This is a genomic window from Lentibacillus salinarum (assembly GCF_042679865.1).
Taxonomy (GTDB): domain Bacteria; phylum Bacillota; class Bacilli; order Bacillales; family Amphibacillaceae; genus Lentibacillus; species Lentibacillus salinarum.
The window spans coordinates 1-105,281 of sequence record NZ_JBHTNH010000020.1; the positions used below are offsets into that span (position 1 = coordinate 1).

Annotated in this window: 86 protein-coding genes and 2 riboswitches; of the genes, 27 read left to right on the forward strand and 59 right to left on the reverse strand. The window is 41.8% G+C overall.

Annotated elements, in window-relative coordinates; translation table 11 throughout:
* Positions 1–599 precede the first annotated feature (599 nt).
* From ACFQ4A_RS09335 to ACFQ4A_RS09370, 8 genes are all read left to right on the forward strand, one after another.
* A complete protein-coding gene (locus ACFQ4A_RS09335) occupies positions 600–1,502 on the forward strand; it encodes a MurR/RpiR family transcriptional regulator (protein ID WP_382399862.1) in 903 nt (300 codons plus the stop codon).
* Positions 1,503–1,506: 4 nt separating this feature from the next.
* Complete coding sequence (gene murQ, locus ACFQ4A_RS09340; RefSeq protein WP_382400027.1) at positions 1,507–2,385, forward strand: N-acetylmuramic acid 6-phosphate etherase; 879 nt, start codon at positions 1,507–1,509, stop codon at positions 2,383–2,385.
* A complete protein-coding gene (locus tag ACFQ4A_RS09345; protein WP_382399864.1) occupies positions 2,378–4,303 on the forward strand; it encodes a glucose PTS transporter subunit IIA in 1,926 nt (641 codons plus the stop codon). The genes murQ and ACFQ4A_RS09345 overlap by 8 nt, the downstream gene beginning before the upstream one ends.
* 249 nt (positions 4,304–4,552) lie before the next feature.
* A complete protein-coding gene (locus ACFQ4A_RS09350) occupies positions 4,553–4,657 on the forward strand; it encodes a putative holin-like toxin (protein WP_382399866.1) in 105 nt (34 codons plus the stop codon).
* Positions 4,658–5,864: 1,207 nt separating this feature from the next.
* Positions 5,865–6,752, forward strand: a complete 888-nt coding sequence (locus ACFQ4A_RS09355; protein ID WP_382399868.1) for a fructose bisphosphate aldolase — start codon at positions 5,865–5,867, stop codon at positions 6,750–6,752.
* Between the two features lie 232 nt (positions 6,753–6,984).
* Positions 6,985–7,428, forward strand: coding sequence for a MarR family winged helix-turn-helix transcriptional regulator (locus ACFQ4A_RS09360; protein ID WP_382399870.1), 444 nt, complete (start codon positions 6,985–6,987; stop codon positions 7,426–7,428).
* Positions 7,429–7,463: 35 nt separating this feature from the next.
* Positions 7,464–8,198 (forward strand): glucose 1-dehydrogenase, encoded by a 735-nt coding sequence (locus ACFQ4A_RS09365; protein WP_382399872.1) that lies wholly within the window; start codon positions 7,464–7,466, stop codon positions 8,196–8,198.
* Positions 8,199–8,385: 187 nt separating this feature from the next.
* On the forward strand, positions 8,386–9,342 hold the full coding sequence (locus ACFQ4A_RS09370; protein ID WP_382399874.1) for an acetamidase/formamidase family protein: 957 nt from the start codon (positions 8,386–8,388) through the stop codon (positions 9,340–9,342).
* A gap of 203 nt (positions 9,343–9,545) precedes the next feature.
* Here the strand turns inward: ACFQ4A_RS09370 and ACFQ4A_RS09375 are convergent, their stop codons facing one another.
* From ACFQ4A_RS09375 to ACFQ4A_RS09415, 9 genes are all read right to left on the reverse strand, one after another.
* Complete coding sequence (locus ACFQ4A_RS09375; RefSeq protein ID WP_382399876.1) at positions 9,546–10,277, reverse strand: aspartate/glutamate racemase family protein; 732 nt, start codon at positions 10,275–10,277, stop codon at positions 9,546–9,548.
* Between the two features lie 217 nt (positions 10,278–10,494).
* Positions 10,495–12,027, reverse strand: coding sequence for a BCCT family transporter (locus ACFQ4A_RS09380; RefSeq protein WP_382399877.1), 1,533 nt, complete (start codon positions 12,025–12,027; stop codon positions 10,495–10,497).
* 402 nt (positions 12,028–12,429) lie between these two features.
* Entirely contained in the window at positions 12,430–13,209 is a 780-nt protein-coding gene (locus tag ACFQ4A_RS09385) for a putative hydro-lyase (protein ID WP_382399879.1), read from the reverse strand.
* Between the two features lie 172 nt (positions 13,210–13,381).
* The gene (locus ACFQ4A_RS09390) at positions 13,382–14,332 is read right to left on the reverse strand and encodes a 5-oxoprolinase subunit C family protein (protein ID WP_382399881.1); all 951 of its coding nucleotides are present in this window, start codon (positions 14,330–14,332) and stop codon (positions 13,382–13,384) included.
* 4 nt (positions 14,333–14,336) lie between these two features.
* Positions 14,337–15,104 (reverse strand): LamB/YcsF family protein, encoded by a 768-nt coding sequence (locus ACFQ4A_RS09395; protein WP_382399883.1) that lies wholly within the window; start codon positions 15,102–15,104, stop codon positions 14,337–14,339.
* The gene (pxpB, locus tag ACFQ4A_RS09400; protein ID WP_382399885.1) at positions 15,085–15,828 is read right to left on the reverse strand and encodes a 5-oxoprolinase subunit PxpB; all 744 of its coding nucleotides are present in this window, start codon (positions 15,826–15,828) and stop codon (positions 15,085–15,087) included. Before pxpB ends, ACFQ4A_RS09395 begins: the two co-directional genes overlap by 20 nt.
* A gap of 27 nt (positions 15,829–15,855) precedes the next feature.
* Positions 15,856–17,079 (reverse strand): Nramp family divalent metal transporter, encoded by a 1,224-nt coding sequence (locus ACFQ4A_RS09405; RefSeq protein ID WP_382399887.1) that lies wholly within the window; start codon positions 17,077–17,079, stop codon positions 15,856–15,858.
* A 312-nt stretch (positions 17,080–17,391) separates the two neighbouring features.
* The gene (gene nhaC, locus ACFQ4A_RS09410; RefSeq protein WP_382399889.1) at positions 17,392–18,801 is read right to left on the reverse strand and encodes a Na+/H+ antiporter NhaC; all 1,410 of its coding nucleotides are present in this window, start codon (positions 18,799–18,801) and stop codon (positions 17,392–17,394) included.
* 818 nt (positions 18,802–19,619) lie between these two features.
* Positions 19,620–20,720 carry a carbohydrate kinase gene (locus ACFQ4A_RS09415; RefSeq protein WP_382399891.1) on the reverse strand — a complete coding sequence of 367 codons (1,101 nt, stop codon included), beginning with the start codon at positions 20,718–20,720 and terminating at the stop codon, positions 19,620–19,622.
* A 177-nt stretch (positions 20,721–20,897) separates the two neighbouring features.
* On the opposite strand from ACFQ4A_RS09415, the gene ACFQ4A_RS09420 reads away from it, so the two are divergent.
* The 4 genes from ACFQ4A_RS09420 (at position 20,898) to ACFQ4A_RS09435 (ending at position 25,167) form a co-directional block, all read left to right on the forward strand.
* Positions 20,898–21,860 carry a carbohydrate kinase family protein gene (locus tag ACFQ4A_RS09420; protein ID WP_382399893.1) on the forward strand — a complete coding sequence of 321 codons (963 nt, stop codon included), beginning with the start codon at positions 20,898–20,900 and terminating at the stop codon, positions 21,858–21,860.
* Between the two features lie 36 nt (positions 21,861–21,896).
* A complete protein-coding gene (locus ACFQ4A_RS09425; protein ID WP_382399895.1) occupies positions 21,897–22,820 on the forward strand; it encodes a pseudouridine-5'-phosphate glycosidase in 924 nt (307 codons plus the stop codon).
* A gap of 105 nt (positions 22,821–22,925) precedes the next feature.
* Complete coding sequence (locus ACFQ4A_RS09430; protein WP_382399897.1) at positions 22,926–24,107, forward strand: NupC/NupG family nucleoside CNT transporter; 1,182 nt, start codon at positions 22,926–22,928, stop codon at positions 24,105–24,107.
* A 130-nt stretch (positions 24,108–24,237) separates the two neighbouring features.
* The gene (locus tag ACFQ4A_RS09435) at positions 24,238–25,167 is read left to right on the forward strand and encodes a nucleoside hydrolase (protein ID WP_382399899.1); all 930 of its coding nucleotides are present in this window, start codon (positions 24,238–24,240) and stop codon (positions 25,165–25,167) included.
* 213 nt (positions 25,168–25,380) lie between these two features.
* Here ACFQ4A_RS09435 and ACFQ4A_RS09440 read toward each other — a convergent pair whose 3' ends face one another.
* The 6 genes from ACFQ4A_RS09440 to ACFQ4A_RS09465 all read right to left on the reverse strand — a co-directional run bounded on the left by ACFQ4A_RS09440 (position 25,381) and on the right by ACFQ4A_RS09465 (position 33,341).
* Positions 25,381–26,577 carry a M14 family zinc carboxypeptidase gene (locus ACFQ4A_RS09440; RefSeq protein ID WP_382399901.1) on the reverse strand — a complete coding sequence of 399 codons (1,197 nt, stop codon included), beginning with the start codon at positions 26,575–26,577 and terminating at the stop codon, positions 25,381–25,383.
* 637 nt (positions 26,578–27,214) lie between these two features.
* The gene (locus ACFQ4A_RS09445; protein WP_382399903.1) at positions 27,215–28,441 is read right to left on the reverse strand and encodes a CynX/NimT family MFS transporter; all 1,227 of its coding nucleotides are present in this window, start codon (positions 28,439–28,441) and stop codon (positions 27,215–27,217) included.
* 884 nt (positions 28,442–29,325) lie between these two features.
* Entirely contained in the window at positions 29,326–29,814 is a 489-nt protein-coding gene (locus tag ACFQ4A_RS09450) for a hypothetical protein (RefSeq protein WP_382399905.1), read from the reverse strand.
* Positions 29,815–29,906: 92 nt separating this feature from the next.
* Positions 29,907–30,578 (reverse strand): Rpn family recombination-promoting nuclease/putative transposase, encoded by a 672-nt coding sequence (locus ACFQ4A_RS09455; protein WP_382399907.1) that lies wholly within the window; start codon positions 30,576–30,578, stop codon positions 29,907–29,909.
* Between the two features lie 295 nt (positions 30,579–30,873).
* On the reverse strand, positions 30,874–32,046 hold the full coding sequence (locus ACFQ4A_RS09460; RefSeq protein ID WP_382399909.1) for an amidohydrolase: 1,173 nt from the start codon (positions 32,044–32,046) through the stop codon (positions 30,874–30,876).
* 686 nt (positions 32,047–32,732) lie between these two features.
* The gene (locus ACFQ4A_RS09465) at positions 32,733–33,341 is read right to left on the reverse strand and encodes a DUF1989 domain-containing protein (protein WP_382399911.1); all 609 of its coding nucleotides are present in this window, start codon (positions 33,339–33,341) and stop codon (positions 32,733–32,735) included.
* A 551-nt stretch (positions 33,342–33,892) separates the two neighbouring features.
* On the opposite strand from ACFQ4A_RS09465, the gene solA reads away from it, so the two are divergent.
* Both solA and ACFQ4A_RS09475 read left to right on the forward strand, forming a co-directional pair.
* The gene (solA, locus tag ACFQ4A_RS09470) at positions 33,893–35,065 is read left to right on the forward strand and encodes an N-methyl-L-tryptophan oxidase (RefSeq protein ID WP_382399913.1); all 1,173 of its coding nucleotides are present in this window, start codon (positions 33,893–33,895) and stop codon (positions 35,063–35,065) included.
* Positions 35,066–35,140: 75 nt separating this feature from the next.
* On the forward strand, positions 35,141–36,274 hold the full coding sequence (locus ACFQ4A_RS09475; RefSeq protein WP_382399915.1) for a M20 family metallopeptidase: 1,134 nt from the start codon (positions 35,141–35,143) through the stop codon (positions 36,272–36,274).
* A 411-nt stretch (positions 36,275–36,685) separates the two neighbouring features.
* Here the strand turns inward: ACFQ4A_RS09475 and ACFQ4A_RS09480 are convergent, their stop codons facing one another.
* The 5 genes from ACFQ4A_RS09480 to ACFQ4A_RS09500 all read right to left on the reverse strand — a co-directional run bounded on the left by ACFQ4A_RS09480 (position 36,686) and on the right by ACFQ4A_RS09500 (position 44,617).
* Entirely contained in the window at positions 36,686–37,402 is a 717-nt protein-coding gene (locus ACFQ4A_RS09480; RefSeq protein WP_382399917.1) for an isochorismatase family protein, read from the reverse strand.
* A gap of 76 nt (positions 37,403–37,478) precedes the next feature.
* A complete protein-coding gene (locus ACFQ4A_RS09485; RefSeq protein WP_382399919.1) occupies positions 37,479–39,248 on the reverse strand; it encodes a hydantoinase B/oxoprolinase family protein in 1,770 nt (589 codons plus the stop codon).
* Complete coding sequence (locus ACFQ4A_RS09490; protein ID WP_382399921.1) at positions 39,241–41,394, reverse strand: hydantoinase/oxoprolinase family protein; 2,154 nt, start codon at positions 41,392–41,394, stop codon at positions 39,241–39,243. Before ACFQ4A_RS09490 ends, ACFQ4A_RS09485 begins: the two co-directional genes overlap by 8 nt.
* 400 nt (positions 41,395–41,794) lie before the next feature.
* Positions 41,795–43,021 (reverse strand): M24 family metallopeptidase, encoded by a 1,227-nt coding sequence (locus ACFQ4A_RS09495; protein WP_382399923.1) that lies wholly within the window; start codon positions 43,019–43,021, stop codon positions 41,795–41,797.
* A gap of 276 nt (positions 43,022–43,297) precedes the next feature.
* Complete coding sequence (locus tag ACFQ4A_RS09500; RefSeq protein ID WP_382399925.1) at positions 43,298–44,617, reverse strand: MFS transporter; 1,320 nt, start codon at positions 44,615–44,617, stop codon at positions 43,298–43,300.
* A 346-nt stretch (positions 44,618–44,963) separates the two neighbouring features.
* Between ACFQ4A_RS09500 and ACFQ4A_RS09505 the strand changes: the two genes are divergently transcribed.
* Positions 44,964–45,848, forward strand: coding sequence for a LysR family transcriptional regulator (locus tag ACFQ4A_RS09505; protein WP_382399927.1), 885 nt, complete (start codon positions 44,964–44,966; stop codon positions 45,846–45,848).
* A gap of 8 nt (positions 45,849–45,856) precedes the next feature.
* On the opposite strand, the gene ACFQ4A_RS09510 is transcribed toward ACFQ4A_RS09505, so the two are convergent.
* Positions 45,857–46,000, reverse strand: coding sequence for a hypothetical protein (locus tag ACFQ4A_RS09510; protein WP_382399929.1), 144 nt, complete (start codon positions 45,998–46,000; stop codon positions 45,857–45,859).
* 155 nt (positions 46,001–46,155) lie between these two features.
* Here ACFQ4A_RS09510 and ACFQ4A_RS09515 point away from each other — a divergent pair, with 155 nt between their 5' ends.
* From ACFQ4A_RS09515 to ACFQ4A_RS09525, 3 genes are all read left to right on the forward strand, one after another.
* On the forward strand, positions 46,156–48,183 hold the full coding sequence (locus ACFQ4A_RS09515) for a DEAD/DEAH box helicase (protein ID WP_382399931.1): 2,028 nt from the start codon (positions 46,156–46,158) through the stop codon (positions 48,181–48,183).
* An 18-nt stretch (positions 48,184–48,201) separates the two neighbouring features.
* Positions 48,202–49,164, forward strand: coding sequence for a hypothetical protein (locus ACFQ4A_RS09520; protein ID WP_382399933.1), 963 nt, complete (start codon positions 48,202–48,204; stop codon positions 49,162–49,164).
* A 473-nt stretch (positions 49,165–49,637) separates the two neighbouring features.
* On the forward strand, positions 49,638–49,754 hold the full coding sequence (locus tag ACFQ4A_RS09525; protein ID WP_382399935.1) for a transposase: 117 nt from the start codon (positions 49,638–49,640) through the stop codon (positions 49,752–49,754).
* Between the two features lie 999 nt (positions 49,755–50,753).
* Here ACFQ4A_RS09525 and ACFQ4A_RS09530 read toward each other — a convergent pair.
* From ACFQ4A_RS09530 to ACFQ4A_RS09590, 13 genes are all read right to left on the reverse strand, one after another.
* A complete protein-coding gene (locus ACFQ4A_RS09530) occupies positions 50,754–52,007 on the reverse strand; it encodes a Zn-dependent hydrolase (protein WP_382399937.1) in 1,254 nt (417 codons plus the stop codon).
* A gap of 31 nt (positions 52,008–52,038) precedes the next feature.
* Positions 52,039–52,755, reverse strand: a complete 717-nt coding sequence (locus ACFQ4A_RS09535) for a small-conductance mechanosensitive channel (protein WP_382399939.1) — start codon at positions 52,753–52,755, stop codon at positions 52,039–52,041.
* 42 nt (positions 52,756–52,797) lie between these two features.
* Entirely contained in the window at positions 52,798–53,505 is a 708-nt protein-coding gene (locus ACFQ4A_RS09540; RefSeq protein ID WP_382399941.1) for a DUF5058 family protein, read from the reverse strand.
* A 32-nt stretch (positions 53,506–53,537) separates the two neighbouring features.
* On the reverse strand, positions 53,538–54,746 hold the full coding sequence (locus tag ACFQ4A_RS09545; protein ID WP_382399943.1) for a M20 metallopeptidase family protein: 1,209 nt from the start codon (positions 54,744–54,746) through the stop codon (positions 53,538–53,540).
* 162 nt (positions 54,747–54,908) lie between these two features.
* On the reverse strand, positions 54,909–56,345 hold the full coding sequence (locus ACFQ4A_RS09550) for an amidase (RefSeq protein ID WP_382399945.1): 1,437 nt from the start codon (positions 56,343–56,345) through the stop codon (positions 54,909–54,911).
* A 349-nt stretch (positions 56,346–56,694) separates the two neighbouring features.
* Complete coding sequence (locus ACFQ4A_RS09555) at positions 56,695–58,359, reverse strand: M20/M25/M40 family metallo-hydrolase (protein WP_382400029.1); 1,665 nt, start codon at positions 58,357–58,359, stop codon at positions 56,695–56,697.
* A 398-nt stretch (positions 58,360–58,757) separates the two neighbouring features.
* The gene (locus ACFQ4A_RS09560; protein ID WP_382399947.1) at positions 58,758–59,663 is read right to left on the reverse strand and encodes a hypothetical protein; all 906 of its coding nucleotides are present in this window, start codon (positions 59,661–59,663) and stop codon (positions 58,758–58,760) included.
* Positions 59,641–60,441: an ImmA/IrrE family metallo-endopeptidase gene (locus ACFQ4A_RS09565; RefSeq protein ID WP_382399949.1), complete on the reverse strand. Its 801-nt coding sequence runs from the start codon at positions 60,439–60,441 to the stop codon at positions 59,641–59,643. The genes ACFQ4A_RS09560 and ACFQ4A_RS09565 overlap by 23 nt, the downstream gene beginning before the upstream one ends.
* Entirely contained in the window at positions 60,431–60,844 is a 414-nt protein-coding gene (locus tag ACFQ4A_RS09570) for a hypothetical protein (RefSeq protein WP_382399951.1), read from the reverse strand. Before ACFQ4A_RS09570 ends, ACFQ4A_RS09565 begins: the two co-directional genes overlap by 11 nt.
* Positions 60,845–61,433: 589 nt before the next feature.
* A complete protein-coding gene (locus ACFQ4A_RS09575) occupies positions 61,434–62,600 on the reverse strand; it encodes a nucleotide sugar dehydrogenase (RefSeq protein ID WP_382399953.1) in 1,167 nt (388 codons plus the stop codon).
* A gap of 791 nt (positions 62,601–63,391) precedes the next feature.
* The gene (locus ACFQ4A_RS09580; RefSeq protein WP_382399955.1) at positions 63,392–63,586 is read right to left on the reverse strand and encodes a twin-arginine translocase TatA/TatE family subunit; all 195 of its coding nucleotides are present in this window, start codon (positions 63,584–63,586) and stop codon (positions 63,392–63,394) included.
* Positions 63,587–63,667: 81 nt separating this feature from the next.
* Positions 63,668–65,407 (reverse strand): GMC family oxidoreductase, encoded by a 1,740-nt coding sequence (locus ACFQ4A_RS09585; protein WP_382399957.1) that lies wholly within the window; start codon positions 65,405–65,407, stop codon positions 63,668–63,670.
* Positions 65,408–65,419: 12 nt separating this feature from the next.
* Entirely contained in the window at positions 65,420–66,244 is an 825-nt protein-coding gene (locus ACFQ4A_RS09590) for a gluconate 2-dehydrogenase subunit 3 family protein (protein WP_382399959.1), read from the reverse strand.
* Positions 66,245–66,892: 648 nt separating this feature from the next.
* On the opposite strand from ACFQ4A_RS09590, the gene ACFQ4A_RS09595 reads away from it, so the two are divergent.
* Both ACFQ4A_RS09595 and ade read left to right on the forward strand, forming a co-directional pair.
* A complete protein-coding gene (locus ACFQ4A_RS09595; RefSeq protein WP_382399961.1) occupies positions 66,893–68,266 on the forward strand; it encodes an NCS2 family permease in 1,374 nt (457 codons plus the stop codon).
* A gap of 165 nt (positions 68,267–68,431) precedes the next feature.
* Positions 68,432–70,186 carry an adenine deaminase gene (gene ade / locus ACFQ4A_RS09600; RefSeq protein WP_382399963.1) on the forward strand — a complete coding sequence of 585 codons (1,755 nt, stop codon included), beginning with the start codon at positions 68,432–68,434 and terminating at the stop codon, positions 70,184–70,186.
* A 241-nt stretch (positions 70,187–70,427) separates the two neighbouring features.
* Here the strand turns inward: ade and ACFQ4A_RS09605 are convergent, their stop codons facing one another.
* The 3 genes from ACFQ4A_RS09605 to ACFQ4A_RS09615 all read right to left on the reverse strand — a co-directional run bounded on the left by ACFQ4A_RS09605 (position 70,428) and on the right by ACFQ4A_RS09615 (position 73,749).
* Positions 70,428–71,351 (reverse strand): hypothetical protein, encoded by a 924-nt coding sequence (locus ACFQ4A_RS09605; RefSeq protein WP_382399965.1) that lies wholly within the window; start codon positions 71,349–71,351, stop codon positions 70,428–70,430.
* Positions 71,352–71,441: 90 nt separating this feature from the next.
* Complete coding sequence (locus ACFQ4A_RS09610) at positions 71,442–71,921, reverse strand: hypothetical protein (RefSeq protein WP_382399967.1); 480 nt, start codon at positions 71,919–71,921, stop codon at positions 71,442–71,444.
* 250 nt (positions 71,922–72,171) lie between these two features.
* Complete coding sequence (locus ACFQ4A_RS09615; protein ID WP_382399969.1) at positions 72,172–73,749, reverse strand: hypothetical protein; 1,578 nt, start codon at positions 73,747–73,749, stop codon at positions 72,172–72,174.
* Between the two features lie 163 nt (positions 73,750–73,912).
* On the opposite strand from ACFQ4A_RS09615, the gene ACFQ4A_RS09620 reads away from it, so the two are divergent.
* The gene (locus ACFQ4A_RS09620; RefSeq protein ID WP_382399971.1) at positions 73,913–74,200 is read left to right on the forward strand and encodes a DNA-binding protein; all 288 of its coding nucleotides are present in this window, start codon (positions 73,913–73,915) and stop codon (positions 74,198–74,200) included.
* A 257-nt stretch (positions 74,201–74,457) separates the two neighbouring features.
* Here the strand turns inward: ACFQ4A_RS09620 and ACFQ4A_RS09625 are convergent, their stop codons facing one another.
* From ACFQ4A_RS09625 to ACFQ4A_RS09640, 4 genes are all read right to left on the reverse strand, one after another.
* Positions 74,458–75,336, reverse strand: coding sequence for a BKACE family enzyme (locus ACFQ4A_RS09625; RefSeq protein WP_382399973.1), 879 nt, complete (start codon positions 75,334–75,336; stop codon positions 74,458–74,460).
* The gene (locus ACFQ4A_RS09630) at positions 75,337–75,885 is read right to left on the reverse strand and encodes a GbsR/MarR family transcriptional regulator (protein WP_382399975.1); all 549 of its coding nucleotides are present in this window, start codon (positions 75,883–75,885) and stop codon (positions 75,337–75,339) included.
* 277 nt (positions 75,886–76,162) lie between these two features.
* Entirely contained in the window at positions 76,163–77,890 is a 1,728-nt protein-coding gene (locus tag ACFQ4A_RS09635) for a serine hydrolase domain-containing protein (protein WP_382399977.1), read from the reverse strand.
* Positions 77,891–78,093: 203 nt separating this feature from the next.
* Positions 78,094–78,987 carry a glycine betaine ABC transporter substrate-binding protein gene (locus ACFQ4A_RS09640; protein ID WP_382399979.1) on the reverse strand — a complete coding sequence of 298 codons (894 nt, stop codon included), beginning with the start codon at positions 78,985–78,987 and terminating at the stop codon, positions 78,094–78,096.
* A gap of 933 nt (positions 78,988–79,920) precedes the next feature.
* On the opposite strand from ACFQ4A_RS09640, the gene ACFQ4A_RS09645 reads away from it, so the two are divergent.
* Together ACFQ4A_RS09645 and ACFQ4A_RS09650 are read left to right on the forward strand one after the other, a co-directional pair.
* On the forward strand, positions 79,921–80,145 hold the full coding sequence (locus ACFQ4A_RS09645; protein ID WP_382399981.1) for a hypothetical protein: 225 nt from the start codon (positions 79,921–79,923) through the stop codon (positions 80,143–80,145).
* Positions 80,146–80,861: 716 nt separating this feature from the next.
* Positions 80,862–81,035, forward strand: coding sequence for a hypothetical protein (locus ACFQ4A_RS09650; protein WP_382399983.1), 174 nt, complete (start codon positions 80,862–80,864; stop codon positions 81,033–81,035).
* Positions 81,036–81,061: 26 nt separating this feature from the next.
* Here the strand turns inward: ACFQ4A_RS09650 and ACFQ4A_RS09655 are convergent, their stop codons facing one another.
* The 7 genes from ACFQ4A_RS09655 to ACFQ4A_RS09685 all read right to left on the reverse strand — a co-directional run bounded on the left by ACFQ4A_RS09655 (position 81,062) and on the right by ACFQ4A_RS09685 (position 88,917).
* Positions 81,062–81,646: a Wadjet anti-phage system protein JetD domain-containing protein gene (locus ACFQ4A_RS09655; protein WP_382399985.1), complete on the reverse strand. Its 585-nt coding sequence runs from the start codon at positions 81,644–81,646 to the stop codon at positions 81,062–81,064.
* A gap of 847 nt (positions 81,647–82,493) precedes the next feature.
* A complete protein-coding gene (locus ACFQ4A_RS09660) occupies positions 82,494–83,882 on the reverse strand; it encodes an alkaline phosphatase (protein ID WP_382399987.1) in 1,389 nt (462 codons plus the stop codon).
* A 381-nt stretch (positions 83,883–84,263) separates the two neighbouring features.
* On the reverse strand, positions 84,264–85,040 hold the full coding sequence (locus ACFQ4A_RS09665; RefSeq protein ID WP_382399989.1) for a transposase: 777 nt from the start codon (positions 85,038–85,040) through the stop codon (positions 84,264–84,266).
* A 2-nt stretch (positions 85,041–85,042) separates the two neighbouring features.
* A complete protein-coding gene (locus ACFQ4A_RS09670; RefSeq protein ID WP_382399991.1) occupies positions 85,043–85,579 on the reverse strand; it encodes a transposase in 537 nt (178 codons plus the stop codon).
* 225 nt (positions 85,580–85,804) lie between these two features.
* Positions 85,805–86,560, reverse strand: a complete 756-nt coding sequence (locus tag ACFQ4A_RS09675; RefSeq protein WP_382399993.1) for a Panacea domain-containing protein — start codon at positions 86,558–86,560, stop codon at positions 85,805–85,807.
* A gap of 28 nt (positions 86,561–86,588) precedes the next feature.
* Positions 86,589–87,254, reverse strand: a complete 666-nt coding sequence (locus ACFQ4A_RS09680) for a hypothetical protein (RefSeq protein ID WP_382399995.1) — start codon at positions 87,252–87,254, stop codon at positions 86,589–86,591.
* A gap of 1,072 nt (positions 87,255–88,326) precedes the next feature.
* Positions 88,327–88,917 carry a hypothetical protein gene (locus ACFQ4A_RS09685; RefSeq protein WP_382399997.1) on the reverse strand — a complete coding sequence of 197 codons (591 nt, stop codon included), beginning with the start codon at positions 88,915–88,917 and terminating at the stop codon, positions 88,327–88,329.
* A 522-nt stretch (positions 88,918–89,439) separates the two neighbouring features.
* A riboswitch (cobalamin riboswitch) is annotated at positions 89,440–89,618 on the forward strand.
* A 144-nt stretch (positions 89,619–89,762) separates the two neighbouring features.
* On the opposite strand from ACFQ4A_RS09685, the gene ACFQ4A_RS09690 reads away from it, so the two are divergent.
* Entirely contained in the window at positions 89,763–90,233 is a 471-nt protein-coding gene (locus tag ACFQ4A_RS09690; protein ID WP_382399999.1) for an acyl-CoA thioesterase, read from the forward strand.
* A gap of 1,203 nt (positions 90,234–91,436) precedes the next feature.
* Here ACFQ4A_RS09690 and ACFQ4A_RS09695 read toward each other — a convergent pair.
* The gene (locus tag ACFQ4A_RS09695; protein WP_382400001.1) at positions 91,437–92,846 is read right to left on the reverse strand and encodes a YfcC family protein; all 1,410 of its coding nucleotides are present in this window, start codon (positions 92,844–92,846) and stop codon (positions 91,437–91,439) included.
* Positions 92,847–93,123: 277 nt separating this feature from the next.
* Positions 93,124–93,237: riboswitch (SAM riboswitch) on the reverse strand.
* Positions 93,238–93,527: 290 nt separating this feature from the next.
* Between ACFQ4A_RS09695 and ACFQ4A_RS09700 the strand changes: the two genes are divergently transcribed.
* Both ACFQ4A_RS09700 and ACFQ4A_RS09705 read left to right on the forward strand, forming a co-directional pair.
* Positions 93,528–94,022 carry a DUF4372 domain-containing protein gene (locus ACFQ4A_RS09700; protein ID WP_382400003.1) on the forward strand — a complete coding sequence of 165 codons (495 nt, stop codon included), beginning with the start codon at positions 93,528–93,530 and terminating at the stop codon, positions 94,020–94,022.
* A complete protein-coding gene (locus tag ACFQ4A_RS09705) occupies positions 93,985–94,683 on the forward strand; it encodes an IS4 family transposase (protein WP_382400005.1) in 699 nt (232 codons plus the stop codon). The genes ACFQ4A_RS09700 and ACFQ4A_RS09705 overlap by 38 nt, the downstream gene beginning before the upstream one ends.
* Positions 94,684–95,298: 615 nt before the next feature.
* Here ACFQ4A_RS09705 and ACFQ4A_RS09710 read toward each other — a convergent pair.
* The 8 genes from ACFQ4A_RS09710 to ACFQ4A_RS09745 form a co-directional block, all read right to left on the reverse strand.
* Positions 95,299–95,628: an IS110 family transposase gene (locus ACFQ4A_RS09710; RefSeq protein ID WP_382400031.1), complete on the reverse strand. Its 330-nt coding sequence runs from the start codon at positions 95,626–95,628 to the stop codon at positions 95,299–95,301.
* Complete coding sequence (locus ACFQ4A_RS09715) at positions 95,622–95,912, reverse strand: sigma factor (protein ID WP_382400007.1); 291 nt, start codon at positions 95,910–95,912, stop codon at positions 95,622–95,624. The genes ACFQ4A_RS09710 and ACFQ4A_RS09715 overlap by 7 nt, the downstream gene beginning before the upstream one ends.
* 314 nt (positions 95,913–96,226) lie before the next feature.
* Positions 96,227–97,402, reverse strand: coding sequence for a M20 metallopeptidase family protein (locus tag ACFQ4A_RS09720; RefSeq protein ID WP_382400009.1), 1,176 nt, complete (start codon positions 97,400–97,402; stop codon positions 96,227–96,229).
* 77 nt (positions 97,403–97,479) lie between these two features.
* Entirely contained in the window at positions 97,480–98,484 is a 1,005-nt protein-coding gene (locus ACFQ4A_RS09725) for a TRAP transporter substrate-binding protein (protein WP_382400011.1), read from the reverse strand.
* Positions 98,485–98,517: 33 nt separating this feature from the next.
* Positions 98,518–99,321: a creatininase family protein gene (locus ACFQ4A_RS09730; protein WP_382400013.1), complete on the reverse strand. Its 804-nt coding sequence runs from the start codon at positions 99,319–99,321 to the stop codon at positions 98,518–98,520.
* A gap of 18 nt (positions 99,322–99,339) precedes the next feature.
* Positions 99,340–100,614, reverse strand: coding sequence for a TRAP transporter large permease (locus ACFQ4A_RS09735; RefSeq protein WP_382400015.1), 1,275 nt, complete (start codon positions 100,612–100,614; stop codon positions 99,340–99,342).
* The gene (locus tag ACFQ4A_RS09740; protein ID WP_382400017.1) at positions 100,611–101,120 is read right to left on the reverse strand and encodes a TRAP transporter small permease; all 510 of its coding nucleotides are present in this window, start codon (positions 101,118–101,120) and stop codon (positions 100,611–100,613) included. The genes ACFQ4A_RS09735 and ACFQ4A_RS09740 overlap by 4 nt, the downstream gene beginning before the upstream one ends.
* Positions 101,121–101,134: 14 nt before the next feature.
* The gene (locus ACFQ4A_RS09745; protein ID WP_382400019.1) at positions 101,135–101,869 is read right to left on the reverse strand and encodes a GntR family transcriptional regulator; all 735 of its coding nucleotides are present in this window, start codon (positions 101,867–101,869) and stop codon (positions 101,135–101,137) included.
* Between the two features lie 386 nt (positions 101,870–102,255).
* Between ACFQ4A_RS09745 and ACFQ4A_RS09750 the strand changes: the two genes are divergently transcribed.
* The gene (locus ACFQ4A_RS09750; protein ID WP_382400021.1) at positions 102,256–102,552 is read left to right on the forward strand and encodes a transposase; all 297 of its coding nucleotides are present in this window, start codon (positions 102,256–102,258) and stop codon (positions 102,550–102,552) included.
* A 366-nt stretch (positions 102,553–102,918) separates the two neighbouring features.
* On the opposite strand, the gene ACFQ4A_RS09755 is transcribed toward ACFQ4A_RS09750, so the two are convergent.
* Positions 102,919–103,767, reverse strand: a complete 849-nt coding sequence (locus tag ACFQ4A_RS09755; RefSeq protein ID WP_382400023.1) for a M55 family metallopeptidase — start codon at positions 103,765–103,767, stop codon at positions 102,919–102,921.
* Positions 103,768–103,867: 100 nt separating this feature from the next.
* On the reverse strand, positions 103,868–105,145 hold the full coding sequence (locus ACFQ4A_RS09760; protein WP_382400025.1) for a TRAP transporter large permease: 1,278 nt from the start codon (positions 105,143–105,145) through the stop codon (positions 103,868–103,870).
* Positions 105,146–105,281 lie beyond the last annotated feature (136 nt).

The window sequence follows — 105,281 nt, forward strand, 5'->3', positions numbered from 1 at the left end:
GTCAATCACATCTTTCACCCTTCTCAGGATGTGGTGCTCGGGAATGAGATCCTCCATATCAATATATTGAAACATGCTGGGTTGAACGTGGTTTTGCTTTGGTGAATGCATAAACGGACCATCCTTTCTACAGACAATATTCGACATCAAGCAGGGAAATTCCTAGCACAATTTGACTTTTTCACCAGACTTCTAGGTGTCTTGGACATAACTAAATCGATTAATTCTAAAGATGAACATTACACTGCTTTAGCGGAGGAAATATACGTAGACTCCAGCGGGAGGAAAGGCATCGGTGAGACCCCGCAGTGCGCCAGCAATCTTTTCTGCGAGGAGCGTATGCCTCACCGAAATAGCTTGCAACGTGACGAGCACGAGGAGGCTCACCAGCCGCCCGCGGAAAGCGGAGTATATTTCCGGAGCAGGTTATTTGACACCATCTTAAGTTCGTATTTTCCTGTAATAAAAATACTTTTGTCCAAGGCTGCTAGTCAAAATTTCAAAATCTGAAATTTTATATCATCATTTCCTTAAATATTGATTTATTATTTCAAAAAGCATACGATAAATATGTAAGCGCTAATCCTAAGCGGATGGAGGTGGTTAGACTGGAAGGCATTCTGTATAAAATACGGGAATCGCTGAATTATGTAAAACCATCAGAAGCAGCCGTGGCAGAATATATTTTAAAACATCCAGAAACGGCCGTCACCATGACCGTCAACCAGCTTGCTGATGCCTGCTATGCCAGTGCCTCTGCGGTAATGCGCTATTGTCAGACGCTTGGGTACAAAGGGTTTAAAGATTTTAAGCTGAAACTGTCCGGTGATTTGGCAGTGATCAATTTGCACGACTTGGAGCAAGAAACATTATCACCCGACGATCCTATCGACAAAATGATGGCGGTTATTACCAATACCAATATTCAATCATTGTACAGTTCACTGCAATTGGTACAAAAAGACCAATTCACAGCAGCCTATCACCTTCTGATTCAAGCTGAAAAAATTGACTTCTACGGGGTCGGCTCCAGTTTTTTGATCGCGTATGATGCCATTCAGAAATTCATGCGCATTAATAAAGCCTGTACAGCTTACAGTGATTTTCATATGCAAAAAGTATCAGCTGTCAATCTGAACGAAAATGACGTCGCCGTAGCCATCTCCTATTCAGGCGAAACACAGCAAATTATTAATTGTGTCAAAATCGCCCAATCCAAAGGGGCTAAGGTGATAGCGGTAACAAAATATGCGAATTCGCCATTAAGCGAAATGGCCGATGCGGTGCTATTCGTCGCCGCCCAAGAAGATGAATTCCGGAGTGCAGCCATGTCATCCAGAATTGCGTCTTTAAACGTGATTGACATGCTTTATACAGCATGTGCCTATGAGGATTATGACCGTTCTTTAACCCATTTAAATCAAACGTATGACATTATACACCAGAGCCAGAGGGAGGCTAACAACCGTGCCGAAAACAACAACAGAAGAACGAAACCTTAAAACGATGAATTTGGACGAAATGAACACGCATGAGATTTTACAAGTGATGAACGAAGAAGATAAAACCGTACCGGATGCCGTCAATCAAGCCATCAATCAAATTGAAAAAGCGGTGTCCGCCGTGATCGACTCATTTACGAAAGGCGGCAGACTGATCTATATCGGGGCCGGCACCAGCGGCCGTTTAGGTATTCTGGATGCCGTCGAGTGCCCGCCGACATTCGGAACGGACCCGGAACAAGTCCAGGGGCTTATCGCAGGCGGCGAGGATGCCATTATAAAGGCGGTTGAAGGCGCCGAAGATGACCCTGAACTGGCTAAGGCCGATTTGAAACAGTTACAGATTAATGAAAAAGATACGGTCATTGGCCTGGCTGCCAGCGGACGTACACCTTATGTAATCGGTGGATTGCAATACAGCTACCATGCTGGCGCGCATACAGTTGCTGTCAGCTGCAACAAAAACGCGAAAATCAGTCAATACGCCGATATTCCCATCGAGGTGGAAGTCGGGCCTGAAATTTTAACCGGGTCAACCCGCCTGAAAGCAGGGACAGCCCAAAAACTCGTTGTCAACATGATATCGACAAGTGCCATGATCGGCATCGGCAAAGTCTATAAAAATTTGATGGTGGATGTTCAGCTGACGAATAAAAAGCTTGTCGAACGGGCTAAAAACATTATTTCACTCGCCGGACAAGTTGATTATGATACAGCTACAGCCTATTTGGAAAAATCCAACCGACATCCGAAACTAGCGATTGTCATGAGCAAAATGGCTTGCAGTTATGACGACGCCAAGCGCTATTTGGAACAAGCCGGCGGATTTGTACGTGAAGCGATTAGACTAGCAAACAACAAGGATGGTGACTCCAATGACTAATCAAGAATTGGCACATGCCATTGTCAAAAACCTTGGCGGTGAAACCAACATTGCCAATCTGACCAACTGCATCACACGCTTGCGAATCGATGTTAAATCCCGTAACAACGTGGATTTGGAAGCGATTAAACAATTGGACGGGGTCTTAAGTGTCATCGATCAGGGAACGATTCAGATTGTGCTAGGGCCAGGGAAAGTTACGAAAGTGGCCAATGAAATCCATGAAAGTACCACAATCAATGTTGATGTAGAAGATGATGACGAATTTGATGTTGCAGCTGATACGAAAGCTTCTTATAAAGCAAAGCAGACATCAAGCATCCAACAGTTATTCCGACATATCGGTAATATCTTTGTGCCGATTGTCCCAGGACTGGTCGCTTCTGGTTTAATGCTCGGAATTGCCAACCTGATTACGAACCTAGCCAATCCCGACGCAGGCATACTGGATCCGGCCGTTCTGGAATCAGACTGGTATTTGCTGCTGGAAGCCATCGGTAATCTCCTGTTTGGGGCACTCGGTGTGTTTGTCGGCATTAATACGGCCCGAGAGTTCGGCGGAACCATGGTGCTTGGTGGTATCGCAGGTTTACTGATTAACGCACCCGTTTTAGACGATATCGGTTCCCTGAATCTGTTTGGTTTAAACTTGGAAATCAGCTCCGGCCTAGGAGGTCTATTGGGTGTCATTGTGGCCGCTTATCTGTTTGTTCGGATTGAGAAATTTATCCGAAAACGTGTCGCCGATAGTCTGGACCTCATTCTGACCCCATTAATTACGGTTATGGTCGGTTCCATTATAACGATCGTGGTGATTCAGCCAATTGCTGGTGTGCTTACGAGCGGTATTACTTGGTTCCTTGTTGATATTATGATGGAATCCGGCGGTATCATTGGTGGATACATTCTTTCAGCCACATTCCTACCGCTTGTAACTGTTGGCATGCACCAGGGATTAGTTCCTGTCCACCTGGAATTAATTGATCAATTCGGATCAACCACATTACTCCCAATTCTGGCCATGGCCGGCGGTGGTCAAGTTGGTGCCATGATTGCGATTTATATAAAAGCTAAGAATCAACGTCTGAAAAATACCGTCGCAAGTGTATTACCCGTTGGATTTTTAGGTATAGGTGAGCCACTTATTTATGGTGTCAGTTTGCCGCTAGGTCGGCCGTTTATCACGGCTTGTCTCGGGGGTGGATTTGGCGGTGCATTTTTATCCCTATTCCAAGTGGGGGCTATCACGGTGGGACCGTCTGGTGCCGTCTTGATTCCGCTCATTGCTGACAATCAATATTTACTTTATGCTATCGGACTGATCATTTCTTACGCCGGCGGATTTATTCTGACTTATCTGTTCGGCTACAAAGAAGAAATGGTTCGCAAACTGTATGGGGATAATACGGACCAACCGAAGAAAAAAGAAACAAAACAAAAAGAAGCAAGCGCGCCCAAACAACAGGAAGAAACGCATATAGCGAGCCCGCTTTCCGGTGATATTCGCCCGTTGAATGAATTGAATGATGAAGTGTTTGCAACCGAAGCTGTCGGAAAAGGCGTCGCCATCCACCCGACAGAAGGAAAACTCTATGCACCCGTTGATGGGACCGTGACAACCGTCTTCCCAACAGGACATGCGATTGGCATAACGTCGGAAAATGGTGCGGAAATTTTATTGCACATCGGCCTGGACACAGTTGAAATCAATGACAACGTCTTTGAATTATACGTGGCAAAGGATGACAAAGTCGAAAAAGGCCAGCTCCTATGTACGTTTGATATAGATGCGATTATCGATAAAGGTTACGATGTCACATCACCGATTGTCATCACCAATTCCGACGCATTCGAAACGATTGAACCGGTAAACGAGATGTACGTTAAAGCAGGAAGCAAATTGTTGACAGTAAAATAAGGAAAATACGGGGACAAGGGTGGACCTTGTTCCTTTTTTTGTGTTGAAGAATGTCAAGACACCATTAAACTAGCGGCATGGACTAGTGGTTTTTAAATGTCATAACCCACGTTAACCCTAACCACTTTTTTTTCTAGCAAAATTATCAACTTCTTCTATAATACAATTGAGTTGCAAAAGCAAGATGGGGCGGTGGAACCTTTGCTGCTCGTTTGTGGACATGGTCATGTCACAACGAGGGGGGAGGTGATGCCGCAAACGATTACTTTGTATCAAGGCATCATGCTCATGATTGGTTTCGGGTCATTACTCGTTGCCATCATCGCGCTAATTGTACTGATATTAAAAAAGTAACCCCAACCCTGTTAAACGGCACCAGCTGGGGATTACTCAGTGGGTCCACCGCAACATCATGCGGTGCAACTCAGAGGGACTCCGACAGCCCATTGTCGGGGTCCTTTTTAGTATTATGCTTTCTGCTTTTATTATATGCCAACATTGGCTGCTATACAAGGCATGGTGTTCAAAGCCTTTATTTTAATCTTTCCACAGAGTATCGAATGTAAAACCTGAAAAGAAGCAATTCCCTCGGTGAAGATTGTCTGATTTTATTTCCCGGGAAATGACATAATGTTTTATTTTTCGTTTCCCTTCAACTGTAGCTCACCATTTTTCTGTATAATTTAAATATAGGCTGTTTTCAAAAGCTCGTTGTTTGTGACACAAAATCCATAAACTGCGACATAACTGCTGTTGGGTTGTTTTCTATAAGTACGTGCTACTCCCGCCGTACGGGATCGCTTCGGGCGGATGCTTTCCGCGGGCACGGCCTCAGCCTCCTCAGAAGCAAAGAACGCTTCTTCCGGGGTCTTCGGACACGTGCTGTTCCCGCAGGAGTCACCGCCCTCCACTCACCCGGACTAGTTAAGTTAGTCAAGTTGAGTGATGCGATTTACTATTACTACCCTAATTAACGGTTAGTAAATCCAAACTAGCGGAGACTCCTGTGGGAGCAGAGGCATCGGTGAGACCCCGCAGTGAGAAATCTTTTCTGCGAGGAGCGTATGCTTCACCGAAATAGCTTGCAACGTGACGAGCAATACTTTCACCGAGTAAACTTCGAGTTGCGAGGAGTGCAGCTTCACCGTGTATTTCCTACGCTAGTTTTGTGGTATTCGAATCCTTGCCATTGTCACTACTAATACACTGGTTGATTGGAGCGGAGGGCAGTCGACTCCTGCGGGAAAAGCAACAGCTGAAGATCCCGCAGGAAGCGGTTTTCTTCCGAGGAAGCTGAAGCGTTGCCCGCGGAAAGCGACTGCCCGGAGCGGAAATCAACGTAGCAGTTACGTCGCATTTTATATCAACTCCGAGAGTTTAAGCGCAACAAAATTTACGAAAAGAGCCTAAAAATATTCTGCTAATAGACTAATTCATGCGCTGGACTATATCCTTATCCTCATTCATGATATAATATAGAAGAAAATAGCCTTTTTCCCTAATACATAATTTACCTTAAGCAGAAAAAGGTAAATTTATCATGATAAAAGGAGTGGAACTCATGAATCAGAAACACCTTGACCAAATGAAAAATGGTGATGGGTTTATTGCAGCCCTGGACCAGAGTGGCGGTAGTACGCCTAAAGCACTTGCCTTATACGGCATTACTGAAGATCAATACAGCAACAAAGATGAAATGTTTGACCTGGTCCACGAAATGCGGACACGGATCATCACGTCCCCTGCTTTCAATTCTGACCAGATCATCGGTGCCATTCTATTTGAGCAGACGATGGACCGCAAAATCGAAGGCATGTACACAGGTGATTATTTAGCAGAGAAAAAAGGCGTTGTGCCGTTCTTGAAAGTTGATAATGGACTTGCCGAAGAATCGAACGGTGTGCAGCTGATGAAGCCGATCGATGACCTCGACGATAAACTCAAACGGGCAAATGAGCGTCATATCTTCGGAACGAAAATGCGCTCTGTCATTAAGGAAGCGAACGAAGCAGGCATCAAGGAAGTTGTCGACCAACAATTCGACATCGGTAAAACGATTATTAACGCCGGCCTAGTTCCGATTATTGAGCCGGAAGTGGACATTAATAGCTCGGAAAAAGAAAAATGTGAAGAATTGTTGAAAGCGGAAATTCGCAGCCATCTTGACAATCTAAGCCAGGACGACCATGTGATGCTGAAACTGACTATTCCAACGGTTGCCAACACGTACAAAGAACTGATTGAGCATCCAAATGTCGTGTGCGTTGTGGCGCTTTCCGGCGGTTACGACAGAGATGAAGCGAATGAGAAGCTGAAAGAAAATAATGGCCTTATCGCCAGCTTTTCCCGCGCGCTCACGCAAGATTTGAACGTTAATCAGACCGATGAGGAATTCAATAACGCGCTTGGCAAGGCAGTGGAATCCATTTATCAGGCATCGATTACGTGAACGAGCTAATCAAAAACTCTCAAAAAGTCCCCGGAGCGAAGAAGCTTCCGGGGACTTTTTCATGCCTTATCATTGTCGGTTATCAAACCAGCGAACGTTAACATCGGACCGATCTGCTTTCCTCTGCCCCATTACCGGTCATATGACTATGATAAAAAAATCATTTAGTGTTAAACTATACGTATAACGTTTAGCGCTAAACGATTTCTACATGAAACAGGAGAATCAACGAATGACCCAGATCAATCTTTTCAAACTGATTCATGCAGTTGAACTAATGAACAACGAAAATATTATTCAATTTACGAAGACATTCCGCTATCCGCTTGGGATTTCGCCAATTCTTGTACTTGCCGAGCTAAAGTCAAAAGACCCACAAAAGCAAAGCGAACTGGCTGAAACAATCGGTTATACGAAAGGTGCCATGACGCATATTGCCGCAAAGCTTACCGACTTGGGTCTTGTTGAGCGCCTGGATAATGCAAACGACCGCCGGGCCATACAGCTCGCCATCACCCCGGCCGGAGAGCGGGCCCTGGCGGAAGCACAGCACATTGGACAAGAATTGTTCAAACAGCATTTCGCAGTTTTGAATGACGCGGAAATCGATCAATACTTAACAATTCAGGAAAAACTCATCCAAGGCATCCGTGCCAGAAAGCAATCAACAACCTGAACTGGCCCACACTATTTTAACCAGGAGGTATGAACATGAACAGACTAAACGGAAAAATCGCGGTTATTACCGGCGCAGCCCAAGGCATGGGTGAATCCCACGCCCGCAAATTCATCAGTGAAGGCGCAAAAGTCGTGATTGCAGACATTCTTGAAGAAAAAGGGCAAGCGTTGGCTGAAAAACTCGGCGAAAACGCCACATTCACGAAACTCGATGCCACAAACGCAGATAACTGGGAAAGCGCCATTACTAAAGCGGAGAACACATTTGGACCGGTTAATATCCTGGTCAACAACGCTGGCATCAGCATGAGTAAGTCAATTGAAGACATGACGGAAGACGATTACCGGAAAATCGTCGATATTAACCAGGTATCCGTCTTCCTCGGCATGAAAGCCGTCACACCATCCATGAAAAAGGCTGACGGCGGATCGATCGTGAACATTTCCTCGATGAACGGTCTTGTAGGTGGTGCCATTGGTTATACAGATACGAAATTCGCCGTCCGTGGCATGACCAAAGCTGCCGCACTCAGCCTTGCAGATAAGGGCATCCGTGTCAATTCCGTTCATCCCGGCGTCATTGAAACACCGATGATTGCCCAAGCTGATTCCAAAGATACCATCCAGGAATTTGCCAAACATATCCCGAACAAACGTGTCGCCAAGCCGGAAGAAGTATCCAATCTCGTATTGTTCCTCGCTTCTGACGAGTCAAGCTACAGCACGGGTTCCGAGTTTGTCGTGGATGGCGGCTTAACGGCACAGTAAAAACAAAAAATAGTGCTGTACATGATAAATGCATGGTAATCGCGGTTTTCCCGCGAAGCCGTGCATTTTTTAATTCCGTTATTACTAAAGATACGTTCAATGGTATAGACTAAAAATTAAGACAAAAGCATCCAATTGGTATCTGAACTATGATATGATGATTAAAACAATACAAGGAGTGAGTAACATGCCAATCCATCACCATCATCATCCTTACATGACCATCCATGACTTCAAGGCGCACAGTCACTATGGATGGGACAATTCATTTAAACCGATTGCCGAAGTTGAATCCGGTCAAAAAGTAACCTATGAAATAACTGAATCTTCAGGTGGCCAATTCACCAGACATTCCACCGCAAAGGATGTCAAGAACATGGATTTTGGCAAGGTCAATCCGGTGGCCGGTCCTGTTTATGTGAAAGGCGCCGAGCCGGGTGATACGCTGGAGATTGAAATGTTGGATTTTCGTCAGTTGGATTGGGGCTGGACAGCGATTATACCCGGTTTTGGACTGCTCGCAGATGAATTTGATGAACCGGCGATTAAAACGTTTGATTTAACCCACCCGCATAAAACGGCATTTCTTGATGGGATCGATTTATTCATTAAACCATTCCCGGGCACAGTGGGCGTCGCCCTGCCTGAAGAGGGTAATTTCAGCGTCGTTCCGCCACGCAAAAACGGCGGCAACATGGATATACGCCATTTGACTCGCGGCACCAAACTTTATCTTCCCGTCTGGGTCGAGGGCGCTCTGTTCTCTATCGGGGATACACATGCCGCTCAAGGTGATGGGGAAGTGTGCGGGACTGCTGTCGAAGCATCAATGGAAGCAACCATCCGCTTCAAACTGCATAAAGGAAAATCCATTGCGGAACCGCGTTATGAGATTCCGGGACCGCCAACGCCGGAAGCAGACAGCAGAGGCTATTACGTTACGACCGGACATGGTGCGGATCTGGTTGATGCCTCCCGAAACGCCATCCGCTACATGATTGAGCATCTCGTCGACACCTATAAGATGACCGATCAAGAGGCTTATATGCTCTGCAGCGTCGCGGTTGATTTACGCATCAGTGAAATTGTTGATATGCCGAATCATCTGGTATCTGCCTTTTTGCCTCATTCGATTTTTAGATAATTATTCAGGGTATAAAAATGGCCAGGTAGCGTAGCGTTCCTGGCCATTTTTATCATGGTTTTATAATGACAAATTTGGAGGGCTATCTAATTCCCCCTAATCAGCCCAGTAATTTTTTCCAGCACCCGTTATCAAATCGGTGCGATTCCAAATGAAGTTTCAGGATAAAGGAAAACAGGGCGGGTTTACAGACTCCCCCCCTCTCAAAGATACCCATCATTTCGCGGCTTCCGAAACGACGCATGGACATAATCAATCATCGTTTTATAGTCAAACACAGGTAGATGAACGGCATCCTGAACCGCCTGCGCATATGGCGGCAGATAACTGCATTCAAGCAAAATGGTTTTGATATCAGGATCCAGCGCCACCATGTTCGACGCGATCGTCACAACTTCCTGTTTGATTTTAGCCTGATCCAGTGTACCGCTTTCGGCAATGCACGCATCATAAAAATACGGCGCGTTCTCCAAACCACGGATCACCACACGCTCCGTATCAACATGGCCCATTGCCTGTAGCATCCCTGTATGAAGCTGCTTGGAATCAGCTGTTATAATCCCCACTTTTTCCCCGTCATTCAGCATGAACTGCATAAAGGGCAGCTGCAGCAAACTCGACAGGAAAACGGGCACATTCAAGGCCACCCGCAGTTCTTTCTGCTCATACAGCAAAAAACCGCAATCCGCGGTGATCGCTTTGGCTCCATCCTGTACAAGCTCGTTACCTTTTTTGATCAATTCCGGAAGCACCGCCTGATCCCTAGCGGAAATCTTTTGCGCGGTAATATTGTTTAATGTGCGATACAGCACCGGATATGGATAAGAGGTCGCATTGCCCATATCGCCAGGAATCATGGGCACAAAAGTATCCAGCATTAAAATACCAATCGTATGACCGTAATATACCTGCCCCGGATTGGCTTTATAAATCATAACATGCCACCCTTTTTGCCTTTCATTTGGTTAAGCTTAGTGTTACCCGTGGGTGAAATGTCATTCAGAGAGCTCGGATTCTTCCAACGACCTTCCCCTCAAATTTAGTCCAGTGCCAAAAATTTCAATAAAAAAGCCCTGGATTGTCCCAGAGCTATCCACAATCAATTACGTGATCATAAGATGCGCTTTCCTTTAGTTCGAAAACCAGCATCCTCTAAAGCTTCTGTTCTTTGAAAAGTTTTTGACAGACACGCGGGGCGGTCCAGAATGTGGTCAGCATTAGTAAGGATACAGGAACAGCTGTTACCACAATAAAGGATTGCAACGCATCGATACTGGATTCGCCAATTGTTATCAGGACAGTTGCCACAAGTCCCATCAGGAATGCCCAGAAAACCCGCAATGATTTAGACGGGTCGCCACTTCCGGTAATGGCCATTGAAATCGTCAGTGACATCGAATCGGTCGTTGTCAGAACGAAAACAATGGTTGTCAATAGCAGCAGAAACCCTATAATTGTTCCAAATGGCAACTGTTCTGCAATGGCGATCATCGCTGCTGGCGGACCAGCACTACTCAGCGCCTCGGATATAGAACCCGGATTTTGTATTTCCTCAGATATTCCGGTTCCACCAACGATTGTAAACCAGAACGTCGTGACAATAGGCGCTATGACCGCAACAGCTGTCACAATTTCCCGAATCGTACGTCCCCGGGAAATACGACTGACAAACATGGCCATCATAGGCGCATAACCAAGGAACCAGGCAAAGAAAAAGACGGTCCATCCGCCAAGCCAAGCCCCGTCACTGCGGAACGTATTCATACCGATGAAATTTTGGACATATAAGCCGAATGATTCCAAATACGAGTCGAAAATAAATAGCGCCGGGCCAAGCACAAGAATAGCCCCAACGAGAACGATAGACAGAATCACATTATAACTGCTCATCATCTGGATCCCTTTATGAATCCCGGTAACCGCAGAAATCCCGGCCACGATGACAATGACAATAATGATTAAGGATTGCACATATAGATTATTCGGAACACCGAACAAAGCATTCAGCCCATAACCAGCCTGCAAGCCGAGAAAACCGATCGGCCCAATTGTACCAGCCGCCACCGATATAACCGAAAACACGTCCACAAAGGCACCAAGCACACTTTTCTTCAAAATTTTATCGCCAAGAATCGGATAAAGCAATGCTCTCGGCTTAAGCGGTGTCCCGCGGTGATAATGGGCATACATCAGTACAAACGTACCAAGTGTGCCAAGTATCGCCCATGCAAGAAAGCCCCAGTCTATGAAACTGGTAGCAAGTGCAGGTGAAACCGCCTCAGCCGTACCAGCCTCGATACCAGAAAAATGCGGCGGCACCGTTAAAAAGTGACTCAATGGTTCAGCAGCAGCCCAGAAAACACCGCCAGCCGCCAGTAGTGTACACATAATGATTGAAATCCATTTAAAATTGCTCATTTCCGGTTTGTCCAACTTACCTAAGCGAATCTTCCCATATTTTGAATACCCCAGAAACAACGCAATAAAAAATGTCCCCAACATTAGAAATTGATATATGGCTCCAAAATAAGTTGCGGACAGGTTAAATAAATAATTCACACCGTCTGTAACCATATCCTGATTAATCAAAGCGAGAATCACAAATGCTAGCAATACGCCGCCACTTAGAAAAAGAACAGGTTTATCAATGGTTTGCCCATTCTTCTTCTTACTTAAATTCGTCAAAAATAAGTTCCTCCCAGTTAAAAACCCACAACGCATGTGTGCCTCCCTCTTTGCAAGCATACGTTTGTGAGAACAGTATTAAATAACACAATGCATCACGATACAGGGAGTAAAGAGACATGTCAAGCATTTGTGAAAATCGGTATGTGTCAACTTATTCCCGATGTTGTTGTACACGGATATCTCAGGCCTAGTCGAACATTCACAAGTCCATGTCAATCCCGATACCATTACGGTGAAATACGGCGTCTTGCTGAATTCTGTCATGTTAGCAAGGAGTAGAGGTGAAATGGCGGGGGCTATAGGCAAAGTCGCATATAGGTAGGAATTCTATCGTAAAATTTAAGTTAAGACACTTTCATTCGACAAAATTCCGAAAAATTCAGGAAGCGAGCACCCGCACTACAAAACGGCATGCGCCTCTTCCTGCAAATCCGTTATGAGCATGTGTCCCGGTGCGTGCGTTATCATCATGTCAATGTTACGATTCATGACGACAGATTGCGGTGTAACGCCGCATGCCCAGAAAACCGGAATCTCACCATCATAAATCGTAACGTCATCACCAAAATCTGGTTTACTTAAATCTGTAATCCCGATTGCATCAGGATCTCCGATGTGGACCGGTGCACCGTGCACAGAAGGAAATCTTGAGGTGATCTGGACTGCCCTGATGGCATCTTCCGGTTTCATTGGCCTCATCGACACAACCATCGGACCGCTCAACTCCCCAGCAGGTTCACAAGCAATATTGGTCCGGTACATCGATACATTGCGTCCTTCATCGATATGCCGTACTGGTATACCATTATCTAGCAGCGGCTTTTCAAACGTGAAACTGCAGCCGATGATAAAGGAAACAAAATCGTCGGACCAGTAACTAGCGATGTCCGTAACGTCATCAGCGATTTCACCATTTTTGTAAATACGGTATTTCGGAACATCAGTCCGTAAATCAGCATCAGGTGCTGTTTTAACCGGTACAGGGACACCCTTATCCGTTACTTCTAACAGCGGACAGGACTTGGGATTGCGCATACAAAACAACAGAAAATCGTAAGCATACGTTTTAGGGAGGATGACTAGGTTTGCCTGTGTATTTCCTGAATCGATACCAGTTGTAGGCTTTGTCCATTCCCCCCGTCTTATGGATTGCCGTATCTTATCCGCATCTTCAACCATTTTCATTCTCCTTATTATTTATGGATTCAATCATCGATTAAACAAGGGACAGAAAAGAGTCGTATTATTATAGCCGCCTATTCAATCTAAGCTACTCCCGTGCCAAATTACACCTGAATTAACGGAGCAGGATTTCGTCCGTATAAGCTCGTCATCATGACTGCAGCAACGTCTAAGCTTTCGTTTGCCAATTCTTCACACCAAGTGCTAACAAACGCAAAAAATTTTCTTCCTTTATGGATAACGTTTGTGCTTCATTCACGTTAATCGGGTTGAAGTGTATTTTGCCGCCCGGAGGCAGCTGTGCCACTTTCGGTATATCAACGGCGATAACTGTGGCAATCCGAGCGTATCCCCCGGTTGTTTGCCGATCTGCCATCAAGATGATTGGCTGCCCGTTTGCCGGAACTTGTATGGTTCCAATTGGTACGGCATCAGACCATATATCCGCACCATTTTTGTGAGGTATCAACGCCCGCTCCAATCGATAACCCATTCGATCAGATTCAGGGCTAATCGTGTGTTGCTGGTTATAAAATGATTCAATTCCCGCTTCAGTGAAACGGTCCGTATCAGGGCCGTCAACCACCCTGATCGTCCTTGGATTATGATAATCGGGAATAACAGTAGGCTTTAATCCCAGACCAGGACGAGCTTTTACATTAAATCCATGAATAATCATATCTTTGTTAATAACTGTCCCAAGATTGGCCCGTTCGTATGTCGATTTACTGCCCATATAGACCTTCACATCATAACCGCCCGCAACAGCGAGATAAGCGCGCGTTCCCGATAAAGGACGTCCAAACGAGATTCGATCACCTTCCTGGACTTTAAACGACTTCCACATCGGTGCCCTTCTGCCATTGACTGCAGGACTCAAATCGGCACCACAAATCGATATGACAGCTGGTGATAATACATCAAGTTCCGGTCCCATCAATGCTATCTCCAGTGCAGCTTCATCCCGGCAGTTGCCGACAATCAAGTTCGCCACTTGCAACGCAAATGGGTCCATTGCACCGGAAACGACAACACCATATTGTTGGAGACCCTGTCGTCCTAAGTCTTGAATTGTGGTTTGCAGTCCTGTTTTTCTGAATTTGAAAAGCGGTTGAGACAATGGACTACGCTCCGACACGTCGAATGTCAATCCCTTCCTCAGATAGGCGCCCACGTAACTGTTCAACAAATTTCAGAGCATGCGGATTATCACCATGAACACAAACCGTATCCGCATTAATGTCAACAGGTGTTCCATCCACAGCAATGACACGGTTATCATAAATCATTTCTAGCACCTGTTGTACCGCCTGATCCGGATCGGTTATCATGGCTTGTTTCTCTGAACGTGGCGTCAGCGTTCCATTTGGCTGGTAGGTCCGATCGGCAAACACTTCTGAAGCAGTCGTCAGACCATGGTTTTGTCCGGCACGAATCAATTCACTCCCGGACAACCCAAACAAAATGAGATGACGATCAACATCCTTCACGGCTTTAGCGATTGCTTCAGCAATGGCCGCATCAGTAGCCGCCATATTATAGAGCGCGCCATGGGCTTTCACATGATTCATCTCAACATGATGCACAAGACAAAAGCCTTTTAACGCACCGATTTGATAAGTGACAAAGCGGTATACATCTTCCGGGTCAACGGCGATATGGCGGCGGCCAAATCCCTGTAAATCAGGTAATCCGGGATGAGCACCAATCCCAACACCATTTGCTTTCGCTGTTCTGACGGTTTCGTACATCGTATTATGATCGCCGGCATGATAACCACAAGCTATATTGGCTGACGTTATGACGTTCAATATGTCGTCATCCAGGCCAATTGTATAAGGACCGAAACTTTCCCCTATATCACTGTTTAAGTCAATCTGATAGTTGGCCATCCTGAATCACTTCCTTTTCGATTTGAAACGTGTTGTGTTGAACGTGTTTTTCGATTCTGTCGTATTCTCGTTTTGAAATGGGCACGAACCTTATTCTGTCACCTGCCCTGTATAAAAAGGGTTCCTCACGATCCGGGTCAAATAACTTGACAGGGGTCCTCCCGATGATATTCCAGCCCCCAGGTGACGCCAATGGATAGATACCTGTTTGATTGCCGGCAATGCCGACCGATCCTTCAGGGACATGGCTTCTCGGGTTAACCAATCGTGGTGTAGCCAAATCCTCAGGCAATCCCCCTAAGTACGGGAAACCAGGCAAGAAACCAATCATGTAAATCAGGTAATCAACACCTGCGTGTTTTTCAATTACCCTTTGTTCGCTTAGCCCGCTATTCCCAGCCACTTGTGCTATATCGGTGCCTGCTTTACCACCATACAAAACAGGTATTTTCACAAGTGTCACGGTTTCTTTCTGATACGCCGAATCGCTATACGTCATATCATGCAAAATAGCGTGGAGTTTTTCATAGGAAATGAAATAGGGTTGGTAATAGACATGCACTGCGTTGTAGGCAGGCACCCATTCGGTCACACCCTTAACATTAAAGTCACTTAATCGTTTGCAAAAAGCTCTGATTTGACGGTTCAGTTCAGGTGACACATTTTCGTTAAACTGAATACGAATAGCCGTATCACCTACTGGCTGACATGTGATGGTTGTCATAATGGATCACCTTCTTTGCACATGGAATTAACCAAATAGCCAATCGAGAATTCCGAACGATTGAAGCGCTAATAGTACGGTAATCGCGAAAATTAACCAACCAGCCACATTGATCCACGTCCGGTTTACAGAATCACCAAGCACCTTTTTATTATTCATCACAAACATGAGTAACAGCACAATAACAGGCAATATCAAGCCATTCGCATATTGCGAAAACAAAATCACTTGAATCGGTTCATAACCCAAACTTGCAAAAACAACACCAATCAAAATGATCGATAGCCAAACCATCCGAAAACGTGGTGATTTCAAATTTCGCTCCCAGCCAAGTGCGCCGGAAGTAGCATACGCTGCTGCCAGTGCCGCTGTCATTGACGACGTTATCCCGGCTGCGAAAATGCCGATTGAAAAAACATACTTGGCCCAAGAACCGAGTACTGGCTCCAGCTGAACGGCCATTTGAGCCGGATTATCCAGAGCTGTTCCAATCGGAAACGCAGCTGCTGCTGTTAGAACAATGGCTATTGAAATAACCCCACAAATGACCATAGATGCCATGACATCAAACCGGCCGTCTTTTATGGCATCTTTGCCTTTCCAACGTTCTTGAACGGTGGACGTCTGTAAAAACAGGGTATAGGGTACGATGGTTGTCCCGATAAGCGATATAACTAATAACCCTGCCCCGTCTGGTACTGTTGGAATGAATGTACCTTCAAAAATGGCACCAATATCGGGCCGCACGACAATTGCTGTTATGACGAAGCAAAAACTCATAATGAGAATGAGTGCGATAAATACCTTTTCAATCACCTTGTAGTTACCTGTCCACAGTAACGAACCAGCTGCAATACCAATGAGTAGACTCCACACAGACACAGGAATACCGGTGATCGTCGTCAACCCAATTGCCCCACCGGTGATATTACCGGTTTCATATGCAGCGTTGCCAATCAGAATCGCAGCAATAATCAGAATAACCGTTGCCCCTTTAAGCACCGGATGACTGAACTGCTCCTGCATTACCGTACCAAGTTCTTTTCTACTCACAATCCCCAGCCGGGTAACCATTTCTTGCAGAAACATGGTGGCAATAATGGAAAATGCCAGCGCCCAAATAAGGACGTAACCGAACTCCGCTCCTGTAGCAGAAGCCGTTGTAACTGTACCAGGCCCCACAATTGACGCCGCAACAAGTGTCCCCGGTCCAAGTGTCCTCAATCTTTTAAAAAACCCCTTTTGACTCATATGCCCACTCCTGAATTTGTCTATTTATAAAAATTCTATTTTTATATGACAATGTTAATTATAAGTGGTCTATAATTATTATTCAAACAACTATTCTACGTATAACGCCTTTAATCAGGCCCGAATTCCAATTAGAAATCACACATTGTAAACGGGGACATGACGGTTTCATCAATCATCTTTTTTACTAACTCCGAAACAAATGGAAGTTTGGGGGCATGAAAATAAAAAAAGTAATCCCCACCTGTTAAAATGAACCCGGTTGGGGATTACGCCGCAAATGTTTTTTTGAATATGCTTTTTTCCACGTAATTAAACTTCACTGCTCTCCTCTTCCACATACCAAATAAATTTATTCGTATAGCCGTATATCACGACGAGAATAATCGCTGCGAAACTGAGCCACATGTATGGCACGTACTGCAGGGTCGGTACACCGAACATGGCCACCATGAATATCCCATTATCCGACCATGGCACCATACCGGAAGTCAACGTCCCGCCCACTTCTGTGTTTCTGGAAAGAACCCGCCGATCAACATTCAACCGATCATAATTTTTCTCCATAATTTTCGGGGTTAAGATTAATGACACATACATGGCACAGCCAAATACGTTGGAAAAAAACCCTGTTAAAAGTGTTGAAACGGAAAGACGGCCCGTATTTTTGATAAAGTTCGCAAACGCATCAACAATCGCTTGCAATGCCCCGATATGGTTCAATAAACCGCCAAAACCGAGTCCAAGCAAAATCACCACGATAGAACCCAGCATACCCGTAATACCGCCGCGATTCAGCAATTCATCCATAAATGCATGTCCCGATTCAATGCTAAATCCCTCATACGCCGTATTTAATGCTGCTATAAAATCAGTGTTTTGAAATAGAACAGCCCAGATGACGCCCAATAAGGCACCGAACGAAATTGTGGGAACGGCAGGTTTTTTCATGGCCAATAAGACAATCACGACAACTGCTGGAATCAGCATCCACCAGCCAATATTAAACGTGCTCCCCATAGCTGTCATGATTGATTCCACCCGATTTAAATCTACATGATCGGCGGCATAAGTAAAACCAACAATAGTAAAGGCAGCACCACTTATGACAAATGCCGGGACACTTACGTAAAGCAATGATCGAATATGTTCAATGATATCGACTTTGGCCATGGAAGCCGTTAAGACCGTGCTATCAGATAATGGCGATAACTTGTCACCAAAATAGGCACCGGACAGCACTGCCCCAACGACCATTGGCAAGGGAATTCCGAGTCCTTCGCCAACCCCGACCATGGCAATCCCGGCTGTTCCGGCCGTCCCCCAGGAAGTGCCTGTCGCCAATGATGTCACGGCACAAAGGATCAGTGTCGCCAATAGAAAAACATTTGGATGGATAAATTCCAACCCATAATAGATGATGCTCGGCACAATGCCACCAGCTATCCAAGTTCCGATCAATGCACCGACAGCCACAAGAATTAAAACAGCGTCCAAGCCACTGGAGATACCGTCCTTAAGCGCATCCTGCAACTCATTATATTTATAGCCCAGTCTAAGTCCAAGTAAAATGACGATAAATAACGCAATAAATAAAGCCAATTGAATGGATAAGTCAAACATACCCGTAAAGGAAAAAGCAATGGCCAAAAACAAGATGAGTACAACGGATACCTCCAGTAAATTTGGCTTCCTGATCTGACGCTCTTCATGATTTCCCATAGTGGTACTCCTCTCTTTAATTTATCATTAGAGGCAATGTCACATTCAACATCTAATTGAAGTCATGCGGTTCCCTTTCAACCATAATGATAGCGTTTTCACTTTAGCAACTTAAACTAGATTGTCTTATTAATATATATTCGTTCGATCTTCAAGTATGCAACCAAGCAATAATGCAGATAGTTAATAGACTATCTGATAACTCGGCAATCCGAACCATTTTCATTCTCTGTGGTGCAGCACCGGTTTTTGCGCTTCATGTATGACTACAATCGAAACAAATGGACGTTTGGGGGCATGAAAACAAAAATTTTATTTTTTCACGAAGATGCCCCTTTTTTCCGGGTTCCGTTCGATTATATAGGTGAGACGGATATACGATTAGTCAGCTTCAGGGGTTTTCACTTACATCAACAAAAGAAGGTTGAAATCACCCCCGCCACATCAAACAAGGCACAAGCATCTCGTCTTCATGCAAACCACCGTGTGCGCCTTCAGGACAAATAATGTATCATTTATATCGCCTTTTATTTCCTTAACCCTTTCGACAATACGTGAAAACATAGCATCAACACGATAGGCCTCATCTTTAGTTTCATTGCTTGTCGGCCCATACTTATGGGCACACGCATCGAGTCAAGGCCAGTATATGGTGATGTTGACCTATACGCTTTTTCACCTTGATCAGTCAAATAAATTTTGCTTTCTACTTTCATTAGATGCTAGAAATAATGGTAATGCAAGGTAGTGGGTTTAAGATTCCACACAGCCTTTCTACAAGGATTGAACAGATCCACCCTCAAGTTTGGAACCCTTGCTTACTTTGTCTGATCCGCATTCGCCAGCATCTCATAAATTTTCTCAGGCTTTAGAAAACCGGATATTGAGGCCTCTGTTTGCGATGTTAGTGCCATGCCCGCAAGCCCCAGTTGACAGGAGCGATGTAACGATTCTCCATTCAAAATACCATAAACAACACATGCACCCAAAGCATCACTGACGCCGGTATCATCCACCACGTCCGTTATAAAAGGAGCTAAATGACCAACTTCCGCTTCAGCACAATAGTAAACACTGCCATCGTCAAGAATAACAATTACCCGTTCCGCCCCACGTCGCCGCAATATTTCACAGGCCATCTCACAATCTGTGCTGGAATGAATATGTTTTTCGGATAAGACTTCTGCTTCATTTTTACTAAGTATTAACAGTCCTGTACCATCCAAACGTTCAGGTAGTTTGAGCGCTTTAGCTGAAGAAACGGGATCAATATACATTTGAATATTTTCCTGATAGCAGCGATTGACAATATAGTGAACACAATCAACAGGCAAATTCGTATCCACAAAAACAGCCTGTGCTGATGAAATGGTCGACCATTTTTCTTCTATCATCGAAACCGTTAAATTTTCATAGATATTCATGTCAGCCATTGATACAACGCTTTTCCCGCTGGCATCCAATAAAGCTGTAAAGGTACCTGTACCTCTTGCAGGAAATTGCCAGACTTGACTCACATCGACACCCGAACTTTTCGTTTCGTTTAAGAGCCACCCGCCTTCTTTATCCTCCCCGATGCATGCCATTAATAGGGTGTTATAACCAAGGTGGCTTAAATTTTCAGCAAAATTACGTGCAACTCCCCCGCACGTTTCTTTCGTTTCCACCGGATTAGAGGTATATAAACGGACGTCCTGTTCCGCCCTTGCTTTACGATCGATATTTACGCCACCTATACAAGCAATAGCGGACGTTTCTTTTAATACATAAGCACGTCCCCTGATCTCGCCGCTTTTCATCAGATTTGCAATATAATTGGCTACCGCTGGCCGTGACAACCCGACTCTATTTGATAATTCCTGCTGAGAGATAAAGGGATCCATTCGAATGTGTTGTAATATTTCGTTTTCCTTATTCATTTTCACGACCTCTCTTTTTAGAATCAGTTTAGTCGAATAGCGACCATTTGTAAATGATACGGACAAGAACGATTATCCTTACTATCCATCAAAATGATTTGACAATCCAATGGGAAAACGGATACAATAAACATGTGCTTATTAATTAAACATTTGTTTATAAAGTGAGGTGACGAAATGAAAACCAATCATGAAGCCTCTTCCATTATCTGCATCGGTGGTGCCAATGTCGACCGAAAATTCTATTTGAAGCATAACATCGTAAATGAAACATCCAACCCCGTATACTCAAGCAGTTCGGTCGGAGGAGTTGCCAGGAATATTGCAGAAAACTTAGGCAGGCTCGGTGAGGAAGTAAAATTAATGACAGCGAGTGGCTATGATGCAGACTGGAAAGAAATTGCGCAAGCATCATCGCCTTTTATGGATTTAAGCTTGGTAACGCAATGTGAACAACAATCAACCGGGTCCTATACCGCTGTACTTGATAAACATGGTGACTTATCAATCGCATTTGCCGATATGGATATATTTGAATCGATTACGCCTGAATTATTACAAAAAAATAAGGCCATCCTGCAAAACGCGACATGCATCGTCGTCGATTTGAATTGCCCGCGTGAAACGATCGATTTTCTTTGTTCGTTTACTTTAAAAGAACAAATTCCGTTAGTGGTTATTCCTGTATCTGCCCCGAAAATGGAAAGGCTCCCGCCATCACTTAGTGCCGTGGATTGGCTCATCGTCAATAAAGACGAAACGGAAACCTTTATGAACATGACTATACTGGACCAACAGGATTGGAAGCAATCTGTGAAAAAATGGCTAGATGCAGGCGTGAAAAACGTTATTGTGACAAATGGTTCAGAAGGGGCAATGGCAGGTACGGAAAATGGAGACATCTACCATTACCAGGCAATTGAAACCCCCACCATTATTGATGTTACAGGTGCAGGCGATTCATTTTGCTCGGCTGTTATTCATACCTGGTTGCAAGATCAGACATTGGATACTATTATTCAATCCGGCATGGTCAACGCCCATAAAACCATCATGTCCAATGAAACGGTCAGAACAGATTTATCATTTGACCAATTATCTGAAGACGTAGAACAAATCAACGTTTCCAGCAATCATTAACCGCGTACTCATATAAACCCAAGGAGGAACATGAACATGAAACAATATCTTGAATTCTCACAAGAGGTACAAGAAGCAAAAGAAAATGGACAAGCGATTGTTGCTTTGGAATCAACCATTATTTCGCACGGTATGCCTTACCCGCAAAATGTGCAAATGGCACGTGATGTTGAAGCCATTGTCCGTGAAAATGGTGCCGTTCCAGCGACCATGGCCATTATGGACGGTAAAATTAAGGTCGGCTTATCAGATCAGGAATTAGAGGTATTTGGTAAAAGTGACGATGTCGCCAAGGTATCAAGGCGGGACATTGCACAAGTGATGGCATCAGGAAAACTCGGTGCGACAACAGTTGCGACAACCATGATTTGTGCCGAACTGGCTGGTATCGAAACGTTTGTGACAGGCGGAATTGGCGGTGTGCACAGGGGCGCCGAAACAACAATGGATATATCGGCGGACCTTGAAGAGTTGGCGCAAACGAATGTAGCGGTGATTTGTGCAGGTGCCAAATCGATCCTTGATTTGGGACTTACGATGGAATATTTGGAAACAAAAGGCGTCCCCGTCCTCGGCTATGAAACAGAATATTTGCCTGCCTTTTATACGAGAGAGAGCGAGCACCCGTTAACATTCTCGACTGACGCTGTCGATGTCATTGCTGAAACCATGAAAACGAAGTGGGACTTACAGCTTGATGGCGGGCTCGTCATTGCCAACCCGGTTCCTGAAGAAGATGCCATGGATGCCGATTACATTAATGGTGTTATCGGAGATGCCGTTAAGGAAGCGGAGGAAAATCATATTTCAGGCAAAGACACGACACCATTCCTGCTTGCAAAAGTAAAAGAAATGACTGAAGGTAAAAGCCTTGATGTCAATATAGCGTTAGTTAAACACAATGCTAAAATCGGCAGTCAAATTGCCGTCAGTTATAACAAGCAAGTTCATGAAGCCTAACGTTTCTTCATAGCCCAAAGCTTCTACAAAATAAGAGAATCTTTATTTTGTAGAAGTTATTTTAACCCACACTGAAAACGCTGACATCAAAGGAGGGGCGACGAAATGAATGTTTTATTCCTGATTACCGGCTTATTATTTGTGTTTGCCATTGGCTATTTATTCAGTAATGACAGGAAGCATATCAAGTATAAACGGATAGTCATCATGCTGGCAGCGCAACTGGTTTTGGTCTTCACGTTGATGAATACAAGCGTCGGCTTAACGATTGTGACAAATATAGGGAATTTTTTCGAGGAACTGATGGCTATTGCCGACGCTGGTATCGAATTTGTACTGGGCGGTATTGTCAATAAAGGCGAGGAGCCGTTTATATTCACAGCATTACTGCCGCTTGTTTTTCTTTCCGTTTTGATTGGGGTCCTCAATCATGTCAAAATACTGCCTGTGATTATTAAATACACAGGATTCGTTTTAAGCAAAATAACTGGTATGGGAAAATTGGAAAGCTATTTCGCAGTATCCACTGCCGTACTTGGACAGCCGGAAGTGTTTTTAACGATTTTGAAACAAATTCCTTTGCTGTCTCCGAAAAGAATCTATACGATCTGTACGTCGGCAATGAGTGCCGTTAGTATGGCCATGGTAGGCGCCTATATGACCATGCTGGAACCTCAATATGTCGTAACAGCCGTTGCATTGAATATATTCAGTGCTCTCATTATCGCGAATATTATTAACCCGTATGATTTATCAGACGAAGAAGATTTAATGCAGACGGATGAACAAGAACGCGTTCCATTCTTTCAAATGGTATCGCAAAGTGTCATGGACGGTTTCAAACTTGTTGTAACCGTTGCAGCCATGCTATTAGGTTTTATTTCACTGATGGAATTAATCAATGTTATGTTTCTCGGTGTGTTTAACGTCTCCTTCCAAACGTTAATGGGCTATATTTTTGCACCGATTGCCTTTTTAATGGGTGTTCCGTGGTCAGAAGTTGTGGAAGCAGGCAGCATCATGGCAACAAAACTGGTGACAAACGAATTTGTAGCCATGTTAAACTTTGGCGAAATCTCAGCGGGGCTTTCCGAAAAAACAGTAGCTATCATTTCAGTTTACCTTGTTAGCTTTGCCAACTTCGGCACAGTGGGTATTATAGCTGGTTCTATCAGATCAATCAGTGAAAAGCAGGGGAATTATATATCCAAAGTTGCGCTCAAGTTATTGCTGGGTGCCACCTTAGCCTCTGTCATATCCGGTACCATGATGGGACTGGTCATATAAAGCGAAACTTCATTCAGCGGGGTGTACTTTCCCGCTGTGAGACTTATCGGACATTTATGGACAGTTAGCCGTCGTACTCTGGCGGGTTACTGTCCGTTATATGCGGGATAATGGAACAGGAGGAAAAAATATGACAACGAAAAAAATTATAATGGACTGTGATCCGGGGCATGATGATGCGATCGCCATTATTTTAGCAGCAGCCCGGACCGAGCTGGATATCCTTGGCATTACCACCGTTTCCGGCAATGCGGAAATCGAAAAAACAACATGGAATGCGCTGAAAATCTGTGACCTTGTCGGGTTAAAGGATGTTACGGTTTCCAAAGGGGCAAGCCAGCCACTCGTCAGACTAAGGGAAACGGCACCGGATATCCACGGCGATTCAGGTTTGGACGGCCCTGCGCTCCCTGAGCCGAGCCGGGGGTGGTCGGGCGAACATGGAGCAGACTCGATTATCCGGCTTGTGCAAGAGGCAAAAGAGCCTGTGACCCTTCTTGCAACAGGCCCATTGACAAATGTTGCACTCGCTTTAACAAAAGCAAACGACATCAATGAAAATATTGAAGAGATTGTGCTCATGGGTGGCGGCACGTTCGGCAACTGGACACCAACTGCTGAATTCAATATTTGGGCGGATCCCGAAGCCGCAAGAAAAGTGTTTGAGAGCGGTATTCCAATCACCGTAATGGGACTGGATATTACCCATCAGGCACTTGCGACACCGGCTATTATCGAACGGGTAAACAAGATCGATAATGATGTAGCTCAAATCGTCGGTGAATTATTAGCATTTTTTGCGTCCACATACAAGGAAATGTTTGATTTTAACGGTGCACCTGTACATGATGTCTTAACGGTAGCATACTGTATAGCACCAGAATTGTTTACCATGAAAGACGTGAACATCGCTGTGGAAACAAAAGGCGAATTTACCGCTGGAACAACGTTAGTCGACCTCCACGGTGTTACCGGCAGAACGATCAATGCCAAATTCGGCACAGGCCTCGACGTGGCGGGTTTCTGGGCGTTAATGATTGAAGCGCTGAAGAAATACTAAGCCATACATGCCGGAAAATCCCCCGCTGTCCTGTCTAGACAGCGAGGGATTTTTGTATGTTTTTTTACAACGCCGGGCACTGCCTGCCGATCATTAAGTCCGGTTGGGGATTACTCAGTCCGGTCCACCACAACCGGCATTCTAAACAAAAAAGAAGACAATCAATAAAAATAGTATGCTGCACGTTTCATGCAGCATACACACCCTTCTCATTTACCTGTCATCGAGTGGGATATCATCATACCGGTCGGCATCCAAGTCGTGCACATCCCCTGTTGCAACATTCTCTAAAATCCCGTATACACCAGTTTCAACTGCTTTTCTCAGTTGTCCCATTTTCTTTTGCCCAAAATCTTGTGTCTGACCAGTAATTTCAAATAGAACCGTGCCGCTTCCATTCATCGCAAACGAGCCAAGCGCTGTTCCCGGCAAATCCAAGTCTTGCTCATATAATGAAATGTTTCCAAATGGTGAATTCCCCATTTGTTGTACCGCATCATACGCCGCAACATTCAACTGCTTGGAAAAATCAACATGATACTGATCCGCATATTCACTGTATTTCTCACCCTCTTCGGTGTCCGGATGTGGTATGAACTCACCGGAAAGCGAGAATGTTACCGGATCATCCGTGCCTTCGATGGCATATTCACCTTGATGATGCAAGTCTATGAAAACATCAACTGTACCAAATTGACTCTGCAAGCCCTTATACACATCACGCACTGTTTGGGATTCAGGTGTGATATACCAGCCTGGTTCTGAAGATGAACCCGGAAAGTCCTCAGGTTGCGGTACGTAATCCAAATCAGGATTGAAGTCCCGATTCATATCGAAACCTGGCTTCGATTCATAATCCCAATATTGGTTTTTGTATGTGTAATAGTTCCAGGAAGGATCGGCCGGTTCCAGCTGTGGAAATGCCGCTGTCACTTCATCCCACGTCATGTCATTTCCACGACGATTCAATTCTGTCGCATCCGGATTGATCATAGGCATGGCAACAATTGTTAATTCTTCCCTGAGCTGCCTCATTTCAGGCGAATTATTTGACCCAATCTGTTTGATCATCTTTAACAGCGCTTTTGTACCAACTTTTTCATTTCCGTGGATTTCGCTTTGAATGAGCACGACTTTATCTCCTGAGCCAATGGTCGCTTTGTAAATTTCACGACCTTGATTGGAATAACCAGCAACGTCTACCGCCACATTGCCTTGACTGGATTTCTCAATTTGATTTAATTTTTTAGTCAATTCATCGTGGCTTATAAAGCCAGATACGGGCGGTTTTTTCATCACACTGGGTACAGGGTCAGCTTTTACTGGTGAATCATACGTGGGAGCCAGCATCCCCGCGCTTAATAAGACAGCACTGCAGGTCAATGCAAGCTTCTTCTTTTTTCCTTTCATTTAAACATCCCTCCATCTAGTTATTTACTCTATCTGTTCTTTTTCCCATAATTAAAACCCTTCAATATATTGAAAAATGAATCTTTAGTACCTGAATTTATACACATTTGGATGTGACAGGTGTAAGTATAATGGAGGAAGCCATACTTTAGGATTACAAATTTAGCGCATCATCGAATTGCTGTTCTTGTCCATATCCAGACCGGAAAAAGCAAATCACTGCAATGAACAAGCATATGATCGATGCAAACATAAATAAACCGAACAAGCCATGTTGATAGAAAACAGCACTTACAAAAACAAGCAACTGTTCTTGCCCGTCAGACGCCGCTTTGCCACCTGACCGGCGATAATTAAATAAAACGAAAGGAAATGACGCAACTGTATAACCAACCGCGAGAATCAGTATCTATATACCAAACGTGGGACTAATAAAATATTTCTATATTCCATTGATAGCCAAATGAATACAGGGGAGCCACTTGAGCCCCCCCCGTAACACACGCCATCTATCATTACCTTTTCTTTATCATTCTAACTATACCAAGGGTGTGTTGCTGTAACTTTTCCAGAATTCCCGCATCATCGTCTATTGCGGATATTTCATATTCCTTCAGACATTGTTCAGCACGCACAATTAGTCAAACACATGCTTATTTCGTCCGGCGCCCAGACCGAAAACACTATATAAAACAGCAATGATAATCAGCGTCATAAGCGGTACATCCCATACCTGCGTTACGTCAAACAAATAACCGATCAGCAACGGTCCGATTGCCGCCAGGACATAACCTAGCGACTGAGCCATCCCTGATAGATCTGAAGCCTGCTCCGCATTTTCAGCACGCATACCAAGAAATGCCAAAGCTAACGCAAAATTGCCGCCTAAAGGAATACCAATCGCTATAATACTCACGACCATCGTCAAATAAGAACTACCAAATAATAACCCACAATAACCGCCAATACCGAGTAGGCCGAGTACAACGATAATCCCCCGCTGCGACTTAAACTTTTCCGCTATGACTGGGATAATAAAACTGAAAGGAACACCAATAAATTGCGCAAACGAGAGCATCCAGCCAGCTGTCGCCATATCAACACCATAAGCATATAATATTTCCGGCAGCCACGAAATCGTAATGTAAAACCAGCATGATTGAAAGCCCATATAAAAGGCAACCTGCCATGCCAGTGGGGAAGACCAAATATTATGTTTCTTTTCCCCTTCTTTGCTGGTAGTTCCATCTAAGGTAGCTTGTTGTTGTTTTTTATTTTTCACTCCAAGATATATCCAGATGACAATTCCTAAAACGGCGGGTATCACCCAGACAACCATGGCGGCATTCCACCCTAGATTCAACCCTTTTGCAAGCGGAATACTCACCCCTGAAGCCACCGCTGCAAGCATCGTCATGACCGTTGAATAGATACTCGTCATTAAGGCTACTTTAAGCGGAAATTTTTCCTTAATAACGCCCGGCAAAAGCACATTACAAAAGGTAATGCCTAACCCCGCCAGCAATGTGCCTCCAAACAGAAACACCGTAAACGTAATGGACCTGATGGTTATACCGAGAATAAGCAGCGCCAGGCCAACGACAAGCGCATATTCTTTCGTCAATACCCTGGCAATCCTGGGAACGAGCGGCGACATGACCGCAAATGCAATCAAAGGCAAACTGGTCAGTAAACCAACACTCCAGTTGGCAAGCCCGATATCATCCCGTATCATGCCAAGCAGCGGACCGACCGATGTGATAGCGGGGCGTAAATTGACTGCAGCAAGAATGATGCCTGTCACCAATAATAGACGATACCATTGGCTCGGCTCCCTGGTTGCCAGCATATTCTGTTCATCCATAAACTATCCTTCTTTCTATAAAGTGAAACTTCATTCAGCGGAGCGCTTTTCTCTGCTGAATGTTAGTGAAACTTATCGGACATTTACGGACAGTTATTTCCTGTTTTTGAGGGGATTACTGTCCGTTACATGCGGGATAAAGTGAAACTTCATTCAGCGGAGCGCTTTTCTCTGCTGAATGTTAGTGAAACTTATCGGACATTTACGGACAGTTATTCCCTGTTTTTGAGGGGATTACTGTCCGTTACATGCGGGATAAAGTGAAACTTCATTCAGTGGTGTTTTCCCTTCCACCCCCACTGATATTAAGGAACAAAAGCTAAAAGCGCCACGTCCTCGAAAAAGAAGTGCATTTTTTCTTCGTGCGATGATCGCTGTCGATGTTTTCCTTGTCCGGTGGCAACGCCTTTGTGACCTGCCTCCTGCAGGCCCGAACGAATCGCTAGTGCCGATAATGCAACAGAACGTCGCGTTATTATCAGACAGGCAGTTGATCCCCCATTTATCTTTTTTCGTTTTTCCTTAAAACCTTGTGGGGTCTTACTGCCTGTTAAGGCGGATAAGACAATATTATGCTAATATAGCATAGTTAAATGGGATAAGTAAATCGATTAGCTATACCGTCAAACGTCTTCCCTTGCCCAAAACTTTCAGGGTTTCTATGTACAATTTTTTTGCAAAAGTAGTGGGAGGTTTTATTCTTTACTCCGAATGTTAAATAGCATTCACGAATTTGTTTTAAACCTTCTTTCGCATTATCATCCATGGAAACAGATAATCCATCAAAAAAGCCACCAGCTCTATCAAACTAGCGGCCCTCCATATGACATGTCATTCAGCATAATATAACACCATTCAAAAAGTGACAGGCCCCCATACTATTCTCACCTATCACGCTGAATAGCAACGACATTATTTCTGGTCAACCCGGTGACATCTGAAACAAATTCAATTTCCATCCCTTTTTCTAAAAGTTTGCGGGCAATGGTTTCTTTTGAGTTTTGTTCTACTTCCTTTGCCTTTTCCTTTACCTTTTCCTTTACCTTTTCCTCTGCCTTTTCTTCTGCCTTTTCTTCTGCCTCTTGGATTCGCAATTCAGCTTCGCGCTGAACTGCTTCATCATCCATAATGCGCTTCAAGCGGGATTCATAAGCCAGTCTCTGTTCCTGTTCCATGCTCAGCTCTTCCCAGTTTTGAAAGGTTTCACGCAATGATTCATCCTTCAAGGAAATCACCTCCAATTCCTTGTAAATATCATCATAGATTTTCCCGTTTCTATGATCAACCATACCAAGCAGCAAAAGCCATCTGGCCAGCACACTATTCCATGGATCCAGTTTATCACGTTTCCATTCTTTTATTAACTTGCCCATCTCGATAAAGCGAAACTTCAATCAGTGGGGTTCTAAACCCCACTGATTGTTAGTTGAGCAGAATCGGACATTTACGGGCAGTTTACCCCCCACTATCTTTCTTGGTTTACCGATAACCTTGAAGTGGGGGGATAACTGCCCGTTACATGCGGGATAAAATGAAATTCCATCTCGTTTGTCAGTTTGAATTGATCCGCATCTTCATACAAATGATACGACGTATGGAAGCGTTCGGTTTCACTAAAAAGGTCAAAATTCATAATATTAATCGCGATTACCGGGCGTAGTTCCATATAGGCCATACCTTTTCCAAGTGGACTCGTGTATGCCTTGGACCAGTAGTATATGGAACGTTTAATCATGTCATATTGATTCGTAAATTGAATTTCGACATTAATCCACTCGTCTGCATCTGTCACGACCAGAAGATCCAGCCTTGACTGCTTATCATCCATATACTCTCCGCCAAGTTCTGTATTAATAAATGCGATATCTTTAATTCGATTTCTACCTGTTTTTTGCAAAATCGCATTCAAAAATACAACCGTAATCGCTTTGTTCTTTTCATTTCCAAAGAGTTGTTTGAAAGCGTAATCAACTTTTAAATCCATTAAGCGCTCCAATGGGATACGTTTGAGTAATTTTGTTTGCTTGCTTTCATTATTTTCACGTTTTCCCTGAGCGTATCCGCTTCGGTCTTCCATTACTTGAATTGGTGAGGTGTAATCAGAGGTTCTTTTATTGTACAGTTCAGCCAACGCCATAGCAACACGTCCCTTAGATTATGTGAAGCCTTACTGGGGTGAATTTCTAATTTTATTATATCAAAGTCCGAGCATGCAAACAAGAGTTCCTATTAAAAATTCTGCAGTGACACGTTCGTTTTTTAAGTTATCGTGCTTGATAATATCGTTTAACATATTTTCTATTTTGAACCTAACGCTTGTACTTCCCGGTTGCGGTATCACAAAACATGTTTCTTTATATTCTTCCAAAAAACACATACAAAAGCTTTCTATTACCCTTCAGTGATTCATGCTTCCCTCTCCCAGTACCTATTCAGTCTTCCTGCAAAAAAGCCGTTGCAAATGCTACATGCCAGGCTGTTCCTAACACTAAAATACTTTCATCCAGTTGATACCGATCATTGTGTGGGCTGTAAACGGTACCCTTCGCTTCATTATAAGCGCCAATAATGCCATAAACGCCCGGTGCCTCTTCCGTATAATAAGAAAAGTCCTCCGAATTCATGACCCGATCCATTTTCCTAAATTGATCCTCGCCAAATACTGTCTTACCGGCATTTGCAGCGATGTCGGCAAGCTTTTCATCATTAATGGTCGGCAGCGTGCTCTGTTCGATGGTTACATCAGCATCAATCTCATACATATCAGCAAGTGCTTTTGCATGACGTTTGATCGATTCATGGACAACTTCACGGGTTTCCATATCAAAATAGCGCATGGAAATGTCGATGCTCGTTTCCCGTGGTACGATGTTCGCTTTTGACCCGCTCGTAAAACGTCCAACATTTAATACAACCGGTGTACGGGAATCCGTATTTTTCGCGATTATATGCTGTAAATCAAGCGCAAACTGGGCACCAGGGGTAAACGAATCTTTCCCCAATTGCGGTGTGCCACCATGACCCGATTCGCCGGTAAACGTCACATAAATGGTATCACATCCCGATAACATATCGCCTGCCCCAGCGAAAAACGTACCAGATGGAAGCGTTGGGTAGTTGTGCGTGCCAAATACGGCATCCACACCTTTCATCCCCCCATCAGCTACGATTTTTTCAGCTCCTTTAAATGTTTCCTCTGCTTCTTGAAAGAAAACACGAACTTCCCCATTAAATTCATATTTCATATCCTGTAAAATCTTGGCTGCTCCCAGTGCCATCGTGGCATGGCCATCATGACCGCACGCATGCATGACACCCTCATTTTTCGATTCAAAGTCAAGCCCTAAATCTTCCTGAATCGGCAGAGCATCAATATCGCCTCTTAATGCAACAGTTTTTCCCGGTCCCTTGCCCTTAATCGTTGCAATCGTGGATGTTTTTCCGACTTTTTCGTAGGCTATCCCGAAAGCTTCAAGTTTTTCAATAATTTTTTCCTGTGTTTTAAATTCTTCCTCACTCAATTCCGGATCCCTGTGCAATTTCCTGCGAAAGTCAATCAATTCCTCGTCCATTTCTTTTGCCATGTCTAATGGTGTTTTGCTCACAGTAACACGTCCTTCATTTTATAATCGCTGGTCCCCGGACAACCACCCAGCGACATCACCAAAAGTTATGTGATTTAGCTATATTATATCACTATATCCCATATATCATTATAAAGTGAATCTTCATTCAGTGGAGTGCTTCTTCCCGCTGAAGCAGAGGAACAAAGGCTAAATACGCAACGTTCTTGCAACACTTTTGTGACCTTCACCCTGCAGGCCCGAACAGAATCAGGGCATTTATGGTCAGTTAGCCGCCGTTTTTGGGCGGGTTAGTTGGTTGATATGCATCATACAACGGGAAGAAAAATGAATGTTAATTTGGCGTAGGGCTTGATGTTGAAGGATTTTGAAACGATGATGAACAGGCCGTCAAAAAGCCTCATAAATTTATTCTTAGAACATTTTCCTCTCGACTTATTATCCCTGAATAATATCCGTTAATTGGTCTCCTTACCCCTTTTCTAACCTTAATCCCTTTATTATTAAGTCGGCCAATTATTTCTGGACGTTTCTTTTCAAATGATTTTTTATCTCTATACAACATCGAATAATACACCTCCAAAGTATATACTTCCAATGTCAAAAGTTAAGAACATTTATTCGTAAATAAAATAGCTGCCAGTTCCATCAAACCAGCAGCTGTAACATTATTTTATACCCGTATCCCCCCGACAAACTCGGAAAATCTAGCTTATCTGCATTTTCAGTGACGTCACGTTCCATCCATTAACAGGCGCCATGTCCTGGGAACAGGTTGAACATGCAACAACGACTTCTTCCAATGCTTTTAGCCGGACATAATCGCCGGGTTGGGATAATGGTTCACGAATCTCGTAATCGCCGACTTCGTTCAAAACATTGTTCATAAATAAGTTTATCGGATCCGGAACTGGTTTATTGCCCAATCCATACGCTTCCAGGGCGTTTTTTAGATTATCGTGACAGTTCGGGTGGTCCTCCGATCCGTAGTCCACTTTATAGCGATAATAGTCACATGCCGGAAAAAAGAAATCGTGCTTGCCAACTGTATCTTCAACAAACGTCATCAGTGGACGACGTTTATTGCTGTAAAGTGGATCACCAACTTGTAACCGAATACTGCTGAGCGATGCTCTCATATGGACAGGTGATACAAACTCGTTTGAATCATTTCTATTGAAGCATACGAAATCACCAACTTGTTTACCATCAACATCAATAATCACCAGTTCTTCACCGGGTTTTAACAGTACGCTTCTCCCCTCGTACGGTGGTATTGTTATTTCCTCTTTGATTGGCCTTTGTGTATAAACCACACCATACACTCCTCTCTGATTATTTAAGGTTCCTTTGGTTGGAACTTGTTAACTTATGGACATTCTTGGTTAAAACATCTTTATTAGGGTTTGTTTTCTCAAAGTTTATTGCTTTTGAGCATGTCTTCGTAGCACTATGGCAGTAAGAAAGAATTGATTTCTTAATCCCTATAACTAAAAGCCTGTATTATCGCCCATCCCTTTAATCTGAAGACTGGTAAACTTTACAATAATTTAAATTGATTATAAGGCCTAATAGCCTTCATGTATAATGATTAGAAATGATGGCGTCCATCACTGTTACTGAAATCAACAGCAATTTAATTCATAACTATCATTTTTGCAGATGGAATTTATCATTTTTAGTCATTTTACCTGATATCTGATGACAGCTATCATAAGATTAAGAACTTATCTTATACAATGACATCAAAGGAGGACTAACGAAAAGAGGGGAAAGGAAGGAAAAGGTTGCAAATCTGAAAGCTATGAAAGCGTTTTACCGAACGAAGGTTTTATGTAACTAACAATTCGTAAAGGAGAGGTGTATCATGACATCACACTATGATGTGATTGTTGTTGGAGCTGGTTCAATGGGGATGGCCGCCGGATATTATCTGGCTAAGGAAGGAACAAAAACATTGCTCATCGATGCTTTTGATCCGCCGCATTCAAACGGAAGTCACAGCGGTGACACGCGGCTTATTCGCCATGCGTGTGGTGAAGGCTTCGAGTATGTCCCACTTGCGATAAGGGCACAAGAACTGTGGAATGAACTGCAACACGAAACAACGGAGACGATATTCCGTAAAACGGGGGTGGTGACTTTCGGTCCTGAAGATTCGGAATTTGTCAATCAAGCAATCGCGGGCGGGAAAGCGTATTCATTACCGATTGATACGTTTAATGATGGCGAAGAAATCAATCAACGCTGGCCGGGAATCAATGCCCCTGAAGGACATTTCGGGTGCTATGAACCAGAAGCAGGTGTGCTGTTCAGTGGGAATTGTATCCGTACTTATCGTAAGTTTGCATTGGAATGTGGGGCTGATTTACTAACAAATACGCCCGTTGACGATCTTGAAGTCTTTGAAAATTTCGTGACCGTCCAAACGAAAGATGAGTCATATACCGCTGATAAACTTATTGTCAGCGCCGGGGCCTGGAACAGTAAACTTTTATCTGATCTCAACCTTGATTTACCGCTTCAGCCAAGTCGCCAAACCATCGGCTGGTTTGATTCGGACGAGTCTTTATACCAGTCTGATGAATTTCCGGGCTTTTTCGTTGACTTACCAACAGGCGTCTATTACGGATTTCCAAGCTTTGATGGAACGGGATTAAAAATTGGGCGTTATGATGCCGGTGAAGATGTGGACCCCGAATATATGAATCGTGAATTTGGAATTTACCCGAAAGACGAGGGAGACGTTCGCGAATTCTTAGAAACGTTTATGCCACAGGCTGCAGGTAAATTAAATGTGGGAAAGGCCTGTATGTTTACCAACACACCAGATGAAAATTTTATTATTGACTTACATCCGGAACATTCTCATGTTGCCATTGCTGCCGGATTTTCTGGCCACGGCTACAAATTTTCAAGTGTTGTGGGAGAAATTTTAAGCCAGTTAGCGACTACCGGGACAACAAATCAGGACATTTCCCTCTTTTCAGCAACACGTCCAAGTTTACAAAAAAAAGAAGCAAGAACACTTCAGAAATAAAAAGAATCTTCAATCTGTGGGGTAGGGTTGCTTCATCCCATCCCCACTGATTTATCAAAACAGGGGGGAAGCCAGATGGAAGCGGAAGCCGTTCAGTTTCTGCAAGAGCTGATTCGAATTGACAGTACCAATCCGCCGGGCAACGAAAACAACGTGACAAAAAAACTGGCCGAAAGATGCGACGAAACAGGTTTACCTTATAAAATCACAGATATTGAATCAAACAGGAGCAATTTTGAAATTTCTTTAAAAGGTGAAGGAAAGGGTAAACTAATTTTCTGCGGTCATATGGATACAGTTTTGGCCGGAGAGCAGCCATGGAAATATTCACCGTTTTGCGGCGAGCTGGTAGAAGAGAAGCTGTACGGACGCGGTGCCTCAGATATGAAAAGCGGTCTCGCTGCTATGTTTCTTGCGATTGAGTCACTTTTTCAAGAAAAGCAAGAATTATCAAAGGAGATTGTTTTCCTGGCAACTGCGGGTGAAGAGGTGGATAGCTGTGGTGCGCGGCAGTATTTACAAGATGATGACATGCGTGAGGTCGAGGCCTTAGTGATCGGTGAGCCGACAAACGAAAAAGTCGTCGTAGGCCATAAAGGTGCTTTATGGGTTGAAGTGGTCACCTTTGGAAAGACAGCCCATGGAGCCATGCCGGATCAAGGAATCAATGCGGTTGAATGGATGGGCCGGGTTATTCAAATCGTTGAATCGTTAAAATTAGACTGGAAGATTTCCAAGTCACCGCTGGGTGAAAGCAGCGTTTCGGCGAATAAAATGGAAGGTGGCGTTCAAACAAACGTTATCCCTGACCGGTGTACCCTGAATATTGATATTAGAACCGTGGCTCCCCAGTCCCATGAGCAATTATTTGCTGAACTGAGGCAGAAATTAAATGATTTGTTTTCCAAAGAAGACGCTCCTACGTTTGAGATGAACGAATTGTTGAATCGACCGTCAATTTTGACAGACAAATCAAGCCCGATTATTACAAAGGCTTTGAGTGTTAAGGAGAATGATCCCGATTCAGTGTACGGGGTTTCCTATTATACAGACGGTGCGGTTTTAAATCCCGAAAGTGCCGTCCCCACACTGATTTACGGTCCCGGAAACGAAAAGCTAGCGCATCAGCCAAATGAATACGTTGATGTGGATGCTTACGTGCGTTCCATTGATTTTTATAAACAATTAATTCGCGCGTATGCAACGTGACATACAAAACTCCTTTATTTGGTTTTTGGGGGTCAATATTAATACAGCACATTATCAAAGGTCGAAGAATATTTTCAGTATGACGATTTTCGGCAGCTGCCGAAAATCAATATTATAGAAGGAATGCATCGATTTTTTTATCGCATCGCGCGATATCCTGAGGCTGTCGCGCGATTTCTTGTGGACGTCGCGCGATTTCATGCCATCTTCGCGCGAAATTCCATGGGAGCCGCGCGATATCCCATGAGCGTCGCGCGAATTGCTCAACCTCCTCAAACCCTCAAGTTCCAATCCCACCATTGACGATGGCGAAAAATGGCAAATGCCTACATTTTAGACATTTGCCATTCAATTTTTAATAAATTATTAGCAACTGACTGACTAAAAATGAAAAACACACTTTTTAAACGATTATCGCACTGACCCTTCTCTCACATCCCTGTTGTCTAACTGGATGGTTTCAATGCCATTCAAATAATTAATGACTGTCTCTAACGGATCCACGTCCCCAAATTTTGCATCAATATCGAATAGATTCCATTCGACTGCACCGGGGACACGATCAGCAATCGTTCCTTCAGGGACAATGGTACGGAATCCAAGCTCAGTTGAATCCATACATGTGTGGCGCACGCAGGCACATGCTGTAGCACCGACGACAATCAGTGTATCGACACCATGGGTTGTAAGCCAGTACTGCAATGGCGTCCCGTTAAAGCAACTAGCCGTCTTTTTGACAAACACCACTTCTTCTTTCTGTGGATTCAACCTTTCATCAATGTCAATCCAATCTTCCCCAAGCTTTAATTCGTCCAATGGAATTTTGTCTGCCCATCTCCCGATATCCTGATAGCCATTCGGATTATATCCGGTTGTACTGTGGAAAATCGGCACATTCTTTTCCCGTGCTACATCTAACACACGACGAACATTCGGGATGACCTCTTCCATATTTTCACAGGTGAATGCATGCCCTGGTCTAGTCCAGGCATTGGCAAGATCCACCGTTATGATGCCCGGTTTTTTTCCATAGCCGACACGCTTCTGAAAGCCGCGCTCCGTATGAATTTCCCTTGCTCGTTTAAACATTTTTTGTAATAACTCCAGATCAAAGATTTCTTCTGACATTTCCTTCATCCTTTCAAATTTTGATTTTTATTTTTTGATACACGTAACCATATACTTTAAATTTCTTCTTCATGCCTTATTGGGTGAATAACGGTAATTTGCCTCTTTCTTGACGCATTTTATTCCGTCTTTGTTCTGTTAATTCTCTATTTAAATGGCCTTGTTCAATCACCACCCCATAAGCGTTCAAGGCTGTTTCGATGGAAATGATTTCATCCAGCACATCTTCATACACGCTTTTCGCCTGTCGTTCCAGCGGATCACCATAGCCTCCCGATGACGGCACCATTATTTTCACGGACTCGCCTGCATTAAACCGTTGGCCGTTTAATTTTGAAGGGAGTTCCTCTGGATTTGTATCCGAATTTTTAATTAATGATGCCTCCGTTCCCGGTAGACCACCATTGTACCCCCATGGTTTAACAGTATGTTTATCGCCTTCCATGGACATTAACCCATCTGTCAAGAAGCGGTTCCGACGAATGATACCAAGGCCACCTCGCGTTTTACCGGCCCCACCGGTATCTTCTCTAAGTTCATACTGCTCGCAAATCATTGGCGTGTGCATATCAAGGTCTTCAATCGGATTATTTCGTGTATTCCATGAACTAAAATCCATCGCATCCATCCCATCTTTCTCTGGACGGCCACCATAAGAACCTTCATTGACCTCAATGTACACCCAATAATTATGGTCCTGATCTAAACCGGAATACGAGGCAAACTGAATATTGGCAGCACTCCCTGCACAGGTCCTTTCGGGCATGACCGGCGTCAAAGCCTTGATAATTAAATCTGCAGCAGTATTTACTTGATTTGCCCGACTAAAGGTGGCTGCAGGTCGAATTGGATTAAAGATACTTCCCTTCCTTGCTGTGACTTTAACAGGGCGAAACACGCCATGATTGGCCGGCACAAATTCTTCATGGGTATAGGTATCAAGAAATATGGAACGCACCACACTATATACACCCACACATAGCGCACCGGAATAGGCGGCATTAAAAGCTGACGCAACCTGATCAGCAGATTTGGAGACATCCACCTCCAGTTCACTGCCTTTTTTAATGACATTCACATGAACCTTCAATTTTTCATTTAGGTTGATGCCATCATCATCAAGCCAGGATTCTGCCTCATATTCACCATCGGGAATCTTGGCAATTTCTTTGCGCATCATGTGCTCCGAGTAATTCATCAATTCTTCTCCAGCCGCAAGCACCGTATCTTTTCCATACTTATCGAGCAGCTCAATGTACCTTTTTGCCCCTAGTCTGCAGGCAGCTACTTGCGCTTCCAGATCACCAATGACCTGGGAAGACGTGCGTACTTTCTGTCTAATGACTTCGAACAGTGTTTCATTCGGTTGCCCTTTTTCATATAACTTGACACCATTTAATACCAGCCCCTCCGCATAGACATCAGGAGCGTCCACGATTAAACCTGGCTGTGCACCGCCTATGTCCAGATGGTGCGCCGTTGTTCCAGCATAACCGATTAATTCCCCTTCATAGAATATAGGCTGACTAAGGGATATATCAGGCGAATGCGAGGCACCGGCATACGGATCATTGTTCCAAATGATATCTTCCGGATGCTGATTGTCCCCGATTATTTCTTGAAATCCTTCAATATAGCCGGGGAGACATCCTAGCTGCATAGGGGTTGAATCCGATTCGGCAAGTGTTTCGCCAAATTTGGTGAATACCCCGGCACCAAGATCCTCCGATTCCCGGATTAAAGAGGAGTAGGCCATCCGCTGCATCACGTGTGACATCTCTTTGGCAATCGTATCCAGCGCTCCGCCAATAACTTGCATGGTTACTGGATCAATTTTTTTACTCATCACTCGTCACCACCTCTGCAAAATGTTTATTCACAGTCTGAGATGTTCTTGTCTTTTCTTCATTTTGTGTTGCCAGTAACGTACCATGCGGTGAAACGACCACCTCCCAGTTGGGTGGAACAATTGATGTTGAATCACGCTGAATGATGGAAGCCGGTCCTGTAATGCGATCATTTGCCAATAATTTTTTTCGCTGGTAACGTGGTGTCGGGATACCTCTAATGTCGCCATCAACCTCAAAATAGGTTTGCCGTTCATACATAAACGCTTCTGTCGGATTTGTTCTTCCGATTTCTTCTAATTGAGGCAGTTTAAACGATGGCGTTTTCCCGGTTGCAACAATATCCAACGAAATGAGTTCCACAGTGTTTTCAGGGAAATGATGACCATATTCCTGCTTGTGCATCTGATGGAAACCAGAAATAATCGCTTCGATGCTTTGTTTCGTTAGCCTCCCTTCTGGAATAGGCACTCTTAGCTCAAATCCCTGCCCCATATAGCGGCATTCAGCAATTCGTTCATATTCAATATCACCTTGACTGATGCCATCCCGAATAAGCTGGTTTTCCGCTTGATCCTCCAATTCCTGCAACTGCTGCCCCAGTTTAAGGACAAGGTCTTCCGAAATCGCCTCCAGCTCCTCAATATAGGAAGCATTAAAATGGTATTTTAGATCACTGATTAACAGACCGGCTGAAGCGTTAATGCCAGGGTAGTTCGGAACCATGACGGTCTTTGAACCAATTGTTTCTGCCAAATCAATGGAATGAAGCGGTCCCGCCCCACCTGCAGCTAATAATGCGAAATCCCTCGGGTCAATACCTTTACGGACTGAGTTCTCCCGGATAGAAAGGGCCATATTGTTGTTAATAATTTTTAAAATGCCAAATGCTGCTTCTTCAACGGTCATGTTTAATACATCAGCTATGTTGTTCTTGATAGATTCAGTGCTTTTTTCTGGCTGTAGTGGAATTTCCCCGCCCAAAAATTGTTCTGGATCCAGCCTTCCTAGGACAACATTAGCATCCGTTACGCAAGGGTCTTCGCCGCCCTGTCCGTAACAGGCAGGTCCTGGTGTCGATCCGGCACTCTTAGGTCCAACCCGGAATGCACCACCCGCATCGACATAGGCAATCGAACCGCCTCCAGCACCAATCGTATCGACCTCCAGCATCGGTGTAACCACTGGATAACTATTAATTTCAGCATCTCGTGGATTGACGACCCTGGGCGTTTTTTCGGGGATGATTGAAATGTCAGCAGAAGTGCCTCCGATATCGACACTGATAACATTGTCTTTCCCGTTCAATTCTCCCCACCAGGAAGCTGCCAGCACGCCCCCCGCCGGTCCAGATTTCAATAGATTCATCGGCGTCATGGTAGCCTTTTGAGAAGATGCCATCCCGCCGGAAGACTGCATGATCTGTAGTTTCCCTTTTACGTTCGCTTCTTCAAGTGATAAAACGAGATTATCAATATACTGATTCACTTTAGGCGCAACAAACGCGTTCATGGCTGTCGTACTGAAGCGTTCATACTCACGTATCCGGGGTGCCACTTCACTGGATGTAAAACATTTGATTTCCGGCCAAATCTCATTAACAATTTCTTTTGTTCTTTTTTCATGGACATCATTAAGAAAAGAGAAAAGAAAGCCAACAATAATGACATCGACATCTTCTGCTTTCAATCTTTTAACGGCATCTCGCACTTCTTCTTCATCCAATGAAGTGCGGATACGTCCATCGGGGGCTTGAAGTTTTTCTGTAATAGGAAGACGGTGCCGTCGCTTCACCAAGGGATTATCCTGCCAAGGAAGACTTTGCTGAATAGAGAAATTTTCTTTCTTTTTATGACGGGCAATATGCAGAATATCCCGGTAATTCCGCGTTGTCAGCATCCCTACTTTCGCACCATTTCCTTCGATGGTAATATTCGTTGCAACGGTTGTTCCATGCAAAATGTAATCAATATCCTCAACAGCCACATCACTTATGGCACAGAGCTCTTTTATGCCTTTAATCACACCAACAGATTGATCGTGCGTTGTACTGGGGACCTTGTGTACATTAATTTTATTGGCTAATTCATCAACTAATATCAGATCAGTAAACGTACCGCCAACATCCACTCCAACTCGAACCATTCTTAGTCTCCTCTCATTTTTAGGGATAAAACCAAAGATAGAAGCACCCCTTGTTTCGCCCATCTGAGATTTTGCTTGAGCTAAAATTTACTTTAAATACGTATCATTGCTCTCGAATATATCCCTCCCATATTTAAAAATTCATAATATAAGCAATTGTTAGTTACATTATATAACGTAAGCGGTTTCATGAGTAATGACTTGAAATGATGGTCTTTATCATTGAGACTGATACCCGACCATTTTACTATTCGATTTATAATCGTTCATCTACTGTTGGGATCGTATAAGAATGGGTTTGTCTTGTTGGAGATTGATTCGGAATACAAAAGGGTGTTCATAATTTATAGATGAACACCCATGTAAGGTTTCTTTTATTCGAAGAAACTTCCTGGAATCGTTATTTCTTAATAATATTATGTTTAGGACCATAAGGGAATTTGGTTATGTTTTCAGCGCCATCTTCAGATATAACAAGAATGTCGTGTTCACGATATCCCCCGGCACCTGGCTCGCCTTCTGGAATCATAATCATAGGCTCCATGGAAATAACCATCCCTGGTTCTATCACAGTCTCAATATCTTCACGGAGCTCTAAACCCGCTTCACGACCATAATAATGACTAAGCGTGCCAAAGGAATGGCCATAACCGAAACTACGATATGGCAATAGATTATGTTCTCGGTAGATTTCATTCAGCTCAGCGGCAATGTCCTTACACCTGGCACCCGGTTTAAGTAACTCCAGCCCTTTTTCATGCACTTTCACATTAATTTCCCACAATTCTAGAGCACGGTCTGAAACTTCTTCCAAAAATAATGTACGCTCAAGTGCTGTGTAGTAGCCGGCTATCATCGGAAAACAATTCAAACTTAAAATATCGCCGCGCTTCATTTTCCTGGATGTCGCCCAGTTATGAGCACCATCTGTATTAATACCGGATTGGAACCATACCCATGTGTCCCTTAGTTCTGCATGGGGATACGTGCGAGCAATTTCACGAGTCATCGCCTGTGTCCCATGTAAAGCCACCTCATATTCAGGTACACCTTCACCAATCGCCTCAACGACTGCATCTCCTCCAATATCGGCAATCCTTGCTCCGTTTTTGATTAACTCAATTTCTTCTGATGACTTGAACATCCGTTGGGACATTGTTACTTTGGAAACATCCACAAGCTCCGCATCCGGAAATGCGTCTTTCACTTTATCGCACGTCTCCAGCGTCAGATTATCATTTTCAATGCCAAGACGATTAACCGCGGTCCCGCTTAGTACCTCCTGAACAGCGTATAGAAAGTTATCCTTGTGCCAATCCGTATAAACAATATTGTCATCAAAACTGCGACGCCATGGTTGACCGCCATCGATATTGGCACTAACTGTAATATGTTTCTCCTGAGTTACCACAAGCGCATATGATCGGCCGAACGCTGTATAAAGAAAGTCACTGTAATAATTAATATTATGATAAGAGGTAAATAAAACGGCATCTATTCCCATTTCAGCCATGTTTTGACGTAAAATTCTGTTACGTCTTTCCATTTCTTCCTTTGAAAAGGTTGGTGTTACCTTTTCGCCGTTTTTAATGATTTTTGTTCTTTCCAAATCGTTTGTTTTCTGCATTTTAATATCCCCTTTCAAGTTTTTTAATTTATCCATGTCAGGATTATGCAATCGCATGTGATAGACGCATCACCACCCCCTTCTATACCAGCTCGTTTTCACTAAGTTTCTAAAATCCACGGAATTTGTATTCGCTTCCATATAATGAAATCGATTATTTACTATAATTATAGTTGATGATCACGCTCCTGAATAATGGTTAAAAATGATAGAAAATATCATTCTTACAGATTGGGTTTGATCCCCCCTAAATAGCGCCCCAACTTTTTGTTCTTATTACCCCTGTCTTAGTGGTTTATTTGCTGTTTCTTTTGTCCAGAAAAGTGCAATGAAAGCAATTGCCGCAGCCCCCATCAAATAGAAAGCTGGTGCAAATGAGTTGTTTGTTACCGAGATTAAAAATGTTGCTACGAATGGTGCAGTCCCCCCAAAAAGGGCATTACTTGAATTAAATGATATAGCAAAGCCGCTATAACGAACATTCGTTGGAAACATTTCAGACAAAAAGGTAGCGAGCACCCCGTCATTTCCCGCTAATATTACTCCAAGTAAAATTTGTGCCAGTATCGCAAATGCACCACCCCAGGAAAGCAAAATAAAAGCGGGGTATGTTAAAAAAATAAATAAAATGCATGCAGAAATTAAAACCGGCTTTCTACCAACTCTGTCTGCAAGGGCACCAACCATAGGCAGGAAAAACACGTAAGATCCAAGTGATAAAATAGTCGTCAAGATGGATGCCGCACTATTAAATCCTAATTCCTCCGTTAAATAGGTTGGCATGTATGTCAAAATGATATAAAAACCGACAGCGTTAAGGGATACAACCCCAATGGCAACCAGAACTTGTCTCCAGTTTGATTTAATTCCTTGAATCATCGGAGATTTTTTCTCCTCTTTAACAAACTTTTCCTTTCGCTCCATTTCTTTAAATAGCTCTGGATCTTCCAGTTTCAACCTAATGAACAGGGCGAATATTCCAAGTGGACCAGCCATAAGAAACGGCACACGCCAACCCCAGCTTTGCAATGCCTCTGAGGAAAGATTAAATTCTAAAAGTGAGGCTACGATAGCTCCTAGCGCCAAACCAGCAGCTGTACTTGCTGGTACCATACTCACCAATAGCCCTCGCTTTTTATTTGGTGCATGCTCGGCCAGGAATGCTGCCGCTCCTGCATATTCACCAGACGCTGAAAAACCCTGTACAAGACGAAAGATAAGAAGCAATATTGGAGCAGCAATACCGATTGACGCATAGCTTGGAATCAGTCCTATCGCAAACGTTGCTATTGACATAATCAATACCGTTAAAACCAAAATTTTCTTCCGACCAACTTTATCACCATAATAGCCCCAAATTACTCCTCCAAGGGGGCGCGCTACAAATGAAACCGCAAACACAGCAAATGTTGATAGTAATGCAGCTGTGCTGTTACCTGGTGCAAAAAATACTGCAGCAATAACAGTAGCCAAATATCCATATGTTGCATAATCAAACCATTCAATCATATTTCCGATCGCTGCTCCAAATACAGTTTTTTTCATCCTTGCTATGGGGATTTCCTCTTCATTTTCAATCACTTTTTCTACCGACATGTTTTAATAACACCTCACTATTTTTATATTGGTAACACTCACATTTCCTTTTAATTTAAAGTACTTAACATTCGGTCAAAATTGATAATTATATTGAAAGCGTTTACGCATTACAATATAACTATTTATCAGCTATACGCTGCCTCCTTTCTAATGATGAATGTGAGTTAGGTTGTTTGAATAAGATGTTGTAATGATTAGTTTTCACTATTTACACAGTGACAACTTGTTAAATATTTAAAATTATTATAAAATTAAATCAGCATCTTGTATAATGATTAGAAAAGATGGCTCATATCGCAATAACTGAATGATTGAACGTTGAATGGTTATTGGAGGGGTGCAAATGGAAATAAAAGATTTGCTTATTTTTCAAAATGTTGCTCACCATGGAAGCATTAGTAAAGCGGCTGATGAACTCTGTTATGTACAATCACATGTGACTTCCAGAATAAAATCCCTAGAATCTCATTTACAAACCGAATTATTTCACCGGCACAGTCGAGGAACAACGCTCAATTCTGAAGGAAAGAAGCTTCTAAATTACTCAGAAAAAATTCTACTGATGATGAATGAAATGGAAAAAGCATTTCAAGATTCCGACAGTCCCTCAGGAACACTGGAAATTGGCACAGTGGAAACGGTTATTAAACTACCAATCATTTTATCTGCCTACCATAGAAACTACCCCAACGTTGATTTATCACTTATAACCGATGTCACAAAATCATTAATCCATCAAATTTTGAACCGAAAACTTGATGGCGCATTTGTGACGGCTTTCGGTGATCATCCAGAAATCGAACAAGTTGAAGTATTCCAGGAAAAGTTGGTTTTAATATCAAATAATGAACGTATTTCCTTTGAAGATTTAAAAAGAAAACCACTGCTCGTTTTTAGTGAAGGATGCAGTTATCGAGCGAATTTAGAAAGTTGGCTTTATGATGAGGGCGTTATAAATGCACACGTGATGGAATTTGGCACATTAGAAACGATTTTAGGTAGTGTTAAATCTGGACTTGGAATTAGTCTTGTTCCGCAATCTACGGTTCGTCAATTAGAACTGGATGGTGCTATTCATTGCCATGATATTCCTGATAAATACAGCAATATATCCACTGTTTTTATTTGGCATGCAGAATCATACGTAACCAATACGATGGCAAAATTCATCGAAACAATCCAGGATGCTGCAGCTGTTGACTATCCACCATTGATTAATGAGATTTAACATATCTATCAACCGATTAACAAGGCTTCATAAGCACGGGCATTATCAACGTAACGTACTATTGCACTGATAATACCGCCCACTTCTGCTTCATGCGTTGGTAAACCGTCCGACGGCTGGTCGTATATCCGTTTACGTTGCGCCAATACCAATATGATGCTGCGGTATCGATAGCTCGCACGTTTTGCACCTTCGTGATACTCGGTGCAAAACAGTCAATCCCACATCCCAGTACAATCTAATATAGGAACGCCCAATATCCTTATTTTATGATAAAATAATAGGAACGAATTCTTTTATAAAGTGGGTGTGGCGATTGGAACGGTACCTGTTCAAACTGAATAAAGAATTGTTGGATTTGCAGGCAATGGAAATGGACAACGCGTTATGTAAATTCTTTCGGCATACGAATCTATCAGATGAGACATTTGAGATGGAAAATGACCGGGGAATGACAAGAAAATTTTCTATTAACTGGGATGAACAGTTACTTCAAGGCAGGGGCATTAAAGGATTTTTCGCCAGCTATGATGACGCTTTTTTATGGATCAGCCTGACAGACGATCAGCGAATAAAAGTCGCTGCACAGGAAAAATCTTCAACTAGTGGCGAATTACATAACCAGGAGCATGCGGAGACTGTACTTCGGGACTTGACTCGATTTATCAGCCATGACGATGCGTGGTTCCAGCTCTATCAGTCCTCAGAAAAATTCCGGTTGAATCCAAATGATAATGAGTTGCTCTGTCTGCCATATTTACGTGAAATGGAGACGTTTGATTACCAAATCAGAACGGTCAAGTCGGTGATGAGCCGCTTTAAAGGCCGTGTCATGCTTAGTGATGAAGTCGGGCTTGGCAAAACCGTCGAAGCTGGCATGGCCATGCTAGAATATATTATGCGCGGACTGGCCCGGCGAATTCTGATTCTCGTACCGCCATCGCTTGTACAACAATGGGAAAATGAAATGAAACGAAAATTTAACCAGGACTTTGTACGGGCCGATGATCCGGCATTTAAAAGAAAAGGTGACGCTGCTTGGGGACACTATCAAAAAGTTATCGCCTCGATTGATACCGCAAAACGGAAAAATCACCGACGCGCCATCAGTGAACAGTATTATGATTTGGTCATTGTCGATGAAGCCCATCATTTGAAAAACAGACGAACGCAAAAATGGCAATTTGTTAATGCCATAAATAAGAAATACATCTTTCTTTTGACCGCTACACCGGTGCAAAATCATCTGGAGGAATTATACAATCTCATTACACTTCTAAAGCCGGGCCAGCTGAGCACCTACAGCTACTTCCGGAAAAACTTTGTAGAAGGTAAAGAAGGTATTGAGGCCAAAAATGTGGACAGGCTGAAAGGATTACTTGCGGATGTGATGGTGCGCAACAAACGCAATAATGTGGATGTCACGTTTACGAAAAGAACAGCCTACACGAGAACGGTTACGACGCCACCGCGTGAAAAAGCGTTGTATGATAATTTGAGTACGTTTATCCGAAATAACTACGAGCGACAGCATAGTGTGTTAAACCGATTTCGATTAAAAAACCTGCAGGAACAAATCGGGAGCACCATTACTGCAATTATCCCATCATTGGAGAGGCTTGCGACCAATGAAAAACTAGCAGCGTTTGAACAGAAAACCTTACAGCGGTTTCTGGATGAAGCACGTGCACTTGCCGGAAATGATACAGCAGGACATGAGAAGGCAAAAGAAGTGGCAGCTATCTTACAGGAATTTGACGGAAAAATGATTGTTTTTACGAAGTTTTCCTCAACCCAACGTTATTTAAGTGATTTTCTGCTTAATAGTGGTTTTAAGGTGGCTGAATTTCATGGCGGTTTACGCCGCAAGGACAAGGAAGAACAGGTAACTTATTTTCGCGAAGAGGCTGATGTGTTAGTCAGCACCGAAGTTGGCGGCGAAGGACGGAACCTGCAATTTTGCAATGGCATGATTAACTACGACTTGCCCTGGAATCCGATGGCGATTGAACAGCGCATTGGTCGTATTCATCGGATTGGGCAGGAACAGGATGTTTTTGTGTATAACCTGGTGGCTGAAGATACGATTGAATACTACATTCTCAATTTGCTTGACCGCAAAATTAATATGTTTGAGCTGGTCGTCGGGGAAGTCGATGCCATTCTTGGTGATATGGAAGAAAAAGAAGACTTTTCCGAAATGATTATGAAAGCCTGGGTCGACGCTGAAAACAACGCGGAAGTGGAAGCAGAGCTGGATGAAATCGGTGAAACCATGCTGCAAAATAAACAAAAATTAATCAAGCAACGAAACTTGGACGATACGTTATTTTAAGCGAGGTGAGCATGCAACATGCAATTGCAGCAATTTGTAACCGAAGCGGTGGAAAATCTTGGTGGGGTGGTCATGCCGGTGGAATATGCGCTCTGCCATGTGCTCATTCCGGAAGCCTACGCATCCTATTTTCAGAATAAAACAGAACTCAAGCTTTCCTTTGATTTTGAAGTTGCCCAGGAAAACCCAGACTCCGAATTCATTACCTTTGGTAGTTATGTGCTGGAGCAATTATTGACCATTGTCCATGACAAGGCAAAAACAACAGTGCGCTATGCGGAGATTGACCGGCTCGAACTTGGGAATCCACAGAAAAAAATTGCGGCGTTTTTACAAGACGAACAAGGCAAAACCATCATTGAAGCTGAGAGACCCGTGCTTGGCGTCTGGACCGTTTTCGGGTACCACACCGCGTTTGTAGCAGATGAGAAAACGGAAAAGACAGACCAGGTTTGGGTCAATATGCTGACAAACAACGTTGATTCTGTTATGAAACAAAAGCACCATCACATAATGTACCAGCAACAAGGGTCATACGCCTATCCGATTCCTGTTAAACTTGATATGGAAAGAGCTCTCCAGGAAGCAACAGCCCATATTAAGGAGAAAAGTGAACAACAAAAAAATGCCCAAGTCGATGAGCGTCAGATTGCTAAGGACATCGATCGGATTAATAATTATTATGATGCACTCGTCGCTGAGAATAATAAACGCGCAAACCGAAAAGGGCTGAGTGAAACAAAACAACAGGAAATCTATGATAAAACAGAAACCATTAAACTCGAACGCGACAAGCAGCTGCAAGAAATCTATAACAAAGCAAACGGCGAAAGGGAAATCAATCTTGAAAACGCAATCCTTTACTTTGTCCCATTACTAGAATATACGATAACTCGCCGATTCAGAGGAAATCAAAAACAGCTGACACTTTTTTATAATCCGATCACGAAAGAGTTTTTCAAGTGCGGGAACGATTTCTGATAACGGGAACGATTTCGCCAGTTCATGCGAGGAATAAAACAAATGAAGATATCAGGCCTAAAATATTTACAATGATTGTCAGCAGGGTAAGTGCACCCGCTATATAGTTGCATTAGTTTGTTCCGTTCTTCATCATATGCTATGCCCCCCCTTACACGATGCGCATTGCATTTGTTGTATGGGTTTCACACCACTAACATTGGCTGACTTTTGAAACATTTTAGATTTAGGTAGGGCGGGTTGTATATTCGGATAGTGCATACAGGCGTAGCGATTACTATTAACGACATTTTAAATATGTTCGTCCTGGTAATATTTGAGGAAGATAACGGAAACTGCAGTTGGCCACTTTAACTTACAAATGCGTGGTCTAAATCCACCATTCTTAGATGGTATTAGCTTTAGCCTTATCTTTTTTCCATACCAAATCATGAGGTGAAAGTATTGTCAGTTATCGAAAAAGTAGTCATGCGGTGTATGACATCAAGTATCATACTATATGGATGACAAAGTATAGATACAAAGTATTACGAGGTCACATAGCAGTAAGAGCCAGAGAATTGATTAGACAAGATTGTGATGTCAGATGATTACAATCTTGCAAGGGAGCGCTGGCAAAAATCACATTCATTTGTTATTATCTTGTTCTCTAAGTCTTGCTCCAAGTAAAATACGGACGGGATAATAAGAAAATTTTATAGCCAACCAATTCAATGAAGGCAGTGACGACATATTCAAGTCATACTTTGAATATGCTTCAGCTTAAGGGCTTTGATCAGGACTTCAGCCTGGAGAACGACTTTAGTCGCCGACAGTTATGTCCAAATCCACCAGCTTTAAGTTTTAGCAGGTGGTCGTTTAAAAATGGAACAAACCGCTTACTATCCACTGACTTCTCACACATTTCCTCAATTTTTTCCTCGTTAGCGATTAACTTTTTCACTAAACGTGAAGACACATAGAACGGTAGGATTTTCCCATTATCAATACACCCATCGTAGCTGAGCATTTCGTTTTAGTTCTCGTATTAGGGATTCGATTGTTTTATGTTCAAAAACAATACCAGCAAGTATGCAGTTCCAAACGACACGTACCGGATAGTCATCCCGTCCGCTCGTCTTTCTTTTTCCAAGAATCGCATCAGGTTGTCATTAGGAAGATAACCAGACGCAGACGATCTGAATCCCCTAAATATTCAATTTATTCCCACGTAAACAAATTCATTTGTGTAAAATCGCCATACAGATGAACCTCTTAGTCGTTAATTTTGTTTTGGTATAACACTTTCTAACCTACTGGTGACAAGGTTTCATCTGTTTTTTTGTATTTTGGGGTGTAGTTAATTGCTTAACAACTGCCCGGAACCCCCAATACATCGTTTCATATTGGGGGGAAATATTTTTTGAGGCCTTTCCTAATCCTTGTTTTCACTGGATTTTGGAGACATGGTATTTAGCTCTTGAATTATTGTTCTTTTAGTCTATACATAAAACTCTCAGTAAAGTCTGTCATAATAACATTCTGGAGGAAAGTTTAGGAAATGCATGCTAGTAGTTCATTTTCCACATTAAATAGCGAAGAGCCAACTTTTATTTGGAAGTTGTCATGTTAATTGTAGTTTGCAATAATAATTCTGTTCCAATGGATATGTCTTCATCTCTAGCATATTCCATTGGATTATGACTAATACCTTCTTTGCATCGAACGAAAATCATTCCGTAATCACATGCATCCGCCATAACGATCGCATCATGGAATGGACCACTCATTAATACAGGTATATCTAATTCTATTTGTTTACTTACCTCTTGCATAGTATGGATAATCTCACTTTCACAATATTTCGGAGCAGTGTTTGTATCTTCCCTTATTTCATATTGAAGTCCGTTTTCGTTAGCAACGTTTGTAATACAATCACATAATTGTTGTTCGTATCGATCCCGTCTTTCTTTATTAATGTCACGTAAGTCGACAGTAAAGCGAACTTTCTCCGGGATAATACTACGAGCATTTGGAAATACTTCCAAATTTCCAACGGTTCCAACTGTAGGTGCATCAAGATCGGTTTGGACAATATCATTTAGTGCGGTTATTATTTTGGATGCGCCGAATAAGGCATCATTCCGTAGTTGCATTGGTACAGAACCAGCGTGGCCTGCAAAACCAGATAGCTCAATTGTTAACCAAAGTGGTCCTGCGATCCCACTTACTATACCAACTGAAACATCTTTAGCTTCCAAATAGGGACCTTGTTCAATGTGCATTTCGAGATAAGACCCAATAGTTTCTAGTGTATATTCTGATTCATGAAGTCGGTTGGGATCACAACCGAAAGTCGTTAATGCTTCCTTTCTTGAGATTCCATCCTTATCAGTTCGTTCTAATTCATCAGGATCTAACTTTCCTAAAATACCTCTGACCCCAAATAACCCTTTTCCAAAACGATGGCCCTCTTCATCACAAAAGGAGATAATTTCAACTGGTCTTTCGGGGACAATATTATGTTCTTGCATCGTTTGAACAACTTCTAGTCCACCTAAAACACCAATGGAACCATCAAACCTTCCTCCATAAGGCTGTGAATCGATATGCGATCCAATCATGTGCACGGGTTCATCTGGATATTTTCCTTCCAATCGACCAATTAAATTACCAAAATGATCGATTTTAGTTTCTAGCCCAGCATCAACCATCCATTGTTGCACAAGTTTAAGACCTACTTTATACTCTTCCGATAATGCTAAACGGCAAACTCCAGTTCCACCAATTTTCCCGACTTTTGCTAATTCATGAATACGATTACTAAGCCGTGTCTCATTAATTGTTAGTTGATTGATAACCATGAACACCATGCCCCTTTTTAGTTAGATTGTTTTATGCATCTGCTTTTTTATCTTTTTGTTTCTCAATTAACATAATAAGGGTGATCGTCAATGCAACACATACAACGATTTTTATCAAATCAAAAACAGGTGATAAAAAGACTCCCATTCCGATTGCCATTGCCAGAACTCCATAAGCAGGCGTTTTATAGGCAAATTGTCCCAACACTGCACCAAATATAGCAGGTAGGATATAATTAAATGCGCCTTCTACAGATGGAGGTATAATAGATAGAATGTATGTCCCGCCTAAGATGATTAAGACAATAATAAAAATGTTGACCAGTGATGCAATCGCAATCCCGAATACACCTGCAATCTCTGCTTTTTTTGATCCACTTTCTGCTCCAATTGCTTTCTGAGCTGCTGAAGAACAAGGTAAACACATGTTGGAGATATTTCCAGTCAAAAATGCTAAATACGTCCCTGCAACTCCAAGTGTTGGATAATAGGTTATCGGTTCCAATACCCACATAATACCGATAAAGGCTGCATAGCCAACTAGTCCCGCTCCAATCACACTCCATCCTGGATGGGCATCCAGGACAAAAGAGAGGTACAATGGTGGTACTAAACACATTAGCATTAAAACCCAAAGTGTTGTACGTCCCCAAAAATGCGCTCGATTATGAAAAACTTCCATCGCACTATCCATTGACGCATCTGTACTCACATTTTCCGTCACAATTCTATCTGGATTTGCACTCATGTTTTTCCTCCTTTTAATCACAAAATATTCCATCTACTCTTATTACATCATCGTTGTTAAATAACCAATCGTCATTCCAAGGGCCATCGATATTCCTAATGCCCACTCTTTTAGCCAAGCAATATTACGGTTATCAGCAATGATCATAATGATGATCATTGTAGCTAATGCAATGACTCCTGAAACGGTGTGATTGACACTTGAAATCATTTGTTCACTTGCTAAATAACCAAACGCACCAAGCATAGCTGCAGACGAAATAACGGCCATTGCTTTTGGATTTTTCTTTTCAATCTTCTTCTGTGTTTTACCTAATTGTTTTGTGAATAAAGCTGTAAATAACAGCCATCCCATTCCACCAACACACATGGTCCATACTACAGTTGCTAAAGCTTGAGTAGAAAAATCATCCCCACCTAGCTCTGTTCCAAACGCGGTTGCACCTACTTGAGCGGCACCAGATTCCGTTGCTGCTGATCCAATAATTCCGATACGCATTAACGTAAGTGGGGAGCCGAGTAGTGCAATTAAGGAAACGAGTACAATTGCAATGGCAAATGAGGGACCAATGGAACTAATGAATCCAGTTCTGATAGCTGTTTTCACTTCATTCTGTGTCATGCCAACGTCTGGAGCTGATTTTTTTGCAATTCGTAAAAATATGATGGCCTGGAACATAACAATTCCAACGACGATAAAGGCAATAATCCAAAATGGTGCACTATTGGCAATGTGTAATACATCTTCCAATGTAAGATGCCTCCTTTTAAATTGGTGGTCTATTAAACTTGCTCATGCTCTGGTAAAACATGATTTTCTTTTTCTAAGTAATCAAACACTGTTGCAATGAATAATTTTCCAATATAAAACATCGATTTTTCTTGGACATTGAATTTAGGGTGGTGGTGTGGGTAAACATCTTTACTGTCTTCCATTGCTCCGCCAACCCAGAAGAACGTTCCAGGTGCTTCTTTTAAATAATAGGCAAAGTCTTCCATTCCCATTTGTGGTGGGATACGTTTTACGTTGTCTTTCCCATACAGTTCACTGGCAATTCTTTCAACACGATTTGTTTCTTCAGAATGGTTTACAACAGCAGGATAGCCACGAACATAGTTGACGATTGCAGAGGCACCTAATCCATTGCAGGTAGACACAGCAATTTTCTCAATCGATTTCTCTACCCAATCTCTCACATCAGGATCGAACGTTCGAACGGTTCCTTTAATAGTTGCCTTATCAGGAATAACGTTAAATCCTTCTCCACCATTAAAAGAAGTTACAGACACGACAGCTGATTTTAATGGATCTGTTTGCCGACTAACAATTTGTTGTAGATTCATCATTAATTGACTGCCGACAATGAGCGGATCAACTGTTAAATGTGGCATGGCAGCATGCCCACCTTTACCAGATATTTCAATTTCGAATGTATCCCCATTTGCCATGGCATTTCCTTCTCTTACTCCAACACCTCCAAATTGATCTGTGGAGCTTACGTGCGCACCGTAAACTACATCAACACCATCCATAGCACCATCTTCTATCATAAATTTCGCTCCACCTGGAATCACTTCTTCAGCAAATTGGTGAATAAATACAATCGTTCCTGCTAGGGAATCACGGTTTTCGCTCAATACTTTTGCTACCCCAAGAAGTCCTGCTGTATGAATATCATGGCCACATGCGTGCATAACCCCGGGAATTTGTGATTTATATTCAACATCTTTTTCATCCTGGATTGGTAATGCGTCAAAGTCTGCACGTAATGCGATGGTTTTCCCAGCCTTTCCTCCTTTTAAGATACCGAGGACACCACGCCCGCCGACATCTGTTTTCACTTCTAAGCCTAAATCGGTTAGAAATTCAGCAACTTTTTTCGGTGTATTTTTTTCTTTATGTGATAGTTCTGGGAACATGTGTAGATCTCTTCTAAATTCAACTAAATCTGGATAAATTTCTTCTAATCTAGCGAATAACCCTTCTTTCACGAAAACCATTCCCTTCTATATTAAGTTTATTAATACTTGATTTATATTGAATAGGAGCACTTCATATGATTTTAGATTCACAGCATAACGGATACCCCCTTTAGATCACTTTTAGGTACAGACATTTCGGGGGAAATTCATTGTATATTCAGAAATTAATAGTTAAAATTTCGTTTTAACGGACCCACTATACGGCCGTCTTTTAGCATAATTGGTAGCTTGTTCAAATGCATGGCCAATGCGTAACACCTCATAATCGGCTCGATGTGGTCCAACAATTTGAAGGCCTAATGGCAGTCCCTTTGACGTAAATCCACTAGGTACAGATAGTGCTGGATTACCAAGTGCTGAGATGTAGTAGCAAGAGCGCATCCAATCAATATAGTTTTCCATTTTGACCCCATCAATTTCGGTTGGGTATTCTAGTTCGACATCAAATGGAGGGACTTGGCTAACTGGTAATAATAGAACATCAAAATCTTGAAAGAAAACACGCATTCGATGATATAGTTCGTTTCGTAATCGTTCAGCTGTCCCAATTTCGATTCCTTTAAGTTCTTGACCTTTATTAAAGTTCCAAATAAAACTTGGTTTAATTACCCTTTGATAACGTTCGACCAGTTCCCTGTTTGACATTTCTATTTCCCATGCACGTAATATGTGAAATACCTCGTCAGCTTCTGTAAAATCAGGACAAGCTTCTTTGACATGACAACCTAAATCTTTAAATACGTTTATCTGTTGTTCGATGTTTTCTCTTACATTTGAATCTACAGGGAGTGTTCCATCAAAATCTGCTGACCATGCCACACGAAGTCCACGTATGTCATCATCAAGCGGTTGCAGGAAATAATCACTTGGTTGATTAATGGAAATAGGAGAACGATCATCTGGACCGCTCATAACAGAGAGCATAAAGGCTGCATCTTCTGTATCTCTTGTAATTGGCCCTTGGGTTAAAAGGGTTGAATATAATGCTGGTTTTGGATATGTAGGGACTCTTCCAGGTGAGGGTCTTAAACCAACAACATTATTGAATGCAGCCGGGAAACGGCAAGAACCTCCCATATCACTTCCATCAGCAAATGGAAGCATTCCCGTTGCGACTGCAGCCGCTGCACCTCCACTACTACCGCCTGCTGTATGTCTTAATGTAAAGGGGTTCTTTGTTGCACCAAACACTTTGTTAAACGTATGAGCACCAGCACCAAATTCAGGTACATTTGTTTTCCCAATGATAATAGCACCTGCTTGTTTAATTCGTTGTACGTGAAGGTCATCTTCCCTTGAGATATTTTCAAGTAAGGCAAGTGATCCACTTGTCATTGGAAAACCGTTTGCATTATGGGTATCTTTGATAGCAATTGGGAGACCGTGAAACGGACCGACACCTGTTCCTTGTGACAGTAATTCGTCTGCTTTTTTGGCCTCTTTTAGTGCATGTTGCTCATCCAGTGAGACAATCGCATTGACATCTTGGTTTATTTTTTTAATCTGTTCTAAATGGGCTTGCATTACCTCAAGTGCAGACACTTCTCTTTGACGTATTGCTTTTGCAAGTGATCGTGCGGTTTCAAAATAATTTACATTGCTCGTCATATCCGGCTCCTTTTCAAATATTAAAGAAAGCGGTTTCATTTATTTGACTAATTATAGAATCTTTAGTAATAGTATATAGTAATTAAATTGTAAATTCAAGGTATTCTAAACAATTCAAATTTTACCTTTATTATGAATTATAAGGGGTTTGGCAGTGATTGCTTTTTGACTATTTAAAGCACAACAAAATGAATAAGCGCCGTCAATGTTTAACTTTTAGGTATCAACTGATTAGATGATACCTAAAAGGAAGATTATGGGGATAAAATGAATGAAGTCATTTGAAAAACTAAGGCTATCACCGACCCTTGCCGAGAAAACCTTAGTTTTAATTCGTTTATATGTTGCATTATTTAGCTGACGTTTCATGCAGGACCCTTTGAATCACCATATTCGTCATATTCGGTACGATTTCAAATGAATAGGTCATTTCCACGCGTTCCAACCGTTTATGACCATCCATCCCATATGGCCCAATATTGACCACCGGCACATCGATATCACGGACGTCCTGATAATCCACATAATGCTTGGTGCCCCACGCAGGATTATTATGCTCAATCGCTGCAATTCCTGCCGTATCATCGCTTAACGCCATAAAACTTGCATCCGAAATATACGGGAAAAAGTTTCGTAAAGCGATCGGGTGATCATAGTTTGGCTGAACAGACTTAACGGCATGTTCAAGGGCGTCGATCAGAATTTGTTCATTTTCCGTTTTTCCGGATAATTCAAACCGTGGTGAATATAAGGATGAATAGAACACAAAGATTGCCGGGCTTTTATCCGCCATCCATTTCCATGCTTCCTCGACAACCCGAGCTGCAAACATTCGGGTATCCAATGTGTCATCATTTAACAGCTCCTGCTTAAAATGATCCATATGCTGAATAAATGCATCACCGTGCGTTTCAATCAGCAGCTGTTCCATTTCCTCATAAAGAAAAACGCGCGGTTGCCAAGGTATTTCTTTGTACGGTTGATGGCTGATGTCACAAAATCGCCGGTAGCGTTCTTTAAACGTGTCAAGTGCATTTGTAAACGCCATATGTGCCTGTTCTTTTAATTTTTCCAATACGTCTTTCGGCGACCACGAATGGATAAAGAAATTGTAATACACATATGCGGATAAGGCTGTTTGGACTGTATAAGTCGGCTTCAAATCTGCCTGTTTTAAAGCGACGGGAGGGACCGTTATTTCGCCAAGCGCTTCATCGCAGAGTTCCGGATTATAATTGATCTGCTTGGTTAATTCAGCCGCAATAAAATTCGGATCCAGTCCATCAAACACATCCCCGACATGTGTCTCAGCGCCAGTTATCAAAAAAGACGGGAGGAGTTTTCCGCCCACGCCCTTATAGACATAACGATTCGCATCTTCTTCAGACCGTGGCGAAACAAAATCACTATTGACAGCAGCAACATAATCAAAACGGTGCTCCTCTTGCCATCGTTTCAACATTTTGAGCGCAGACAGAATGCCATGTGAGCCGTCCTCTTCATCACACTCGGCAACAAATACGAGATTACCTGCCAGTTCTTCAGGATGTTCTGCATAATATTTCAACAGATAGATATGACTGGCGAGCCCACTTTTCATATCAAGGGCACCCCTGCCGAAAAGCCAGTCACCGGATTGCAGCTGTTCTCTTACTGATGCAGGTATATCCTCATGTTGCAACATAGCCATCCATTCGTCCGGCAAAAAAGCATATTCATGCAATTGATTAAAATCATCGACACCAACCGTATCCATATGCCCCATTAAGATGACAGTCCGATTGCTCGCAGTCTTTGTCCCTTTCACAAAGGCCAACACATTGTACCGCTCCAGTTCATCGTTTATCGTTTGTTCAATAGTGACGTGTTCCGGATTCGATGTGAAATAGGGAAAAGATGAAAGCAACGTATATAAATAATGGGCAATGGCCTTTTCACCTTCCGTTTTAACAATACTTTGAATCCCGACAAGCTTTCTGGTTAAATCAAGCACGTCGTCACGGCATTCCATCATACTAGCTTGTGATGCCCCCATTTGATGCCCTCCTTATTTTTATTTTAATCCTATCATATTGTCTTTTTTTGTACATGAATTAACAACATTTTTTCTGGCATTAGTGGATTGGATACTGCAATAATTCTCCCGCGTCACATTCGTCCATACCAGTTCTCACATGGGAAAGATAACTGCTCAAATAAGAAAAGAAATAGATGATAAATGCAATGCCAATACGGCGTGTTTTTGCGAAGCTGTAAATGGGAAAGGATTTATTTCTATACACGGAATCAATAGCGAATTAAAACAAATGGCAAGCATCATATGTACCATTACATATTGAGAAGACCCCATCAAGCGTTGGGTGAAAAGTCACCGACCAATACTTAATAATCGAGACAAATGAAAAATAAACATTAGAATTGTATCTTAATTATTTCTTGATAAATCCACTCGGCTAATTTTTTATTAGAAATCGGGGTATAGCAGGAATAACCGCCCAAGCTATATAGGATATGCCTTGATTCATTTCGACTACATGCCATAATTAGATCGAATAATTCATCTTTACTTAAATTTTCTTGGCGAAATATAGACTGTATAAGCCGTTCATATGGAAAAAATTGATACTGTTCTATTAAATTGACACTGCCTTCTACATCAATTAATGCCATTAATCTCTCATTATTTACAAACGTTCTAAAAGGTCCATAAACACCCTTGTTATCATCACTAAAAATATAAACAGGACCAAAATACATGCTCAAGAAAACCAGGGCGAAAACAGTTAAAAATCGTTCTCCGGCATTTTCTCTGTTCTGTACAAGCACATCTTCTAATTCTTTTAGTGCGGTAGGTGAGTTAACATCCACTTTTTTTATTAAACCTGTAATCGTTTGATTCGTTCTCACTGCTTCTAACGTAATATTCTTTAACAAACGTAGCGCTTCTCTTTTACCCAACATATGCTGCAATAAATCAAATAATTTTTCTAAACTGACGACATATATTTCTTTCCTTTTAGAAAGAATTTGAAATAACTCATAATAATAATCTCTAAATACCTGTTCATTAGGAAGATTTTCCGATGCCTCTTCTAAAATAATATCCGGTATTATAATTAGGTTAGAATGTTTAAACCCTTTTACCATTATCGGATTCCTTACAATGTCTTTCCTCATTTTGGTGAGCATCACGTTATCAACAATATAAAGTGTTTGGTGGTTATTTAAAGAATCTTTTAGTTGACTTGAGTCAAAGTTAAGAAAAGGTCTTATAGAATTGATTTTAGCATGTCCGCTATCCTTCATTTTTAATTCCACCGCCCAACTCTTCTCGCCAATCTAATACTAGCTTATATAATGCATTATATTTTTCTACGATAGATTGGTAATCATCGTCATTCAAATTTTTCGATGCCTCTGAAAGCAACGTGTTATAATGATCGATTTTAATTTTATAACTGGCAGAAAAAAGCGTTCGATCAATGTCATCTGGCAAATTATTTTTATAATCGTAGTCAATAATAGCTTTGGCTTCATGAATGTCAATTAGCTGATTCTGGGCTAATTTAATCACAATAGCCTTATAAGGCACTTCAAATACAGGTATTAGGTTAATGACGATATCAATTAAACCAGTAGGATTTTCTTTTTTAAAGGCGTTAAATTTTCGTTCTAGTATAAAGTCATTTATTAAAAATTCACCAGCAAAAAGATTAGGTAATCGTTCTTTTTCATCAAAAATACGGTCAACCAGAACAAAATTTTCGTCCTGCTTCTTAACCTTTTCTTTGTCAAAATAAAAGTGATAGAATTCATGCGCCCACATAAAATTCTCATAAATCTTTGGCTGTGCCGAATTGATCTGAATATAAAAGTTCTTATTATGATAAAAAACTAAACCGCCATAATCTGAATTCTTAATTGGAAATTCTAACACATGGGCGTTTTCAAATAGATACGTTTTTATATACTCTAATGGCTTTGAGGAAATAAGAGGATCACCCGATGACTTTAACAATTCTATTTTTGACTTTATGTTAGATATATAGGTTTGGTTAAATGTTACCACTCTCTCGAAATTATCTTTATTGATCATCAAGATGCTCACCTTCCAAAATAACTGGCGGATTTGATAAGGGCTCAAGAATATCGACAAGTTCTACAAATTCTCTAAAAACACGCATCCCCTCTTTAAACGCTTCATCGTCTGATCCATAAAAAGAAAGCGCCGCAAAATCCATAAAACGATACGCTTGATTCTTTTCTTTTATACTTTGAGGCAGCTCAATTTCCTGATGGTGAAAATAAAATGGATCCTTAATTCTAAACAGCTTTAAAATTTTCTGCTCATATTGATCGACGTTGCCTTCACCTCTAAGAAAACCGTAAAAAGCGCCTTTACTTATGCCCAATCGGTCTATGACCCAATTATTTTTAACCCCCTTGGCTTCCAGATACTTCTTCACATTTTCGCCTATTATCTTTTTAGTCTCACTCATCATGACACACCTCCAAATTAATGAGTATTAATATTATATACTTTTCACTTCTTATTATACGTCAAAAAAATTTAAATGTACATCATTATTTAAAAAAGTACACGTTTCTAATACACATTAATAAATATTGAATATTTTCATATCTTGGACATAGAACCTATCCATGTTTTAGATGAACGCATTGATGCTTGAATGGTGATAAATTGATCCTAGTTAAAGAAGTGGCTAAAAACACCATTAATTAATCCCCGCTCGCCATTTCATTAAACCATTCATATAGTTCACAGTTAGACCTCGCCCCCACCTCTGCAGATTATATACTTTTTGGAGAACACCAGAGTTGAAAAAAGATGCCCCTTTTTTCCCCGCATGCTTTTCTGATGTATTCAATGCCTTCTTCCAGGGTATCTTTCCTGACTTAATAATTTTGCTAGACGTTCTACAATATCTAATTTATCCCCTGGTTTTACAGGAAGCATGTATAAAGATAAATAATCCCCACCTATATTCAGGTGAGGACTATTTGACGCTTGTGATTTTCAAAGTAAAAAACAGCACCCTTCAGAGGTGCTGTGCAGATATCTTACCATCAATCCCGACTAAACAAGTCCCGCGTATATACCTTCTCCTCAACATCCTGCAAATCATCCGTCATCCTGTTCGCTACAATCACATCCGCCAGGTTCTTGAATTCCTCAAAATCGTTTACGACCCGGGAATTGTAAAACGTCTCGTCTTCCAGCGCCGGCTCGTATACAACCACCTCAATGCCCTTCGCCTTAATGCGCTTCATGACACCCTGGATGGCCGATTGTCTGAAGTTGTCGGAATCGGTCTTCATCGTGAGGCGATAAATCCCCACAACATCCGGGTTGCGCTCGAGGATCATGTTAGCGATGTGATCCTTCCGTGTGCTGTTAGCGTCCACGATAGCTTTCATGATGTTGTTCGGCACATCCTCATAGTTGGCGAGAAGCTGCTTCGTGTCTTTTGGCAGGCAGTAGCCGCCATAACCAAAGGACGGATTGTTGTAATGGCTGCCGATACGTGGATCAAGCGCGACACCATCAATGATCTGCTTCGAGTCGAGGCCGCGTACTTCGGCATACGAATCAAGCTCATTGAAGAATGAGACGCGCATGGCCAAGTAGGTATTGGCGAATAACTTGATAGCCTCGGCTTCGGTTGAGTTGGTGAACAGCACGTCAATGTTTTCCTTCATGGCACCTTGGACAAGCAGATCAGCAAATGTCTTAGCGCGTTCCGACTGCTCGCCGACAATGACGCGTGATGGATACAGATTATCGTATAGCGCCTGACCTTCCCGTAAAAATTCGGGTGAGAAGATGATGTTGTCGGTAGCAAATTTGACGCTGATTTCTTTCGTATAACCAACCGGAATGGTTGATTTGATGACCATGACGGCATCCGGATTGGTGTCCAGGACATTGCCGATAACGGTTTCGACGGTTGATGTGTCGAAATAATTTTGATCCGGATCATAGTTGGTTGGTGTGGATATGATGACGTAATCAGCATCGGCAAAAGCTTCCTCACTGCTTGTTGTGGCGGTGAGGCTCAGCTCCCTATTGGCAAGGAAGTCTTGTATTTCATGGTCGACAATGGGTGACTGCTGATTATTGATCATATCGACTTTTTCCTGCATGATGTCAAATGCGGTGACGTCGTTATGCTGGGCGAGCAGGACGGCATTGGATAAGCCGACATAACCCGTTCCGGCGACTGCAATTTTCATTTTGGTTTCCTCCTGTTTCGTCTATATGGTCATTCGATAGCGTTTCCTTTTACGTGGTCTTATTGACTGCTTAACTTTCCTAACTGCTATTTGCGGTTGTTGTTTGCTAATTCCCTGTGTTTTTCCGTGATCCTGTTTGCGTATCCCATGGGTGTTTACCCAAGTTCCTGTTACTGTTTTGCGTTCCGATGTATGTGTGTTGTTTCCCTATCATATTTGCTGCTCACACGTCCCATTCCGCAGTCACGTAACCCTGTTCACCGCGCACTTGAACATAGGCATTGAACGGATATGTAAAGAAAACCTAGTACAAACACTAGGTCAGATAAACTTTCTTTCCTATTTTAGCATAAGCCTTAGGGAAATTGAATACCGAAATAGGGATGGCCGGGACGGGGGACATGCTTCTTAAGTACGGTATATATTCATTACCAAGGTAACTTGGCATAAGGGGCTCTATGATAAAGATGAAATGAAGGCCTACGTATTGAGAACTGTACAACCCAACGAGAACAGGCGTCTTATCCGAATGATAGACATGGCATGCCACAACGAGGGGGAGGTGATACCGCATATGGTTACTTTGTGTCAAGGCATCATGCTCATGATCAGCTTTGGGTTCTTACTCATTGCTGTCATGACGTTAATTGTTTGGATAATAAAGTGAAATTGCATTCAGCGGGCCACTTCTTCCCGCTGAATGTTAGTTGAACAGAATCGGACATTTAAGATCAGTTAGCCGCCGTTTTTGGGCGGGTAGCAATGGAGCTGACAGGCACCCAAGCAATCATTCAACGTTGTTTTTCATCGGAATCACGCGCCGATTCATCGCTATCAGTTATCAGCTCACTGGCCGAGTTCTTGAATTCACGCAATGTTTGCCCGGTTGCCTTGCCGATTTCAGGTAGTTTTTTCGGACCGAAAATGATTAGAGCAAGCGTAACGATTAAAATTAACCCTGGTATACCAATATTCGCGATTCCCATCACGTCACCTCATCTACACATTTAATATTTCTTAATTCTGTAACCGAGAGTATGATCAGCTTCGAAGCGATAGAGCTGTTCCTAGGCTTCCTGCTTTCCCTTTAACAGTTGACCGCCGTTTTTAAGATATTTTTCAATCCCCTCTGATGCGCGGTATGCCAACGATCCGATTGTAACAGTCGGATGATGCCCCGGGAAGTGCGGAAATGCCGATCCGCCGACGACAAAGAGGTTGTCCACATCCCACATTTGCAGATAATTATTGACGGCAGACGTTTCCGGATCATCTCCCATAATGACGCCGCCAGCATAATGACCGCCCTGATACATATGGTCAAACTCTTCTGGAATATCATCCGCGTCAATGATGTCGGCACCCATGTTTTCCATAATTTCAGTGCATTTTTCGATACCGAATTTGGCGATATTCCGGTCCTGATCGGTATATTTATTGGTCACACGGAGAAGCGGATCACCGAAATCGTCCTTATACGTCGGGTCCAAATCCATATAATTATGGTACCATGACATGTTTGCTGCGGTGTACCAAACATTCAGGTTCCGGTAGGCATAATGATTGGCGTTTTTCTTGAATTCAGATCCCCAATTGGGTGTGCCTTTTGGAACGCGGTTGCTTGTTATAGCGCCTTCTCCATACTGTCTGATTTCGATAGCCCCGCCATTGATGAAATCGACATCCGAATGGTCAAAATTATCAGCCGCGAAATCGCTCATGGTTCCGCCAAGTGCGCCTGCGCCCGCGTAAAGATTGAATTTGCGATCCTCGAAAAAGCCTCTTGCCCCCAAAAAGGTGATATTCATCTGTCCATTGAAATTTTTGCCGATAACGCCTGTTCGGGATTCCGGATCATATGGTTTACCGATCTCCGACAACATCAACAGACGATTATTGGTGAAGGTGAAAGCTGCCAAAACGACAACATCGGCCGGCTGTTCGAATTCCTGTCCGGTTTCTGTATCGACATACATCACACCGTTTGCCTTGTTGCCGCCATCATAAAGCACGCGGCGCACATACGATTGCGTTCGCAGTTCGAAATTGCCGGTTTTTTGGGCTGTTGGAATGACAGTCATCAATGGATCTGATTTAGCGCCAAAGTCACAGCCATAATAATGGCAAAAAGCGCAATACATACAGGCATTCAGCGTTTCGCCATCGGGGTTTTCGTATTGCTGTGAGACGTTGGCCGATGCGACCTGGTAGGGATGATAACCCAATTCCTCCGCAGCATCCTTGAACAAACGAACAGGCCGTGATTCTAACAACGGCGGGTTGGGGTAATCATTCGAACGTTCCGGCCCTAAGGGATCCTCTTCTCCCGAAATACCAGCCGTTTTTTCAAACTGATCATAATAGGGCTCCATTTCATCGTATGTTATGCCCCAGTCCTGAATCGTCATGCCGTCTGGTATTTTGTCTTTTCCATAACGCTCCGCCGTTTTACTGTATATTTCAAAATCATACGGCGGATAACGATAGACGGCACCTGCCCAATGAACACCGCCCCCACCAGTATCGGTTCCAGCCATCATTTCATCCCGTGTTCTGACAGGCAATGCCTGCTCATCCATGGTGTTTCGGGACGTAATGGTTTCATGTGACAAATCTTGCATCATTTGAAAACGATTCATAAATCGCAGTTCATCTTTAACACCCGTGTAATCCTCTAGATTCTTCTTCTCCCCTCTTTCCAGTGCCACTACCTTTTTGCCGGCCTTGGAAAGTTCAGCAGAAATGACACCACCTGCCCAGCCTGTACCAACAACAACAACATCGACTTTGTCCAATTTTTTAGCCATGACTGAGTCCTCCTATGATTGAAAATCTCTCAAGCTTTTAGGTTCCTTTTTGACAAACGCGTCACTTTCTAATTCATTCACATAACTCATGCGCGGCCCTGGGTATTCCTTCATTTTCCACCCCATCATATTTCGGTTGCCGCCGTATACCGGATCGGAAAAGGCGCCTTCCAGCGTCATTTGCCGCAGCAGATTGAAGAAGGTGATTCCTGCAACACCTCTCATATCAATCTCGCCATTATCAAACGCCTGTAGCACGTCATCTTGCTGGTCAGCTTCAAGTTCAGTAAATTTGTTATCGAATTTTTTCTGACTGACTTCATTCATTTTTCTCAATCCCTGAAGATAAATGTCGCCTCTGTTCAGTCTTGTTTGGTATCTCGGGGTCCGTGATGGCGCCTGCGTACTTGTGTTGGGCCCTGATTTATCTTGCTTGGTATCCTTATGCTGGTATTCATAGGTTTGTTTATTTTGATAAAAGGGATCTTTCATGTAAGCTTTCGCATTTGTTCCCCATGATCCGCTCAATTGCTTATCAATGAAAAATGGGACACCAAGTTCAATCGCGCCCGGTCCATCGTCATCTTTAGGCAGAATGCGCTCCGTCGCCGCCTGCAATGTGTCAAAGTCTTCTTTACGGCTAAAAAATGTTCGCGCTTCCTGTAAATTTTGGGTCGCTTCATTATTACTGGTTTGCGTATCTGAATCGTCCTGAAATTGGCTGGTTAAAAGGCCGCCAAATAGTGACCCGCCAACAACACCGCCAGCAATCATGCCTGTATTCTTAATAAATCTGCGCCGACTTTCATCAGTCTTTTCTTTATCTTCATCTGCCATACGGTCTACCTCCTAACAACCCTTAATAAAAATTCCATAAGTAGCTATATCTTTTCCATTTTTTCCAGAAGAATACAGTGAAATTTCCATTAAAATGGGTAAAATGCTGCAACAAAAAAGGCGAGTGCCAAAAACAACATATAAGATCGATGAGTCGGTTGTCCCATTTGTAATTGGAAGATCATTAGGTATGCCCAATTATTCTAAGGATTTGAATATTCCGAAAAAGTCATTGACAAAACGCAATCAAGTGTTAACATAATAGCAACTATTAAATTAAATACATAGGATTTAAGAAGCGTTGATCCGCTTTTTATATCCGCGTCTATGAAAGCGGTATCATATATTTTCTGTTTATCGGAAAAGAAATGGACCGCAGTAGGTCTCCCGGGTTTCCACCATGGTTGGTTATCGAGTATTTTTGAAAGGGGTGATTACTGCGGAACGAATTAATTAGTATCCATTCATATTCATTCTTCAAGAACCCTCATAATTTACTGTAGTGTTCACGATCCATCACGTTCATCATCGCAAGAGGAAGCAGATCAAAACACTGCAAAACGTGTCATTGTTCATTTTTAATTTGTTTTCCACGATCGTGGGGTGCAACACTTAAACGTAGACAGTTTTATGCAGGGAGGATTCTTTATGTCAAAGCAAGCTGAAGAAATCGAGAAAAATGATCACATGCCAGGTCCGAATCAGAATGGCATATTGGAGAAAGTCTTCAAATTATCAGAGCGCAAAACAAATGTAAAGACAGAAATCCTAGCAGGCCTGACGTCATTCCTGGCGATGAGCTATATCATTATTGTCAACCCAATGATTTTATCAGATGCAGGAATTCCGCATGAAGCGGCACTTGCTGCAACGATTTTTGCGAGTGTCTTCTGTACGTTTCTATTTGCATTATGGGTAAATTATCCCGTAGCTATTGCACCAGGCATGGGACTTAATGCCTTTTTCGCCTATACTGTCGTAATCGGTGAAGGGCTATCCTGGCAAACTGCACTAGGTGCCGTATTTATATCCGGTCTCGTATTCTTAATTTTGACGGTTACCGGGGTTCGCCAGAAAATTGTTGATGGTGTTCCTACACCGCTGAAATCGGCGATTGCTGTCGGTATCGGATTATTTATCGCTTTTATCGGATTTCAGAACGCAGGACTGGTTGTTTCCAACGAATCAAATGTTGTCGCATTGGGAGATTTAACACAAGCAGGACCGTTTATAGCGATCATTGGTATTGTTATCACGGGATTTTTTATAGCAAAAAATATTAAAGGCGGACTTTTGATCTCGATCGGGATTACAACCGTTATAGCTATGGTCTTCGGGATATCAGCCGTACCTACAAGTCCCAGCGATTTTATTTCATTCAGCTTTCCAAGTATTGGTGATACATTCCTGCAAATGAATATTATGGGCGCTATCGGCTACGGTGTTATTTCAATCATATTCTCGTTTACAATTGTGGAACTATTCGATAACTTGGCTACATTGATCGGTTTGACAAAAAAAGCAGGACTAATGGATGAAAAAGGCAAGATACAGGATCTGGACAAGGCGCTTCAGGCAGATGCAGTCGGAACAATGGCAAGTGCATCTTTCGGTAGTACGGCACTAAATGCCTATGTGGAGAACGCTACCGGTATCTCTGAAGGTGGAAGAACCGGCCTTACGTCACTAACTGTCGGTATCCTGTTTTTAGTTTCACTGTTGTTTGCACCGCTGATCGGTTTTATACCGAGTGTCGCAACCGCACCAATTCTTATTATTGTCGGTGCGTTGATGCTTACCGAAATAACCAATATCAAGTTTGACGACTTTACAAACGTCATTCCGGTCTTTTTGACGATTTTCCTGATGCCTTTGACCTATAGTATTGCGACCGGACTTGCTTTCGGATTCATTTCTTACACTGCTTTGAAAATGATGACTGGAAGATTCAAGGAAATTCATTGGATTGTGTATTTCATCAGTATTGCTTTCATTATCCATTTCATGTTGGGTGGTCACTGATTGTTAGAAGACACCCGATAACGGGATGATCAAAACAAATATGAAAAAATTCGGAAGCTGGATTTGGAGAAAAAGAAGTTGGCCAGCGCTCGTTTTTTCTATCCGGCTTCCGGCTTGTGGAAAGACAGGGAAAGCCTCTAGTTTTTCTAAAGGGAGTGTTTATCAGTGGATAGACTATCATTTAAAAATAGAATTGCCGTTGCATCCAAAAAAAAGTCTGCGGATACAGTGATTAAAAACGGAAAAATCATCGATGTTTTCAATCAGGAAATCATCGAAGCGGATCTGGCAATTGCGGATGGCGTTTTTGCCGGGATAGGAAATTACGAAGGGGAAACGATCGTTGATGCAAAAGGGAAATTTATTGTCCCCGGTTTTATCGACGGACATGTACATATTGAATCGGCGATGGTGACGCCGGCCGAGTTTGCCAATGTCGTTTTGCCCCATGGTGTCACATCAATTGTTGCCGACCCGCATGAAATCGCAAATGTCAGTGGTGTTGATGGTGTCACGTTTATGATGGATGCATCAGAGGGGTTACCGCTGAATGTGTTTTTCGGGCTCCCATCATGCGTACCGTCGACACCATTCGAAAATTCCGGTGCAGCCCTATTGGCAAGAGATTTGTTGCCGTTGTACGAACATGAACGCGTTGTAAGTCTTGGCGAAGTAATGGATTTTCCGGCTGTCTTCAATGGAGATGGCGACATGCTGGATAAGCTTTCTGATGCCGAGAATCTGCAAAAGGCAATCGATGGTCATGCCGCGGGTGTCGATCAAACCGGAATCAATGTCTATATGGCTGCGGGTATCAGGAGCGATCACGAATGTACGACAGCTGAGGAAGCAAAAGAAAGACTAAAGCGCGGCATGCACGTCATGCTGCGCGAGGGAAGTGCTTCCCGCGATTTGAAAGCATTGCTTGATGCGGTCAATGAAAAAAACGCCAGACGCTGTTTATTTGTCACGGACGATAAGCATCTTGATGATCTGATTGATGAAGGTACAATTGATCACAATATTCAAGTTACCATAGAGCATGGCATAAGTCCGATTGCAGCCATTCAGATGGCAACGATTAACGCAGCTGAGTACTTTGGCCTTAAAACGAAAGGTGCCATTGCTCCAGGATACGATGCAGATTTTCTGCTGCTGGACAGCCTTGAAAATGTTGATATTGCGGAAGTCTTTGCAAACGGAATTTCCGTTGCCAAAGGCGGTCAGTGTGTAACAAGATACGAAAATACTGTCCAGCTGCCGGATAGACTGATAAATAGTATTCAAACGAAAAATATAAACGCGGAAGATCTGCAAATCGAACTGGAAAAAAATAAATTGGCAAATATTATCCGCATGGTCCCTAACAGCATTGTTACAAAACATGAAATGGAAGCTGCAGATGTGGAAAATGGGTGTTTCACGCCATCCGTTACGAAAGATCTGCTTAAAATGGTTGTTATCGAAAGACATCATCAAAAAGGGAATATCGGGCTTGGTATTTTGAAAGGCCTAGGGTTGAAATCAGGAGCAATCGCATCAACTGTTGCCCATGACTCGCATAATATTGTTGCAGCAGGTACAAATGACGATGATCTTTTATCGGCTATCCATGCCATCAAGGAAATGAATGGCGGTCTTGTTGTAGTCGATAATGGCACTGTGCTTGCATCATTGCCATTGCCGATTTCGGGGCTATTATCCGATCAGGATTATAATACTGTCAATGCAAGTTTGCGGAAATTGAACGATTCCCTCGGATTAATCGGCTTTTCAGGAAACTTTAACCCATTTATTACGTTATCGTTTATGGCATTGCCGGTTATTCCTGAAATCAAGCTGACTGATATGGGATTGTTTGATGTAAAATCATTTAAGAATATCCCGATTGAAGCGGGTACCCCGGCGTCAAATCACTGATTTCAATAATCAAGGCCTTGCGCATTGCGTATATGCTCAAGGCCTTTTGGCAGGAAAAGGGGGCAGTGCCTATGTCCTACTAGCAGAAAATTGGGATGGATGGTCTGATCCCATGTCACAAGAACTCAACAACGCATTTTTAAAGCACGGGATCACGGGCATTGGTGCAGAAAGGCGAACTATTTTTCCTTAACGTTAAGTTTTTCTAATTCAGGTGGTGACAGGCACCCGAACCTACTGTTCAATCCATATAATCCTCAATTAAATAATAAGTTCTGTCTTTCGTTTCAAAAGCTAAGTAGTCCACTCCCTTGCCTCTTGCTGAAGCTGTTTCATCAGGCATTTCATCAAACTTTTCTTCTTTCATTTCAATCCACTCAATTTGATCCGATTTTAATTTTTCAAATGCATCTTTCGGCATCGTATCTTCTAATTCATCCCAAACGTTTTGTAATAGATCATCCCATTCATTATAGTATTGACCATAGAAACCAGGCCGCATATCTTGTGCATCTGGATCTATTTCTTTGGCTTCTTTCATGATCCTATCATCAAGAACATCCGCTTTCTGCAAATACTTCTTTTTCAGGTCACTCGCTTCAGCAGCTAATTGTTTTGCCTCCTTCTCCCTTTTTTCTTTAGCTAGTTGTTTTGCTTTTTCATTTTCCTCTTTTTCTTTGGCTCGTTGTTCCGCTTTCTCTTCCTCTTCTTTTTCTTTGGCTAGTTCTTTTTTCTTTTCCTCTTCTGCTGCTTTTGCCTCTGCCGCTTCTTTATCTTTTTCCATTTCCTCTTTAACACTATCTATTCGAACTAATCCATTATTTTCCCCTTCCGCGCCACCTGGCGTGTCGACAACTATGACGGTATTTTTATTTTCAAAATAACCTTCAAAGAAAAATTCATTCGTGCCATCTTCCGGATTGACCACTTCCATGATAAAATTGTCATCTTCCGTTTCAGTTAATATGTAATCAGCAGTCATTGGATTATCGTTTGATTCTTGTCTGTTTATTATTCTTTCTTCATCTATTTCCAGGTATGCCACTACATCATCATCTATAACTACTTTCCAGCTCCCTATTATCTTACTTTCGATAGAACCACAAGCTACTAAAAATACACTTAACATGAGCACGCCTAAAAATAATTTAATAAAATGTTTCATATGATACTCTCCTCGTATATAATATTCATAGTGTTAAGGAAGGTTTATTCCGCACTTCCGTTAGTCACTTTTCTCTATATTTGCTCCGAATCAAACCTCAAGCTCATCATCGGCATCAATATCTATTTTATCCTTTTTTACCGGGCCATTTTCTTTATCTAAAAAGTCCATATCACTAACATTTAATTCTGGTTCTTCATCGTAGTCAAAATGATAACGTTGCTTCAATAACGTGACCATATCGTTGCTGTTTTTCACTTCTTCCTTAACCACTTCATCCGCTTCCTTTTCCGGAATCCCAGTTATATCCGTTAACGCGTATTTTTTAGTTCTTAGCGAAAATGAAATGGTAAAATCCGCCCGTTCATCATTAATTTGTTCACTATTTTTAAATTGGAGGTAAACGTTATGGCACTTACAGCCGGGATTCATACAATACGTATCAACAACATAATATTGCACAACATCATCCTTGTTTTCTGCAATCCCTAAACCTTGGGAGTCTCCAAACACCTCAATATACCTGAATGTTTTCCCTTGTATAACATCAGCTGGATTGACCGATTTCATTTATATTTGCTCCTGTCTAAAACTAATTGCAAAACTCTGAATTCCTCTAGCTATATTATACCATCCTGTTAAAATCCCTGCCATGCCTGCAGTGAAGTTCCTAAAAACCATATACACATGGACAAAACCCGGCAATTGGCATCCACACTACAACCCGGAAGTTTGCAGTGCTTCAGCTATTTCTCTCCTGAAAGCCGAATATCTTGAATATATACCACGATATTTCTCAACAAAAGCATGGCCATCCTGTTTACTTCCCCCGATCAGCCAGCGTTTCAGCCATTGCTACAAGCACTTTCGCAGCTTTATCATAACTCCCCCGGTACTTATTGCTTACGATGGCATCAATCCTGCGCCCCGTTTCATTTCGGCACCATGTCAAGTAAAATTCTTCCTGTTCGTCTGTCAAACGGACGCTGTTTTTAACCCGATTTATGATGTGATTATATTTAGCTATATCGATGTCTTGTGTGCCAAAAAACCCCCGGGATATGGCATATCGCCACTGATCTTTGCGAACCTTTGAATAGTCGCCACCCTTGGCTAATACATCCATCAAAAAGGTGAGCATAACCGGTTTGGGATGAGAACTGGAACTCCATCCCAGCGCACCTTTTCCTTGACACATTTCAAATACTCTCTCATATTTGCCACCTAAGATAAGTGCATGAATGTAATCCCCTTCATCTATTGCTGCATGCCGGTTGTCTATGTATCCACTTGGCGTACTTCCCTCGTTCTTTAGTTCGGTCATTCTTTTTTCCGCTTCATCTCTGACTTCTTCCAAACAATTTTCTTCTTCAGCCAAAATATACAAATCCAGCAAATATTTCACGGAAGGATCGGAATAAAAACTTTCCCGGAGACCTTTTAATTGCATCCTGTTATCATCGAGTTCATCGCCAATTTCTGTCATCTTTTCGGCAACGTCCGCCCTGACTGTAAAATTACCCGGGATGTTGTCCAATCCCTCTGTAACAACTTGCAGGACTGATTCACGATCACCTTCCTTTTGCAAAGCAGCTATCCAGTCCATATATGCTTCCGGAAACTTGTCCGCATAGCTTCCCGCAAAATCCGCTATGGCCGGGATGCCTCCCTTAAGAAAAACAGCTTCCCGGAGTAACTGATTAACATGGAAAATGGGCTTTTCTTTTAAAAATTCAATCCAGTCTGTCAAAAAATCATGAAAGTCCGGTAATGAAGCATCCAATGAATCGTTTATGTCTGTAAGCTTAACGTTTGGTGAGGTTAAATAGCTAAATTCCTTCATTGCTTCATATAACAGATTAACTCTCTCTTCTGATTTGGCATTTATGTAAACCGACCTGAGAAAAAGCGCAACATGTTCATGAAGATCAACTTCCAGCATATTATTGATGTACAGATCTCCCGGAAGATATCCCGGTTCTTCTCCCATTTCCAATATGGCAAACAATTTCCTGTAAACGTCTTCTGCAGCCTCATAATGTTCTTCCCGAAGCAGATGTCTGGCCTCAAGGAAAAAGTCATCCATTTCCCCGGCCCAGCTTTCATCACCAAAATCCCGTTCTTCCAGATAATCGTCATCCCATCCGTACCCATCAACATAGACACCATCTTCCACATCCTGAGCAAAAGCTTCAATTTCATCCATCAGCGCATCGGCATCTGTTTCAGGCATTGTCTCCTGACTTTCCGGTTTCAATTTGTTCAAAAAATCCAGCCGTTTATCCGGGAGCTCTTCAGTTGCCCATTCCATTATCAGACGTCGGAGTTCCTCTGCTGAAAAATCAGCCAGCCGCTGCCGCACTTCATTCATAAACGCTTTATAGCTCAGCCTTTCCATTATATTCACATCTCCTTTCTATCTTTTAAATCTATCAAAGATCCCTCCGATTTGCGAGATATCTTTATGTTTAATTTTCGCGAATTTCACAATTAGTCTACCAAAAACCTGAATATTCATGTATCATAAAATTAGATAAATAAAATAGAAAGGAGAAACCTCTATGGCACAATTAGGTACAGAAGAGCGTCCTGTCATAATTAAAACCAATTCGGAAAGAAAAATCGAAAAGATGACCGCAGTCTGTGACTTTTATGATTTAACGTATATTGTTGGAATTGAAATTGATGAAGATTTGACAGATTTGAAACGAGCCGTTAAAAATAAGCTCGAGCCCGCCGACCCGTATAGTGAGTGCACTTGTGGCAGCGGCAAAAAATACAAATTTTGCTGTAAACAAAAGATGAAGAACTTTGACATCAATCGTTTCATTGAAGATTTTGAAGTATGATAAAAGCAGTCATTTTATCCAATTCGACATGCCAAATTTGTTTGAAATCTTCCGGTATTCCTGCACTTGTGGTGTAGAATCAGAGAGGCTTGCGGGATCTGTTATCACAGCTGGGCAAAAAACATAAAGCAAATAAATAACGATTTGTAATTTTCTGAAATATCTTCCCAGAAGAGAATGTACAAAAAACCGTTACTTAAAGTGACAGGCACCCGAAATTTTTCAATTAAGGGAAACCTCTTGTTATGACTATTTTTTTATGGGTTTAGTAAGTTCAATTCTTCCCGTGCTTCTGCCGGTGTCATAATATCGGCTCCAAGGGTTTCAACAATGCCGGCAGCCTTGTCAACGAGCTGTTCATTTGTTGCCAGCTGGCCTTTTTTCAAGTACAAATTATCCTCAAGCCCGACACGGATATTACCACCCTGGCGTATCGATTCAGCAACGATTGGCATTTGCATCCGGCCAATTCCAAAAGCTGCCCATCTGCCGTTTTCCGGGATACGGCTCTTCAAATATGCCAATGTCTCCGCATCAGCTGCTGCACCCCAAGGAATGCCCAGGCAGAATTGGTACAGCGGATTGCCGTCAATTAATCCTTCTTTCACGAGCTGATTCGCAAAACGCACATGGCCTGTGTCAAAGCATTCCAATTCTGGTTTGACGCCACTTTCCTGGACAAACTTAGCCTGTCTCCTTAGCCAGTCTGTCGGGCTGAAATACAGCATGTTGCCAAAGTTGGTGCTACCACAGTCCAACGTGCACATTTCCGGAAGAAGCTCTCCAACTGGCTCATGACGCTCTTCCGGTGTTTGCATATCTGTTCCTTCACCACCCTTGGTTGGATCGTCATCACTTGGAACCCAGTCACCACCGCCTCCTGAAGTGATATTAATAATAACGTCTGTGTCTGATTCACGAATTCGTTCAACTGTCTCACGAAACAGATTGACATCGTGGCTCAACCCGCCTGTCTCAGGGTCACGCACATGAATGTGAGCAATCGTAGCCCCTGCCTTCGCAGCTTTAATAGCCGAGTCTGCAATCTCTTTTGGCGTTACCGGAACATCCGGGTTTTTGGATGTCGTATCGCCTGCTCCCGTTAACGCTGCTGAAAGAATGACTTTCTTACTCATTTAAATCTCCTCCTGTCCGTTTTTAGGTACATGCTCAAATATTTCACCGCTTTCAAAAAAGTGAGCTACACGGCGTATCCAATCATAATATTCCTTCCATTCATGAAGTTCTGCAAGCAAGTTATTAATCGCTTGTTCATCCTCTTCTGTTAAATCCGGCTGCTGCTGAAGTTCGTCCAGTTTCTTCTTCAAACGCTGTTCAAAGTGACGGCTCCGGTTAATGGCTTTTTGCCAAGTGGATGTAAATAGTGAGATGAAAGTCTGATAATAATCTTCTTCAACTTGGTACAGATCTTTCCGGACACCTTTCTTAAAAACACGTTCAGCGATATTCATGTCAATCATTTCCCGGACAACCTGACTCATCCGTGTTTTACTCATTCCTGTTTCAACGGACAACTCATCCAGCGTCATTGGCTCCCGGTTCATATAAATGATTCCGAGAACAAGGCCGACACTTGTCGCAGCCCCAAAGGCACTCATATTGTCTGTTATTTTCTCAATGAATTGCGTTCTGACATCATCAATTCGTTCAGTATTATTTACCATCCCGTCCATCCTTTTCCAACAGTCTTGACTGCAGCCTATCACACCATTTTCCAAAGCCGAAATGGCCTGTCCCTTCATATAATCGAATAATTCGACGAAAACAGGCACATATGACATATACTTCTTATACATTAAAAAGTTGACAATTTTGTGTCGTTTTCATTCCGCAAGCTACAGCAAACGCGCTCATTCCATCCCAGACTCAAGTCAGCCATTATAACCTTTAAAGCGGTAGGGGTAGCGTCAGCCACAGCTTATTCAAACGCGCTAATCGTTGTTATTTTTTATCATCATCCCTGCAAAAAGATACAAGTTGATCGGCTACCCTCGCTTGGGAGACCGTCGAATCAAAGTCATCCGAATCCGAAGATGTTAAGGCGTTTGCCATTCGCAAGCCAACTACGTGGCCAGGCATGAGCGTAACAAGATTACCACCGTATCCCTTCATATTCGGCAGATAAAGCTCACGCCCTTCTGGTGAACGATAAGGCTCAATGTGCCAATTCATGGCATAATATTTAGGCCCAAACGCATTCTTCTCTCCCTTGGGAATAGCTAAAGCAGGAGGAACTTGTTTTGGCAAGATGCTGTCCACCAACTGGCGATTCAGTATCTGGTTGCCATTCCAGTTACCGCGTTTTTCATAGAGCAATGCAATTTTAGCCAAGTCATCCAGTGTAGCGTGATAACCGAAATCCATTCTGGGATGACCAGATGATCCATTCTCCTCGATCGTGTCATTTACTGGCCCGTAGTAAATACCAATTGGTTCGTACACTTCTTTCTTGAGCAACTGGCCCAACGTGGCGTCCTCGCCCTCCTTACTCCGAAGATACGCTTCAAGAGCAACGCCGAGAAGGAATGCGTCTTGATCCCGATAGTTGTACGTCGTTCCGGGCTCCCAAACCCGTGGATAATCTAATGATTCCGTAATCTTTTCACTTTTCGATGGCGCTAAATACCATCGATGATAATCACACAAATAACATGTTGGATCATCTGCGGTGGCACCGCGTCCTGAAGCCATGTTAGCCATATCCAGATAAGTGACATCATGCCACTCTTTTTGGGATTCTGGTATTTTTATATAGTTAGCAATTTTCTCATCAAGCAGGCCACGCCCATACTTTTCAGCTAAACGTAACATCGCAACGTTCATCATCGCTGTTTTTGTCACTGACCAAACGCCATAACGAATGTCATCGCAATACGGAAATGGACCAGCAGCAAAATGGCAAGGTGATCGATATAGCACCCCCTCGTAAAGCAGACCAGTCTGGAGAACATGTTTTTCCTCCGCTGTGTTTTTTGCCCCATTAAACGCCGCTAAATTCTTGACCCCGACCTTTTGTTTTAATTCATCGAGTGGTGCGGTTGGAAAGCGATTTTCGAGATGGCGACGATAGACTGTTTTGTGATGCTCCAGGTTATCGATTCCGCCGGGCTTATATGATGCTTTCGTAACTCCCCAGGCGTTGAAGTGGCTCGGTACATCGAAGGGACCTGTTTGGGCAACTATTTGAAATCGAACATGTGAAACGTTATCTTCTTTATAAAGGAACATGGCGATCCCTATATGCGTTTCGCCTTCCAAGCGATTGACGAGAGAAAATGGAAATGACGCACGATTCCAGCTGTTATCCTGGTCAACGTTACACCAAACGCGCCCCGGTTGAACAATGATATCCCAGTAGCTTCTTGTGTTCTCCAGCGCGCCATTTGGAACAACATCCTGAGTCACAGGAACTAGATATTTGTCATCTACAGTAAAAAATTCTAAAGACACGTCTGGGAAAAAGGTAATATCTTTGTCGTGTACTTTATTCGTACTGAACTTTGGGCTCATACCCATGTGTGTACCCTCAAGCTTCAACGTACCTTCAAATTCCGTAGAAGGGCCTTGAGCGTTATCGGGAGCGGCAAATCGATAATTCTTTGTTAGGCCACTGACTTCCGTTCCCTCGATGAGTTCTTTCCACATAATTGGATCGTTAGCTATTTTCATAATGTCATGGTCCTCTCCTGTCTATGTCTAATCATGAAAGATTCTCTTTCCATAAGTTTGAATGCAAGGGTTAAGTTGTCCCATATTAAGATTCGTACCATTATGGGGTCACTAAACTGACGATCAAGCAAAACGCTTGACCGTCATGTCATGAAATCAATGACGCTTATGGAAAATTTGAATAAACAACATGTAACCATTTCTTAATTTGCATTTTTTATTTCGTCAATCTTATCTTGATTGTTATCAATCCACGCCTGTGTGACGTCGTCGGGATCCTTACCACCATCAATTTCGGCGATCATTTGTTCCATATCTTCCATGGATATACGCCAGTTGCTTAAAAACTCATATGCCTCTGGTGCTTTCTCTTCCAATCCCTTATTAGCAATAACATTAATAGTACTCGAATCAAACAATCCTTCCTGGGCTGTTGCTTCTTTATTTGTTAGTATTTTTAAATCGTACTTATCAAACATCGAATGCGGGCGCCATCCATAAAACAAAACAGGGTTCTCCTCTTCCATTTCTGCTTCAGCAGCTGCCAGCATAGCTGCTTCTGAGGAATTGGTCATTTCAATGTCAAGATCATAAAAATCAATCACTTTTTTCATGTCCTGCATTGCCGGATCGCCTTCACCAATTGCAAACATTTCATGATTTACGATATCCTCTTTGCCTTTTAAATCTTCAACGTCATTGATATCCTCCATATACTTGGGAACCACCATTCCTGAATTTGCATCTTCATAACTGACAGAAATACTTTCTATTGAATCAGAGTACTCCTCGATATATTGTCTTTGTGCTGGAAACCACGAATCCATAAATATATCAATATCGCCATTTGACATACCGGTATAAACACTGCCAGCATCGGCATTTGTTTCTTCTATGTCGTAGCCCATGTCTTCTAAAATTTTACCTGCTATTTTCGTTGGTGGAACGGTACTTGTCCAATTTGTGACGCCAAAAGTTAATGTTGGTTTGTCCTCATTTCCTGTATCTCCTGTATCATCTGTATCACCACTTGATGAGCAACCGTACATAGTTATTGATAATAAAATTGTGATTAGAATAAATAGTGTTTTCCTCATTTTAAATCTCTCCTAACATATTAAATAGCGTTTATTGTAAGCCCGATCATTTCAATAAATGACATCATGCATTACGAATTGTTTTGGTCAAATCCATATATCGAAAACTTAGGAAAGATTAATACCTTTCTGTTGATGGGCAACTTGTTCTATAAGCTGACTCGTTGCATCTAAGTCTTTTCCTAATTCTTGATTAAATTATCCCAAAACTATTTTCATAATCTCATTTCACCCTCATTACATACTCCCGTTACTTAATCGAATATTAACAATCCAAATCTACCCCCCATATGAAATCAGATAATCAATTAGTCAATAATTGTATAAAGTTTATCACATGTTTTCTCAATATTTCTGGCTATTCCTTGAAAATGCTCGTTATTAATTTTGTTCAAATACGTTAGGGTAACATTCAATTGATCACGAAGCCGCAAATGGCAGGTCAAAAATTCGATGGACTACTGCGAGTTTAAGGTCAATTCATAGAAAAAATCGCAAGTAACATGTGAATAATCGGTGTGTCAACAACCGTCGGACGTATACTTGGCATTATTTATAAACAGGGGTTCCATGAGACTCGATCAAATATCGGAGGCATCCGGGATGAGCAAGGCCGGATAAACCAGATTGTACATGAAAAAATTTGAACATTGCCGAAAGCGTGTTTGAGAAAGGTGTAAGGAAAGTTTTCCCTGACGTAACAAGACTATTACCAGACATTTATTTCCACTTCTTTCATCAAACTAGAGCGATGCCTGCCATAAAAACAAGCCTATCAATCAAAGATGGTCACAAAATCTGGAATGAATACTGATGCAGAACCGTTTAAGGATTTCTACTCTAGTGGACATTTAAATTGTAAAAATTCAACTTATAAATTGTTCCAGTTTCCTGCATTTCAACTGATAATAAATTGAAAAAAGGAGAACCGGAATGGAAGATAAGAAATTATACATGAAACTATTGGGAAAGCACTTGCGAGGATATCGATTGGTGAAAAATCTCACGCAGAAAGAACTGGCTACAAATGTCCGGCAGCTGCTGATGTTTCGCATTATATACAGGCAAAACAACTGGAACGGACCGGGATTGCGTGTGACGGTTTGGAGGCGGTTAAAAGGAATGTCCCCCGCTTACTTTGGATGCGTACTTCCGTAAAACATACATCAACCTCCATGATCCTCATATTCATTCTCATAAATCAAATAAAGTAAGAAAAGAGTCCCACCTCGGGATGTAGGAGGACAATAGATCATCCTTCATATTTATAATCGAAACAAATCCGGGTTTGGGGGCATGATAATGAAAAATACTTTTTATTTTTTGTCCGTAAAATGCCACTTTTTCTGCATTCATTTCGATTATAGGGATGAAGACATCTATCTTTTGTTCGGCGATCTCAATATCTATTCTGTAGAATCTCGGAGTATGTGTAACGCTCGATTGATTAAACATTAAAAAAATCGGCCTCAATCCCAGATTGTATTTATCACAAAAGTTGGGAAATCAGCCGGCACTTAGTTAATGGAGAATCAATATGAACTATATTAAAGAAATCAATGCGTTTTATGACCAAATCACCTTCAACCCGCTATAAAGCTCAGCTGTAGCTGTCTGGCGCACGTTAATGCATTTCAACAGTGTAGCGGCTGGCAGCAGACATTTTCCGTCCCGGCCAGATTCATCGAAGTAACTTCCGGTGTAAAAGGCACAACCTTTAAACGCGCCCGTGCCGAATTGCAAGAAAAAGGCTACATTGCCGTGACACCCGGCGGCTGCAACTTACCGTATGATGTCGCAAATCAAGACAGATGAGCAGCACGACAGCGACCTTCAGGAGACCGCGATGCCACAACCTTATAAAACGATCCATCATGAGCACTGTACACAGATACATCAAACACTGGAAAAAACAGCTCCCAACAACGCTGATTGAGCAAACTGCCAATGAACCGACAAACATCCAAACGAACAAGCCGATCCAGGCACCAGGGCTGTTCTTCGCACGATTTGAACTGATTCTTATATGTGTAGAAGCGTGGACTTAATTGGTATAAAATAATCTGCTATTCTGTCATTTTAATATAATTGCTTCCTGCTCTATTTTTTTCCTATGGTTCAACATCTGGCAGATCAATTCATGAAAAACTGCAAATTCCTCTTGATCCAACAAACTTTCCATCTGCGTCAGATCTGTTTTCGTGATTGGGTTTCCTTTGTCCAAGTGACGTAAGTATGATGAGGCATCCATATAAAGCGGCTGGAAATCAATTCGTGTTTTATCCCGCAAATGTTTCCAAATATATAGCCCATGTAGATCGATATCACCCCAATGATAAAATGGAACTGATAAGTTGGAAGCGGCGATAAAGTTTTTTAGTTTGTTTAATATCAGTCGTCTGCCGTAATTATGATAACCGCCTAGATATAATACAATTTCATTCAATTTATGTTCGGCTTTATAAAACAAATAATCGTGGTAGGATGTCAGGTTTTCAATTGTAATCACAGCGTTAGCTTGTACTGATTCAATATCGCAATCATTAAAAAATTGAGGATTAACATCGAAATCCGGTGTAAACAAAGAAAAATCTATACTTCTTCCACCCTTATTGATTACAATGTTTCCGGACATATGAATAAGCTGGGGGTTATTCATAATGCCATACTCACCCAGTAATTGATATGTGTAAAATATTTCTCGAGGGAAAATGAGGCATTTTTCTAGCCAAAAAAAGAGAAGCACTCTATCATAAATGTATGCTTACGACGGCAAATACATTTATGATAGAGTGACCTTCTCATATCCTGTTGCATCAGCTACTGTTGTTTGTCAGCTAATCTTGAAAAATATTGCGAATAGGTAAACTACCACTAGGATAACTAATATGAAAGACTGTTTTACTGCATATAGACTTGTTCTGCGTTTGATTGAGTTTTTTATGCCTAACATAACTGGCTGTTTATTGGTTCTATTGCTTATGCTATTATTCAATAATATTTACTTGAACACTCTACCGCAATTATCACAGGTTTCTTAACTCCACCAAGTCTTTTTTCCACAGTGAGGACACGTAGTTTCACCTAGCATAAAAGTCACCTCCTATCCGTTTTATTTAAGGAGTGTAAAAATTCCAATTCCTTTTATCAAGAAAATTAATGGTTCTTTTTGCCTATTTTTAATTTTAGTTTTCTATAAAAGTCCAGTGAAAAGGTCGTTGCTTTCACCAAGAATTCAATAGATTATGTAGAAACAGAAAAATAAATAGAACTCTAAAATTAAGGATGATCCATCATACAATCGCAAAACAAGAATACAATCGACCTCGTTTATTTCAATATATTTAACTGAAAGATACCAACCACTCCCGCCGTCACATTTGCGTAAGTTATAAAAAATACACTCGGAAAGTAACAGCTCCTTCATTAAAAAGAAGTTACAAACTACCAAGCCAATAAAAAAGCCTACCCCTCAAGGTAAGCTCTTTCTACAGGCGAATAGACAATCATTCGCCTAATTCAACGCCCAATGCTCCAGCCATAATTTTCGGTAAATCGGTATTGTCCAGATAGCCTGTAAATTTATCAGCTTGCGGGCCGTACGCGTATACCGGAATATCGACGCCGGTGTGGTTCGTGCTTGTCCAGCCGATGAGTGCCTGGTCACCAATGATTGTATTGATCGCCAGTGCAGCATCATCTGCTTGTTGAATCGTCTGTGCTTCTGCTTCGGATAGTTCAAAGTTTGTGTACGTTTCGATAACCTCATTTACATTGGAGCGATCATCATTTAATTCTGAGGCCATGTGATCGCCTGTTGCCGTAACATCTTTAAGAACAGAAGGATTAACGTTCATATCCGCATTTTCGCCGGCTCCAACCGTCATGCCGCCTGTTTCATGATCACCGCCGACAACAACAAGCGTCTCACCATCATCTTCCGCAAATTCAATGGCTTCTTCAACTGCCGCTTCAAAGGCTTCGGTATCTTGCATGGCCCATGCTGCATCATTGGCATGACCTGCCCAGTCAATCTGGCTACCTTCCACCATCAGGAAAAATCCGTCGTCATCTTGCTCCAGATTGCCAATGGCACTTTCTGTCATCTCAGCCAAGCTTGGCTCTTCCGTATTATCGCGGTGCATTTCAGGTGCAAGCGCGTCATCTGCAAATAGGCCGAGTAATTTTTCCCCGTCTTCGATATCAATCTCTGAATCCAGCAACGCATCCTGTGTTTCTACCAATTCATAACCTTGCTCTTCCGCTTGTGCAATCAGGTTATCGGTTTCCTGGTTGCCACCTTCCGATTCAGGGAGAAAGTTATTTTTCCCACCGCCAAGCAATACGTCTACCTCGCCTGCGAGCAGCTGTGGTGCAATCGCTGTTTCATTATTGCGGTCCTCTACATGAGAGGCAAAAGAAGCCGGCGTTGCGTGTGTAATGGTAGATGTCGCAACCAATCCGGATGCCATTCCCTCGTCGGCAGATGCTTCCAGAATCGTCTCCAGCTCGTTTCCTTCTGGATTAAGACCAATTACACCATTATCCGTTTTTTCCCCAGTTGCCATGGCTGTCCCTGCGGCTGCAGAATCCGTAATGCTCGAATCAGCAGAATAGGTCGTGAACATGCCTTTCATATGCTCATCCCACACCGCTTCTTCGTCTTTGTACATGCGGTAATTGGTGGCGTAATCGGCATTAAAACCATCCGGAATCATATAAATGACATTTTCCACCTTTTGATTGCCATTTCCATTATCTGGCGGCCCACCAGGTCCCCCGGCCCAATCCGGCGGGCCAGCCCAGTCAGGCGATCCACCCGCCATAACACCAGTAGCCCCGGCAGTCAATAAAAGTCCCGCACTCAGTGCAACTACTCCAGCTTTTCGAAACATCCAATCTCTCCTCTCTTATTTAATCTATGACAAGCATAACGTATGACTATTAAAACAAGATTAATATAATGTTAGCTATTTATTAATTTTTACAATTTGAAATTAATGTTGGACATACTTGTTTATTGCCGGAAGTTAGAAAATCAAATCTATCTGTATTTTCACGCGACCATAATCGTATATGAGGTTGTTCAAAAAGTACCATATTAATTAAAATTTGAGTCGTATTGTTTCTACCGAACGCCCAAAACTGGAAATGAAAGTAAATCCATTCGTCGGCAGATTAGTAAACTGAATTTTCAATATAAATTCACCGAAAAAAAGACGGACTTCCCCCTTGGACGTAAACAGGATTTTTAAAACTGTTTGATTAATGTGGAATTAAACAGCTAAAGGTAATGAGATGTGTTCAACTTGCTGCCTTTGTAATTCCTTTATTTTTTCCACATGATTTTTGGGTAAAACTGTATCTCGTACATGCTTAATGATTCGCTTAATCAGTCGAAATGTATCGCGCATGATAAAAAAGGATTGTACCCTTTTCGTTGTTTTTACAGGCACTTTTTTATGGCGCATGACAGAATCTAATTGATTCGATTCATGGGCAAAAGCTAGTTCCACTTGCTTCCGATAACGAAGCATATGATATTGTAATTCCGAGCCTTGTGGAACCGGTCCATAAAAGAACGGGTTTTCTTCAAAGGAAAAGCTGAACTGTTTATCGCAGGCTGCCTGAAGTGGACAGGCCATGCATTTGCTTTCGTCCCCGTTAAACCAGGACGTATTGGTTTCTTTGTCAAATCCATCCCAGATTAGCTCATGCCTCGCCTGACACTCGGGCTTTCCTCCTGGAGAACATGTTTCCGGAATGACCGTATTCTTTTTAAAATCCGTCACGACCGCTACATCGTGCTCATTCAATGATGCAGCCTGAGCCTCTGCGCCAAAGTAGCCCAGATCAGCTACTAAGTAATCCACGTTTAGATCCCCAATTTGGTTAAGTTTTTCAACCAATGGGAGAAGCACATCAATATCAGCTGTGTCCGGCGGAAGAATAATGGACAACAATACGATGGGTCCTGTTGGTGTTGGGCATACAATAGAATGCTTGCGGTACCCAATAAAAAATTTATTCTGGTTCGCTTTGTTGCGTTGCACCCCTACTTTTGCATCAGGGTCCGAATACGTTTTTTCACAATCGCAAGTTTTTTGTCTTCACACTTACAGCGCTTCTTTTTATAGCCGTTCACATGTGCATAGACGGGTCTGGAATCAATGCCGGCAAGGTCTGGTTTTATAAAGTCATCCAACTTTAACGCTTGACCGATCAGATCAAATAAAATCTCGTAAAATAACTCCGGTGTCACATATTTTCGGAAGTGACTTAAACTGCTATGAACAGGTACATCTTTTATATTGGGTGTCCCGATGAAGTTGCGCCAAGCTTGATTTTTAGGATCTATCAGTTGATTACATAAATGCCGAAAAGATGTCACCTCTGGCAACGCAAAATAAAGATAATGCATCCGAAAGTATGTCCGCGGATCCGCTGGTGGTCGGCCACCATCCTTGTACAGTGGTTTTATTTTTTCTAACACAATGGAATCATCGACATGATCAATGTAATCTATCAGTTCCACATCAAAGCCGAGTGTGTTATAGTAGTGGAAAGGAACTAGTTCCAATTGTAATTCCATGAAAATGCACCTCGCAAATTGGTATTTTTGGTTGTCTCGCAACTCCCATTTTACCATATTTTGCATAGGGTGCATTTTTATTTTTTAGGGGCTTTTTGAACACGCTCTTTTAGTTAGAGGATTGAACGGGTTTTTGCATATCCTTTCCTTCCCCTTTCTTTTTATTACGGCACATACAACTTCACACCATGGACAAAAACTCGGGAAGTGACAGCATTCGAAAAACTAGTGTTTCATCGTAAATTCTTTTATCAAATCTTCATCGATTACTTTGTTTAAGCGTCTACCTCCTTCAGTCACAATGTCCCAGGGCGTTCCTGGTTGATGTGTTAATTTCACCAATGACCATGCATTATAACTTTCGTACTTATCGAGAGTCTTATCAAGCACATCTAGATATTTACCATAGCTTGAGGTCTGTAGAAAACGTGAGTATACCGATAACTTAAACTCATCATCTTTATAAATCAAGACGTCATTATCCTCGGCAGGCTCATTTATACTACTTCTACCGTATTTTTTATACATATCATATACCTCTTCTACTACTGGTCCGTGCTGCCAGGCAACTAATTTTTCTTTAAAAGGAGCTTCAGCATACTTTTTAACATAGCTTACATAGAAAAAGTAAAGCAACTTCTGTAATTTTAAATGCGTACATTCAAGTTTAGATGTGATAAGATTTGCTATATCGAACGAGGTTATTTCATCTTCATCAGCAAGAAAGCGGGTAAACGTCTCAAACTTATTAACCGGAAACACCTCTTGAAAGAACTTGTCGTACTCTACAACTGACTCCCAAGTTTTTGCGTCAGTTTTCACATGATGAAAGCCGAAAGACAATTCAGGATAGAATGCTTTTAATTTATCAGTCAGCTCTTTAAAGTCCTTTAAGCCGAGCACGCTCTTATGCACCTGATGAAAAGCAATACGCTTCCCTTCACTATAATCGCTGTGAAGTAATATTAAATGTTCATACATAGCAAATCCCTCCTTTTTCGTAATACCATCAAACATCTCGATATTTGGTTGGCCAATGTGTATAATCCTTTTTATAAACCTTATGTGAGTCTAAATTAGACCGTTCGTACTGAGCATCCCAAACTTGAAGCTCTAATGGAAAACAGGTATTATGCACTCCCATAAAGTAGATATGAAAAGCTTTATAATCCTTTATCTGGCGTTCACTTGCTCTAATCCTGTTTTCGCCCTCATTTTTAAGATTGATATAATCAGTAAGCTTATGAAAGTTAGGTACAAAGTCTTGATCCACGAGTCTGAAACCAAGTAAATCGTTTAAATATTTGTTAATTGAAAAGCTACCTTTTTCATCAAACCTCTTACGATGAAGTTTTGAGACAATTGAATCGTCGTTCTTCACTCTTCCAGTGATTGGTATGCCATTGGACGATGAAAGCTCCATTACGACATCAGCATACAGATCGTACAGCCCCATTTGATAACTTTCCATATAATCCAGAAAGTCTGCATCTATAAAATCATCCATATTCTTTGGGTCATTTGAAGTAACATGTCTGACTTGTTTCTTTTTAAAGTTAAATGTATTATCCTTTTGAGTTCCAAGCCATTCAAGGTTATATTTATTGTGTTTTTCACAAATAATATCAATAATCTTTTTATAATCAGCAATACTGTATTTATGTGAAATTGACACGTTGACTACCCCTTAGTTTTTCCAATGTCAACCCAAGTATACACAATAAGTATAACACGAGCAAACAGGAGTTATCTCTATTTGATCGATCATTATTTGAAAATTGAATTTGCTAAGCATAATTTACTTTGTTCCCTGGAGTCAAAAGGAAAAGTACCCTAGGAGGCAACAACGGGAAACTATAATGGATCCACGATTTTAGACACGAAAAAGTTGATGTTATGGGATGTGAAATAAAACAATTATAGATGATCATTGGCTACTACATATATTTTATTTTACGTTTACTTTCATCGAATTATCCGGCAAATCAACAATATTGCTCCTTCCACACTTGGAAAAACTTTACATAGGCTTTGACACGATATCTTTCAATCCCTTTCAAGCCAATACAGGATGCAATCACAGCATCATCCCTTAAACTTTTTATGATTGGTTAGATATAATATAATCTATATTTCACTAAAAGTCAAGAACATTTGTTCGTTTTTATCACTAAAATTAACTCATAAGGGGTAAAGAGGCGATTCAAACTCCCCCGAAGTGTTCATTTTTATTTAGCGAAAACTGTCTGCTTTAGTTTAGCAGTTATATAAGGCAAGCTTATATTATTAAAACTTAGTCAGCCCCTGCTTCAGTTTAATCCAAATTGTTCCAGTATATTTATTTAGTTCACCTCTAACAGAAAATTTTATTTATATTATCAATATTACACAACATTTTTCCTAATATTTGTATTATATTAGTACTTCTGGATTATCCATTTGTTTTCCTGCTTAAGATTGACATTATTTCCAGACATGGGCCGATACGGAACAACTGAAGAGGGTGGGGGTATCAGCGGGGGATATTGGAGAAGGATGATTCGCCTGTGCGTTTTTACTATTAAGAAGGACGATTTACACGATAATCGACCCAAAAATAAAAAAAGTGTCATGTTCAGCTGTAATGACACTTTTTTAACGGGAACCTACGTAGTGTAGTGATGAAGCAGCCTTCCACAATACCGATAACATTTAGAAAGTGACAGGCACTCAGGACCAACCTATGTTTGCACTAAACAGCGGCAGCGCTATATTGACATTTGCTTTATGAAATCATCTATGTAAGTTTGCAAAACATTTATCTTATTAACAAGCTCTTTTCTTGTTTCATTTGAAAGAGCTTCAGGGTTTTCCAGAGTGAGACAATTTTCCAAGTTGTTGCAGTTCCTTTCAATACTTTTTACATATCTTTGTAACTGTTTTTCATTAACCACCTGATCGGTGTACTTCTCCATTTCAATTATTAACTGATTCACATTATTTTGAACATCATCATATTCTTTTTTTATTTTATTCATCCGTTTTGAAATTTTATCCAAGTCGCCTTGTTTTAAATCATACTTCCTTTGCAATTCTTCTAATGCCGTTATGAGTTCCGGGTTCTTTAGTTTCGCTATATAATCGATCCTTGTTTTCTTGGATGATTGGATTTTAACATGGGATGGATTGGCTAATTCCTGTTTTTCCGGAAGATATATTAAATTACCGAAATATACAGCTTCTGAAACAGATAGATGATATTGTTGTAATTTTTGCGCTTCACTCCTTAAGACTTCTTGTTCATGCACAGACATTTGGTCTGTTGCATTTCTTAATCTGTACTTTCTTGATGTCTCCATAAACAAGCACCCTCCTTTTTTTAATACATATTACTTAGGAAGATTGTCCTATTCATGGTTCTTTTTAAAAACCAAACATTACCCTGCCTCTAGTTCATGACTCCTTTCGTCAACCATATCCCGGAAGTCCTAGTAACGGTTATTCATGGAACAACAGTTAAGATATATTATAATCAATGATAAATCCACTTTGAAAGACAACAGGCGAACATCAATGAAATCTGCACATAAAGGCGTTCTATACAAATCCCTTTTTTAAAATGTGATATCCCGACTAAAGCAAATCGCGCGTATAAATCCTCTCCCTCGAGTCATCTGTCACCCTGTTAGCAACTATGATATCCACATTGTGAAATAAAAATAGGAGAGATCGAATAAATCGACAAAAAGCGGGAAGTGACAGGCACGTGACTAATTGTGATGACATCCTCGATGACTTTGGACATCTTTTACAAACCTATCCGGTTGACAGATGAACGCATTTAAGAGATATTGAATTTAAGAGAAAGTATTTTTAGGTTAAAACTGTATACGCCTTATGGTGGCTTCGTATAGAAGCTGAAAAGGGAAGTTTGGTGAAAATCCAGCGCGGTCCCGCCACTGTAAAGAGGAGGCACATAGAAGAACCACTGTTAATGAACGGGAAGGGCTATGTGTTGATGAATCTGAGTCAGGAGACCTGCCATAAGGAAGAACATGAATTCCTACGGGAGATAGGAGGATGTTACGTGGAAATTTTTCAGGGCTCACTTGTAATGATTCCGTGTTCATAATGAGCTTATTCTCAAGCATCTTCGTATAGAAGGTGCATTTTTATTATTTTAAATTGAGGAGGAACGATTTTCTTGGAATCATTACCAGTCAGCTATTCAAAAATGACACAAACAAGATTAGTATTACCGCCGGATACGAATCACTTGGATACCATATTCGGAGGAAAAGTACTGGCATATATTGATGAAATTGCTGCATTGACAGCCATGAAGCACTCCAATTGTGTAGTCGTTACAGCGTCGATTGACTCTGTCGATTTTTTATCTTCTGCCAAAGTGGGCGATGCGTTAACTTTAGAGGCCAACATTACCAGGGCGGGACGTACATCGATGGAGGTGTATGTAAAAGTCTATGCGGATGATCTTCTTCATGGTAGAAAAGTTATGACGACGGAATCGTTCTTAACGATGGTTGCCGTCGATACAGAAGGAAATCCAAAATCAGTTCCTTCTATTATACCTGAAACAAAGGAAGAAAAGCGGCTGTATGATACCGCCCCGTCTAGGAAAGCTCACCGGCAAAACCGTTCAGCTCTAAGATGATTTTGATATACTTCCAACATTGCCCCAAGCATTACTTGATTATGCCTTACGCAATCAAGAATTGTTTTATTACATAAGACGGCAACTGTTGAGATTATAAAGATTGTATGCTCTTTGGACCCAATCTGGATCATGCCAGCGTAAGGTAAGCCGAGGCCAACCAATAATTTTGGGCTCGGCTTTTTTATGTGCTTCGATTATATGCGTCAGCGAATCAGAACAATTAAAAAGGCCAACATCCTCTGTGAATTGATTGGAAACGCTTGCTGACCTAATCTTATCAGTATTAATATGTTTGTTCATCCTCCTCTGAATTTCTCTAGCTTGTTTTATTTTTTTCTCATTTCAATCATGTTAGGCTGATCAACCGTACTTTTATCATGTGCTCAGTTAATAAATTGTTCACGCTCTTTTTCATCGTCAAATTTAATATCCATAGGAGTAACGTCTGCTACTTTTGGCATTTTTATTCGTCCCCCTTCGCAGCATAAACTCACCTCCATTAGAGTCTATGCTTAATTCTAGTTTAATTATACCTACATTTACCCTTTTTTCAATCATTCATGTTGAGGGAGTCAAGTTTTTGCAATAAGTTTCTCCCAACCTTTGTAATCGCAATCCCTATCCGACATCATTCACAAGCACTGATTCCTTACATCATCCGGATGAATCTTCTTTTCTTCCAATTCAATTAATGCGATAACTTCCAGCAAAGCATAGGCGGCATCTTTTCTGGTATATGCCTAGTTACCTTACCCACTCACTTAATTCAACTCCTTAATTCGTTATAACGGACATGGTTTAGAATTTTCCTCTATCCATGCCCGTTTTAATTTCTCTTATGATTTCAGCGAACGCAAAGACTTAAACTCCTATGCCGTTTCCCGGAAAATAAGACTCTTGAGATGACCGGATTCCTCATCATCTTTATTTAAATCTTCAATAACAGCCGATAATTCCACACGTACCCACCATTGCAGCGAAAAATTCGGGTGGAGCTGCGGAACCCTAAGGTCAATTCATCCCCGCGGTTTAACAAAGCGTGAACAGCTTGTACATATATGCCAGGGACATAACCAAGCTGCAGACCATCTTGCGTTTTTATGCTAATAGCAAAAAGATCCACCTCATTGTCATGATCCAACTCTGCTATTAGTCGATCTCCTATATGGACAATGTCAGTCCAGTTATCAGGAACGTTACTTAAATTGGTCCTCCCCAATTAATTAAGACACTAATGATTAAGGCGACCCAAGATATACAGATTGCTGTCATGACGAACGGAAAAATATACCGAATCCATCTTCCATAAGGCACCCTACATAATCCAAGCATTGCCATTAACCCACCTAATGTAGGTGAAAATATATTTGTAAGACCATCACCAATTTGGAACGCTAAAATTGTCGTTTGCCGTGTAATGTCTAACATATCACCAACAGGAACCATAATGGGTAACGTCACGGCTGCTTGACCACTGCCACTTGGAATCAAAATATTAATAATCGACTGGGATATTGTCATGAATACAGCAGCCAGCGTTGTTGGTAAATGTTCTAGTACCGAGACAAGACCATGAGCAACGGTATCGCTGATATTTCCATGGTTCATCACGACTTGAGTGGCCATGGCAACACCAATCAGAATAGCTGCTAATGCACTCGGTTCAAGTGCTTTCGCAAATACATGAGCGATTTGACTAGCATTCATTCTTGCAATAATCCCACAGACAATGCCTATCATAAGGTATATCGCGGCAACTTCATTGATATACCAACCTTGTGTAAAAATGCCAAATAGCATAACAATAATCCCTGCGATAAACACAAGTAACATGGCAATATCCTTTTTTCTCATGTGATAGGAACCAAGTGGTTTACTAAGTGTCATGTCTGAGGTATCAATGTCATAAGCAAGGCTTTTATCCCGGTTCCTTAAAATCTTTTTAAAATATCTAACGTTAAAATAAGCTAATACAGATAACGTAACAACCACTAAGATACTTCTAAAAAGCCATCCTGAGAAAAGTTGCATTTCCGCTATCCTATGCCCGACACCTACCGTATAAGGATTGAACGGAGAAAGGCCAAATCCTACTAGCACACCGCCTATGGCAATACCCGCACCGAGCATGGCATCTCCACCTATTGCAACACTTAATAAAACTGCAATTGGAACAAGCGCGATATTATTTTCAAGGCCAATAAATATCCCGAAAAATCCGTAAACAAATGTCATAATAACATCAACAAGAAAACGCCTTTTAATACCAACTTTACGAACGAATGTCCCAACTGTATTTTCAAGCATCCCCGTTTTTTCTAACAGTCCAAACATCATGGCCGCGGCAAATGTGACAAAGACGATATCTGACATTTCTTGAAACCCTTCAGGAATCGCAGTAAATAAATCCATAATGCCTACAGGACTGTTCTCTATGTATTCAAATGACCCAGGAATGGTTCGAGTTGTATCATTAACGGTTTCCCTTTCATAAGATCCAGCCGGAATAATATACGTCAAAATAGCTGCGGCAACAACAATATAAAATAATAATGCCAATGGATGTGGAATGCGATCCAGCCATTTTTTACGTTTCTTTTCATTCTGCATCGTTAGTCTCCCTTGATGTTAAGTTTAATCAATACGTCTATTGCTTAATAGTAATGCCTGTTCTTATATGTGCCATTGAATACAGACTCATTTCGCCCGCAACAAATAACGTCCTTCAGCTCATATTGCCGCTATTTCTGAAAGGTTTTGAAATATTGCTTTGATTTTTATTCTGTATCATTGATGTTATCCTCCTTGTCGTTTAGCTGGCCTCATAAATTTATAAATCGATACAAAAATAGCCTCTTTCAATGGGAAAGAGGCTAAACATCTATTCGCCTTATCTCCCAGAATAAAAAACTAGTTATTCTGCAGGAATTGGCACCTTTCCTTCTCATAAGGAGGTTGCCGGACGTCATCGGGCCTGTCCCTCAATCACTCTTGATAAGCATAAATTAAAAAATATGAAGTTACATTAATGTTGAAACGATTATATATTTGGAAGACTTTTTTGTCAACGATTTTTGTCGGGTAGTCAGCTATGAAGAGTAAATTTCTTTATTAAACCGTTTATTATCAGTAGCGTTGCATAAATATTATCTAAATTTGTCAAGCATTCCCCTACAATGAACTAAATCAATAATATTGGGAATTGTGCAAATTAAGGCTTTAAAATCCATAAAAAAGCCTTATAATGGGAACAGGTAGCTCTGTCCAAATCCCATTATAAGGAGACAACTTATGGACAAGTATACCACAAAATCCACAATTAATAAATTATTCGAGGTTCTTGATGAACAGAAATTCTTAAATGTGATCAACGTTTCGAACATTGACCACTACATAAAGAAGCTGGCAGCCTACAAATTTCTGGAACTGTTGATTATTGCACAGTTAAATGAGGCTGAAAGTTTAAGAGATCTTTCAAAACAACTCAAGGATAATCAGGGCGTTCAACAGGCGATTGAAATGGATACCATCAGCACTTCGCAGCTTTCCCGGAAACAGTGCGATCTTCCACCGTTCGAAAAGGTATTTAGACACTTGGTGTTTGAAGTACAGGCGCAAATGAAAAATAAATCTATTGTACGCGACATTGGGAAACTGCTGGTCATTGATTCATCCACTGTGTCGATGAGTTTAAGCCAGTATCCCCTGGGCGACGTTTCGAAAAACAAAATCAGGCGTGCGGCTGCACATGCGCGTAGTCATCACAAAAGATATAACCATGCCTGATAAAGCTGTTATGCTGCCTGCCAAACACGCGGATCGCACTCAAATGAATGAATTAGTCGATATCGATTCAGACGCCATCCATTTGTTTGACCGGGGCTATAATGATTACAAACAATTTGATGAACTCTGCTGGAAAAACGTCCGTTTCATCACAAGAATCAAGAAAAACGCAAAAATCGAAGTTGTCTCGGAACAGGAACCGGACACGGAACATAACATTTTTCTTGATCAGAAGGTGTATTTGGACAATGCGCAAAATAGAACGAAAATGGACTATCCATTGCGTCTCATTAAAACGAAAGACAGCGAGGGCAATGTGGTCATCATTATCACCAATTGTTTCGATTTAACGGCTAAGGAAATTGGTGATCTATACCGCTATCGTTGGAAAATCGAGACGTTCTTTAAGTGGGTGAAACAGCACTTAAAAGTCAAAACATTCTATGGCAAAAGTGAAAATGCCGTCTATACCCAAATTTGGATCGCGTTAATTACATATTGCTTACAAGTGTTATTACAGTTGAAATTCAATCATGAAGGGTCGGTGCTGGAAATCAAACGAACGCTCAAAACCCTTTTATTCCAGCCATTGGACGAATTTTTACGGTCTTTTTTCCGAAAGCCAACCCGAACATCAAAAGGCCGTCAAAATTACAATTGAGAAGAAGAATTCCAATTCCTTGTAAGTCAATTGAAGAAGGCGAGGTGAGCCATCTTAACGACCTGACATACGATCCAATATTTCTTTAATATTAACTGGAAAATTGTGGATAAGCTACCATTCATATTCCTTTTGACTTTTTTATTTTTGACCGAAATGATTATACTAAATATTACAAATAATACATTTTATGGAAGTCATTGACTGTTTGACAAAGTAGAAAATGTTTTTATGCAACACTAATGATGCTGAATATAATCAGTAAGCTGATAAAAGTTAAATGCAAAATTTTGATCCACGATTCTGAAAATAGGAAGGACTCCTGCCGCCGGATTGTTTGACTATTGGGTTTGTCCTCGCCATTTTTATTAATTGTCCTGCATGATCGAAATCAGAGTTATTGTCCATTGTTCCAGTTGATCCAGTTTTTGAACTAAAAGAAATTGTTCCGCCTCGACGGCCCCATTGGGATTAGTGATGGAATCCCGTGCAAAGTCAAGAAAGAAGGATTTTTATTAATTTATCCCGTATTTTCAAGTTCTTACGAATTGAAATTGCCCGAAGTCCTTCGTCCCCTAATTCAAGGATATCCCCCCGGATGTAGACAATATCGCATCAAATAACGCGAGGCCTTACCGAACAGTTTGGAAAAGGACTGAATGTGCTTACGCTTCCCATCAACCCAATACTCTTCCCCTGGTACTCTCGGAAAATATGATCAACATAAACACGAATTCGGTTTTGTACAGCACTCTCTTCCTGTACCAGTTCACGGCGCGCACGTGTCAATGTCTGAAGCTTATGGATATTACCCGAGGATAACCCGCTTGATGTCCCCCGATTATGCATAATGGATTGCACAATCGCCATCAGATCAAGATTATCTATTTTAGAACAGTTCAACAGGTCCTGTCGTTCCTGTGCTGTAGTCGCTGAATTTAATATTCGGACATGATAACCTTCCCCCTTACAGGCCGCTGGTGGTGGACTTCTTTCGTTTTCTTCCGGAGCATGTCGATGAGGCGATGGCGGATGGTGTAGTTGAAGTAGGTTCCGAGCTGGCTTTTGTTCGGGTCGTATTTCTTGTAAGCTATCCACATAGCATAGATGCCTTCCACGTAATATTCCCTCTGCCCGTCATGAATACCGAGCTTATGCATATGATAGTGGATTCGCCGTTCATTCTGCTTGAAAATCTCTTCAAACGATTGTCTATATTTGTCATGCATGTGTTCACCTCCTTAATTTGATTCTTGAATGTTCAGTAGGCCTCAAAGAACCACAGAGGCAACGCCTGGCACACGGCGGTTTCTGCGGCATGATATAGCGAGCTCGCATGGTTATGGCCCGAGATCCCGTGAACCCACCGGCCCATGATCCTGCTTTCCCGCCCATATCGCGCCCGCACTCGCCCGATGACCACTCTTCAGCACATGCCGAGCAACATCGCGCCCATACCACCCCACCAGCGCCCCTCAAAAAAAGAAACATTCTCACCCCTTATTCAGGCAAGAATGTTTCTATCATAATTAAAGCGGATATTTTATTTTAAGAATTCCACAGCAAACGAGCTCATTGCGGTAATCCCAGCCGGTATAGCCTTTTCATCGAAAATAATCCCAGGATTGTGCAACGAACGTGTCGATTGTTCTTGATCATTCTTCGTACCGATCCTGAACAACATACCATCCACATGTTCTAGATAAAATGAAAAATCTTCGCCACCCAAGGATGGTTCAGGAAGATAAACCAGGTTATCATCGCCGAGTTCTTTTCTCACCGCTGTATCCATAATATCAACCAAGCTTTCATCATTAATAACAGGCGGACTTCCAAGGTGAAACGTTACTTCTGCTTGGGTATCATGTGCTTTGGCTATGTTTTCACTAATCTCTGCAATATTGTTTTTAATATGATTTCTTACTTCGGGATCCAATGATCTGACGGTTCCAGACAGTCTAACTTCACTGGCCATAATATTATTGGCTTCACCCCCATGTATCTGCCCTAACGTGACAACTGCCGAATCGAGAGGGGAGATACGACGCGAGATAATCGATTGCAAACCGCTTACGATTTGGCCTGCAACGGGAATCGGGTCTATACTTTTATGAGGGTGAGCGGCGTGTCCTCCTGAGCCATCGACTCGGATATCAAATGCATCAGTTGCCGCCATAATCGGCCCTTTCCGCACGCCAATTTTTCCAGCATCGACTTGAGGCCACGTATGCAAGCAAATAATCTTGTCCACTTTTGGCTCAGCATCCAAAACACCCTGATCAATAACATAATTAGCTCCCTGCATAACTTCTTCACCAGGTTGAAAAATAAATTTAATATTTCCATTCAGTTGATCCCGCTTTTTATCCAACACCAGCGCCGTACCAAGCAGGACTGAAGTGTGCAAATCATGGCCGCAAGCGTGCATGACGCCCTCTTTATCTGAGGAAAACGCCAACCCTGTTGCTTCTTTAATTGGCAGGGCATCCATATCACCTCTTAGGCCAAGGGTAGGACCCTCCCCTTTCCCTCTCAGTACACCGACGACCCCGGTATCCCCTTTTAGCTTTTGCAAATCGATAGCCGTATCTTTCAGGACGTCCATTACTAGATTAGTTGTATTGTATTCTTTCATGCTCAGTTCCGGGTTTTTATGGAGATGTCTCCTGATTTTTACCATTTCTGTCTGTATCTCTTCTGTCATCTCATCTATCCGCAATCCAATGTCCTCCTTGCTTTCATACAAATTTGGAGGTCGACTAACCTGTTTAGTTAGTCGACCCTTGTAATAAAAAACTATTCCAGATCTTGTTGACCCATCTCTACAACTTTATTATACGTTTCTTCGCCCCAGATTTTAGTACCTAATTCGTCTCTTACAGATTGCGTTGCTTCTCTAAAGGCTTCGATATCCGGGTCTACGAACGTTACGCCTTCTTCTTCCATCTCCGCCTTCATTTCTTCTGCATTTTCTTTCAATTTTTCCTGTGCATGAGCTTGCCCTTCTTCTGCAGCGCTCAGCAAAATGTCCTGATAGTCACTTGGCAGGCTTTGGAAAAATTCTTCATTTATAGTTACGAACGCTGGTTTATACATATGGTTTGTATTAATAACATAATCCTGAACTTCATGGAAACCAGCAGAATAGATTGTTTCCAGCGGGTTTTCCTGTCCTTCTACTACACCATTTTGTAAGCCACTATAGACTTCACCGAAATCCATTGGAGTAGGATTGGCACCTAGCGCTTCAAACGTTTGTACATAATAATCAACTGCCGGCGCTCTAATTTTCATTCCTGCCATATCTTCAGGCTTTGTTATTTTAACGTTGGAGGAAACGACACGCGGTCCACGCGGCAGAGTGCCGATTGTACGCACGCCTTGTTCATTAATCAATTGGTCGTTCCATTCTTGTCCGATATCAGATTGAAGGACTGCTGTCCAATGGGCGTTCGAATCCATTAAATAGGGCAGCGCCAGATATTCAATTTCGTCCATCCCAGGGTCACCACTCGACATCATTTCGATTGTGCCCAGCTTCACCTGCTCCATTTGTTCAACAGTTGAACCAAGCTGATTTCCCGGATGCAATTCAATTTCCACATTACCATCTGTTTCCTCTTCAACAATCTCTTTAAAGCGCTCCATACCTAAATAAGCCGGTTCACCTTCATTAGCCCATGTGCTGTAAGAGATGCTAAATGTTTCGTTGGAGCCTCCATCATCCGAAGATGACTCTTCACCTCCGCAAGCAGCTAAGAAAACTAAGCTTAAAACAACACCCAATACTAATTTTTTCATAGTCTACCTCCTAAAATTATAAAATGAAGTGATTTACGCGTTGTTCTTTTTCTGCACCATATTAGAAGCTTTAATTTTTTCAGCCAAGTCCACACCATACTTTGTCAACGTCTCTAAAATCTTTTCACCACGCTGAGAAGACGCGTTGGCAGGATTGCCTACAATACCTTCGTGCGAGATCTCCTCCATGTCGAAAAAGAGATTCGCTGTGGTCGTCTCTGTACTTACTTTATTAAAGCTTTCAATAGAGAAAGATTCCCAATGATCTTTCATCTCACATTCTTCCAGTAAATCCATCCGCATTTCCTCCGGATATAAGTAACTCATGATGGAAGACAACGGCTCGCCGCCATGCCCTGATGGGTCTTCTTCCTGATAGATTGTCTCTTTATTATTTTTACTGAGCCATTGCCATAAATTAACGGCAGCTATCATAATATTGCTTTCTCTTTTTACCTTCCGGGCAACCTGATCGACTGCCGAACTATTACCGGCATGGCCATTGAATACTAGAATTTTCGTAATACCATGCTCGGTTAGGCTACGGAAAATTTCCTCCAAAATACGGAGGACGGTTTCTTGAGACAGTGAAATCGTACCAGGATAACCTCTAAAGTATTCCGAATTGCCAAAAGGAACAGGCGGAATGTAATAACTGCCTGACTGCTCAGCGACTCTTTTTACTAACTCCACAGCTGCAAGATAATCCCCAGTAATCGAGTGAGGGCCATGTTCTTCCATAGATCCTAAAGGTACAATAATAACGGGATCCTTTTTAAAAGCTTGATCAACTTCTTTCCAAGTCATTAAGTGCAATGCGTGTTTATTGCTGCTCATGCTATCACTCCTAGTTGTTTATTCCATAAATGTTTCGATTAATATTAAAGACAGCGATGGGAAAAAGGCTGTTATAAACGCTGTAGCCACTAAGGGAATGTACATTGGAGCCATTTCCCTAACCAATTTGGTATATTTTAGTTTGGCAATATCAGCCACGATATATAAAAGTATGCCGACTGGCGGGGAAGCACCTCCAATTGTCAGTGTCAGAACCATTACGACACCAAAGTGGACAGGATCTACTCCTACTTGAATCGCAATTGGTGTCAAAATTGGAGCAAACACGATGATTGCTTCAGAAGGTAGCATAAATAATCCGATAAGAAGCATAAAGATAACCATTAACGTAAGAATCACATAAGAGTTTTCAGAAAAACCAAGGATGAAATCTGCCAATGTATCGGAAATGCCTGAAACTGTTACGACCCATGCAAACACTGTGGCTGCGGCAAGTGTGAACAAAACATTTGCTGAATCAAAACTCGCATTCTTGAGGATACGCGTAAACGACCGAATATTAACATTCTTATAATAGAAAAATGTAATAACAATACCATATAACACAGCAACGGCTGCTGCTTCAGTTGGTGTAAATGCACCAGAGACGATTCCTACGACGATTATGACAGGCAACAATAAAGCCACAATCCCTGATCTGAATGCACTTCCTGCTTGTTTGATACTTGCGCGCTCATATCTTGGATAGTTTCGTTTGCTGGCCGTAAAATAGGTGTAAACCATGAGCGAAATAGCCAGTAGCAACCCAGGTATCAACCCGGCAATCAGCAACGGACCAATAGGTTGCTGTGTCACAATTCCGAAAATAATGAGTGTAATACTAGGCGGAATAATCGGGCCTACGATGGAAGAGGCAGCTGTAATAGCAGCGGCAAACCGCTTATCATACCCTTCACGTTCCATCGACGGAATCAGTACAGAACCCAAAGCAACCGTATCGGCTGTCGCAGACCCAGAAATACCCGAGAAGAGCACACTGGCCAAAATATTAACCTGAGCGAGACCTCCTTTAAGGTGCCCCACAAAAACGCGGGCGACATCAATGATTCGATTGGTGATCCCGCCAGAGTTCATTAGCTCACCTACAAGAAGGAAAAACGGAACAGCTAATAATGTGAACGAGTCCACTCCCCTAACCATACTTTGGGCGACCATGGCCAAATCAATGCCTTCAATCATCAAATACACAAGTGAACTTAACCCCAGCGCGAAGGCAACGGGCATACCGGCTACAATTAAGACCACCATTAATGCTACGACTAAGAATATCATGTCTCCGTCCCCTCCTTACTTGAGTCGTCACCATACGTTCCGGAGCGGTAATCCCTTACATCCAACACACTTCTTAGTACGGTATAGCCAATCATTAAAATCGATCCAACCGTAATGGAAACACGCCAATAAGAGAATGGAATTTCGAGTGCTCCCGAGCGATTATAATGTGCTGCTGCCACGATATCGATTGATGTATAGATAAGAATACCCAAAAAGATAATGATGACGGACCTAACAATTAAATCGCTAATTAGTTTTATACGTGGTGGCATGTTTTCCTGCAGAACATTGACCGCCAAATGTTTATCATCAAACGAGACAATCCCTGCTCCCAAAAACACCATCCATATCAGTAAAAACCTGGAGAGCTCATCCGTCCAAACCAACGGACTATCCAATACAAACCGAAAGAACACCTGAAGGAGTGTAATAAATACAATCGCAAGCAGTAACACAACAACGATATAACGGAGTATTTTAGCAAAATCCTTTCGTTTTTCCACCTTCACACCTCCATTCAGTTTTCAAATGGCCCACCACCTTTTGAAAAAATAACTTGATAAGGCCAATTTTGACTTTTTACAAAGTATTCAACATACTCAACTGGGTTGTAATCCTTGTCAAAAGAGGTTCTTTTTATTTTAAGAAGCGCATCACCAGGATTGGTCTCCAGCAGCACACTTTGCTGATAATCTGCCTCTACAGCTGTTAATTCTTCGGAAACGTATTCAAAATTGATACCTAACACATGTGTTGCAAACTGTCTCATGTATAGAATATCGCCTGCTTCTTTTATTTTTTCCATGTCAACCGAATCTGGATAGTAATGTTTCAAAAGAAATATTGGCGAATTATTTTCTTTTCTTACCCTAATCACTTGAATGATTGGTTCACCCTCAGGAAGCTTTAAGGTTTCCGTTATTTCTTCATTTACAATGGATTTAGAGACATCAACTGTGTTGCATACAAGCTCACCTTCGTGGGAGCGGAAATGTGAACTAAACCCGCCCATCGGGGTCCAATCGGAAAAAATAGTATTTTCTGCTACTATGGTCCCGATGCCTGGCTTCCTGTGAATAAAGCCTTCATTTTTGAGCTGCGACATGGCGGTTCTAATTGGAGCCCTACTTACGCCATACATTTCCTGAAGCTCCTCTTCTGTTGGTAATACATCTCCAACTGAATAGTAATTAGATTTAATTTTGTTGTATAAGTCCTCAAATATAACTCCAGAAAGCGTTTTCCCAGCCAATAATACCCTCCTTCAACACACTTTGTTATAACAAAGTTTGATTATGTAATATATTAGTGCTCATTTACATAATTGTCAATACTTTTTTAATTTTGGTTATGGAGTATATTTTAGAAGTATAGTGAAAAAGTTGTCTTAAAACAGGATTTTCCCCACAAAATGTCGAATATAGTAAGTAACACAGTAATAAAAAGGATGGTCAAAAATGCATTCGCCAAAGCAAAACCACATTCAACCTAGCATGTTTCAATATATTGCTATGGAGGATATCGTTCCCGAGCACCATATCCTGAGAAAAATGAAGTATGTTATTGACTTTCCGCTGTCCACGATTGAGTGCAGCCTCTCTACTCCAAAAAAATAGGCCGACCGTCTACGAAGCTGTTTTGGTAGTACGGTTAGTTGTGCTGAAGTATCTTTTTGATCACTCGGAACGGGAACTGTTTGAAATGCTTCCCATGCATGCAGGCTATCTGTGGTTTTGCGGTCTGGAATTTGAATCTTCCCTTCCCGATCGAACAACACTTGTTAAAACAAGAGCGCTTTGGTGTCATAACAGTATTTTTGAAAATATCATGACGCATGTCGTGATCAGTGTATTACTTCCGGACTCGTCCGCCCCGATGTTCATACCGGTGATAGACGGTACACAAGTGCGGGCAAACGCGTCCATTCATAGCTGAAAGAAATAGAGCTGGCCCCGGTTCAAACCATTGAAGATTACTTGGAAGAAAGAAGCAAAGTGACGAAACATCTTTGGGCCAATCAGGCAATTCGGACAGCGACGATGATGATCAAAACCCTCAGCCTCCGAAACCAAAGAAAAATAACCCAGTTCAATCAGAACTGAGCCATACATAAAATTTACTTATTTGTTGTTCCATTCTTAACTACCGATTAAGAGATAGCCACTCGACCCTTACGAATAGAATTTAATATAGGAAGCATTCCTGCTAGAAAAATATTCTCTAAATAAGTAACGAAGCCCGGTTTTAAAATTGTTTTACTTCAATTATACCTGAAAAATTCAAGCCATTCCCATGTATCCGTCATCGATTTATATGTGCAAAAATGCCATGTTCCGCTGACATACCAATAATCACACAGGCCCACATCAGCTTGTAAGCCTCTACAATATTATCATTAGTGAATTTGATCGTTGTCGGACTCGTTAATTGAACTGACGGAATCGTTGTTGTCATTAAAGCTTGGCTTGTAAGTTTAAAATCAAGTTCAAATGTCACAGATCCATGGAGCTTAAAGGCTTCGACTTGTTTAGCCTTCTTAATAGCCACTTCAGCTTTTTTACGAATAGTCTTCTGGGTTTTTTCAGGTGGCAATAGCTCTGCTGCAAACCGGTCAATCCCACGCTTCACAACAGCTGCTTCAACATCTGGAAGTGTTTCTTGTACTTCTTTACAGTAAGCATCATCACCAGAGATAAACACTGCTGGCACACCAAAATGGCCAGCAACTCTCGTATTCATTTCTGTCTCTCCCACAACAGTACCATTTATTTTCACTTCTGATAGAGACGTGCTAGATAACGAATGGTTGATAACGGTACGTTCTGAGCCATCTTGTCGTCCGTGGTGACCTACAAACATTATCGCATCAAAAGAATCATCAAGCCCTTCTAATTGACACATCACGCGGTTACTGCCAGACACAAGACGCGCTCGATTGTCTAAATACTCTATGTAGATATTAGACATATTCGCATGGCCATCCGCAACGACCACTTCAGTTGCTCCACCTTTAAACGCGCCATCAATTGCCGCATTTACATCTTCTGTCATCAACTTTCTAAACCGCTGATATTCACTCTCTTTTTTTAATTGAACGTTAGTTGCTACCCCAGAAATCCCTTCCATATCTGCTGAAATAAATACTTTCATTTTTGCCTTCCTCCCTCAGAAAATAAATAACTTATCCAGTGCATGTCTTACTCACATTTTCAATAGGAAACAATCAAAACTTTTCAAGTAAATTTGTGTATTAGAATAAATTAACAACCCACAAAGTCAAACTTGGTATAAAAGCAACGATAAGCAAAGCCGCTAAAATGGGAATATAAAGTGGTACTAATTCTTTCGCAACAGTCGATGGGGAAACATTAGCAACGCTAGCCGCTGTATAGAGGCCCATACCTACTGGCGGCGTTGCCGTACCAATCATTAAGGTGAATACCATAATTATCCCTAGATGGATCGGATCTATGCCCACTTGAGTAGCGACAGTTAAAAAAATCGGAGTCATCATTATCAATGCCGGAATGGCATCCATAAACATGCCAACAATTAACAACATAAGAATAATAATTAGGATTATCACTACTTTAGTACTCGTAAAATTTAAAAGTGTTGATGATATTAATTCTGGAAGTCTTTCTAATGTTAACGCTGTCGTAAAAATAGAACCTGATGTTACAATCAACAATATTGTACTTGTTGCTATAAAGGTCCCCTTTAAGGAATCAACCAGTCCTTTCCAAGTGAATTCTTTATGAAGAATGCCTAAAATTAGTAGATAAAGTACCCCCATAGCTCCTGCCTCAGCGGGACTAAATATTCCAAATAGCATGCCAAAAATGACAATCGGAGCAGCAATCAACATTGGAAAAGCCTTTTGGAAACTGTCCCAAGTTTCACCTTTTTTTATAGGTTCATAACTCTTTACAGCAACATTTTTTAATTTATAATTAGTAACTACAGAGACATAAGTATATAAACAAGTCGCAATTAAAATACCAGGAATGATTCCTGCCAAGAGTATTTGTATACCCGAGACCTCCGCTATTAAAGCGTAAATAATAAGTGGTATGCTAGGAGGAAAAATAGGACCGATAATGGAAGTGGCTAATGTTACACCGGCACCATATCCTCGCGTGAATCCCTCATTTTCCATTGCTCTAATTTGTATTCTTCCTAATCCTGCTATATCTGCAAGTGCGGCACCAGACATCCCAGAAAGGATCAAGCTCATAACGACGTTAACCTTAGCAGAGTAACCTCTAGCATTCCTTAATATAGTGCGGGCAAAAGTATATACTCTATCAGTTTCACGAAATGTGTTTATTAAATAGCCCATTAGAATAAATAGCGGTACGGCGACCATAGTGAAACTATTTATCGATTTAAACATCGTTCCAGTCAACACAGACAAGGGGATTTCTGTGATAATAAAATAAATCGCAGCAGGAATTCCCATAGCAGCTACAATTGGAACACCCAAAAATAACAATAATAGAAATAACCCAATTAAAAACAATAACACTAAGCGCTCCGAGAGTGTAAAATATTTTGTGTAAATAGAAATGACTAAATGATGTTCATAGAAAAAGGAAGACCCTTTCCTGTAGAATAGAGTTAGCCAACAACATTCACAGAAAAGAGGTCTTCCCTATGAATCA

What these genes read in the sequence shown, in the direction of transcription:
- murQ (WP_382400027.1), top strand. Translation starts at nt 1,507, where the DNA reads ATGAATTTGGACGAAATGAACACGCATGAGATTTTACAAGTGATGAAC.
- ACFQ4A_RS09345 (WP_382399864.1), top strand. Translation starts at nt 2,378, where the DNA reads ATGACTAATCAAGAATTGGCACATGCCATTGTCAAAAACCTTGGCGGT.
- ACFQ4A_RS09350 (WP_382399866.1), top strand. Translation starts at nt 4,553, where the DNA reads ATGCCGCAAACGATTACTTTGTATCAAGGCATCATGCTCATGATTGGT.
- ACFQ4A_RS09355 (WP_382399868.1), top strand. Translation starts at nt 5,865, where the DNA reads ATGAATCAGAAACACCTTGACCAAATGAAAAATGGTGATGGGTTTATT.
- ACFQ4A_RS09360 (WP_382399870.1), top strand. Translation starts at nt 6,985, where the DNA reads ATGACCCAGATCAATCTTTTCAAACTGATTCATGCAGTTGAACTAATG.
- ACFQ4A_RS09365 (WP_382399872.1), top strand. Translation starts at nt 7,464, where the DNA reads ATGAACAGACTAAACGGAAAAATCGCGGTTATTACCGGCGCAGCCCAA.
- ACFQ4A_RS09370 (WP_382399874.1), top strand. Translation starts at nt 8,386, where the DNA reads ATGCCAATCCATCACCATCATCATCCTTACATGACCATCCATGACTTC.
- ACFQ4A_RS09375 (WP_382399876.1), bottom strand. Translation starts at nt 10,277, where the DNA reads ATGATTTATAAAGCCAATCCGGGGCAGGTATATTACGGTCATACGATT.
- ACFQ4A_RS09385 (WP_382399879.1), bottom strand. Translation starts at nt 13,209, where the DNA reads ATGGTTGAAGATGCGGATAAGATACGGCAATCCATAAGACGGGGGGAA.
- ACFQ4A_RS09395 (WP_382399883.1), bottom strand. Translation starts at nt 15,104, where the DNA reads ATGGCCAACTATCAGATTGACTTAAACAGTGATATAGGGGAAAGTTTC.
- pxpB (WP_382399885.1), bottom strand. Translation starts at nt 15,828, where the DNA reads ATGACAACCATCACATGTCAGCCAGTAGGTGATACGGCTATTCGTATT.
- ACFQ4A_RS09405 (WP_382399887.1), bottom strand. Translation starts at nt 17,079, where the DNA reads ATGAGTCAAAAGGGGTTTTTTAAAAGATTGAGGACACTTGGACCGGGG.
- nhaC (WP_382399889.1), bottom strand. Translation starts at nt 18,801, where the DNA reads ATGGGAAATCATGAAGAGCGTCAGATCAGGAAGCCAAATTTACTGGAG.
- ACFQ4A_RS09415 (WP_382399891.1), bottom strand. Translation starts at nt 20,720, where the DNA reads ATGAATAAGGAAAACGAAATATTACAACACATTCGAATGGATCCCTTT.
- ACFQ4A_RS09420 (WP_382399893.1), top strand. Translation starts at nt 20,898, where the DNA reads ATGAAAACCAATCATGAAGCCTCTTCCATTATCTGCATCGGTGGTGCC.
- ACFQ4A_RS09425 (WP_382399895.1), top strand. Translation starts at nt 21,897, where the DNA reads ATGAAACAATATCTTGAATTCTCACAAGAGGTACAAGAAGCAAAAGAA.
- ACFQ4A_RS09430 (WP_382399897.1), top strand. Translation starts at nt 22,926, where the DNA reads ATGAATGTTTTATTCCTGATTACCGGCTTATTATTTGTGTTTGCCATT.
- ACFQ4A_RS09435 (WP_382399899.1), top strand. Translation starts at nt 24,238, where the DNA reads ATGACAACGAAAAAAATTATAATGGACTGTGATCCGGGGCATGATGAT.
- ACFQ4A_RS09440 (WP_382399901.1), bottom strand. Translation starts at nt 26,577, where the DNA reads ATGAAAGGAAAAAAGAAGAAGCTTGCATTGACCTGCAGTGCTGTCTTA.
- ACFQ4A_RS09445 (WP_382399903.1), bottom strand. Translation starts at nt 28,441, where the DNA reads ATGGATGAACAGAATATGCTGGCAACCAGGGAGCCGAGCCAATGGTAT.
- ACFQ4A_RS09450 (WP_382399905.1), bottom strand. Translation starts at nt 29,814, where the DNA reads ATGGGCAAGTTAATAAAAGAATGGAAACGTGATAAACTGGATCCATGG.
- ACFQ4A_RS09455 (WP_382399907.1), bottom strand. Translation starts at nt 30,578, where the DNA reads ATGGCGTTGGCTGAACTGTACAATAAAAGAACCTCTGATTACACCTCA.
- solA (WP_382399913.1), top strand. Translation starts at nt 33,893, where the DNA reads ATGACATCACACTATGATGTGATTGTTGTTGGAGCTGGTTCAATGGGG.
- ACFQ4A_RS09475 (WP_382399915.1), top strand. Translation starts at nt 35,141, where the DNA reads ATGGAAGCGGAAGCCGTTCAGTTTCTGCAAGAGCTGATTCGAATTGAC.
- ACFQ4A_RS09480 (WP_382399917.1), bottom strand. Translation starts at nt 37,402, where the DNA reads ATGTCAGAAGAAATCTTTGATCTGGAGTTATTACAAAAAATGTTTAAA.
- ACFQ4A_RS09485 (WP_382399919.1), bottom strand. Translation starts at nt 39,248, where the DNA reads ATGAGTAAAAAAATTGATCCAGTAACCATGCAAGTTATTGGCGGAGCG.
- ACFQ4A_RS09490 (WP_382399921.1), bottom strand. Translation starts at nt 41,394, where the DNA reads ATGGTTCGAGTTGGAGTGGATGTTGGCGGTACGTTTACTGATCTGATA.
- ACFQ4A_RS09495 (WP_382399923.1), bottom strand. Translation starts at nt 43,021, where the DNA reads ATGCAGAAAACAAACGATTTGGAAAGAACAAAAATCATTAAAAACGGC.
- ACFQ4A_RS09500 (WP_382399925.1), bottom strand. Translation starts at nt 44,617, where the DNA reads ATGTCGGTAGAAAAAGTGATTGAAAATGAAGAGGAAATCCCCATAGCA.
- ACFQ4A_RS09505 (WP_382399927.1), top strand. Translation starts at nt 44,964, where the DNA reads ATGGAAATAAAAGATTTGCTTATTTTTCAAAATGTTGCTCACCATGGA.
- ACFQ4A_RS09520 (WP_382399933.1), top strand. Translation starts at nt 48,202, where the DNA reads ATGCAATTGCAGCAATTTGTAACCGAAGCGGTGGAAAATCTTGGTGGG.
- ACFQ4A_RS09530 (WP_382399937.1), bottom strand. Translation starts at nt 52,007, where the DNA reads ATGGTTATCAATCAACTAACAATTAATGAGACACGGCTTAGTAATCGT.
- ACFQ4A_RS09535 (WP_382399939.1), bottom strand. Translation starts at nt 52,755, where the DNA reads ATGAGTGCAAATCCAGATAGAATTGTGACGGAAAATGTGAGTACAGAT.
- ACFQ4A_RS09550 (WP_382399945.1), bottom strand. Translation starts at nt 56,345, where the DNA reads ATGACGAGCAATGTAAATTATTTTGAAACCGCACGATCACTTGCAAAA.
- ACFQ4A_RS09555 (WP_382400029.1), bottom strand. Translation starts at nt 58,359, where the DNA reads ATGATGGAATGCCGTGACGACGTGCTTGATTTAACCAGAAAGCTTGTC.
- ACFQ4A_RS09565 (WP_382399949.1), bottom strand. Translation starts at nt 60,441, where the DNA reads ATGATCAATAAAGATAATTTCGAGAGAGTGGTAACATTTAACCAAACC.
- ACFQ4A_RS09570 (WP_382399951.1), bottom strand. Translation starts at nt 60,844, where the DNA reads ATGAGTGAGACTAAAAAGATAATAGGCGAAAATGTGAAGAAGTATCTG.
- ACFQ4A_RS09575 (WP_382399953.1), bottom strand. Translation starts at nt 62,600, where the DNA reads ATGAAAATTGCAGTCGCCGGAACGGGTTATGTCGGCTTATCCAATGCC.
- ACFQ4A_RS09580 (WP_382399955.1), bottom strand. Translation starts at nt 63,586, where the DNA reads ATGGGAATCGCGAATATTGGTATACCAGGGTTAATTTTAATCGTTACG.
- ACFQ4A_RS09585 (WP_382399957.1), bottom strand. Translation starts at nt 65,407, where the DNA reads ATGGCTAAAAAATTGGACAAAGTCGATGTTGTTGTTGTTGGTACAGGC.
- ACFQ4A_RS09590 (WP_382399959.1), bottom strand. Translation starts at nt 66,244, where the DNA reads ATGGCAGATGAAGATAAAGAAAAGACTGATGAAAGTCGGCGCAGATTT.
- ACFQ4A_RS09595 (WP_382399961.1), top strand. Translation starts at nt 66,893, where the DNA reads ATGTCAAAGCAAGCTGAAGAAATCGAGAAAAATGATCACATGCCAGGT.
- ACFQ4A_RS09605 (WP_382399965.1), bottom strand. Translation starts at nt 71,351, where the DNA reads ATGAAACATTTTATTAAATTATTTTTAGGCGTGCTCATGTTAAGTGTA.
- ACFQ4A_RS09610 (WP_382399967.1), bottom strand. Translation starts at nt 71,921, where the DNA reads ATGAAATCGGTCAATCCAGCTGATGTTATACAAGGGAAAACATTCAGG.
- ACFQ4A_RS09615 (WP_382399969.1), bottom strand. Translation starts at nt 73,749, where the DNA reads ATGGAAAGGCTGAGCTATAAAGCGTTTATGAATGAAGTGCGGCAGCGG.
- ACFQ4A_RS09620 (WP_382399971.1), top strand. Translation starts at nt 73,913, where the DNA reads ATGGCACAATTAGGTACAGAAGAGCGTCCTGTCATAATTAAAACCAAT.
- ACFQ4A_RS09625 (WP_382399973.1), bottom strand. Translation starts at nt 75,336, where the DNA reads ATGAGTAAGAAAGTCATTCTTTCAGCAGCGTTAACGGGAGCAGGCGAT.
- ACFQ4A_RS09630 (WP_382399975.1), bottom strand. Translation starts at nt 75,885, where the DNA reads ATGGTAAATAATACTGAACGAATTGATGATGTCAGAACGCAATTCATT.
- ACFQ4A_RS09635 (WP_382399977.1), bottom strand. Translation starts at nt 77,890, where the DNA reads ATGAAAATAGCTAACGATCCAATTATGTGGAAAGAACTCATCGAGGGA.
- ACFQ4A_RS09640 (WP_382399979.1), bottom strand. Translation starts at nt 78,987, where the DNA reads ATGAGGAAAACACTATTTATTCTAATCACAATTTTATTATCAATAACT.
- ACFQ4A_RS09645 (WP_382399981.1), top strand. Translation starts at nt 79,921, where the DNA reads ATGGAAGATAAGAAATTATACATGAAACTATTGGGAAAGCACTTGCGA.
- ACFQ4A_RS09650 (WP_382399983.1), top strand. Translation starts at nt 80,862, where the DNA reads ATGAGCACTGTACACAGATACATCAAACACTGGAAAAAACAGCTCCCA.
- ACFQ4A_RS09655 (WP_382399985.1), bottom strand. Translation starts at nt 81,646, where the DNA reads ATGAATAACCCCCAGCTTATTCATATGTCCGGAAACATTGTAATCAAT.
- ACFQ4A_RS09660 (WP_382399987.1), bottom strand. Translation starts at nt 83,882, where the DNA reads ATGTTTCGAAAAGCTGGAGTAGTTGCACTGAGTGCGGGACTTTTATTG.
- ACFQ4A_RS09670 (WP_382399991.1), bottom strand. Translation starts at nt 85,579, where the DNA reads ATGGAATTACAATTGGAACTAGTTCCTTTCCACTACTATAACACACTC.
- ACFQ4A_RS09675 (WP_382399993.1), bottom strand. Translation starts at nt 86,560, where the DNA reads ATGTATGAACATTTAATATTACTTCACAGCGATTATAGTGAAGGGAAG.
- ACFQ4A_RS09685 (WP_382399997.1), bottom strand. Translation starts at nt 88,917, where the DNA reads ATGGAGACATCAAGAAAGTACAGATTAAGAAATGCAACAGACCAAATG.
- ACFQ4A_RS09695 (WP_382400001.1), bottom strand. Translation starts at nt 92,846, where the DNA reads ATGCAGAATGAAAAGAAACGTAAAAAATGGCTGGATCGCATTCCACAT.
- ACFQ4A_RS09700 (WP_382400003.1), top strand. Translation starts at nt 93,528, where the DNA reads ATGGACAAGTATACCACAAAATCCACAATTAATAAATTATTCGAGGTT.
- ACFQ4A_RS09705 (WP_382400005.1), top strand. Translation starts at nt 93,985, where the DNA reads ATGCGCGTAGTCATCACAAAAGATATAACCATGCCTGATAAAGCTGTT.
- ACFQ4A_RS09715 (WP_382400007.1), bottom strand. Translation starts at nt 95,912, where the DNA reads ATGCATGACAAATATAGACAATCGTTTGAAGAGATTTTCAAGCAGAAT.
- ACFQ4A_RS09725 (WP_382400011.1), bottom strand. Translation starts at nt 98,484, where the DNA reads ATGAAAAAATTAGTATTGGGTGTTGTTTTAAGCTTAGTTTTCTTAGCT.
- ACFQ4A_RS09730 (WP_382400013.1), bottom strand. Translation starts at nt 99,321, where the DNA reads ATGAGCAGCAATAAACACGCATTGCACTTAATGACTTGGAAAGAAGTT.
- ACFQ4A_RS09735 (WP_382400015.1), bottom strand. Translation starts at nt 100,614, where the DNA reads ATGATATTCTTAGTCGTAGCATTAATGGTGGTCTTAATTGTAGCCGGT.
- ACFQ4A_RS09755 (WP_382400023.1), bottom strand. Translation starts at nt 103,767, where the DNA reads ATGAAAGTATTTATTTCAGCAGATATGGAAGGGATTTCTGGGGTAGCA.